Origin of the sequence: Agrobacterium sp. 10MFCol1.1 (genome assembly GCF_000381165.1) — a bacterium.
In the GTDB taxonomy this organism is placed as follows: domain Bacteria; phylum Pseudomonadota; class Alphaproteobacteria; order Rhizobiales; family Rhizobiaceae; genus Agrobacterium; species Agrobacterium tumefaciens.
In genome coordinates, this window is sequence record NZ_KB906083.1 from 1 (window position 1) to 113,703 (window position 113,703).

The window sequence follows — 113,703 nt, forward strand, 5'->3', positions numbered from 1 at the left end:
ACCGGCGATTACGCCCGGCAAAAGGGTGCGACCACCGCCGGCGTGCGGCCCGAGCACCTGACGCTGTCGAAAGAAACCGGCCTGTGGCAGGGCAAGGTCACGGTTGCCGAGCATCTCGGCTCCGACACCTTCCTCCACCTCGACGTCCCCGGCATCGGCCCCATCACCGCCAGAACCGACGGTGAATTCGAATGCAAACACGGCGATACTGTCTTCATCACACCAGATGATGCCAAAATCCACAGGTTCGATGACAAGGGCATCGCGATATGACGCGAAGACCGGAAGGCAAATCCGCGCTGCGTGCCGGGTACCTGTCATCCGGTCCTGGCACAAACAACGTTTCCCCTTCGAGGATCGTGACATGACATGCAAACTCTCCCTCGCCACGCTTGATGAAGCCAAAAAAACCGCGGCGATTCCGTCCTATTCCCGGGCCGATCTTTCCGCCGGAATCGTGCATTTCGGCGTCGGCAATTTCCACCGCGCCCATCAGGCGGTCTATCTGGACGACCTGTTCAACACCGGCGCGGACCACGACTTCGCCATCATTGGTGCGGGTGTACTGCCATCGGACGCGGTAATGCGCGAAAAACTTGCCGCCCAGGATTTCCTGACCACTGTCGTGGAGCAGGACAATAATCGCACCGGTGCGCGCGTCACCGGGCCAATGATCGACATTCTGAAGGTTGGCGATACCCAAGGCATTATCGACACGCTCGCAGATCCGAAAATCCGAATTGTTTCGATGACGATTACCGAAGGCGGTTATTTCATCGATGCTTCCGGCTCCTTCAATCCGCAGCATCCCGCGATTGCCGAGGATGGCAGGAACCCGTCTTCCCCGAAAACCGTGTTCGGCCTTATCGTTGCCGGGCTGAAGGCGCGGCGCGACAAGGGGCTTTCACCCTTCACCGTCATGTCCTGCGACAACATTCCCCATAATGGCAAGGTCACCAAAAATGCGGTGGTCGGTCTCGCCGCCTTGTTCGATCCGGCCTTCGCCAACTGGATCGGCGACAACGTCGCTTTCCCCAATTCGATGGTCGACCGCATCACCCCCGCCACGGGAGAGCGCGAACGCAATATCGCCCGTGACGATTTCGGCATCGAGGACAATTGGCCGGTCTTCTGCGAAGAGTTCAAGCAATGGGTGATGGAGGATAATTTCCCGGCGGGCCGACCGGCGCTCGAAAAGGCGGGCGTTCAGTTCGTCAACGATGTTGCGCCTTACGAGCACATGAAGATCCGCATCCTCAATGGCGGCCATGCGGCGATCGCCTATCCGGCAGCGCTGCTCGACATCCATTTCGTGCATGAGGCGATGGAGCATCCGCTGATCCGGGCGTTTCTGGCAAAGCTCGAAAAGGAAGAGATCATCCCGGTCATTCCGCCCGTGCCCGATACCGATCTTGGCGAATATTTCGGCCTGATCGAACGGCGTTTCCTCAACCCGAAAATCGGCGATACCATTCCGCGCCTCGCGCAGGATGGCTCCAACCGCCAGCCGAAATTCATCCTGCCCTCCACCGCCGACCGTCTGGCGCGCGGTGAAGATATCGTCGGTCTGTCACTGGTTTCAGCACTGTGGTGCCGTTATTTCTACGGCACCTCCGACAGCGGCAGGCAAATCACCTTCAACGACGCCAGCGCCGAGCGGCTACAGGCGGCGGCCACAAAGGCCAAGGACGACCCGATGGCCTTCCTTTCACTTGACGATATCTTCGGGGAGGTTGCCGAATCGGAGCTTTTCCGTAAACGCTTCTCTCATGCATTGACGACACTGTGGCACGAAGGCACGGCGAAGACCTTGCAGCTTTATCTGGATGACAAGCTGGCTGAAAAGTGACGTGAGATGCGAGACGGAACCGGACCTCTTCTGATTTTCGACTGCGACGGCGTTCTGGTCGACAGCGAGCCGGTCTCCATCTCGGTTCTTCTCGACATGCTATCCCATCTTGGCGTGGAGATGGGGGAGGAAGAGGCCTACAACCGCTTTCTCGGTCGCAGCGTTGCCAGCATGACGACGACTTTGTTTGAGGAATACGGTATCGAGACCGACATCGATTTTCTCGAGCATATGCGCGCGACGCTGTTTGAGCGTTTCCGCACCGAGTTGCGTCCCATCGACGGCATTGCCGAAACGCTGGACAGGCTGGTGGCCTTCAAACGCTGCGTTGCCTCCTCAAGTCAACCGGAACGCATCCGTTACTCGCTGGGGCTGACCGGTCTCATCGATAAATTTGAGCCGCATGTTTTCAGTGCCACCATGGTGAAGAACGGCAAGCCGGCACCCGACCTTTTCCTGCATGCGGCGAGGCAGATGGGCACTGATCCGCGTCAGTGCATCGTGATCGAGGACAGCCCGGCGGGCATTGCGGCGGCGAAGGCAGCAGGCATGGCGGTTTTTGCATTCACTGGCGGCTCGCATGCGCGGTTTCCGGCATTTCGCGAAAAGATCGCGGAGCTCGGGGCCAGTGCCACGTTTGACGCCATGGAAGATTTGGTTCAACTTATCGGCGATTATATGGGGAAGGGCGGTTTTGACAGCCAGGTGGAACGTGACGCAGGCTGAAGGAAACCATGCCTGCCACCGCCCGGAGGTCGTTACGCAAGGGATGGAACTGAAGTCTTGAAGCGTCAAAATCTCGTCGCTGTCGATGTCGGAACGGCGAGCGCCCGCGCCGGGATTTTCGACCCGACCGGCAGGCTTCTCGCCCGCTCAACCCATCCCATCCTGATGCAAAGGCCGCAGGAAAACCACGCCGAACACGATTCCACCGATATATGGAACGCCGTCTGCCTTGCGGTGAGAGCAGCGCTTGCCGATGCGGGTGTGTCACCCGACAGCATAGCCGCTATTGGTTTTGATGCTACCTGCTCGCTCGTTATCCGTGATGAGCGTGGGGAACCGGTTTCTGTCTCCGTCACGGGCAAAGACCGGTTCGACACCATCGTCTGGCTGGACCATCGGGCAATCGGCGAGGCCGACCGGCTGACGGCATCCGGCCACCGCGTGCTGGATTTCGCCGGCAAAAGCGTGTCACCGGAAATGCAGATGCCGAAGCTGATGTGGCTGAAGGCGAATTTGCCGGCAAGCTGGGCGCGCATGTCTTTCGCCTTCGATCTGGCGGATTTTCTGACATGGAAGGCAACCGGTTCCACCAAGCGTTCAAATTGCACGCAGACGGCGAAGTGGAATTTTCTGGCGCAGGAAAATCCCGGCTGGCAGGCGGATTATCTCAATCTTGCCGGGCTTGGCGATCTGAAACAGCGGGCAGGCCTGCCCGAAACGACCGTGATGCCGGGCACAGCCATCGGCCCGCTTTCGCCCGAGGCTGCCGCCGAACTCGGCCTTGACACCGGCTGTCAGGTGGCGGCGGGCATGATCGATGCTTACGCCGGCACGCTGGGTGCGCTTGGCGGATGCCTTTCTGATGATGTGGGTAAACATGTGGCGCTGATCGCCGGCACCTCCAGCTGCCTTGTCGCCATGTCCGAGCGGCAGATGCCAGGCCACAGCCTGTGGGGTCCCTATTGGCAGGCGGTGCTGCCCGGCCACTGGCTGGTGGAGGGCGGGCAATCTGCCACCGGCGCGCTGCTTGATCATATCGTGCGCATGCACGCGGCGGGCGGAGAGCCGGATACGGCGCTGCACGCCCGCATCGTTGCGCGGGTTACCGAATTGCGCGCGCTTGAGGGCGCGGCCTTTGCCGAACGGCTGCATGTACTGCCGGATTTCCACGGCAACCGCTCACCGCTTGCCGATCCGCATGCGGTGGGCGTCATCAGCGGGCTGACGCTCGATACATCCTTCGACAGTCTCTGCCGGCTCTACTGGCGCACTGCCGTGGCGATTGCGCTTGGTGCGCGCCATGTGCTGGATGCGATGGAGCGTTTCGGTTATGCCGTCGAAAGCCTGCACGTTACCGGCGGCCATGTGAAGAACCCGCTGTTGATGGAGCTTTACGCTGATGTGACCGGCAAGCGCATCGTCGTGCCCGCCACAGCCGACGCCGTTCTTCTCGGCACGGCAATGACGGCGGCAGCCGCCGGCGGTGTGCATGCGGGCCTTGCAGCGGCGGGTGCCGCCATGTATCCGGGCAATACGGAAATCCCAGGCAATCCGGCGCTCACACCGCTTTACGAGCGGGATTATCGCCGTTTTCTCGCCATGCACCGCCATCGCCAGGAGCTGGAAAGCCTCTGATCTTTGCCTACAACGGCAGGTAAGGTCGTGGCGGACGGGCGCGATCCGTTTCCTCCCGCCGAGGGTCAGATGCCAAGCGAGCGTTTCAGGCCGGTTAGGTTTTTCATGCGTGCCGTGCGCTGCTCGTCGGCTCCGGCAATCAGGCTGCAGAGTGTGAATTCCATCAGCGCAACGAGCTGCAGCAGGCCTTGCCCGCCGGTCTGGGTGTGCGGCATGGCCAGACAGATATCGGCGCTTTCCGGTCCCCATTCATAGAACCGGGTGGTGATCAACAGGGTTCTGTAGCCGCTCTTTCGCGCCGTCGCAGAAAGGCTCTGCAAGGGCGTGATGCTGCCGCCGCAATCCATGAGGATGAGAAGCGCTTCTGCGGGATCGAAGTCCCAAAGGGCGATATAGGCGGCGCTGTCGCTGCCGAGGAAGTGCACGCGTCTGCGATACTCCAGCAACCGCCCGTGAAAGTGCCTTCCGGTGCCAAGGCCTTCCGGTGACGTTGCCAGAAAAACATCTGCCGCCGAAGCGATCTCGCTCATGGCGACGCGCCATATCGGCTGGTCCGTCATTTCGAAAGCAGCCTGAATGGCCTGGATCTGTTGGGAAAGGAGTTGCGAAAACGGATTGGACTTCTGATCGCCGCTTTCAACAATAGCGGGCTGGTCCACGCCCGCGGTCTCTTCGGCGTGGCGCAGATCGATGCGAATATCGCTGAATTGCCTGTATCCGAGAGAGCGCAGAAAACGGCCAACCGTCATCGGACTGAGACTGAGCTTGGCAGCCAGCGTCTGCGCCGTCTCAAACGGCAATTCGTCCAGATGCTCGATCAGATATTTGGCGATCTTGCGCTCTGAAGGCGTACCGGCCTTCATGGCACGGGTCAGATTCAACAGTAGCTGTTCCACCAACGCCTCATTCTTTTATATTTATGAATGATGATGCATCCGCGCGCCCGGGCGAGCGTGCGAACCGCGACTTGTCGGTGGGGGCGAGCTTTTCCGGCCTTGTCCTCCACCGGACCGGAATGCGAATTCTAATAGATAGATTATTATATTTTAGAGACGTCTTTTATTCAAGGGAAATTCCATCAGCGGTTTAATTCCCAACAGCGACGTCTTCATTCCTGTCTTGCGGAGCGGATGGGCGGCGCCTATCTCTCCTGAACGCCAGTTTAAAACGCGAGAGGCGTCACAGGAGTTCCGAATGATTTTTAATGCGGCGAGGCTTGCCTTCAGCAATCTTTTTGCCACCGAGACCCGGTCGGTGTTCTGGAAGGTTCTGGGGCTGACGCTTCTGGTGCTGGCAGCGCTGTGGTTCGCCATCCGCTCTGTCTTCATCTATTTCGCCTTGCCGTGGGTGGATACGCTGATCCCCAGCGTGCCGGACTGGGCGGGATGGCTGACTTTCGTTTTCGCCATTTTCGCCGGAATCGGGCTGGCTTTGGCGTTGGCCTTGCTGATCTCGCCGGTCACTGCCGTTATTGCCGGATTGTTTCTCGACGATGTCGCCGAAGTCGTAGAGAAAAAGACCTATCCCGATGATCCACCGGGCAAGGCGATGCCCATCGGTGAGGCCGTGGTGTCATCGATCAAGTTCTTTGGCGTCGTCATTGCCGGCAACCTGATTGCGCTTTTGTTGCTGCTGGTGCCGGGCGTCAACCTCATCGCCTTTTTTCTGGTGAACGGTTATCTGCTGGGCCGGGAGTTCTTCGAATTTGCAGCCATGCGTTTCCGCTCGCCCGCTGACGCGCGGCTTTTCCGGCTGAAACACCGCACAACCGTGTTCATGGCCGGGCTGGTGATTGCAGCGTTCCTTGCAATCCCCTTCCTCAACCTTCTGACGCCGCTTTTTGCGGCTTCGATGATGGTGCATCTGCACAAGGCCGTCAGCCGGCGCGATCCGTCATTCGCCGCTGGCCGCACCGAACAATTGCGCGGGTAGTTCCACCAGCGGAGCTGGAATATCGAAGGTCTTTTCCGGTGATTTGCAGATATCGGCAATCACGCAGCGCTCGCATTCCGGTTTGCGCGCCTTGCAGCAATAACGCCCGTGCAGGATCAGCCAGTGATGGGCATGGAACAGATATTCTTCGGGAATGATGCGGACGAGCCGGTCTTCCACTTCATCCGGGGTTTTCCCCGGCGCAAGACAGAGCCGGTTGGCAATACGAAAAACATGGGTGTCCACGGCGAGTGTGGGCACACCGAAGGCCATCGACATCACCACATTGGCCGTCTTGCGGCCCACGCCGGGCAGGGTCACCAGCTCCTCGCGCGTCCTCGGCACCTCACCGCCGAAATTGTCGATCAGCATCTGTGACAAAGCGATAACGTTCTTGGCCTTGTTGCGGTAAAGCCCAATGGTCTTGATATGGCCGATCAGCTCCTCCTCGCCAAGTGCCAGCATTTTTTCCGGCGTATCGGCCACCTTGAACAGCGCCCGCGTCGCCCGGTTTACGCCCACATCGGTCGCCTGCGCCGAAAGCGCCACCGCCACCAGCAGGGTAAAGGGGTTGGTATGTTCCAGCTCGCCTTTCGGCTCCGGCCGCTGAATGGAGAAACGGCGGAAGATCTCGTTCAACTCGTCCTTCGAATAGATCGTCTTCACACGCGCCGGTCTGCGGGCGGATGTCGCATTTGACTTTTTCAATGTTTGGGTGCTGGATCGTTCTTTGGCGACTGTCATGACCTATCTATAGCCAGCCCGCCCTGAGGAAATCAACGTGGATACGCTCAACGATCAGCCGATTTTTGCGGCGGAACTCGTTCCGCACCGTTCGCTCGGAAGAAGAGGTTTCCGGCTCCTTCTCGCCTTGTCCGGGCTTGCCTGCCTCCTCCATGGCGGCTTTTTCCTCACCACTGGCGCATGGCCCGTCGGCCTGTTCCTCGGGCTGGATTTTCTGCTGCTTTATGTCGCCTTTCGCGCCAATTACCGGGCAGCGAAGGCGCGGGAAGAGGTGAGCGTCTCGCGCACCAGCCTGTCTATCCGCAAATTCTCCCCGACTGGCCGCGTCGTCGAGCATCGTTTCAACCCCTTCTGGGCCCGCTTCAGGGTTCAGCGGCACGAGGAAATCGGCATTGTCTCCATGCATGTAACGGGTGAAGGCAAGGCAACGGATATCGGCTCGTTTCTCAATCCGGATGACCGGGAAAGCTTCGCCAAGGCTTTCGGCGGTGCGTTGGCGACGGTGCGGCGGATGTGAGCGGATAATTCCGCTTAAAACCCGTCAATCGGCTCGAGGCCGGTATCTCGGCAGAAACTGAGTACGGCGCAAGAAACGGGTGGAGACCGACGCGCTTTGATGGTTTTCTGTGAGGCGTTAGGAGACATGCGATGAACGCCAATATCATGCTGAATGAAGACATCACCCCCATCGGTTCGGATTACGATACTGTGCGCGGGGTTATCGAGCTTTTGACGCTGGATTATCGCGACCAGCCCTCCCTTGAAGCCATCGCCGCAAGGCTCGGCCAGTCGCCGACGCAATTGCAGAAGACCTTCACCCGCTGGGCCGGTCTTTCCCCCAAGGCGTTTTTGCAGGCCGTAACGCTCGATCATGCCAAAAGGTTGTTGCGCGAAGAGGATCTGCCGCTGCTGGAAACCTCGATCGAGGTCGGCATGTCTGGGCCCGGCCGCCTGCACGATCTGTTCGTCACCCACGAGGCCATGTCTCCAGGCGAATGGAAGGCTAAGGGCGGTGGATTGACGATCCGGTACGGTTTCCATGTTTCACCCTTCGGTCTTGCATTGGTCATGGTGACCGATCGCGGCCTTGCCGGCTGCGCTTTCGCCGATCCCGGCGAGGAAAGAGCCTGTTTCGAGGACATGGCCGGTCGCTGGCCGAATGCGGATTATGTCGAGGATCGTGAAGCCACCGCGCCCTATGCCGCACGTATTTTCGAACCGACGCTGTGGTCGGCGGACCGGCCATTGCGGGTCGTGCTGCTCGGCACGGATTTTCAGGTGCGGGTATGGGAAAGCCTTCTGAAAATTCCCATGGGCCGCGCCGTTACCTATTCGCACATCGCCTGCGATATCGGCCAGCCAACTGCCTCCCGTGCGGTCGGTGCAGCTGTTGGCGCGAACCCGGTCTCCTTCGTCGTTCCTTGCCATCGCGCTGTGGGAAAAAGCGGGGCGCTCACGGGTTATCACTGGGGCCTTACCCGCAAACGGGCGATGTTGGGATGGGAAACAGGGAAGGTGTGAGGCAGCTCTCCCTCATCCCTGTGACAAGCGCAGAAATGAGGAACAGCCTGGGTCGCCTGTCGAGGCCTAAACCAGTTCCATCAATGCTCTTGCCGCCGCCTCGTCTGTAATCAGCGTATTGCATCCGATGCGCTTGATGGTGGCGCGGATGGCGATGGCGCGGTGGGCGCCGCCGGAGGCGAGCACGATGTGTTTGGCCTTGCGCAGCGTGTCTAGATCGATCGCCATGGCGCGCTCGTTGATCGGGTGATCGACGGAGCGGCCTTCCGCGTCGATGAAGTTGAACATGGTGTCGCAGACGCAGCCGGCATCGATGAGTTCCTGAAGCGTTTCCTTCGAAATGAAACCTTCCGACAGCGAAGTGGAATGCGGGCCGATATCGCCGCAGGATACGATGGCGAGGTCGAGCGTTTCGGCCAGATCATAAAGCGTGGCAAGTCCGCATTTCTCAATCAGCGCCCGTTTGGTCTCGACGGAGTCTACCAGCAGCGGTGCAAGGAACATGTAACATTCCGCCCCAAGCGCGCTTGCCAGCCGCCAGGTGTAATCAAGCGGGTTTGTCTGGTGCACGGCGACGATACCGCCGAGCAGCGAGACGACCTTGCAGTTTTCCCGGCGCGGCGGGCGAAAGCTGGATAGCGAGGCGGTCATGGTGCGGCCCCAACCGACGCCGATGGTGGCGTCGTTCGGCACCGCTTCGGAAAGGAATTGCCCGAGCGCCAGGCCAACGGCCTTGGCCGTGCCTTCGGCATTCGCCTTGCCGGGGGATGGGCCGGGGGAGGGAATGATCACCGCCTCATCCAGCCCATAAGCTGCCTCCAGCCTGCCGGCCAGTTCGACGAAATCCTCGATGCCCTCGTTGATCCAGATCTGTACTTCGGAGCGCTTCATCGCCTCGTCCAGAAGGCGTATGACGGTGGAGCGGCTGATGCCGAGCTTCTCGGCGACATCTTTCTGCGTCAAACCCTGATTATAGTAGAGCCATGCGGCACGCAGCCTCAGCGAAGCCGCTTCCGAATAGGCCGTATGGGTTTCTCTTCTCAGTTTCGCCACGGTTTTTGTCACTCTCTATTATGGGGCGGAGTATCGCAGGCATGAAACTTATGTCAATTGCGATGCGCAAATGTCTTGACTTTCGACCTTGCCGCTTGCGATAGTCGGAGCCGGACAAAACCGTGATTTCGGCCTTGGGCGCACCATGGTGCGGGAACGAAAAGACGGCTGTGCAAGTTTACAAGAGATCATGAAGGATCATTCGCCATGACGTCCAAACTCGAACAACTTCGCGCTATCACCACGGTCGTTGCCGATACCGGCGACATCGAGGCGGTTGCGCGCCTGAAGCCGGTGGATTGCACCACCAACCCCACCATCGTTCTGAAGGCGCTCGGCACCCCCGCTTTTGCGGATGCGGTGAAGGAAGCCGTTGCCTGGGCCAAGAAACAAGGCGGCCAGTCTGACGCTGTCGTTGCGGCCGTTGCCGACCGTCTTGCCATTTCCGTCGGTGCAGCCCTTGCAGGTCTGGTTCCCGGCCGCGTATCGACGGAAGTCGATGCCGACCTGTCCTTCGACACACAGGCCTCCATCACCAAGGCACGCCACATCATCGCCTCCTACAAGGAGCGCGGTATCGAGCGTGAACGCATCCTCATCAAGCTGGCTTCCACATGGGAAGGCATCAAGGCCGCGGAAGTCCTGCAGTCCGAGGGCATCGATTGCAACCTGACTCTGCTGTTCTCGCAGGCACAGGCCATCGCCTGCGCGGAAGCCAAAGCTTTCCTCATCTCGCCCTTCGTCGGCCGTATCCTCGACTGGTACAAGAAGTCGACCGGCGAGACCTACACTGCCGAGACCGATCCGGGCGTCGTTTCGGTGCGCAGCATCTACAATTATTACAAGGCTAATGGCATCGGCACCGTCGTCATGGGCGCATCGTTCCGTAATGTCGGCGAGATCGAAGCGCTTGCCGGTTGCGACCGCCTGACGATCAGCCCGGCGCTGCTGGAAGAGCTGGACAAGGACACCGGCACGCTTGAGCGCAAGCTTTCGCCCGACAATGTGAAGGCCGAGCCGCTGCAGTCGCTTGATGAAAAGGCTTTCCGTTGGGCAATGAACGAAGACGCGATGGCAACCGAGAAGCTCTCGGAAGGCATCCGCCTGTTCGCCAAGGATCTGGTAACGTTGCGCGAAATGGTCCGCAAGGAACTGACGCTGGCTGCCGCCTGATAACAGAAAGGGGAACCATCCCGGTCCCCTTTGCGTTTAAGATACAGAAATCTCCAGTCACTTTAAACGCGATCGGTCCCTGCCGGTCGCGTTTTTTTTGTGCGTCTCAGATGGTTCCCTGACCCGTCGCCACTTCGGAAATGCGCCTTGCCGCATCGCGGATCAGTACCTCGCAGGCCTCGGGCGTCGGGGCCTTGCCGCCAAGCGGGGTGATATAGGGGCAGGTGATGACGGCAAGTGCGGTACCATCAAGTGTCAGTACGGGGGCGGAGATATTGCGCACGCCTGCGGTTTGCATGCTGTCCATGGATTCGAAGCCATTCCTGCGAACTTCCGCCAGCCGCTCCTCAAGGTCTGAAGGCTCGGTTTCCCCGCCACCGCGCACCTGCTCGGTGATCATGATCTTGCGCTGTACCTCGTTCTGGAAGGCCAGCAGCACATGGCCGGAACCGGTCTGGAAGAGGCTCATCTGCGCGCCCACCCGCATGGACATCGCCCAATAGGTGGAGGACTCCTGTTGGGCGATGACGACAACACTGCCGCGGTCGTAAACGGCCAGATGACAGGCCTGCTCGGCGCTTGCGGAAAAATCGCGCATCACCGGGGCTGCGAAAGAGACCAGCCGGCGCACCGGCGCGTGAAAATGTGCGAGCCCGAACATTTTCAGCGTCAGCGAAAACCGGTCACCCTCCAGCCGCTGTACGTAACCACGGCGCACTAGGCGGTCCAGCATGCGGTAAAGCTCGTTCGGGGTTTTGCCTATGGCCTTGGCAATCTCGATCTGCGTCAGCCCGCCATCCGTGCGGGCGAGAAGCTCGAGAATGTCCAGACCCTTGTCGAGGGCGGGGGCGCGATATCTTTCGCTGTCGTCTTCGGTCATCTTGCCTCGGTGGCGTTTTGCAGGATTGCCTGGCGGGAAATGCACTTTTTAAATACCGTTGCCGCACGCTGCCGTTTTGCGCAAGCCTGCTTGACGTTACATGAATACCGCGTTTACATATGAATTGTCGATCCATATTTGAGATCAATGAAATTCACTGGCGAAATTCAGCGGCTCGGCCCCAGCGGGCGGGTGCGCCGTAGCGGGAGGCTATTCATGGTGCAGGATTTTAACGGGCGGACAGTGGTGATCACTGCAGCCGGCCAGGGTATCGGCCGTGCGACGGCGGAGCGATTCATATCGCTCGGTGCGCGCGTCATCGCCACTGATATCAACGAGCAGGCGCTCTCGACCCTGAAAGGTGCGGAAACGCGGGTTCTGAACGTGCTGGATGGCGACGGTGTGAAGGCTTTTGCTGCCGATATCGGCCATGCGGATGTTCTGTTCAACTGCGCCGGTTTCGTTCATTCCGGCACCATTCTCGATTGCGAGGAAAAGGACTGGGATTTCTCCTTCGATCTCAATGCCAAGGCCATGTACCGCACCTGCCGCGCCTTTCTGCCAGGCATGCTGGAAAAGGGTAAGGGCGCAATCGTCAACATGTCCTCCGTCGCATCCAGCGTGAAGGGCGTGCCGAACCGTTTCGCCTACACCGCCTCCAAGGCGGCGGTTGTCGGTCTGACCAAGGCAATTGCTGCTGATTTCGTCACCAAGGGTATTCGCTGCAACGCCATTTGCCCAGGCACAGTGGATAGCCCGTCCTTGCACGACCGCCTGCGCGCCACCGGCAATTACGAACAGGCCCTGGCCGACTTCATTGCCCGCCAGCCTATGGGCCGCATTGCCACGCCGGAAGAAATCGCCGCACTCGTCACCTATCTCGCTTCGGATGAGGCAGGTTTCACCACTGGCCAGATCCATGTGATCGACGGTGGCTGGACAGGCTGATAATTCCATACGGGAGAGAGGAGAAGGCGACCGGCCCAAAAGCCGGTCGCCTTTTTTATTACGCCACCACGCTTCCAGCGATCAGTGCAAGCACGAGGAAGACCAGGAAGATCACGACGGCGATGAAGAACAGGATACGGGCAATGCCCGACGCCGCTGCCGAAATGCCGGTAAAGCCGAATACGCCCGCGATCAACGAAATAACAAAGAAAATAAGAGCCCATTTCAGCATGGAGCTTCCCCTTTCGCTTAATTTTCATGAGTTTGCCGCTTGAGGGCAAGCTCATGAAAATGACGCGCAAAAGGCGAAAATGTTCCACGCGCCCGCAAAAATCGTTCTTTTACACTACCGTTTCATTGGCGGCGTCGATCCGGCGGGCCTTGAGGCTGGTGCGAATGAATGTCGCGACGAATGCCAGGCTCATGAACAGTACAATGGTCGGGGCCGGCGCGCTGTCGATCAGGAAGCTTAGCCATATTCCTGCAAGCGAAGAGAGAACCGCAACCGAGATGGCGACCAGGAGCATGGCGGAAAAGCGCCGCGCCAGCAGGAAGGCGATGGCGCCGGGGGTGACCAGCATTGCGACGGAGAGGATGATACCCACAGCCTTCAGCGCGCCGACCACGGCAAGCGACAAAACCATGAGCAGACCGTAATGCAGGATGCGAACGGGCAGGCCGATTGCCTTGGCATGCTGCGGATCGAAGGCATTGACCAGCAGGTCTTTGCGCAGCACCCCGAGAAACAGGGTGGCAAAAAGCGCGATCAGCCCGGTCTCCAGCATGTCTGAAGGCGCAATGCCCAGCATGTCGCCGAAGAGGATGTGATCCAGATGCATGTCGCTCTGCACCTTCACGTAAAGCACCAGACCCAGCCCGAACATGCCGGAAAAGACGATGCCGAGCACCGTGTCTTCCTTGATGCGGCTATTTTCCTTGATGAAACCGGTGCCGAGAGCGCAGATCATACCGGCGGTGAAGGCGCCGATGGAAAGGGGAATTCCGGCAATGTAGGCAATCACCACGCCGGGCAGCACGGCGTGCGAAACTGCGTCCCCCATCAGCGACCAGCCCTTCAGCACCAGAAAACACGAGAGCATGGCCATCGGCACGGCAATCATCAGGGTGATGATGAAGGCATATTGCATGAAGGGCAGCTGAAACGGCAGGATGGCGAGTTCGAGATATTCGCTCATTGCGTTTCTCCCAGTGCCTTGCGGGCTTTGGCGCGCGAAGCGAGCAGCCCGTGTTTGGGTGCAAACACGAAAGCGGAAAGGAAGATCGCTGTTTGCAACACGACGATAACGCCGCCGGTGGCGCCATCCAGGAAGTAGCTGAGATAAGCGCCGACGAAGCTGGTGGTCGCGCCGATCACAAGGCTCATCAGGATCAGCCGCTCGAAACGGTCGGTCAGAAGATAGGCGGTCGCGCCTGGTGTCACCACCATGGCAACGACAAGGAAGGCGCCGACGGTTTGAAGGGCTGCAACCGTGGAGGCGGCAAGCAGGGTGAAGAAGATCACTTTCAGCACTTCCGGTTTCAGCCCCACTGTGCGGGCATGGTTCTCATCGAAGAACACAACCATGAAGTCGCGCCATTTCAGCGCCAGTACGATGAGGCTGATGCCGCCGATCAGGGCAAGCTGGATCGTGTCTTCGGTGGTAATTGCCAGAATATTGCCAAGCACGATGGTCTGGATATTGATCGAGGTGGGCGACAGCGACACCATGAACAGCCCCAGCCCGAAGAACGAGGTGAAGATCAGGCCGATGATTGCGTCTTCCTTGAGCCGGGTTTTCTGATTGAGGAACAGCATCGAGCCAGCCGCAAGCCCGCCGGAAAGAAAGGCGCCGAGCGAAAAGGGCAGCCCCAGCATATAAGCGCCCGCAACGCCGGGAACGATGGCGTGCGAGAGCGCGTCGCCGATCAGCGACCAGCCCTTTAGCATAAGATAAGCGGAAAGAAAGCCGCACACGCCGCCCACAAGTGCGCTGACCCAGATGGCATTCAGCATGTAGCCATAGGTGAAAGGCTCAAGAAGGCTGTTTATCATCGGCTTTTTCCTTCGGAGCCTGCGGATCATGTCCGTTCTGGCCGTTCTTTCCGTAGATCACGAAAGGCCGCTCATCGTCGGTAATCACCTTCACCCGGCGCGGATCGGCATCATCATGCAGTTCGGCCCCGCCGAGAACGAAGTGGCGCAAGCTGCCGCCAAAGGCTTTTTGCAGGTTCTCTTCGTTAAAGGTGTCCGCTGTTTTGCCCGACGCGAGAACAGTACCCTTGACGAAGACGGCGCGATCGCAGAATTCCGGTACGCTACCGAGATTATGGGTGGAAACCAGCATGACGCGGCCCTCGTCACGCAGTGCCTTCAACAGCGCGACGATCTGTTCTTCCGTCGTCACGTCGACGCCGGTGAAGGGTTCATCCAGCAGGATAACCTGACCTTCCTGCGCCAGCGCGCGGGCCAGAAACACCCGCTTCTTCTGTCCGCCGGAAAGCTCGCCGATCTGCCGCTTGCGATAATCAAGCATATTGACGCGCGTCAGCGCTCTCTCGACCATCTCGTGATCGTGTTTCGACGGAATACGGAAGAAGTTCATGTGGCCGTAACGGCCCATCATCACCACATCCTCAACCAGTACGGGAAAACTCCAGTCCACCTCTTCAGCTTGCGGCACATAGGCGACGAGGTTTTTTCTGAGTGCATCCTTCACGGGTAGGTCGAAAATAGAGACAGAACCGGTGGCCAACGGCACAAAACCCATGATTGCCTTGAAAATCGTGGACTTGCCGGCGCCGTTGACGCCGACAAGTGCAGTGATCGTACCGCGTGGAATGGAAAAGCTGGCATTTCTTAATGCGGTGTGGCCGTTGCGATAGGTCACTGTCGCATTTTGAACCGTCAGGCCGCCGCCGCTTTTTTTGCTGCCCATTCTCATGAAGACAGTCCTTTGGCGATGGTGCTGCTCGTCACGCGCAGCAGGTCGAGATAGGTCGGAACAGGGCCGTCGGCCTCGCTCAGCGAATCCACGTAGAGTATGCCGCCATAGGCCGCTCCGGTTTCCTTGGCCACCTGCCGGGCGGGATCGGCGGAAACCGTGCTTTCGCTAAAGATGACCTGAATATTATGTTCGCGCATGGCGTCGATCACGCCGCGCACCTGTTGCGGCGTACCCTGGCTGTCGGCATTGACCGGCCACAGGAACAGTTCCTTCAGCCCGAAATCCCGGGCGAGATAGGAGAACGCCCCTTCGCTCGTTACCAACCACCGCTTGTTCTCAGGAAGCGCGGAAAGCTCATCGCGGATGGGCTGCACGGTGGCACGGATCTTGTCGGAATAGGCCTTGGCATTGGCGGCGTAAATTTCGGCGTGGGCGGGATCTATTCCAGCGAGTCCCTTGCGGATATTTTCCACATAGATCAAGGCGTTATCGGGTGACATCCAGGCATGCGGGTTCGGTTTCCCCTGATACGCCCCGCCATTTATCGCCATCGGTTCGATGCCGTCGCTGACAGTCACATCAGGCACGCCTGAAAGATTGGCCAGAAACTTCTCGAACCACAATTCCAGATTGAGGCCGTTGCGCAGCACCAGATCGGCCTTGCGGGCCTTGAGAATGTCGCGAGGCGTCGGCTGGTAGTTGTGAATTTCAGCGCCTGGCTTGGTGATGCTCTCCACCTCTGCCGCATCGCCCGCCACATTGCGCGCCATATCGGCAATGATCGTGAAGGTGGTCACCACCTTCGGTTTTTCCTGCGCGACAGCCGCAGCAGGCAGGAAAAGCGAAAAAGCAAAAAGGGCATGGCGGATTTTATGGAGATTCACGTCTGTCACCGATTTTTGTTGCGATCAACTCGCAACACCATCTGTCATGGAATCACACTTGTCAACGCTATTGCAAATCATTCGCAATTTAGCGGATTTCAAAAATGTCTGAAAATGGTGCGCTTTTGCCCGCACGGCGCCGGGGGGATTAAACTTTTTTCAATGAGAAAGCGGCACTATCGCAAGGCTCGGACAACGAGGTCCCGAGCTTATCCCGCGTGTGTTCCTCATCCTTCGAGCCACGTTCCGGGGTGAGGGCGATAGGCGGGGTACTGAATGTCAGGATTTTGCGCGTGAAGGCTGTATTCGGACGAATGCGGTTTTCGCGCAAACTCGTTATGATCGGAGGCGGGATCCTGCTTTTGGCGGGTGCGACCGGTTCTGCTGCCGTGTTTATCGGCAGCGAGCGGCTGCTCGGGTCCACCTATGCCTCCGCGAACGGGCTTTCCTGCGACGCAGTCCAGACAGTCAACATCCGCAAGAACGGTTCCCTGTGGGTCCGCAAATTCATTCGTACTGACGGCGGCAACGGCACGGACCGGTTGAAAACGGCGCTGCGTGTCGCCAGGGCGGTTTACGACAAACAGAAGCCTGATCTGGTCCAGGTTTCCGTGCTGGATAAAAACGGCCCGCAATTGCGCTCGGAAATGCGTGGCCGCGCCATCGCGGCCCAAGTGGTCTTCATTGCCGACCCGGCGAAAATTCCCGAAGGCGCCGATGCCCAGCGTTATTCCGCCTTTTATTACGATGGTGCATCAAACGGCAGCGGCCAGTTTTACGGGCTGCGCATCGATCTGCCGCTGGAAGATGCCGAAGCAATGGCCGCAAGCCTGAGCGATGCCACCGACTGCGCAACCCCCGCTTCGGACGCCGCACCCGAAGGGCATGGCGGAAAAGCCGCAAAAGGCGCGGGCGGACACGGCGAAACCAAGGGCGAAGGCGGCGGCGGCCACGACGCTGCGCCGGCGCAAACGCATGAGGGCGGACCCGGTGCGGAAGCCCACGGCGAACCCGTAGCCGACGAAGAACTTCTGACCTCGACCCCGGAAGCCGATGGCGGCAGCATCTTCAGCATCAGCTATCTGAAATCACTGATCTTCGGAAAAGGCACAACGACCGCGCAGGCGGCGGAAGAGAAGCTGGCCGAGAGCGCGCCTGCGGAAGAGCCGGCTGCGGGGAAGACGAAGACGGGGCATTAGTTGCCAAGTCCCTGCCCTAGATCGTTTTAAGAGCGGTGGTCGAAGATCATGGACCCTATCGAACAAAACCTCGTTAACTGGAAAGAATCGCTTTTCGCAAGCATTCCTGTTGGTGGATTGCTGTCTCGCAACTCGGTTGTCTACAAATGGAAAGCAGCTTTCCGAATATGGATGCTCAGAGAAGCCATCTTTTGGCGATTGAGCGACCTAATGACACAGTCCTATGCGTTGCATAAGCAGGGACATGGTTTGGGAGCGCGTATCTTGTTGCGGAGCGGGTTTGAGACCCTTGCGACGTTAATTTACCTAAACCAACTCATGCAAGATGTGCTCGAGGCGAAGTTAAACTTTCACACGTTCGGAGAAAAAACGGCCGTTTTGTTGCTTGGGTCGCGGAATAACGCTGATATGCCATATTCGCTAAACATCGTTACAGTTCTGAATAAATGCGACAAGCGTTACCCCGGAATAATGGCGCTGTATGCCGATCTTTCCGAAAGCTCCCACCCAAGCTACGAAGGGCTGTGTATGGGGTACTCCAAGATTGACCATGAGGAGTACGAAACACATTTCTCTAATCGGTGGATGGAGATATTTGGGAGCCGCCACCTAGGGTCGATGGAACTGTGCATGGAAACGTTCCACCACGAATATAACGACGTATGGCCTTGTCTTATCGAAAAACTTGAGGGCTGGATTGAGGCGAACGACGCGGAGCTAGAGGCGACGAAAAATTCTAAGGATGTTCCTTAAGGGCGGCCGACCGGCCGCCCAGGTTTGGATTATACCCTATACGATCAGTCCGCCTTGTTGCGGCGGGCCGGGAAGAGGATGACGTCGCGGATCGAGGGGGCGTTGGTCAGGAGCATGATCAGACGATCGACACCGATGCCGAGGCCGCCGGCGGGTGGCATGCCCTGATCGATGGCGTCGAGGAATTCGTCGTCCAGCTGCTTGTCCTTTTCACCGCGGGCATGGGCCTGCTCAAGCTGCTCCACCATGCGGCGGCGCTGCTCTTCGGGATCGTTGAGTTCGGAGAAGGCATTGCCCACTTCCCAGGCGTTGCAATAGCTCTCAAAACGCTCAACGAGGCGCGGTTCGCCCGGCACTTCCTTGGCGAAGGGCGAGATATCCTTCGGGAAATGCGTGACGTGGCTCGGCTGGATAAGCGTACCTTCGACCTTCTCTTCGAAGATGAAGGCAAGGCATTCGCCCCAGGTCCAGTCCTTCTCGACGGCAAAACCGGCAGCCTTGGCGGCGGCGCGGGCTTCCTCGTCAGTCTTGATCGCAAGGAAGTCGATGCCGGTCGCTTCCTTCACCGCATCAGGCATGGGCACGCGCTTGAACGGACCCTTGAAGGAAATTGTCTGGCCCTGGAATTCCACCTCGGTCGTGCCGTGCAGGGCAATCGCCAGCGTCTCGAACAGACGCTCTACGAGACCCATGATGTCTTCGTAGTCGGCATAGGCCCAATAGCACTCCATCATGGTGAATTCAGGATTGTGCCTTGTGGAAACGCCTTCGTTGCGGAAGTTGCGGTTGATTTCGAACACCTTGTCGGAAAGGCCTGATACCAGCGTGCGCTTCAGGAACAGTTCCGGCGCGATGCGCAGATACATGTCCATCTTCAGCGTGTTGTGGAAGGTCTTGAACGGATCGGCCGTCGCACCGCCATAAACTGTCTGCAGCATCGGCGTTTCCACTTCGAGGAAGCCTTCGGCCTCCATGAAGCGACGGATGCCGGACAGGATCTTGGAGCGCTGCAGGAAGCGCAGCTTGGAGTCCTCGTTCGCCAGAATATCGAGATGGCGCTTGCGGTAACGCAGCTCGATATCGGAGACACCGTGCCATTTTTCCGGCATCGGCAGCAGCGACTTGGTGAGCATGGTGATTTCTTCGGCGTTGATCGTCAGCTCGCCGCGCTTGGTGCGGCGCACCTTGCCGGTTACGCCGATGATGTCGCCAATGTCGATCATCGGCAGAAGATTGCGCGCCGTTTCCGGCGTCGTATCTTTGTGAGAGAAGATCTGCACCTTGCCCGAGGCGTCATGGATATCCATGAACATGCCGGAATTGCGCGACGAATAAACGCGGCCCGCCACCGTTACCGTGTCGCCGGTTTCCGTGTCCGGTTCGATATCGGCATATTTTTCCGCCAGCTCCGCATTGGTCAGCGTGCGATGGAAATGCGCCGGATAGACATCGCCGATCTGCTCGCGCAGCAGCGCAAGTTTCTGGCGGCGCACTTCGGTGGCGTCGGAGGAAAGGGCGGTGGTTTCGGTTGTCTTGTCGTTCATTGTTCAATCCTGTTGCGGCGTTGCCGCGGCGACAATTGCCTCCCGTATCCCTCATTCCTGTGCTTGTCACAGGAATCCAGTGCGCCCAAGTCCTTGGCGCGGGAGACCTCAATTCATTCTTTCACGGCGCCGACGCGCCGTGGCTGGATTCCTGTGACAAGCGCAGGAATGAGGGGTGGATTTAAAACCCGCCCCGGCAGGCATCAAGCACCGCTGCCAACCATCGTGGCCACAACGGCAATAGCGACCTTCAGGCGCTGGCGCACCACGGAGCGGCCGAGCAGCGCCATCGAGTCAAACAGCGGCAGCGAGCGCGAGGAACCGGAGACGGCGACGAAGAGCGGCGGCGTGACGACGCGCAGTTTCTTGCCCGTGCGTTCGGCAATGTCGCGCAGCTCGGCCTCGATGGCTTCAACGTTCCAATCAGGCATTTTTTCCAGATCGGTGGCAACCGTGGTGAGGATTTCGTGGATTTCCTCGGGTTTGCTTTTGAGACCGGCAAAGGAGGCGGGCGTCAGGCCAACGTCGCTCGAAAGCAGGAAGCCGGCAAGGTTTGGCAATTCGCCGAGCTTGGAAATGCGGCTCTGGGCAAGCTTCAGGCCTTCGGTCAGGCGGGAATTTTCCATCGCCCATTCCAGCGTGCGGGCAATGAAGTCCTCAGGCGTGAGCTTTTCGCGCAGCCAGCGGCCGTTCAGCCAGTCCAGCTTCTGGATATCGAAGATGGCGCCGGCCTTGGAAAGTGCTTCCGGATCGAACTTCGCGGCCAGCTCTTCCATGGTCAGCAGCTCTTCGCCTTCGGCGATCTGGATGAAGAACAGGCCGAGGAAGTTCATCAGCGCTTCCGGCAGGTAGCCGAGCGCGGAATAATAGGAGATCGACGTCGGGTTCTTGCGCTTGGAAAGCTTCGATTTGTCGGCGTTGCGCATCAGCGAAAGATGCATGAACGTCGGCTGGTCCCAGCCGAAATAACGGTAAAGCAGGATGTGCTTGGGCACTGAAGCCAGCCACTCTTCGCCGCGCGCCACATGGGTGATCTTCATCAGATGGTCGTCGATGACGTTTGCCATGTGATAGGTCGGCATGCCGTCGGCCTTGATCAGCACCTGCATGTCAACCGAATCCCAGGGGATCGAGACATCGCCGTAAACGCCGTCATGGAAATCGCACGAACCTTCGGTCGGGATTTTCATGCGCACGACGTTGGCTTCGCCGGCGGCGACGCGGGTGGTCACTTCTTCAGCCTTCAGGTGGAGGCAGAGACCGTCATATTTTGGCGGCTTGCCAGCGGCGCGCTGCGCTTCGCGCATCTGCTCAAGCCGCTCGGGCGTGCAGAAACAACGGAAGGCATGGCCTTTTTCCAGCAATTCTTCGGCATAGGGCCAGTACATCGGCTTGCGCTCGGACTGGCGGTAGGGACCGTAGGGGCCACCGACGTCAGGGCCTTCCGACCAGGTGAGGCCGGTCCAGCGCAGCGCCTCCAGAACCTTCTGCTCATATTCCAGCGTCGAGCGGGTGGCGTCGGTATCCTCGATGCGCAGGATGAACTCGCCGCCGTGTTTCTTGGCGAAGAGATAGTTGAACAGCGCGATGTAAGCGGTGCCGACATGCGGCTCGCCGGTGGGGGAAGGTGCGATGCGGACGCGAACGCCGGAAGTGGTCATGAAATTCACTCGTCGTGACGGGGTGGTGACATCGGGGCGGCTTCACCCTTCTATCACGAAGTTTTCGTTTGAATGCGGCGGGAAAGGGTGCGGAAAGGCGTGTTGAACGCACTTTTGCATATTTCCGTTCGGCATCGGCTTAGGCCATATTATGCCGCAGGCGTCAAGGAAATATGGCGCTTGCGCTGTCTTCGCCCGGACGTAAACCGCCCCTAATTCACCGGCCAGACATAAAGCAGCATCGGAATGCTGGCAATGACGATCATGATCGACAGCGGCAGTCCAAGGCGCGGATAATCGCTGAAGCGATAACCGCCCGGACCCATGACCAGCGTGTTGCACTGGTGGCCGATAGGCGTGAGGAAATCGCAGCCGGCGCCGATCGCCACCGCCATCAGAAAGGCCTCCGGCCGAAAGCCGAGCGTGGTGGCGAAACCGGCGGCGATGGGTGCCATGACCAGCACGGTTGCAGCATTGTTGAGGAAGGGCGTTACCGCCATGGCAGTCAACAGGATCATGCCGAGTGCTGCGAAGGGCGGCAGTCCTTGTGCGGCGTGGCCGAGCCAGGCGGCGATCAGCTCGCTGGCGCCGCTGGTGCGCAGACTGTCGCTGACGGGAATGAGGGCGGCGAGCATGACGAGGATCGGCCCGTCGATCGATTTATAGACTTCGGTGAGCGGTATCGCGCCGACGACGATCATCAGGAAGGCAGCGGCGAAAAAGGCGACGGATACCGGCACCAGCCCGCTGCCGGCGGCAATCATGGCCGCGGCAAGCACGATGACGGGCAACAGCGCGCGGCGCTGCACTCCAAGCAGGATTTCCCGCTGCGCCAGGGGCAGCAGCGAAAATTCCTGCAATACCTGTGGCAGGTTCTTGCGGCTGCCCTGCAGGAGAATGACGTCGCCTGCCTGCAAGGTCAGGTCGGAGAGCCGCTGGCTGACGCGCTGGCCGCGACGGCTGACTGCAATCAGATTGACGCCGCGGGTGTAGGATAGCGCCAGTTCGCGCGCGGAAATCCCGTTGAGAACGGATTCGTTGCTGATAACCGCTTCCATGGAAATAAGGTCGGCGGTCTTCTGGCCGTTCTCGGTGAGCGGCTTGCCTGACAGCAGCAGCTTGGCCTGCGAGACGATGCGGTCGAGGCCCTCCGGGTTGCCTTCGAGAAGAATGGTGTCGCCCGGCTTCAGATTGACATCGGGGAAGGGGGAGATACGCCGGGGTCCGCGCAGGATCGTGCTGGCGATTACGTCGCCATCCGCCTGTTTCAACAGCTCCCGCAGCGGCTTGTCGGCGTATGTGCTGTCGGCGGGAAGCGTCGCCTCGGCGGTGTAGGCTGACTGGTCCAGAATATCTTCCATCGATGCCTGCTGGCGGTTGCGCACCGGCAGCAGGCGGTAACCGAAGGTCAGGAAGATGATGCCGATCACGGTCAGCCCGGCACCGACCGGGGTGAAATCGAACATCGAGAAGCTCTGCCCGGTCATTTCCTCACGCAGCCTGGAAACGACGATGTTGGGCGAGGTGCCGATCTGCGTCATGAGCCCGCCCAGAAGGGCGGCGAAGGCCATGGGCATCAGATAATAGGAAACAGGGCTGCCGGATTTGCGGGCGAACTGGAAAGCAACCGGCATCATGATGGCAAGCGCGCCGATGTTCTTGATGAAGGCCGACATGATGGCGACGACGATCATCAGAAAGGCCAGTTGCAGGGTTTTGGAGTGCATCTCCGGGAAATATTTCTTGATCGTCATATCGACGACCCCTGAACGCGCCACGGCCGAACTGACGATCAGCGCGCTGCCGACGATGATGACGATATCGTCCGAGAAACCGGAGAACGCCTTGTCGAAAGGCACGACCCCAACCGCCACCGCCACCAGCAACGCGCTGCACGCGACCACATCATAGCGGAACCTGTCCCATATGAACGCGACCATCATGCCGGCGATCACGGTAAAGGCGAGGATCTGGTCGGTCGTCATGCTTGCTTATGCTTTCGAAGGAGAGACGGCGGGACGGACTCTTCCGGTAGGGATGTCGAAGAACGCGAGGCGGGGTGAAGCGGTTCCGGAGTGGCCGGCGCGTTCCACACGTTCGCGTCATACCGGCCATGAGCCGGAATCCAGCCGCCGCGCGTCGGCGCGGCGGAAAGTGTTCAGCCCAAGGGCTTGGGCTGAAGGGATGCCGGATCAGGTCCGGCATGACGGTCAGGGCAATCAGTGCGGTTTGGCCGCCTGTGCTTTCTTGCGCTGTCTGGCGTTACGCGCCAGCATGTTGAGCAGTTCCACCAGCGCCGAAAACGCCATGGCGGCATAGACGTAGCCCTTGGGAACATGGAAGCCCATGCCTTCGGCGATCAGGGTCGTGCCGATCATCATCAGGAAGGCGAGTGCCAGCATGACGATGGTGGGGTTGCGCTCGATAAAGTTGGCGAGCGGCGTTGCGGCGAGCAGCATCACGGCAACGGCAAAGATCACGGCCACGATCATGATCGGCAGATGCGGTGTCATGCCAACGGCGGTGATGATGCTGTCCACAGAGAACACGAGGTCGAGCAGCAGGATCTGGCCGATGGCGGCGCCGAAATTCATCGCAACCGGGCCGCCCACCATGTCTTCCTTGTGATCTTCAGGATCGACATTGTGGTGGATTTCCTTGGTGGCCTTCCACATCAGGAAGAGACCGCCGGCGATGAGGATCATGTCCTTCCACGAGAAGGCGTGGCCGAAGATTTCGAAGACCGGCGTGGTGAGCTGCACGATCCAGGCCACAGTGCCGAGAAGGCCGAGACGCATGATCAAGGCAAGCCCGATGCCGATCTTGCGGGCTTTTTCGCGCTGTTCAGGCGGAAGCTTGTTGGTGAGGATCGAGATGAAGATCAGGTTGTCGATGCCAAGCACGACCTCCATGACGATCAGGGTGACCAGCGCCACCCAGGCAGCGGGGTCGGACAGAAGAGGGAGAACGGACTCCATCAGGGAATTTTTCCTTTCAGCAACAAGGCCACCCGAAACATTCGGTTCGTGGAATTTATAGCGCAATACGCGAGAAACAAGGAGACCGCGCCTGTGATAGGCAAGATTTCATCGAAATTTCGCGCAAACCGCGTATCAGGCCCCGTGCCGTTGCCGGTCCGGTCGCCCGTTGCTGAATGTTTTCAGGCCTTGTCGGTTCCGTAAGCCGCCATGAACACCATGATGGCGCTGTCGATCACCCGGTCCAGCTCCTCTTCGGGAACCGGACCTTCGAGTTCTCCGAACAGGCGCAGCTTGAAGAAAGTGCCCGTGGAAAGCTCGATATATTGCCGGGCGGCAAGTTCGACGTCATCGACCTTGAGATGGCCGAGCGAGACCTGATGCTCGATGAAATCCTGAAGAACGGTGCGCACGTTGTTGGGTGCTGCGATGAAGAAACGCTGCGCCAGCTTCGGCATGCGGTCGATGACGCCGATCACCGAGCGCATGGCCGGTATCATTTCGGAGCAGATCATCTTGTTGGCGAAGGCCTTGCCGAACTGTTTCAGGCCGTCGCGCACCTCTTCGGTGCCGGCCAGAATGTTGCGCATGGAGGTCGCGAATTCCTGCCGGTGATGATCGACAAGGGCGGCGAACAGGTCTTCCTTGTTGGAGAAATAGACATAGATCGTTCCCTTGGAAACGCCGGCTTCCCGCGTGATGTCGTTCATGCTGGCGGCATCGAAGCCCTTGCGCTTGAACACGCGCCAGGCGCCGGCAACAATCTGCTCACGCTTGGCCGGGTCTTCGCCCGCAGCAAAACGCCCGGCGGGGTTTCCCGGACAGCCCGTTTCGGTTTCCGTCTCCATATCCATGTCTTCACCTGCCATCGTTACCGGTTCCTAGCACTGCAATGGCGTAAAAAAAATTAACCGAACGTCGAACCAATCAGTTCGATTACACTTGATATGTGTCAGGAAAGGGATTATGTCAATCGAACCGAACGGTTCAGTTCGAAAAACTTTCTTCAATTTATCACGGTACAATCTCATGTCGGCCCAGAAGAATAGCGCGGTTCGCGCCGTCAACGATGCGGAAGAGGCGGACGTTTCCGCCAAGGCTGAGACCTCTCCGGCAAAGCCGGTGGAGGCCCCGCCGCAACAGCCGCCACAGACAATTGCCGCACCGAAGAAGAAGAAGCGTTCGCCGCTTCTGCCGATCTTTGCGATCGCCCTTCTCGCCGGCGCCGGCTGGTACGGTTATAACTGGTGGATCGACGGTCGCTTCATGGTTTCGACGGATGACGCCTATATACAGGGTGATATCGCGGTCATCGCGCCCAAGGTTTCGGGTTACATCGCCAAGGTGAACGTTGTCGAAAACCAGGAAGTCAAGGCGGGTGATCCGCTGGTTACTCTGGATGACGGCGACTATCGCATCGCGCTTGAACAGGCCGACGCGCAGATTCGCACCGAGGAACTGTCGCTGAAGCGCATCGACGCGCAGATCATCGGTGGCGAGGCAGCGCAGGAACAGGCCGTTGCCCAGAAGGGCGCTCTGGATGCGGCGCTTCGCGGTGCGGAAATCACCCAGAAGCGCGCCACCGAATTGCAGGCGAAGGATGTCGGCACCGTTGCCGCTTCCGATAGCGCGCAGGTCGCGCTCGATCAGGCCAGGGCGAATGTCGTAGCCGGCGAGGCGGCGATCTCGTCCGCGAAAGCCAATGTCGAGCTTCTTCGCGCCCAGCGCGAGGAAGCCGAAAGCACCATCCGTTCGCTGCAACTTTCCAAGGACAAGGCGGCCCGCGATCTGGCCTTCACCGTGCTGAAAGCGCCTTATGACGGCGTTATCGGCAATCTGGCGGTGCAGACGGGCGATCTCGTTTCGGTCGGCAAGCGCCTTGCTTCGCTGGTGCCGTTGAACGAGCTTTATATCGACGCCAATTTCAAGGAAACGCAGCTGGCCCGCGTGGTGCCCGGTTCGAAGGTCCGCGTCCATGTGGATGCTTTCGACGACGAGACCATTGAAGGCACGGTCCAGTCGATCTCGCCCGGTTCCGGTTCGGTCTTCTCGATGCTGCCGCCGGAAAACGCCACGGGTAACTTCACCAAGGTCATCCAGCGCGTGCCGGTGCGTATCGTCTTCTCGAAGGAAGATCTCGCCAAGCACAATCTGCGTGCGGGCCTGAGCGTCGTCGTCGATGTGGATACCCGCACGGCGCCGGAAAACACGAAAACGGCGCACGTTAACCCATAGGCCAACCAGGGCGTCGTTGAGGGCAAGATCATGGCGGCTACGGTTGTCGGCACAGGCGGGGTATCTGTCCCCGTCGATCCACCCATGGACAAGCGCAGGCTCATCGCGTTCTTCGCGATGGTCTTCGGCATGTTCATGTCCATTCTCGATATTCAGATCGTCTCCGCCTCGCTTGCGGAAATCCAGGCAGGTCTCGGGGCGGGCTCCGACGAGATCGCCTGGGTGCAGACATCCTATCTGATCGCAGAAGTCATCATGATCCCTCTGTCGGGCACGCTGGCGCGCATCCTGTCCACGCGCGTGCTGTTTGCCACCTGCGCCGCCGGCTTCACCCTGTCGAGCGCGCTCTGCGCCACTGCGACCAATATCGACCAGATGATCGTCTACCGGGCGATCCAGGGCTTTATTGGCGGCGGCATGATCCCGTCGGTCTTTGCGGCCGCCTTCACCATTTTCCCGCCCTCCAAGCGTTCGGTCGTCTCGCCGATCATCGGTCTCGTCGCCACGCTTGCGCCCACCATCGGTCCCACGGTCGGCGGTTATCTTTCCAATGCCTTCTCCTGGCACTGGCTGTTCCTCGTCAACATCATTCCCGGCATCATTGTCACCATCCTGACATGGAGCCTGATCGATTTCGACAAGCCTGAAACCTCGCTCTGGAAGAAGTTCGACTGGTGGGGGCTGATCTCCATGGCCGTCTTCCTCGGCTCTCTGGAATACGTGCTGGAAGAGGGCAACAACAAGGACTGGTTCAACGACGAGCATATCGTCATCGGTTCGGTGGCCATGGTCATCGGTGCGGTGGTGTTCTTCTGGCGTGCCTTCAAGGTGGACTTCCCCGTTGTGGACATCCGCGCCTTTGCGGACCGAAATTTCTCCATCGGCTCGCTGTTTTCCTTCGTGATGGGCATAGGGCTTTACGGGCTGACCTATCTCTACCCGCTCTATCTCGGTCGCGTGCGCGGTTACGATGCGCTGATGATCGGCGAGACCATGTTCGTTTCCGGTCTTGCCATGTTCTTCACCGCGCCGATTGCCGGCAAGGTGTCCACCAAGCTCGATCCGCGCATCATGATGGCCATCGGCTTCATCAGCTTCGGTTGCGGCACGTGGATCATGACGCATGTGACCACCGACTGGGATTTCTATGAGCTGCTGATTCCGCAGGTCCTGCGCGGTTTCGGACTGATGATGTGCATGGTGCCGATCAACAACATCGCGCTCGGCACGCTTCCGCCCGCGCGCATCCGCAATGCCTCGGGCCTGTTCAACCTCACCCGCAACCTCGGCGGCGCGGTTGGCCTTGCCGTCATCAATACGCTGCTGTCGCAACGCACCGACGATCATTATGTGCGGCTGGCGGAACATGTCAGCTATTCCAATCCACAGGCGCTGGAGTGGCTGAACAATGTCGGCGCGAACTATGATTCCTACGGGCTGGACGGTGCTTCCGTCGCGATCAAGAAGCTGGTCGGCATGGTCTCGCAGCAGGCGTGGATACTCGCCTTTGCGGATGTGTTCTTCGCGCTGACGCTGCTGTTTGGCAGCCTGATCTTCATGACCGTGCTGATCCAGAAACCCAAGGCAGCGCCGCCACCAGACGCGGCGCACTGAACAAAATCCCCTCCCATCCACCGCAGAGCTGGGGCCGTCGGAAATGACGGCCCCTTTTTTGTCTGTTTCGCGATACTTTTCCGTCATGCCGTCCTTGAGCCGGTATCCAGTAAGCCCAAGTCCTTGATCCAGGGCTGAAATGACGGAAGTTGTTGGTCAGCCCCGATATTCTGCAGCCTGTTGATTTTATTGATGTGTCTAAATCCTTGGGAAAAGCCGAGGGATGACGCCGGGCAAAGGCGCGTACCGGCAGTTCAGAGATGGAAATAAAGCGAAATCATCATCTTGCTGAAAATGTGAGGTACGTACATCATTTTTCGGTTTACGACGGCGGCAAAGCTGGATATTCAAATGGCACGGGAGGAAACATGAAGCCGACAGTTCACGATATCGCCGAGCGGGCGGGTGTCAGCCTTGCCACCATCGACCGGGTGCTGAACATGCGCCCCGGCGTTCACGCCGCTACTCGAGCGCGGGTAGAGGCGGCGATTGCCGAGCTCGGTTATGTGCGCGATATCGCCGCCGCCAATTTGGCCAAGGGTCGCAATTATTCACTGGTCTTCATCCTTCCCGGCAACGACAATTCCTTCATGGCGACGCTGCGAGCCGAAGTTCGTGCCGCAGCCGCCCGCGCCCATCTGGAGCGCACGGCGATCCGCGTTATCGAGGTGCCGCCCTTCAATGCCGCGGCACTGACGGAGGCGCTGGAAGTCGCGCGGCGGGAAAAGCCGTCGGGCGTCGCCTTCGTCGCCACCGATTCTGAGGATGTTGCTGAAGCCGCAGACCGGCTGGCCGAAGATGGCATCGCCACCGTCACGCTGGTTTCCGATCTCTCCGGTTCGCGCCGCGACCATTATGCCGGTGTCGACAACGTTGCGGCCGGGCGCACGGCGGCTAGCCTCATGGGGCGCTTCCTGTCCGGGCGCGGCGGCGATATTGCGGTCGTTGCCGGCTCCATGCTGGTGCGCGACCATCGCGAACGCCTAGACGGCTTTCGATCCGTCATCGAAAGCGAATTTCCGGACCTGCGACTATTGCCGGTCCTCGAAGGCCGGGACGATCCCGTCACCGTCGAGGCGCTGGTCACCAAGGCGCTTGCGAGCGACGCGCTGTCCGGCATCTACAGTCTCGGCGCCGGTAATCGTGGCCTCATCCGGGCGCTCAGAGCGTCATCGGGCGAAAGGTCGCCATCCGTCATCGCCCATGAGCTCACCGAAAACACGGCCAATGCGCTGCGGGAAGGCGTGCTCGATGCCGTGCTCAACCAGGATGCAGGGCATGAGGTGCGCAGCGCCATTCGCGTGTTGAAAGCGCGCGCGGATGGTCTCGCTGTCATTGCCGCGCAGGAGCGTATCCGTATCGACATATTCCTCAGGGACAATCTGCCCTGAGGAGAGCATTTCCAGGAAAAGTGGCCGCCGGTTTTCCGTCCGGAAATGCGGTGACCCTTAAAACCGCTGAAGTGGCGCAAGGAGCGCCGGAATGGAGAATTACATGTATCTCGGTCTCGATCTTGGAACATCCGGTGTCAAAGCCCTGCTGATGGACGGCGATCAGAAGATCGTCGGCTCGGCCAACGGCTCGCTGGAGGTCTCGCGCCCGCATCACGGCTGGTCGGAACAGGACCCGGCGGACTGGATCGCCGCCACGAAAACCGCAGTCGAAGGTCTGAAGCAGAAGTTTGCGAAGGAACTCGCTGCCGTGAAAGGTATCGGCCTTTCCGGCCAGATGCATGGCGCGACGCTGATAGACGCGAGCGGCAATGTGCTGCGGCCGTGCATTCTGTGGAACGACACGCGCTCCTATGCCGAGGCTGCCGAACTCGATGCCGATCCGCGCTTCCGCAAGATCACCGGCAACATCGTATTCCCAGGCTTTACCGCACCGAAACTGGCTTGGGTCGCGAAGAACGAACCTGAAATCTTCGCAAAGGTGGCCAAGGTACTGCTGCCGAAGGATTACCTGCGACTGTGGCTGACGGGTGAATATATCTCGGAAATGTCGGATTCCGCCGGCACATCGTGGCTGGATACCGGTGCGCGCAAATGGTCTGCCGATCTTCTGGCGGCGACCGGCCTTGAAGAAAAACACATGCCGTCGCTGGTTGAAGGCACCGAGGAGGCAGGTGTGCTGCGTGCCGAGCTCGCCTCGCAATGGGGCATTGTGGGCAAGGCCGTGGTGGCCGGCGGTGCGGGTGACAATGCCGCTTCCGCCTGCGGCATGGGCACGGTGAAAGAGGGCCACGCGTTCGTTTCGCTCGGCACTTCCGGCGTGTTGTTTGCCGCCAACGCCTCCTATCTGCCGAAGCCGGAAAGCGCCGTACACGCGTTCTGCCACGCGCTTCCCAACACATGGCACCAGATGGGCGTCATCCTGTCCGCTACCGATGCACTCAACTGGTATTCGCGCCTCACCGGCAAGTCCGCAGCCGAACTGACGGGTGAACTGGGCGACGAGCTTCTGGCGCCGAGCGGCGTCACTTTCGCACCCTATCTTTCCGGCGAGCGCACGCCGCATAACGATGCCGCCATTCGCGGCTCTTTCATTGGCCTTTCGCATGAAAGTGACCGCAGGGCGCTGACGCAGGCCGTGCTGGAAGGCGTGACTTTCGCCATCCGTGACAATCTCGAGGCGCTGAAGTCGGCCGGCACCTCCATCTCCCGCGTCACCGCCATCGGCGGCGGTTCGCGCTCGGCCTATTGGCTGGCCTCGATCGCGACTTCGCTCGGTGTGCCCGTGGATATTCCGGCCGAGGGCGATTTCGGCGCCGCTTTCGGCGCCGCCCGCCTCGGTCTCATCGCTGCAACAGGTGCAGATCCGGTTGCAGTCTGCACGCAGCCGGAAACGGCGCGGACGATCGAGCCGGTGGTGGCGCTTGGCGATGCTTATGAGGAGGCTTACCAGCGGTATCACGCGCTTTATCCCGCTATTCGGCCGCTTTCGCATTGAGGTTTTGCGTGCGCCGTTCACCCCTCTCTGCCCTGCCGTGCATTTCCCCCACAGTGGGGAGATCGACAAGCGGCTAGGTCACGTCCTCCTGTGAGGTCGCGATCGAAGCGATTGAGCGCAACTTGCTGATCTCCCTCCTTGTGGGGGAGATGTCCGGTACGACAGAGGGGGGTAAGCGGCCCGCGCAGACCCCGAATTTTGAACACCATCTAAACCCACCCCAGAGGAGGAACCATCTAATGAGCACAGGCTTCTTCGGCGATATCGCCAAGATTAAATATGAAGGCCCCGACAGCACCAACCCGCTCGCCTTCCGCCATTACAACCCCGACGAGATCGTTGCCGGAAAGCGTATGGAAGATCACCTGCGCTTTGCCGTGGCTTACTGGCACACCTTCACCTGGCCGGGCGGCGACCCATTCGGTGGGCAGACGTTCCAGCGTCCGTGGTTTGAAGACACCATGCAGGCCGCCAAGCTGAAGGCCGATGTCGCCTTTGAATTCTTCTCGCTGCTCGGTTCGCCGTTCTATTGCTTCCACGACGCCGATGTGCGCCCGGAAGGCAGGAACTTTGCCGAAAACACCAGGAACCTCAACGAGATCGTCGACTACTTCGCGCAGAAGCAGGCTGATACCGGCGTAAAGCTTCTGTGGGGCACGGCGAACCTGTTCTCCAACCGCCGCTTCATGTCGGGTGCCGCGACCAATCCGGACCCGGATGTCTTCGCATTCTCGGCTGCAACGGTGAAGACCTGCATGGATGCCACCAAGAAGCTCGGCGGCGCCAATTACGTACTATGGGGCGGTCGTGAAGGTTACGAAACGCTGCTCAATACCGATCTTTCGCGCGAGCTGGACCAGCTCGGCCGCTTCCTCAATCTGGTTGTGGAATACAAATACAAGATCGGTTTCGAAGGCACGATCCTGATCGAGCCAAAGCCGCAAGAGCCGACCAAGCACCAGTACGACTACGACGTCGCAACCGTTTATGCGTTCCTGCAGAAGAACGGTCTCGAAAAGGAAGTGAAGGTCAATATCGAGCAGGGTCACGCCATCCTCGCCGGCCATTCCTTCGAACACGAACTGGCCATGGCCAATGCCTTCGGCATTTTCGGCTCCATCGACATGAACCGCAACGATTACCAGTCTGGCTGGGATACCGACCAGTTCCCCAACAACGTACCTGAAATGGCGCTGGCCTATTACCACGTACTGGCCGGCGGCGGCTTCACCAATGGCGGCACCAACTTCGATTCCAAGCTGCGTCGCCAGTCGCTCGATCCGCAGGACCTGCTGATCGGCCATATCGGCGGCATGGATTGCTGCGCCCGCGGTCTGAAGGCGGCGGCGAAGATGATCGAGGACGGCGCGCTGTCGAAGCCGCTTTCGGAGCGTTACGCGAAGTGGGACGCACCTGAAGCCCAGAAGATGTTGCGCGGCGAGCTGAAGCTCGAAGAAATCGCAGCGCTGGTCGAGCGCCAGGATATCAACCCCGAGCCGAAGTCCGGTCGTCAGGAATATCTGGAGAACGTCGTCAATCGTTACGTTTGACGGGCTGGTACGTTCATAAACAAAGGACGGGGGAGCATCCCCCGTCTAGAGGCTGGTTAAAGCCGCAAAACCTCTCCTCCGTCATCCTCGCGACACGCCCGAGGATGACGTCGTATCTGCGGTGTACGGCCCCCGTGCGGTCTCCGGGCCCGATGCTGCAGATAACATTCCATAAAATGAGACTAAGAAGGTTGCGATAGCCGGATTAGAGGGCATGCTCGCCGTCTGCTGCCAAAGGCGAGAACATTTCCGCGCCACCCCTCCTTTCTTTCCAGTCACTTACCGCAAAACCTTTCCCCGCATGTCCCCACCCGTCCATTTTGCTGCATCATTCCCCTGCAACCGGAACGGAAGGGCGATACGCGCGGCGCCTTTCGCGGACCGGCTGCCGGCATCGACAAGCGTGGTTCTGGCAAACCGCGTTCCGGAAAGGCGTCCCGCAATTGCCAGCAGCGGGAAGGGCCGATCCGGTAGGTGTCGTGAAAAGTCTGTCACCGATGGACCGGCATTCCGGTCGAACAAGGCGTGGCCCGGCAGATGCAAGACTTTCCACCACACTCAACTCCCATCCGCATTTGCCGGGCTGTCGTTTCTCCCGCCGCCGGGAAACCGTTGCGGCGACTTTCGTGTACCTAAAGCGCTTTGGATATCTTAACCGCGCTGCTGAAACGTTGCAGATTTTGCGTGCCTGCGGCTGTACCTCATTGCTGACTTGGTCTAAACCGCTCTCCATCTTTTGACGCTCGATGGATGACGAAAGGGCCTATCCGATGACCGATCACAAAGCGCTTGCAGCCCGTTTCCCCGGCGATTTCCTGTTCGGCGTGGCGACCGCCTCGTTCCAGATCGAGGGTGCCACCAAGGTTGACGGCCGCAAGCCATCCATCTGGGATGCCTTCTGCAACATGCCGGGCCATGTCTTCGGGCGCCACAATGGCGACGTTGCCTGCGATCACTATAATCGCTGGGAGGATGATCTCGATCTCATCAAGGAAATGGGTGTCGAGGCCTATCGTTTCTCCATTGCCTGGCCGCGCATCATTCCCGATGGATTCGGTCCGATCAACGAGAAGGGGCTGGATTTCTACGACCGCCTCGTCGATGGCTGCAAGGCGCGCGGCATCAAGACCTATGCGACGCTTTACCATTGGGACCTGCCGCTGACACTGATGGGCGACGGCGGCTGGGCCTCGCGTTCCACCGCCCATGCCTTCCAGCGTTACGCCAAGACCGTCATGGCACGGCTGGGCGACCGGCTGGATGCGGTGGCGACCTTCAATGAACCCTGGTGTGCGGTCTGGCTCAGCCATCTCTATGGCATTCATGCGCCGGGCGAGCGCAACATGGATGCAGCCCTTGCGGCCATGCACCACATCAACCTTGCCCATGGTTTCGGCGTCGAGGCGTCCCGCCATGTTGCGCCCAAGGTGCCGGTCGGACTGGTGCTGAACGCCCATTCCGTCATCCCGGCCTCCGATAGCGACGCCGACATGAAGGCAGCTGAACGGGCATTCCAGTTCCACAACGGCGCGTTTTTCGATCCGGTCTTCAAGGGCGAATATCCGGCCGAAATGATGGAGGCCCTGGGCAGCCGCTTGCCGGTGGTGGAGGCGGAAGACCTGTCCATCATCAGCCAGAAGCTCGACTGGTGGGGCCTGAATTATTATACACCGATGCGCGTTGCCGACGACGCCACCGAAGGTGCGGAATTCCCTGCCACCAAACCAGCCCCGGCCGTCAGCGATGTCAAGACCGATATCGGCTGGGAAGTCTATGCGCCGGCGCTGCACTCGCTGGTGGAGACGCTCTACGAGCGCTACGAGCTGCCCGATTGCTACATCACCGAAAATGGCGCTTGCTACAATATGGGTGTCGAAAACGGCGAGGTGGATGATCAACCCCGTCTTGACTATTACGCCGAACATCTTGGTATCGTTGCTGATCTGGTGAAGGACGGTTACCCCATGCGGGGTTACTTCGCCTGGAGCCTGATGGACAATTTCGAATGGGCGGAAGGGTACCGCATGCGCTTTGGCCTCGTTCACGTGGATTACGAAACGCAGGTTCGTACGCTGAAGAACAGCGGCAAATGGTACAGCGCGCTGGCATCGGGTTTTCCGAAGGGGAACCACGGTGTGATGAAGGAGTGAGGCTTTCTCCCTCATCCCTATGCTTGTCACAGGGATCCAGCCGCCCCAAGTCCTCGGGCTGGGATGAGTATTTGCGCCACGCAGACGCTTGTCGGCTTGATTCCTGTGACAAGTACAGGAATGAGGGTGGAGAGGCTGGCTCGTGTGTGAACTTTACCTGCCGTATTCCTCACCAGGAAAGTACACGATCGCTCTCCCCAATAAAGTTCTTCCACCTTACTATCAGTTTTCCAAACTTTTTTGCCAGTTACCCGGCGGTGCCTGCTTGCGCCTGCCATCCTGTCTCCTATGTCAGGCAGGCTACGCAGACGTAGCGCCTGCTGCTGCCTCATCCGGAGCGGTGCGGGCTGGTCCTCCCAGGGAAAACGAACATGCTTATCGAAAAACTCAACTGGCGTTATGCCACCAAGAAAATGGATCCTTCCAAGACTGTTGCGGAAGACAAGGTCGAGCGCATCGTCGAAGCCGCCCGGCTGGCGCCGACTTCCAGCGGGTTGCAGCCGTTCGAAGTCATTGTCGTTACCGATCCGGAAGTGCGCGCAAAGATCCGCGAGATCGCCTGGAACCAGGCGCAGGTGACTGAAGGCTCGCATCTTCTGGTGTTTGCGGCGTGGGATAACTACACGCAAGAGCGGATCAACCATATGTTCGATCTGGTCAACGAAGAGCGTGGCGTCAAGAACGAGGGCTGGGAAGCGTATCGTCAGAAGCTTCTCTCCTCCTATCCGCAGCGTGATGAGCAGGTGAATTTCGAACACGCAGCCCGTCAGGCCTATATTGGTTTCGGCATGGCGGTGGCGCAGGCTGCTTTCGAGGGTGTGGATTCCACACCGATGGAAGGTTTCGATCCGGCCAAGCTGGATGAAATCCTCGGCCTGCGTGAAAAGGGCCTGCGCTCCGTCACTATCCTGCCGCTCGGATACCGCGAGCCGGAAGGCGACTGGCTGGTGAACCTGAAGAAGGTCCGCCGCCCGCTTGAGGAATTCGTCAGCCGCGTCTGATTTTCACGCACTCGCGAAGTCTTGACTGCCGCAGGGCCGCACAGACGGCTTTGCGGTAGATTTTTTCTCTGATTTCAGATAATTGAAAAATCATCCCTGTTAAAAGATGGCGCCTGCGGGCAAGTATGCGCCATCGAATTGCCGATCCCCGGCATTTCTGAGTGAAAGCCTGACGAAATGACCCGGAAAATCAGCTGTCATCGAATGTGCCGGAAGGCTGCATGAAGAGAGCGGTTCAGCACCGCAACAGGATTTTTTGAGACCCGATCCGTCAAGAGTTTTCGCAGAGTTCCCAATGAGTTTTTCATCCAACGCGACATCGCTCGCGCGCGCACCGCAGACTGCCAAGGACGCGATGGTCACGTTTGAAGGCGTGACCAAGACCTTTGGCGGCAGCGATGGCAAGCCGGGCTTCGCAGCCCTCGCCGGCATTGATTATGTCGTGCCGAAGGGTTCCATCACCGGCATCATCGGCCGCTCTGGTGCCGGCAAATCCACCCTCATCCGCCTCGCCAACGGCCTTGAAAAACCGTCGTCCGGCCGGGTGGTCGTCGACGGCGTCGATGTTGCCGCCCTTGATGAGAAGAGTCTGAGGACCCTTCGCCGTTCCGTCGGCATGATCTTCCAGCACTTCAATCTCCTGTCGTCGCGCACCGCTTTCGACAACGTGGCGCTGCCGCTAGAAATTGCCGGTCTCGGTAAAAAAGAGATCGAAACGCGGGTAACGCCGCTGCTCGAACTCGTTGGCCTTTCCGACAAGGCGAAGCGTTATCCGGCGGAACTGTCGGGTGGGCAGAAGCAGCGTGTCGGCATCGCCCGCGCGCTTGCGACGCAACCCAAGCTGCTGTTGTCGGACGAGGCGACGTCCGCGCTCGATCCGGAGACGACCCAGTCCATCCTTGAACTCCTGAAGCGGATCAATGCCGAACTTGGGCTGACAGTGCTGCTCATCACCCACGAGATGGAGGTGGTGAAGACCATCGCCTCGCAGGTCGCCGTCATCGACAGGGGCCTGATCGTGGAGGAGGGGCGCACCTTCGATATTTTCACCGCGCCGAAACACGAGACGACCCGCAGCCTGCTGTCGTCCTCGGTCGGGGTTAAGCTGCCGCACTGGGTTACATCAGGGTTGAAGCCGGAAGCCGCGGAGGGTGACCGCGTTCTCGTGCGGCTGGTGTTCTTCGGCGAAACGGCATTCCAGCCGCTGACCGCGCGTCTTGTTGCGGAAATCGGTCCTGACGTGAACATCCTTGCCGGCACCATCGAGGAAATTTCCGGCGAACCATTCGGCTCGCTGGTTGTGTCCTATCCGGCCACGGCGGAAACCACCGCCCGCGCCGGCCGCTTTTATACTGAGACCGGTCTTCACACGGAGGTGCTCGGTTATGTCGCCTGATATGCTTTTCAACCTTCTGTCGAAGGGTCTTCTGCAGACGCTGCACATGGTCGCGGTCGCCGGCATCGTCGGCTCCATCATCGGCGTGCCGATGGGCGTTTTCCTTGCCACCAGCGGCAAAGGCGAACTCTTCCCCGCGCCGATGACGAACCGCATCCTCGGCCTTGTCGTCAATGCGGCGCGCTCCACGCCCTTCATCATTCTGGTGGTGGCGATCATTCCCTTTACGCGGCTGGTCGCCGGCACTTCCATCGGCACCAGTGCGGCCATCGTGCCGCTGACGGTTGCCACCGTGCCTTTCATCGCGCGGTTGGTGGAAGCGGCGATCCGCGAGGTCGACAAGGGCCTGATCGAAGCGGCCCGCGCCATGGGCGCAACACCGTTGCAGATCGTCACCAAGGTCCTGCTTGCGGAAGCAAAGCCGGGCATCACGCTGGCGCTTACCCTCACGCTCGTCAGCCTCATCGGTTATTCGGCCATGGTCGGTGCTGTCGGCGGCGGCGGGCTGGGTGATCTCGGCATTCGCTACGGCTACCAGCGCTTCATGCCTGACGTGATGCTGGTCGTGGTGCTGGTGCTGATCGTGCTCGTACAGCTCGTGCAGAGCGCCGGCGACCGGCTTGCCCGCAGCTTCGACAAGCGCACCCGCAAGAACTGATAAAACCGTTCAAGAACAACAAACCCAAGAACAACAAACCAAGGAGACATCCATGAAGAAAATCATCCTCGCGGCTTCGCTCGCCGCTCTCTTTACCGCCGGTCAGGCGCTGGCCGAAACCATCAAGATTGGTGTTACACCTGCCGAGCACGCGCAGATCATGGAACAGGTCAAGAAGATCGCCGCCGCCAAGGGACTGGACATCGATATCGTCGAGTTCTCCGACTACGTCGTGCCGAACCAGGCACTGGCAGACGGTGAGCTTCAGGCCAACTCCTTCCAGCACCAGCCTTACCTCGACAACCAGATCGCTGACCGCAAGTTCGATCTCGTCAGCGTCGGCACCACCATCACCACCCCGATGGGCGTTTATTCGAAGAAGGTGAAGAGCCTTGACGAGCTGAAGGACGGCGCGACGGTCGGTATTCCGAACGACCCGACCAATGGCGGCCGTGCGCTTCTCGTTCTCGTTTCCAAGGGTGTGCTCAAGGTCAAGGAAGAAGCCGGTCTGAAGGTAACGCCTGCCGACATCACCGAAAACCCGAAGAACATCCAGATCGTCGAACTTGACGCTGCGCAGTTGCCGCGCTCGCTGGATGACACCGATGCGTCGGTGATCAACACCAATTATGCCACGGCAGCAGGCCTGAACCCCAAGAAGGACGCCATCGCCATCGAAAGCGAAAAGTCCCCTTACGCAAACGTCATCGCCGTTCGTGCGCAGGACAAGGACAAGCCGTGGGTGAAGACGCTGGTGGAATCCTACCACAGCCCGGAAGTGAAGGCCTTCATTCTGGAGAAGTTCAACGGCACGGTCATTCCGTCCTGGTAATCAGGCCTGACACAATTGAAGTTGCAGCCTCTCCCGTTCGCGGGGGAGGTTTTTTGTTTGCGGGGCGAACGCATCCGCGGTTTTTATGAAAATCCCCCACCATTGTGGGGAGAATTTTTCTCTTTTTCACCCCTACTGTCGTTTTATACCCGTTGTTTTTTGTGGCGTCGCCACAATCCAACTTAACGGCTTTTGAATGTTTCCTTCGCAAGATGATGCTTTCGAAGGGGATTTTATGCGGATTGCGCCGCGAAACATTGGGGAATATTTGCCGGTCGGGCGTAGAACCGCCGTCGGCGTCGTATTGTCCACATTTGCGCTGGTGCTTCTCATTGTCACCGCGCTGGTCTTGTCCGCTCTGAGCCAGGTCAGGGAAAGGGCGAACTCGCTCGACAATGCCCGCTCGCGCGAGACAACGGCGGGCGCCCTTGTCACCTTCCGCGACCAGCTTGGCGCGACGCTGAACGACTACGCCGCCTGGGACGATGCCGCCGACTATGTCTACGCCCCCGACAGGTTCGACTGGGTGGCGAGCAATTATGGCGAGATGACGGTCAACAGCGATCTTTTCGATACCGCCGTCGTCCTCGACGAAGACGGCAAGGTCCGCATGGCCTACCAGAACGGCAAGCCGGTTGCCTGGAAGCCCCATGACTATTTCGCAGAAGGCCTCAAGGAGATGATCGAACGGGTGCGCTCCATGCGTCCCGGCATCGCGTCGCAGGTCACCGGTTTCGTGAAAACCCGCGACGGCGTCGCGGCTACGGGTGTCGCGCTGGTGCGGCTCAAATCCGGGGTCTTGCCGCCGGTTGGATCCGAGCGGCGATATCTGATTTTCGCGCGTCATCTCAAACAGGCGACGGTAGACAAGCTGGCCCGCAACTACGTCATCGACGGTCTGCAACTGCAATATGGCGATGGACCGGCGACCAACCATGTGGATGTCGTCAATCCGCTTGGCGATGTGCTGGCGCGGCTCGTCTGGCGCTCCCAGCTGCCGGGGGACGTGAGCTTCCATGAGGCCCGGCCGGTCGTCTTCACGGCACTCGGCATTGCCGGAACGTTCTTTCTCGTACTTCTCATCATCGGTTCGGCGACGCTCGACCGGCTGAAGGCTGACGAGGCGGCGGCGAGGGAAGAGGCGCTGCGCGATCGTCTGAGCGGGCTCAGCAACCGCGCCGGGCTGTTTTCCAAGCTGAACCGCATGGTGGGCAAGGCCCGCCACGACAAGACCGATATCAAGCTGCTTTACCTCGATCTTGATGGTTTCAAGGAGATCAACGATTCCTACGGTCACGCTGCCGGCGATCGGCTGATCAAGGGCGTTGCGGCGGCGCTCAGGGTGCTTGTGCCGGAAGATGCCGTGCTCGCGCGGCTCGGCGGCGATGAATTCGCCATCGCCATTCAGGGCAACGACGTGTGGTCGGAAGGCCGCAAGCTCTGCCAGGCGCTGCTCGAACTGTTCACCGAGCCGTTCAGCATCGGCGAGCGGGTGGCGAGCATCGGTTGCAGCATCGGCACTTCCGTCTCCAGAGCCGGTGATATCAACGGTGAGGAACTGCTGCGCCGCGCCGACATGGCCATGTATCAGGCCAAGGAAAACGGGCGTGGGCGTTATGTCGCCTACGAGCTGAAAATGGACGCGCTGCGCGAGGAGAAGCTGCAGCTTGAGGCCGATCTGCGTTATGCCATCCTGAATGACGAGATATCGGTGGTCTACCAGCCGGTCGTCAATGCCGCCACGCGCAGTATAACCGGGGTGGAGGCGCTTGCCCGCTGGCAAAGGCCGGGATACGGCTTCGTGCCGCCGGATATCTTCATCGCCGCTGCCGAAACCAGTGGCCTTATCGAGCGGCTCGGCCTGCTGGTGCTGCGCAAGGCCTGCGAGACGGCGGGTCAATGGCCCTCCATCAAGCTCTCGGTGAATATTTCACCCGTTCAGTTCCGCAATCCGGCCTTTTCCGGCAACGTGGCGGATATTCTCGCCGCCACGCAGACGCCGACCGCAAGGCTGCGGCTGGAAATGACCGAGGGCTATTTCATCCAGAATCCGGAGCGGGCAAGTGCGGCAATCGACAAGCTGAAACAGCTTGGCCTGCATATAGCGCTCGACGATTTCGGAGCCGGTTTCGCCAGCGTCGGATATCTGCGCCGCTTCGGTTTCGACCGCATGAAGATCGACCGGTCGCTGATCATGGCGCTGGAGCAGGGTGGGCGGTCGCTGGAAATGTTGCAGGCAACCGTGGCGCTTGCGAAATCTCTCGATATTCCGGTTACGGCGGAGGGCGTCGAGACCGAAGAACAGGCGGCTATCCTGCATCTGTGTGGCTGTGACGAATTGCAGGGTTACCTGTTCTCAAAACCCGTCGCCGCTGAAGAGATTACCGCCATGCTGGAGGAGCAGACGGCGCCGCTGTTTGCGCTTCGGGCAGGGGCAAAAGGGTGATCCACACTCCGTCACCCCGGACCTCATCCGGGGCCCAGAGCGATCAAGTCGCTACTCGCGTAAGAGCCTTCTCACCGTGAAGACGTGCCGTGGCTGGCCGCCGATCCACTTTAGCGCCCCAGATGGCGCTCGCCGCGCTTCTTTGCCAGTTCGATCTGCTGCTGCCGGTCGCGGAACCTCTGGCGGTCCTCTTCTGTCCGGTCGTCGTAACAGCTCGGGCAGGACACACCTTCCTCGAACAACGGGGATTGGCGCACCTGCGATGTGATCGGGTTGCGGCAGGCGTGGCAGAGCTTGTGATCGCCTTCGGCAAGACCGTGGACGACGGAGACGCGCTCGTCAAACACGAAGCAGGCGCCTTCCCACAGGCTCTCTTCTTCCGGCACCTCTTCCAGATATTTCAGGATGCCGCCCTTGAGGTGATAGACCTCATCGAACCCCTGTTCCTTCATGAAGGCGGTCGCCTTTTCGCAGCGGATGCCGCCGGTACAATACATGGCGATCTTCGGCTTGTTGTGCAGGCCGGGATTGTTCTTTACCCAGTCGGGAAACTCGCGGAAGGTCTTGGTCTTCGGGTCCACCGCGCCCTTGAAGAGACCGATCGCGGTCTCGTAGTCGTTGCGGGTGTCGATGACGATGGTGTCCGGGTCGGAGATCAGCGAGTTCCAGTCGCGCGGATCGACATAGGTGCCGACGATGCGGTTGGGATCGATATCCGGCACGCCCATGGTGACGATCTCTTTCTTGAGCTTCACCTTCATGCGCACGAATGGCATGTTCGATGCCCGGCTTTCCTTATGTTCCAGCGCCGTAAATTCCGGCTGCGCACGCAGGAAGGCAAGTATGGCTCGCACACCCGCATCCGGCCCGGCAATGGTGCCATTGATGCCTTCCGCCGCCAGAAGCAGCGTGCCCTTGACGCCGTTTTCCCGGCACAGCTGAAACAACTCGTCGCGCAGGCTTTCAAACCGCGGCAGGCGGGCGAAATGATAAAGCGCAGCCACGAGAAAATCGCCAGTGGGGTGAGGGGCGGCTTCCGGGCGGGGGAGAATGGTGGTGTCGGTCATGGGCGCTGAAATACAGCGGCGGCGGCCGCAAATCAATATTTATCCGCCGCTGCCTTTATTTTGAAAATCGTCAAATTCTCAGTCTCTTCGGGCTTTCCGGTCTACTTCGCCGCCCGCCGCCATAAAAGGCCGACGATGCGGCTTTCGGTTCTGGCGGATTCGGAGAAGACTTCGTTTGCCAGCTCAAGGCCATCTCCGCGCAGCGCCTGCTGCCTCTGAATGATTGCATCGAGAAGCAGAGCCAGTCGCTCGCCATTGCCGAAACGCTCCGGTTCGCGGTCGGCAAAGGCGGCAAGGACCGAAAGATCGTGCTCGTGGCCGAGGATGTCGACCAGCCGCTTGGTGTCGGCCCGCTTGGCGCGCATGGCCGATGGCCAGAGGCGGCGCAGAAGGCCGAGATGCATCCAGTAGGCCTGGCCCGCCTTACGCAATTCGTGGAAATGTTCGACGTCGGCCTGCTCATGGCAGTCGGCAAGTGCTTTACGCGCCCTCTTCCTCTGCTTCGCCCACCCGTTCTTCACCAGCCTTGTCACATCCTTAAGCTCGTCCGGCAGCGACACTGCCTTCAGCTTCTTGCGTGCTTCCTCGCAGCCGGCGATGGCGGCCGCAATGGCCTCGTCGAGACCTGCCTCATGTTCGATGGCGTGGTCACGGCGCTTGCGCAGGACTGTCGCGATCGATCGCAGCGCCTTTCCTTGCGTCGTGGAGGCCGCGAAGGTCTCGAGATACTCCACCGTCTCCACGAGCGCCGTCGCTTCCCGCGCAAAAGCGAGCGAGCGGGCGATGTCGCGAAAGCGGGCGTTTTCCTCTTTGCTGAAATCGGGTGCTGCCCTGGCGACGAGGCGGTAGAGGGCGCGTAGCCGCTTGAACCGCTTGCGGGCATCGTGCACCGCCTCATGGCGCCCGGAAGGCTGGTCGCGAAGGCTGGTTATCGCCTCTTCGATCAGCTCCAGTCCCGCGCGGCGGATTTCATCGTCGAACGGTTTGTTCGGGTCAATCCTGAAGGGCATCCGCCAAGTCTCCGTGGGGACAGTCCATGGCGAGCGACTGGTTGGAGAAGCGACGGTCGCCCGTTACCTCCTTGCCAAGCCAGGAGGGCAGATCGGGGTTGGCGTTCTCGTCGTCCATCTCTACCTCCGCCACGATCAGCCCCTTGTATTTACCCTCGAAAACATCGACTTCCCAAGTGAATCCACCGTGATCAACCGTGTGGCGCATCTTCTCGATCACCACGCCGGGGGCGCTGGCCATCAATTCTTCCGCGTCATTCAGTGGTATGGAATATTCATATTCATCACGGACGAGCGAACTCGCGCCGATCTTGATGGTCAGTGTCGCGTCAAGCCCGTTGACGATCCTGACCCGGACCGAACGATTTTCCAGCGAGGCGACATATGCCTGCCGGAAAGCCATGCTACGCGTCACTTCATTACGCCATTCATCGCCTGCAACCAGAAACTTCCGCTCGATTTCCTTGGCCATGCTGTCTCCGTAAACCGGTGCGCCAGATTATCGCATGAAGACGTCATAAAGAAGCGAATAGATTGAAGTATCTGGATAAAAATGGTCTTGCCATGCCTCGACATCAAGGCCGGGGCAGGCTAATCGATAAACCGGATTTCAATCGTTTCAATCGCGCAAGGGAGGCTTATCTTGGCCCAGGACTCCGAAAAACTGCTCTCCATCCTCAAGCTGCAGCCGGTCGTGCCGGTGCTGATCGTGGATGATGCCGCTTCCGCCGTGCCGCTCGCGCGCGCTCTGGTCGCAGGTGGCCTGAAGGCAATCGAGATCACCATGCGCACGCCGGCGGCACTCGATGCCATCCGTGCGGTTGCGGCGGAAGTGGAGGGCGCCCATGTCGGCGCCGGCACCATCCTCAACGCCAAAGATTTCGAGGCGGCCGCCGAAGCCGGTTCAACCTTCATCGTCAGCCCCGGCATCAACAAAAGCGTGCTGGAAGCTGCGCGCGCCTCCAACGTGCCGCTGCTTCCAGGGGCCGCCACGGCAAGCGAAGTCATGGCGCTGCGCGACGAAGGCTACAAGGTGCTGAAGTTCTTCCCGGCGGAACAGGCCGGTGGCGCGCCATACCTCAAGGCACTGTCCTCGCCGCTCGCCGGCACGGTGTTCTGCCCGACCGGCAGCGTCTCGCTGAAGAATGCCAATGACTATCTTTCCCTGCCGAACGTCGTCTGTGTCGGCGGTTCCTGGGTTGCTCCGCGCGAACTGGTGGCAACGGCTGACTGGGCCGGCATCACCAGGCTCGCCGCCGAAGCCGCAGCACTGCGCGGCTGATCTACCACTTCTTCAAGCCCGTTCACGAAGGCGTGAGCGGGTTTGTCATTTGTATTCGTGCCATGGCTCCCTATCTTCCCGTGTAGACTTTACCCTCACAGGAGATTTTGATGTTCGACGCCAAGAAGCTTCTTGAACAATTCCTCGGCTCACAGGTGCCGGGCCTTTCGGGAAGCGTCCGTGACAGAGCCGGGCAGGCCGCCGATATCGCCAAGAACAATCCGATGAAGGCCGGTGCGCTCGCCGCCGCCATTTTGGGCACCAAGACCGGCCGCAAGCTCGCCGGCAATGTCGCCACCATCGGCGGCGTAGCGGCCATCGCCGGTCTCGGTTATCTCGCCTACAAGAATTACAAATCCGGGCAGGCGCCTGAAGTAGCTCCAAAACCAGAGCCGGAGCTTCTCGCCCCGCCCGTCGATTCCGCCTTCCATCCGCAGTCCCCCGCCCTTTCCAACGATTTTGCGCTGAAACTCATCCAGGCGATGATTGCCGCTGCCAAGGCAGACGGCCATATCGACGAAAAAGAGCGCGCCAACATCATGGATAAGGTGCAGGTGTCCGACCTCGATACTGAAGCCGAGCGGTTCCTAGAAAAGGAACTGGCAGATCCGCTGGATATCGACGCACTGGTGGCTGCTGCCCGCACAGAGGAGCAGAAGGTGGAAATCTACACCGCCTCGCGTCTTGCCATAGAGGCCGATACGCGGGCTGAGCGCGGTTATCTCGATCTGCTTGCCGGGCGGTTGGGATTGCCCGATGCGCTGGTCGATCATATCGAGTCGACTGCGGTGGCGGCGAAGGTTTGAGGTTAGAAGAGGGGGGTGAACCACGCCCCCCTGCCGTATATGCACTGTTGTCATCCAGCCCCGCTTGGCCTAATCCTTCTCCCAGACAATGGGGAAGAGAATGCGCGATCTGAGTGATTTTAAGGGATGTCCGGCGCCGCAGCCGGTGACGCTGAAGGGCCGTTATGTGACGGCGGAAACGTTTGATCGCGACAGGCATCTTGCAAGGCTCTGGACTGCGCTTGGTGGTGAGGGGGTCAATGCGCTTCTAAAATATTTCCCGCAAAGCGGCTTTGCCGATGCTGCAGCCTTTGGTGACTGGCTTGTCAACGCGGGTGATAAACTCAACTGGGTGACATTGGTTTTCGTTGAAAATGCCACCGGTGACGTCGTCGGAATGGCAAGCTACATGCGGCCCGATCCCGCCAATGGCGTAGTCGAGGTCGGTTCGGTTGCCCATGGCGCCAGGATGAAGCGCTCTCCGCTTTCGACCGAAGCGCATTATCTGATGGCGAAACACGTTTTCGAGGATCTGGGTTACCGCCGCTACGAGTGGAAATGCCACAATCAAAACGAACCCTCCAAGATCACGGCCAAGCGTTACGGCTTCACCTTCGAGGGTGTGTTCCGCCAGCACATGATCTCCAAGGGTGCCAACCGCGATACGGCGTGGTTTTCCATGATCGACGGCGAATGGCCGTTGATTGGCAAGGCGTTTGAAATCTGGCTTTCGCCGGAGAATTTTACGGCCGATGGCGCGCAGAAGCGCAAGCTTGAGGATATCCGCGCGGAGCTCGCCCATGACCACGCCTGAAAAGAAGGCTGGCTCTGGCCGTAAAGACTGGTCGCCGGGCCTTGCAGCCGCTGGCATCATCCTTGGTTTTGGGCTGGTGTTTTACGTGATGCCGAAAATTATGCTGTGGCTGGGGGATTACTCGCCCTTTCTTGCCGCGGCTTTTGGCTCGGTGGTGGTGCTGTGCTTTTTCCTGCTGTTCTGGCTGCGCGCCCGCTACCAGCGCCGCCGCGACAGTCAGAACTGAAGCGACGCGCCAAGCAGCATAAGGCCCATCAAAAGCACGAACAGCGCACCGGCAATCTCGATCGCGTGGCTGATGCCCGCTGCCCTGCGGCTTCCGGGGCCGGCGAAGCGCACGGCAAGCCCCTTGGCCGAGACGGCCATGATGGCAAGCAGCGATACGGTGATGGCGGTACCCAGCGACATGGCAAGCACGGAAAGCACGCCGCCGAGAAAAATCCCGTTCAATAGCGCAAAGCTCATGACGATGATGGCACCGGAGCATGGCCGCAGGCCAACTGCGATGATGGCCGACCACGCTTCGTGCAGGCTGAAATTCTTGCCTTTGAGAAGCAGCGGATCGGGCGCGTGCGATTTTCCGCAGGAGACGCAAAGATCACCTGTGCCACTATGGGCGTGGTCCGCGAAAACCGGCTTGCCCTGAAACCTGAGGCCCGTGCCCATGCCCGTGGTTCTGACTGCTGTTGCTTCCCCCGCAACGGCGAAGGCTGCAACAGGTACCCGCCGGATGCGCAGCGACCAGAGCTTGCGTAGCAGAAGCCAGGCGCCGAACAGCGCCACCATGGCAAAGCTGGCGATCTCCATTGCCTGCGTGGCTTTCGTCATGGTGATGGAGGTGCCGCGCAGCACGAGCCAGGCTGCGACAACGAGGCCGATGGCCATTGCGCCCTGAATGAGTGCTGAAATGAAGGAAATGAGAATGCCGCGTTTCAGCTGCGTTTCATTGGCGATCATATAGGAAGAGATGACAGCCTTGCCGTGGCCAGGACCGGCGGCATGAAAAACCCCGTATGCAAAGGAGAGGCCAACCAGCGATGCCATCGCCCAATTGTCTTCGCGCATGGCTTTCAGGGCACCGGTCAGCGCCCGGTAGAACATCTGCTGGTGCACGTTGATCCATTGCATCAGCGGCGCGAACGGCCCGCCAGGGGCAAAGGACGGCTCGGCCGAGCCTATGCCGAGCGGCGATTGCGCATGGGCAGCACCTGCCACGGCCAGCACGCAGAGTGCGGCGATGGTCAGGTGTCCGCAAAGTCGCCCGCTTCGGCTCAGCATGTCACCTCCAGCCGGGTGGCGAAGAGTTTGGTCATGTCGGTGCCGGTCGGGTCGTTGAAGAAAGCGTCGGTGAGCGAACTCTGGTTTTGTGAGATCACCTCGTCCGGGTCGGGGCGCACGACATGGTGCTTGCAGGCGGCGAGATCCTTGCCGACGGTCGCCAGATCGCCGTCTTTCGCAAAATCGATCGCCGTATACATGGTCGGGTCCCACGCGCCGAAGCTGAGCTTGCCCTTGATGGAAAGCGGCGTGTTTGGCTTGACGGAAAAGAACATCAGGATCTGCTTGTCCTTGTAGTCCACATGAATGGTGTCGGGCTTTGCGAAATCCACCTGTTTTCCGTTGGCGGTAATGAAGGTGTAGTAGGAATATTCGCCGAGCGATTCACGCACGGTGTTGCCGATTTCGGCCAGCTCATTCTTGTCCAGCTTCAGGTCGCCGTTCTTGTCGTAATCCATCACCACGCTTGCCGAGAACATCTCGTCGAAACGCCAGATGTTGCGCACCTCCTGGATGGTACCGTTCGGCCCCTCGACGATTTCCATGCGCGCTTCGGCGAAAATATGCGGATGTGCCGCGGCGGCAACGGGAATGGAGGTCAGGCCAGCCGCAAGGAGCAAAAGTCGTCTGTTCATTATCCGGTCTGTCCTGCCTTCGAATCTCGGAGCTGGATTCTAGCAGAAATTGGGACCGAATTTCGACCTGATATGTGCTTTGGTGATGTGGCTGCCCTATGTTTCAGAAGGTGCCGGTGAAACGCGAGGTGACGCTCGATCCGCTATAGGACAGGTCGGTGTCGCGCTCGCCATGCAGAAGGCGGTTGAATTCCACCTCCAGCTTGCTGTTCTTGCCAGTATCGAAAGACAGTGTGGCCACCAGCCTGCGTTCGCTGGTGTCGTAATTGTAATAGATCCAGTCCTTGTGGACACGCTGCAGCGCCAGGTCCAGCCCCACCTTGTCGGTGAGCTTGCTTTTAACCACGAACTGCCAACGGCGGTGGAACTCGGCAATGGGATCATCAGGGTCGAAAAGCGCGTAATCCTGGGAGAAGCCAGCACCGAAGGCGATGCGGTCGGTAGCCTTCACCTCGGCTTCGGCCCTGAGATAGGGCCGGGTGCGCTTCACCTTGCCGCTGATATCGTCGCCGGAAATGGTCGTCAGGCCCCCTTCGGCTAGAACGGCGAAGCGTTCGGAGAACTTGTAACCGTAGGCAAGTGATCCCCGCAACGTGCTGGCCGGAAAACGCTCGTATTTCTCCTGCTGGCTTTCCGGCACGACAATGCGGTCATAAGCAATTGTCAGTCCGGCCTCGCCGCCGGCCAGCGGGCGCACATGTTCGGCCTTGAGCGACAAGAGCGCTTCATTGGCCTCCAGGCGGGTGGGCTCGAAATAGGCCGGACGAAAACGCGCCTTGCCTTTCATCAGGCTGGCAAAACCCGCCGTCAGCGTGTTCTTTCCGCCAAGAGCAAGGATGCCGAGCTGTGTCGATGCCTCCAGCTTGTGGTCCAGTCGCCGGTAACCGATGTCTTCTTCCGGCAGATGCAGGAAGATATCGCCGGCGTCGCTGCGTGTGCCACGCAGTTCCACGGCCCATTCCAGCCGCTCCGACAGACGCCTGGTCAGCCCCAGGCTGGCAATGGTGTTGTGTTCATTGGCAAAACGGTAACGGGGGAGGCGAACCTCCTCATGCTCGAGCGAATAACGCAGTTCCGTGCCATCAAGCACGAACTTTCCGTTAAGCCCGAAGCCGGCGCGCAGCGAAATCGCCTTCAGCCGGTTGGTATCGCCGAAGTAATTGGTGTCGTAGCCGATGCCGGTTTTATAGGTGATATTGTGTTCATCGGCGTTTTTCCCCGCCTGCGCACCGCAGGTGCAGGCAAGCCCAAGAACAAGCGCGATGTATCCTCCCAGCCGCATTTGCATCTCCGGTCTCTAATTAAGCAATATCTTATATTTGGATGGTTAATAAAGTTTCAGGGGCGATATATTGTCGAGGCCGGAAGTCATGGTGTATTCCACGGAAATTCCAGGAGAATAGACCGGTGCCAATCGCGTAAAACTTGATTAAAATCACCAGTATTAAAGTTAATTATTTATTGTAATATTAGGCTTTGCTTGAATTAGAATCCTCTAAATATACAGTTCGACTACGCCATGGGGCGTGATCAAACATAAGAGGAGAGAGAAATGATTGCCAAATTTGCTTGCATAGCCGCTGTTCTTACTGTCGCTTCCGTTGGTCAAGCCAATGCCGGTGGTCTGCTGGGCGGTATCCTGTCCGGAAACAGCAACAAGGGCGGCGCACTCGTCGTCGTGTCGCCAAGCATCGATCTGGGTGTCAGCGGTATCCTGTCCAATAACGGGATTCTGAACGGCAACAAGACCGGTATCCTGAATGGCCTTCTCAACGGCAACAAGACTTCCGTCGATGTCATCGACAACAAGAACGATGGCGGCAAAAAGCGTCGCCACTAATGGTGCAGATCGAAAATCGACAGGGATTTTCGGCGTGAACGATGCGCGCAGGATATAAGCCGGAAGCAGTCCTCCAGCTACGTGTGTATGACACACGGTGCTTCCGGAAATAACAAACGGCGCATCGCATGACTGCAAGGGGGCCTTCGGGCTCCCTTCTTTTTGTTTTATGTGGCCGCCAATGACTGCACACACAAAACTGCGGGATGGCCACTACTCATGAGGGTTTTGTGACGCGATCGCTGTCGTCATATGTCGGGACGCACGGTTCGGGATCATCCGCGTGAGTTCTAATCTATATTTGATAAATATTGGCAATATTAACGGGAATACGTTCTGCAAGGGCCTTTTTGTCCGTGCCGTTTACGCGATTTTAACCACGATGTTCTTCAATCTAGGGGTGCGTCAACCCCGTTATTACGCTGCGTTTCTGGTCGCGAAAACTCGCATCACGCAGGTGCCGGGATGGTATTTTCAAGGAGCTATCGCATGTTGAAACAATCTCTTCTCGCCCTCGGCCTGCTCGGCATTCTTTCTGACGCATCCGTTGCCGCCGACGCCGTCGGCGATATTCCAGCGGCACCGGTCGTCAACGATGTTGCGCCTGCCTTTTCCTGGGACGGTGTTTATGTCGGTGCCTCCGCCGGTTATGGCTGGAACCGCGTGAAGTCGACCACTTTCGGTGTCACCACGAAGCATGAATTTGACGGCGGCCGTATTTCCGGTTTCGCTGGTTATAACGCTGAAGTGGCCCCCTCCGTCATTCTGGGTGTCGAGGGCGATCTCGGTTATGCCTGGGGCGACAAGACCATCGTCACCAGCGAGGTTTCCGCAGGCCTGAACGGCTCCGCGCGTCTGCGCGCCGGTTATGCGATCGACCGGGCGCTGATCTACACCGCTGCCGGCTACACCGCGACGGACAGCGAAGTAAAGGCGCCCTTCGGTGAGGACAGCAAGGTGCTGCACGGCTGGACGGTCGGCGCGGGTGTAGACTATGCCTTTACCAACAACCTGTTTGGACGCGTCGAATATCGTTACAACGACTTCGGCAAGGCAACCTACCATACCGGTCCGATCACTTCGACCGGCGATGTCAGCGAACATGTCGTCAAAGTTGGCCTTGGCGTGAAGTTCTGACGGTTTTTCCGTCTTCGACAAGGGGCGGCGCAAGCGTTGCGACGCCCCGGTGCTTGGAGAAACAGGGGTGGCGTGCTTCGTGAGGAACGAAAACACACATCGCCTTCCGCTCGGGCTTGAACAGCATATCCTTTTGGTGTGATGTTGGCATCAATCCACTTCCCGCTGCCGATCTCCAGTCGATTCCCCCATGCTACAGAAAAACACCGCGCCGGGCGTTTTTGATCGTCAGGCCTATATGATCGCCGTGCTGGTCTTCATCGCCGGCGGCACCAATGCGGCTGTTGTGCCATTTATCGGTTTTTACATCATCCAGGTCCTTGGTCACCCGCCGGCCACGCTTGGTCTCTACAGCGTGACGGCAATGGTTGCTTCGATCATCGCCAGCCGCACTTATGGCGAACGTGTCGATGCCGGTGTGCGCGTGCGGCCATTGCTGCTGCTCTCTGTGTTTGGTGCTTTTATCGCAGCGGCGGCGGCGACCTCCGGGCATCTGGCATTGCTCGTGGCGGTGACGGCAACGGGAATGGGGCTTTCCAACGCCGCCAGTACCCTGATTTTCAGTTATGGTCGCTACTATGGCCGGGTAAAAGCACTGGATGCACCTGCCTATAACGCCTTTCTGCGGACAATGGTGTCGCTGGCATGGATGCTGCTTCCGGCCGCGGCCTATCTGATCCTCGATCTTGCCGGTGCGCAGGCCGTGTTCATGAATGCCATGCTGATGGCGGCCATCTGGGGCGGGCTTGCCCTTGCCTTCGTGCCGCGCGGCCAGACATGCCCGATGGAACGACGGAAAGAGGGCGACAACGATGCGCGGCGCAACCTGCCATTGTTGATGGCGGCGGCGGCCAGCTTCTGCATGTCTTTCGCCCACGCCCTGTGCGCCTCGGCCCTGCCGGTATTTCTGGTGCGCGAGGTGGGTCTGCCGGATTATGTGCCGGGCCTGTCGCTCAGCGTCAAATGCGCGATGGAGGTTCTGCTGATCCTGCTTGCGCCAAGGATCATGCGCCGGGTCAGCGCCCGCATCCTTCTTTGCATCTCTGCGGTGATGGCAATCGTCGCCTTCAACGTCATAGCCTCGGTCCAGACCCTTCCGGCCATGTTGTTCGGAGCAGCACTTGAAGGGGCCTATTACGGGCTTTGCGCCGGAACGTGCCTCACCTTCGTGCAGGGCTTTGCGCGCGGACGCACCGCGCGGGCGACCGCGCTCTACATGAATTCCATCTTCCTTGCCGGGTTGTTTGCAGTGCCGCTTATGGGGTTTGTGTCGCAATATGCGAGCTTCGGTACGTCGATCAGACTTGCTTCGGTTGGTGCAGGGGCAGCCCTGCTGCTGCTGTTCCTGACGCGGCGTCAGGTCAGCGAATAGCGAGACAATGCCGAGGTTTTCTGGCGCTGACACCTTCCAGCCCTCATGCCTGTGCTTGTCACAGGAATCCAGTCGATGCGCGTCTGCGTGGCGAAAACAGTCCCTTGCAGCCCAAGGACTTGGGCTGTCTAGATTCCCGTGACGAGCACAGGAATGAGGGCGGAGATTGAGCCGTATCGAGCCATCCGTCGAAACCGGACGCGCGCCTGTTGCTGTCCTTACGCCGAAATATCGACAATGCCGCAGTCGCCTGCCTCGGAGGCAAATGCGAGCAGTTTGCCGGTGGCGCTCCAGTCCATGCCGGTAATGGCGCCCTTGCCGGGGCGGCGAAGCAGGGCTTCCTTGCCATCCGCAAGCCGCACGCCGAGGATCATGCCGTCAATGAAGCCAATGGCCAGCACATCTTCCAGCGGGTGAAAGGCGACATTGGTAGCCATGATGTTGGCGCGGCTGCCGAGTTCTTCGGGTGCCTTGCCCATCGGGCCGTCCTTGCCGGAAAACGGCCAGACGATCGCGGCCGGGGCACCTGATGAGGCGAGCCACTTGCCCTTTGCCGACCACGAAACGGATTTCACCTTGGCGGGATAACCCGTCATGCGCATATGGCGGGCTTCCATGCCGCCCTTGGTGGCCTCCATCTTCCAGCCATGCAGGGCGTTTTCCTGCATGGTGGTGACGAGGAACTTACCGTCAGGCGAGAAGGTGACGCCGGTATGGGCACCTTTCCATTCCAGATCGACCGGATCGCCTGCACTCGCCACCCAATGCAGCGTCACGCCGTTATAGCGTGCAACGGCAATGCGCAGGCCCTTGGGCGCGAAGGCTATTGCCTCCACCGTGCGTTCTTCCTTGAATTCCTTGACCGTGCCGTCCGAGAGGCGCACGAAGCTGGACTTGCCGACACCATAAGCGACCGCCTTCTGCGGACCGCCCGCAACGACGCCCACCCATTTGCGCGGCACATTGGCGATCTCGCTGAGGCTGCCATCATGGCCAATGCGCAGCACGCGCCCGTCCTCGCCGCCGGAAAGCAGCGTGGCGCTATAGGGATCGCGGATGCAGGTCAGCAGACCCTCATGCGCCTCAGTGACCTTCTCGCCGCCATCCAGCCGGTGAATGGTGCCGGCGGCGGTGGCAAACAGCGGAATGTCGCCGAGAAAATGGGTCGAGACCACGTGGCCTTCGATATCAAGCGGGGCAACAGTCGGCATGGGGCATCGGTCTTTCGTCTATGTGTTTGTCATTGATGGATTTCGGTCGCAGACCAGGTCGGGAAGACCCGTTGGTGCGGTTTCAACCCGTGGCGTCAAGGTCGGTCCTCGGGTCATACCCGGGGATCACTCGACCATCCATATGCTGGCCGCAATGGCTCCTCGGGTCAAGCCCGAGGATGACGTCGAAAGTGAGGAAGGGCACCGAAAACGCCAAGGGTGGCACGGTGCCCCGTCAAGGATGTCAAGCCGTGGCAAGGCAGGCGTTGAAGCTCTTTTCCAGCTTTTCGCGGTCGAGTTCGCGGCCGATGAAGACAAGGCGGCTTTCGCGCTTTTCGCCTTCCTTCCACGGGCGCTGGTGATCGCCCTCGATGATCATGTGCACGCCCTGCACCACGTAACGTTCCGCATCGCCCTTGAATGCGATGATACCCTTGAGGCGCAGGATGTTCGGGCCGTCCGTCTGGGTGACCTTCTGGATCCACGGGAAGAAGCGCTCCGGGTTCATTTCGCCGCCGCGCAGCGACACCGACTGCACCGTTACGTCATGGATCGGGGAGGCGGCGCCATGGTGGTGGTGATCGTGGCCGTGGTCATGATCGTGGTGCGCGTGATCATGGTCGTGATGATGGTGGTCATGGCCGTGATCGTGCCCATGATCATGGTGGTGGTGTTCGCAATCAGGACCGCACGCGTGATCCTCGTGGCCGTGCTCGAGGAAGTGCGGATCGTTTTCGAGCGCACGTTCCAGATTGAAGGCGCCCTGGTCGAGAACGCGGGCAAGATCGACGCCGGAACGGGTGGTCTTGTAGATGCGCGCAGAGGGATTGATGGCGCGCACGATATCCTCGATGCGGGCGACTTCTTCCGGCGAAACGAGATCGGTCTTGTTGACGATGACGACATCGGCAAAAGCGATCTGGTCTTCGGCTTCGCGGCTGTCCTTCAGGCGCAGCGGCAGGTGCTTGGCATCGACAAGTGCGACCACCGCGTCAAGCTCGGTCTTGGCGCGCACGTCGTCATCCATGAAGAAGGTCTGGGCGACCGGAACGGGATCGGCAAGGCCAGTGGTCTCGACAATGATGCCGTCGAATCGGCCGGGCCGGCGCATCAGGCCTTCGACCACGCGGATGAGGTCGCCGCGCACCGTGCAGCAGACGCAGCCATTGTTCATTTCGTAGATTTCTTCGTCGGATTCGACGATCAGATCGTTGTCGATGCCGATCTCGCCGAATTCGTTGACGATGACAGCGTATTTCTTGCCGTGGTTCTCGGACAGGATACGGTTGAGAAGCGTCGTCTTGCCGGCGCCTAGATATCCCGTCAGGACGGTGACTGGAATGGGCTTGGCTGGTGCTGTTTCGGTCATGGAAACCTCGCGTGGAGAAAGGCCGGTTGAGGCCTCAAGGAATAAGTGTCGACGTCCATATAGGCGCGACGATCGGGCAGTTCAAAGGGATTCTGGCCGGTTTCGGCGCAGTTTTTCAAATTTTGTTATGAAATAACGTTATGTCAAAAGCGAGGACGTCTTCAAGCAGTTCGACAAGGCCCGAAACGGCATGGGAAATGATCCTTTCGCCCTTCTCGGCTGAGGCGGCAGCGGCGTTTCCGGCAACGCCATCAGGGTTCAGGTCGCCCATAAGCCAACCGAAAGCGTGTGGACCATAGGCACGCAGATGCCTGAAACGGCTGGCGAAATCGCTCTGGCGGGAGGGGAAGTTGGCGGCTTTTTCCATCGCCACCCGCTCCGGGCAAAGCGCCAGCATGACCGACGTCTCGATATCGCCACCATGGATATCGATCGCCTTGTCTTCAGGCTTCACGATATCCGCCGGCACGCCGAAACGAGTCCAGCTGGTGGCGACCGCCAGCATACCGAAGCGGGCGCGCGCCTCGGTGGCGACGATGGTCATCAATGGCGAATTGCCGCCATGGGCGTTCAACATCACGAATTTGCGCACGCCTTTTTCATATTCGGCCTTAGCAATGCCGAGCCAGCGCTCAACGGCCTCATCGTAACGCAACGACTTCGTGCCGGGCACATTCATGTGCTCGATGGAATATCCAACGGGCTCCACCGGCAGGAAGGAGACCGGCAGACCGGCGGGCAAAACAGCAGCCAAACGGGAGACAATGCCCGCCGCAATCAGCGTGTCTGTCTCGAAGGGCAGGTGCGGCCCGTGCTGTTCGTGCGCACCGAGCGGCAGCACTGAAATTGCACCTGTTGCGCGAAGATGAGGGTCTGTTACGTTTTCGTCGTGATAATGCGTGTATGAGTTTGGCATCTGGCAGTCCGCGCGTGCATTCGGTAAGGATTTCCAGCAACATATATCGGTTCCGCCACAGGGTAAAAGGCACTCGCATATGAGCAAGGACAAAACTGGGCATAAGGACAAGGGCGCCAAAAAGGACAAGGGCACCAAGAAAGTAAAGGACGCCAAAAAGAGGGATGAGAATTTCAACCCTGAGGAACTGGCGCAATCCATCACCCAGGCCGCCCGTTCCATGCGCACGGCGCTGAGCCACAGCCTTGCCGAAAGCGGCCTTTATGCCGGGCAGGACGGCGTTATTCTGGCGTTGGCGCAGGAAGGCAGCCTCACGCCTGGGCAGATCGCCCAGAAACTTGGTGTCAAGGCGCCGACCATGACGCGAACCATCGGCCGCATGGAAGCCCAGGGCTTCGTGGAGCGCAGCGGCGATGACGAAGATGGCCGCGTAACACTGGTGAAACTGACGGAGACAGGCCTGAAAAGCGTCGAGCATATCAACGTATCCATCGCAAATTGCGGTGCGCGGGCGATTGAGGGGCTTTCGGCCAAGGACATCAGGACGGTGGTTAAACTTCTCAAGGTGATCGATACCAACCTTCAATAATTTGTTGAGTTTTTAAAAACCACTGTCTTTTTGTTGATATTCCTTAAACCGGTTGCGGATTTTGTTTAAATTGTTTAATTGCGATTTAAACAGAAACGTCTGTCAATGACATGGGTTTGGGGAGAAATGCCGTGGCACAAAAGATCAAACTGTCGACAATCGCCGAAAGCCTCGGTCTATCGACTGCCACGATCTCCCTTGCATTGCGCGACAGTCCGCTGGTCGCCTCCGACACCCGCGACAAGATCAAGGAACAGGCCCGGGCGCTCGGTTACATCTACAACCGCCGGGCCGCCAGCCTGCGCACCTCGCGCTCCGGCATTATCGGCGTGGTGTTCCACGATGTGATGAACCCGTTTTATGGTGAAATTCTCAAGGCCATCGAAACCGAGCTGGATCGCAGCCGCCAGACCTTCATTCTGTCCAACCATTATGATTCGGTTGAAAAACAGCGCACCTTCATCGAAACGCTGCTGCAACTAGGTTCTGATGGTATCATCATGTCGCCCGCCATCGGCACGCCGATCGAGGACATGACGCTGGCTGAGGAAAACGGCATGCCCGCCATTCTGGTGGCCCGCTCGCTCGAGGGCGTCGACATGCCGACCTATCGCGGCGACGACAGCTATGGCATTTCGCTTGCGACCAATCATCTGATCAGTCTTGGCCATCGCACCATCGCCATGGTTGGTGGTACCGACCAGACCTCGACCGGCCGCGATCGTTATCAGGGTTATGTCAACGCGCTGCGCAAGGCGGGAATCGAGGTCGATCCGAACCTGCGTATTCCCGGCCCACGCTCCAAGCAGGGCGGTTTCGAGGCCGCAGTGCATTTCCTGTCGCTGCCGCAGAAGCCCACCGCTGCCGTCTGCTGGAACGATCTGGTCGCCATCGGCCTGATGAACGGCATTTCGCGCGCCGGACTGGTGGCGGGCGTGGATATTTCCGTGACGGGTTACGACGATCTGGAGGAGGCGGCCATCGCCACGCCGGCGCTGACCACGGTGTCCAACGGACAGGCCGAGGTGGGGCGCCTTGCGGCGCGCGCGCTTCTGGACAGGCTGGCGGGCAGCCACGAGCCGGATGGCGTGCACCTCATCAAGCCGGAAATGCGCATCCGCCAGTCGACAGGGCCGGTGCGTCCGAGGGTTTGAGCAGCGTTTCTCTCTCTTTCGTCATTCCGGCCTTCAGCCTAAAGCCAGCCAGCTCAAGCCCTTGAGCTGGAAAGACTCTTTGCGCCCCGCCGACGCGCGCCTGAAGTCCGGCATGACGGAGGCGGGCGCGTAAAAAAACGGCATGAAACTTCCGTCTGCCCCCATAGCTTCCCCTTATTGCCCTTTTCACGGCCGCCGTTGTTTGAAAAGATCGCGGCCCAGAAGAGCGGGATGGCGAGTGGTTCGCCGATGAATCCGCTCTGACGATATCGGAATGCAATCAGGAGGAATATCCACCCATGTCTGACAGACAAGCCGTCGTTCTCGTTCCCGGCAAGATCAACCCGCGCGTGCTCGAACGCCTCGAAGGCAAGGTCGAGATCGTGACAGTGCCCGCCGGTGCTGAGCCGGTTCTGCCTGATGGCGCGGCTGAGCGCATTAATGCCATCGCCGTTTCAGGCGTCGTCAACGCCAAATGGATCGATGCGCTGCCGAAACTCGAGATCATTGCCAATTTCGGTGTCGGTTACGATGGCGTTGATGCCAAACATGCCGCCACGCGCGGTATCGTGGTGACCAATACGCCCGACGTGCTGAACGACGAAGTTGCGGACACGACGATTGCGCTGCTGGTCAACACGGTTCGCCGTCTCTATCAGGCCGAAACCTGGCTGCGTGAGGGAAAATGGGTTGGCGAAGGCCCCTTCGCGCTTTCGCCGTTTTCCCTGCGCGGCCGCAAGGTCGGCCTGTTCGGCATGGGCCGCATTGGCCAGGAAATCGCCAAGCGGCTGGAGCCATTCAAGGTGGAGATCGGCTATCATACCCGCAGCAAGCGCGATGGCCTGCCCTATACCTATTACGGTTCGCTAAAGGAGATGGCGCAGGCTGTCGACACGCTGATCTGCATCGTGCCCGGCACCCCGGAAACGCACAAGGCGATCAACGCGGAAGTCCTCTCGGCACTTGGTCCGCAGGGCGTGTTCATCAATGTCGGACGCGGCTCCAGCGTCGATGAGGATGCGCTTTTGCAGGCCCTCAAGAGCGGTGCGGTGGGTGCTGCCGGTCTCGATGTGTTCTACGCAGAACCGAAGGTGCCGGGAGCGTTCCTGTCACTGCCGAACGTTTCCCTGCTGCCGCACGTCGCCTCTGCGTCCATCCCGACGCGCAACGCGATGGCCGATCTGGTGGCCGACAATATTCTCGGCTGGTTTAGGGATGGCAAGGTGCTGACGCCGGTGCCGGAAACGCCGGTTCAGGGATAACACCTCTCCGCCGTCATCCTCGGGCTTGTCCCTAGGATCCAACCAGGTAGCGTTAAATCAATCGGTTGCAGATGCTCGGGACAGGCCCGAGCATGACGAAAGAGGCAAAGTTCCGCGCTAACCCCGCCTCTGCCTATTCCGCAATCTCACTCGTCGCGACCCATCGTCCCTCGACGAAGGACCGGGCCATGGCATGAATGCTGCGCTCGATCTTCAGGCCTTCCTCGAAGTCGATGATATGCGCCGTCTTGCCCTCGATGGCCGCGATCAGTTCCCGGCACTCGATGACCTTCAGATCGTTGAAGCCGAGCCCGTGGCCGGGGGCGGGGATGAAGCGGTCATACGGTTTGTGGTGAGGGGCGGCGAGAATGGTTCTGAAACCCTGCTCCTCCGGGCGCCCGTCCGTGGTGTAGAACTGGAATTCGTTCATCCGCTCCTGGTCGAAAAGGATCGAGCCGGTGGAGCCGTAAATCTGGATGGCGATACGGCCCTTGCGACCCCAGGCCGAGCGGTTGGCGATCAGCACCGCCGAAATGCCGCCTTCGAGCTTCAGAAGCACGCTGGCAAGATCATGCGTTTCCACAGCGCGCTCGCCGCCGCCACTTAGCGGCCGCGTCTCGTAAGGCTTCACCATATCGGTGATCGCGCTTTCGGCATGGCCGAAAAGGGAAAACAGAAGTGACAGCGGATGAACAGCGAAATCATCCAGCGCGCCATAGCCGGAGGAGGCTTCGCTCTTCCAGTAGAAGGGCTGGGTGGCATCCGCCATGAAGTCCTCATCCATTTCCGCACGGACATGGTAGACATTGCCGATCGCGCCTTCGTCGATAAGGCGGCGCATATGGCGGATGACAGGGTTCTGGATGTAGTTGTAGCCCATGGCCGCCGCCTTGCCCGAACGGCGGGCCGCATCGCGCATCTTCACGGCATCCGTGAAGGCAGGCGCCATCGGCTTTTCGCACCAGACGTGTTTGCCGGCATCAAGGGCGGCAATCGCCATTTCGGGGTGAAAGGCATTGGGTGTGGTGACCGAGATCACATCGATTTCAGGATCGGCAAGCAGATCGCGCCAGTCGCCTGTCGAGCGGGCGAAACCGAACTCGGCGGCTTTCTTCGCCGCAAGCTCGGGATTGACCTCTGCCAGTGTGACCAGTCGTGGACGCTCCACATTGCCGAATACGCTGGTGACGTTGTTCCACGCCAAAGCGTGGCACTTGCCCATGTAACCCGTGCCAATAAGGCCAACGCCAAGAGCGGCCATGGTCTCTTCTCCCCTAAATCATTACGATGAAATCAATACGTTCGATTGCTTTTTTCTCTACGGCAATCGCGACGCGGACCTTCCTCGCCCCTCATTCCTGTGACAGGCAGAGGGATGAGGAGGGTGCCGTGGACGCTGGCATGCCTCAGGGATTGTCGCGCTTGAAAATCCAGTCGTGATCGGGGTGGTTCTTGAAGCGCCATTTGCGCATCGGCCCGGCCATCACGTTCAGATAATACATCTCGTAGCCATAAGGCGCGCCGCATGGGTGGTGTCCCTTGGGAACCAGCACGACATCGCCATCCGCCACAGCCATGGTCTCGTCCAGCGACCCATCCTCGGTGAAAACGCGCTGGAAACCGAAACCCTGCGCCGGGTTGAGCCGGTGATAATAGGTCTCTTCCAGATAGGTCATATCGGGGTAATTGTCTTCGTCATGCCGGTGCGGCGGATAGGACGACCAGTTGCCCGACGGGGTGAACACTTCCGTCACCAGGAGACTATCGGCGACATCGCGCTCTTCCATGGCGATGGGGAAAATGTAACGCGTATTGGCGCCTTTGCCGCGCTCGGTCAGTTGCACGCCATCGGGACCGATCTGTTGCGCTTCGCGGCTACCTTTTTCACCCGGTGCGGTGCAGACACCGACGGTGCAATCCGTCGTGGCCGTCAGCGACCATTCGGAGCCGGCGGGGACATAAACGCAGTGCGGCGGCTTGCGCTCGAACACGTTCATGCGGTCGCCGAGTTCACCGAACTCCTTGCCCCCGGCGGAAATCTTCGCCTTGCCTTCGACAAGCACCAGAATGACTTCCGTATCGCCAGTCTTCTCGGCTGCGGTTTCACCGGGCTTCAGACGATAAAGGCCGAAACCGACATAACCCCAATCCGCGCTTTGGGGCGTGATGTCGTGCACCTTGCCGCTTGTCGCGACCGGCTTGCGCAGAAGTGAGGTCATGGTGGTGTTCCTTTTTGGTCAGTCGTTCAATTTATCGGGCGGCTATTCCCGCGTTTCCCTCATCCCTGTGCTTGTCACAGGGATGAGGGAGTAAAGGGCCTCAAGCCGCCTGAGCCTTGTCCAGTCCGGCCTCACGGGCAAACGCCTTCAGCGATTTCAGGCCGAGGCTCTGATATTCGAAGGGGTTGCGCACATCCGGGTCCTGTTCGGCCTCGATGACCAGCCAGCCGCTGTAATTGTGCTCGGCGGCAATTTTCAGAACCGGCGGGAAGTTTACGCCGCCCTCGCTGTCACCCGGCACGGTGAACACACCGCGGCGAACGCCTTCGAGGAAGGAAAGCCGCTCGTTCCGAACCTGATCGGCAATCACCGGCCGCACGTTCTTGGCGTGGATATGGCCGACGCGGTGCATGTATTTCTGCGCGACGCGCACGGGATCTCCGCCGCCGAACAGGCAATGGCCGGTATCGAGCAGCAGATGGGTCTTCGGCCCGGTATGCTTCATCAGAAGGTCGATCTCGTCTTCGCTCTCGACCACGGTTCCCATGTGGTGATGGTAGACGAGGGTGATGCCCTGTTCGGCAGCATAGGCCGCCAGCGCCTCCACACCCGCGCCGAACTTCGCCCAATCTTCAGCCGCAAGGCGCGGACGGTCGACCAGCGCCGTGTCGTCGGCACCGTGAATGGCGTTCGAGGTCTCGCAGACGATGATGACTTTCGAGCCCATGGCTTTCAGCAGATCGAGCGCCGGCTGCATGGCCTTCTTTTCGGATTCGATGCTGTCGGTCAGAAGGTTCAGCGAATGCCAGCCGGAGACGAAGGAAAGGCCGCGCGGCGCAAGCACACCCTTCAGGCCTTCCGGGTCAGTCGGGAACTTGTGGCCCTTCTCGATGCCGTCGAAGCCGATCTTGGCGGTTTCGTCGAGGCATTGTTCAAGGCTGATATTGGCGCCCAGTGTGCGGTCGTCGTCGTTGGACCAGGCAATCGGGTTGGTTCCGTAACGGATCATCTTACTGTCTTTCCTTGATATGGTTTTCGTAGCGCGCGCGCGCCGGTCCGATTTCGGCCCGGTCGGAAACTTCGGGTACCGCCACATCCCACCAGTGGCCACCGGCCTGCGGGGTCGGATAGGGGTCGGTATCGATGACGATGACAGTCGTGCGGCTGGATTCGCGAGCGGACGCAAGCGCCGCTTCCAGCTCGGCGATGGTGGAAACCTTGCGCGCATCCGCGCCCATAGAGCCGGCATGGGCGACGAAGTCGATGGCGATGGGGTTGACGTTGGTGTGGGCGTAGAGGTTGTTGAACTCCGCGCCGCCGGTTTCCATTTGCAGCCGGTTGATGCAGCCGTAACCCCTGTTATCGGTGATGACGAGCGTGATCTTGACGCCCATGGCAACCGATGTCGCAAGCTCGGAATTCATCATCATATAGGAGCCGTCGCCGACCATGACGATCACGTCCCGGTCCGGTTCCGCCATCTTGATGCCGAGGCCGCCGGCAACCTCATAGCCCATGCAGGAGAAGCCGTATTCCATGTGATAGGAAAGCGGCAGCTTGGATTTCCACAACTGATGCAGCTCACCCGGCATGGTGCCCGCTGCACACATGACGACGGTATTGTCGCGCGACTGGCGCTGCACGGCGCCGATCACCTGCATGTCGGTGGGCAGGCTGTTGGCGTTTTCCTCACCCGGTGCCGCCGTATCGGCATCGGCCTTCTCGAACCATGCCGCCTTGAGCTTGGCATCCGGTGCCGTGAAGCGGTGGCTGCCAAGCGCGGCCGACAGTTTTTCGAGACCGATCTTCGCATCCGCCGTCAGGCTGATCGCATCATGCTTGGCGCTGTCATAGGGCTGCACGTTGAGGGCGAGGATCTTGCGGTCCGGGTTCTTGAACAGCGCCCAGGAACCGGTGGTAAAGTCCTGAAAGCGGGTGCCGACGCCGAACACCAGATCGGCTTTCTCGCTTATGATATTGGCGCTTTCGGCACCCGTGACGCCGACCGGGCCGAAGTTGAGATCGTGATCCCAAGCCAGTGCCGATTTGCCGGCCTGCGTTTCGACGACCGGGATGGAATGGCTTTCCGCAAAACGCTTCAGCGTTTCGATGGCGCCGGAAAAATGCACACCGCCGCCGGCAACGATGACGGGGTTCTTCGCAGCCTTCAGCGCGGCGACGGCCTCTTCGAATTCCACCACATCCGGTTCCGGGCGGCGTTGCCGCCAGACGCGCTTTTCAAAGAAGCTGACGGGATAATCATAAGCTTCCGCCTGCACGTCCTGGCAGAAGGCCAGCGTTACCGGGCCGCAATCGGCCGGGTCCGTCATGGTGCGCATGGCGCGGGGAAGGGCGGTCAGCAATTGTTCCGGGCGCATGATACGGTCGAAATAACGGCTAACCGGGCGGAAGCAGTCATTCACCGTCATCGTGCCGTCGCCGAAATCCTCCAGCTGCTGGAGCACGGGGTCGGGACCGCGATTGGCGAAGACATCGCCGGGGATGAGAAGAACCGGCAGGCGGTTGACATGGGCGAGCGCTGCCGCCGTTACCATGTTGGCAGCACCGGGCCCGATAGAGGAGGTGACCGCCATTGCCCGCCGGCGACGCAGCTGCTTGGAATAGGCAATCGCCGCATGCGCCATGGATTGCTCGTTCTGGCCGCGATAGGTCGGCAGTTCCTCGCGAATGCCATAAAGCGCCTCGCCGATGCCGGCGACATTGCCATGGCCGAAGATGGCCCAGACACCGGCAATATAGGTCTCGCCATGCTCATTCATCTGCGCGGCGAGGTAACGAACCATAGCCTGCGCAGCCGTCAATCTGATTGTCTTCACGCTGCCTCTCCCTTTTTGGCGCGCGCCTCATCCCATATGCGGCACAGGCTGGTATAGCGCTGCGCCATGTCCTTCACCGCTTCCTCATCGGTGATCTTGCCACCGAGCCAACCCCGCGCGGCGTCGGCGAAAATCGTGCGGCCAACCGCGAAACCTTTGACCAGATCGAAACCGGCGGCAAGGCGGAAGCTCTCCTCCAGCTCGCTTTGCGGTGCGTCGAGACCAAGAACGACGATGCCGCGCACGTAAGGATCGTTGCGATGCACGGCGTCGCAGGCATTTTTCCAGGCGGCTCTGGTTTTCATCGGCTCCAGTTTCCACCAGTCGGGATAAACGCCGATCTCGTAGAAGCGTTCGATGATGCGCGCGGCGGTCAGATCGTCGGTCGGGCCGACCTTGGAGGGAATGACCTCGAGCAGCATTTCCAACCGATTGCGGCGTGTCGCCTGGAACAGACGCATCACCGTCTCCTCCTGCGCGGCGCGCATTTCATCGGTATCATCCGGGTGATAGAAGCACAGAACCTTGACGACATTTTCCAGCGGCCATTCGGAAAGCCCGCCGAAATCCTTGCCGAGTTCCGGTTCCAGCGTCAGCGGGCGCGAACCCGGCCATTCCACCGGCCGGCCGATCCACAGACCGGAGCCGCTGGCTGCAAAGAGTGCATCACGTCCGAGGCGTCCGTCACAGAGGATACCGTAACCCGCCTTGCCACCGGCGACCGTTTGCGCCGCCTCGAGGCAGAGCTTCTTGAATGCGCCGATGCGCTCATGTTTAATGCCGAGTTCGTCGGCGATCGCTTCCAGTTGCATGCGATGGTCGAAGGCGAAGACGCGCATGGTGTCCCATTCGCCCTTGCGATTGGTTGACCAATGCACCTGTTCCAGCGCCTCGTCCTTGCGCAGCGCCTTGTTGCGGATGCCGGCCTTGAAGAAATATTGCAGCTCTTCCCAACTCGGATAGGCGGGAGTGCAGCCGTGGCGGGAAACGGCAAAGGCGCCACAGGCATTGGCGTATTTCAGTGTCGTCGGCCAGTCCTCGCCGCGCAGCCAGCCACGGAAAAGCCCGGCCATGAAACCATCGCCCGCGCCGAGAACATTGAAGACCTCAATCGGGAAACCTTCGCCCGTCTCGCCATCGTCCAGGCTTGCCGGAATTTCGCCGGCGAAAACCGAAGCACCCATCGGGCCACGCTTGCACACCAGCGTCGCGTTCGACACCTTGCGTACGGCGTTCAGCGCGGCCAGCGTATCGGTCGAGCCGCCGGCAATGTGGAATTCTTCTTCCGTGCCTACAATCAGATCGAAGAGATGCAGGGTGGATTGCAGCTTGGCGGTGACCTTCTGCGATTCCACGAAGCGGCTTTCGCCATCGCCATGGCCGGCAACACCCCAGAGATTGGGTCGATAGTCGATGTCGAGCGCTGTTTTCGCACCGTTTTCGCGGGCAAGTTTCAGCGCCTTCAGCACGGCCGCTTCCGTCTTCGGATGCGACAGATGCGTGCCGGTGGCGCAGACACAGCCTGCTTCGGCAATAAAGGCGGGATCGATGTCGTCTTCGCTGAGCGCCATGTCGGCACAGTTCTCGCGATAGAAAATCAGCGGAAACTGGTTCTGGTCGCGAATGCCGAGAAGCACCAGCGCCGTCAACCGCTCCGGGTCGGTTTTCACGCCGCGTACGTCCACGCCTTCGCGCACCAGCTGTTCACGGATGAAGCGGCCCATATGCTCGTCACCAACGCGGGTGATGACGGCGCTGGCAAGGCCGAGCCGCGCAGCGCCGGCCGCAATATTGGTGGGGGAGCCGCCAATATATTTGGCAAAGGAGGCCATGTCCTCCAGCCGGCCGCCGACCTGCGAACCATAAAGGTCGACCGACGAGCGCCCGATCGTGATAAGGTCAAGTTTTTTCAAAAGCTTCCTCCTTCGGACCCCGCATTGAGGGAGCCTGATGCCAGTGGGCCTCCTCCGCCCACTTTCTGTCTCACCACCTTCGGGTGCATTCACGAGACGGACAATTATGGAATGCCCGTTTCATGAATTTGGATCATAAATTCTATTTTTTATGTTTTCAATAAAAATATTCAGGCTGTTTTGCGTGTTCCCACAGCGACAGCGAGTGTGATGGCGAGACAGAGCGTGGCGGAAAGCGAGCGAAATGCACCAAAATCGATTTCCGTCACCGTGAGCAGCGTCGCGCCGGACTTGCGCAGCGGATTGACGGCCGAATCGGACATGGCGACAACGGGAATGCCGTTGGCGCGGGCCATCTCGGCCAATTCCAGCGTTTCCGCCGAATAGGGCGAGAAGGTGATCGCAATCAGCGCATCGTCGCGGGAGATGGCGCTCAGATTGCCAAGGCCACCGACGGCGCTGTGCAAAACCGCAGGTACCTTCATTTTCTCGAAGGCGTAAGCGAGGTAACTGGCAATGGGGAAGGAGCGCCGCAAACCGATGATATGCACGGTGCGCGCCTGTGCCAGCGCCGAGACCGCCTCGTCAAGCTGCCGTGTATCGACCGATTTCAGCAGCATTTCCAATGAAGAACGGCCAGCCTCCACGAACTCCGCCAACAGGCCCGACGCGCTCTCGTCGCCCTTTTCGCGCAGGTGGTCCAGCCGGGTCGCATAATCCGGCCAGCCGCCGACATAGGAATCGCGAAACAGGCGCTGCATCTCCGAAAAGCCGGAAAAACCCATGATCTGGCAAAAGCGCATGAATGCAGACGGCTGCACGCCGGCACCTTCTGCCATTTCGGCGACGGTGGAAACGGCAATGCGATCCTGATTGGACGCGACATAATCTGCACATTGACGTAATCGTTTCGGCAGGCCTTCCGCGACCTGAAGCAACCGCTCCTCAAAAGCCTTCACGGAGTCTGGCGCATCGATTGCCGTCATTGTCGTTCCTTTGTGCAGATTGAAATCGTGTGCACTTTAACTGCAATGGAATTTTTATTCCATTGTGTTTTTTGAGATATGATTGATGGGCGAGAGTAGGGACAGGAGTAGCCAGCATATTCTCCTCATCCCTGTGCCTGTCACAGGGATCCAGTCGACGCGCGTCCGCGCGGCGATAGAGTTCTTTAAGCCCAAGGACTTGGGCTGGCTGGATTTCTGTGACGAGCAAAGAGATGAGGGGAGTATAATGTTCTCTCTTGCCGTATACCCGGATAAAATGCATATTTTATACATGAATGGCTACGTTTATATTTTGGCATCAAAACGAAACGGTACGCTCTATACTGGCGTGACGAAGAATTTGTCGAACAGGCTTTTCGAACATCAGAATGAACTAACACCCGGCTTCACCTCGCAATATGGCGTGAAAACGTTGGTCTGGTTCGAGGAATACGACCTGTTGACCAGCGCGATAACGCGGGAAAAAACGATTAAGAAATGGCCGCGACAGTGGAAGCTCAATCTGATCGAGCGTACTAATCCGGAGTGGAATGACATCTCTAGCTATTTGCACGATTTATGACCGGGACTTGTGATCGAACCACTGACGGTTCCCGCACACTCTCCTCATCCCTGTGCTTGTCACAGGGATCCAGCCGATGCGCGTCTGCGCGTCGAATGGAGTCGTTTCAGCCCAAGGACTTGGGCTGGCTGGATTCCTGTGACAAGCACAGGAATGAGGGGAGATGTAGGCGCTGCCTGCGGTCCCTTACTCTAAAAGCCGTTCCAACCGAAAACTCTTCTGGTTTTCAGCTAGATGGACTCAGTGCAATCCACCCACACCAAGATGCGTATCAACAATATCCGGGTTCGCCGCAAGATCGTCGGACGGTCCTGACCAGACGATGCGGCCGCGTTCCATGATGATGGCGTGGTCGGCGAAGTCGATGGCCATCTGGATGCGCTGTTCGATGAGAAGAATGGTCATTTCGCCCGATTGCGCGAGTTTCGAGAAGGCCGCCATCAGTTCCTCGCAGATAACAGGGGCGAGACCTTCGAGGGGTTCATCGAGGAGCAGCACCTGCGGCTGGCCGAGGATGGTGCGGGCAGTGGAAAGCATCTGCTGCTCGCCACCGGAGAGTTGCGAGCCGAGATTGCGGCGTCTTTCCTTCAGGCGCGGAAACAGCGTGTAGGCTTCCTCGATGGCCGATTTCGGCCGGCCCTTGAGGCCGACGAAGAGGTTTTCTTCGACTGTGAGTGTCGGAAAGACATCGCGGGTTTGCGGCACGTAACCGAGACCGGCGAGGGCGCGGGCAGCACTTGGCAGGGCGGTGATGTCCTGCCCGCCGAGATGGATATCACCGGCAAATCGTTTCGTCTGCCCGGCAAGCGTGGCAAACAGGCTTGTCTTGCCAACGCCGTTACGTCCGAGCACCGCGAAACGCGAACCGGCGGGAACGGAGAGCGACAGACCCTCGATGACACGGGTGGGGCCGTAACCGGCGGTCAGGTTGGCGATTTCAAGCGGCGCTGCGGGCATTGGCGTAACTTCCGAGATAGGCTTGGCGGACTTCTGCGTTGCTGGTGACTTCGCCAGGCGAACCGTCGAATATGACGGCGCCTGCGGCGAGCACGACCACACGTTTGGCGAAACGGAAGACCAGATCCATGTCGTGTTCGATCATCAATATGGCGAGGTCGGCGGGCAGGCGATCGAGCGCCTGTTCGATACGCGCCGTTTCCGTCGAGGGAACGCCGGCGGCAGGTTCATCAAGCAGCAGGATTTTGGGCCTGAGCGCCATGGCAAGCGCGATCTCGATCAGCCGCTGCTGGCCATAGGCGATTTCACGGACGCGGGTTTCGGCGATGGCAAGCAGGCCAAGCGTTCCGAGAATGTCGCGCGCCTCGCTCATCACCGTTGGCATGGCGCGGTAACGGCCGAAAATCCGGCCCGTCCTACCTTCCCTTTGCAGAATGGCGAGTGCGACATGTTCCTCCGGCGTCATGTCCTGGAACAGCCGCGTCACCTGAAACGAGCGGACAAGTCCGCGCTTAACGCGCTGACTGGCGCTGAGCCCCGTCACGTCTTCTCCGGCAATCCGCACGGTTCCGGCGGATGGCTTGATGTTTCCGGTAACGAGGTTGACGAAGGTGGTCTTGCCGGCGCCGTTGGGGCCGATCAGCACGGTGCGATCGCCGGGCGAAAGCGACAGCGAGACATTGTTGGTAACGACGAGACCGCCGAAATTTTTCTGCAGGCCGGAAACTTCGAAAATGGCGCTCATTTGCGATCTCCCCGCAGGCGCGCGATGATCTGTTCGCCCGCGCCATAAAGGCCGCGCGGCGCAAACAGCACGACGGCGATCAGAAGCAGGCCGACGATTGTGAGCCAGTGGAACGGATTAGCGGCAGAAACGACGTCCTCGAACCACATGAAGGTGACGGTGCCGATCAGCGCGCCATAAAGAGAGCCCGCGCCACCGAGAACCAGCATGACCAGCGCTTCGGCAGACAGCGTGAAGCTGAGGCTGTCGAGGCCGACCACCTGCGTGGAGATGGCGTTCAGCGCGCCGCCGATTCCCGCGACGATGCCTGATATCACGAACATCTTCAAAATCGTGCCATTGACCGAACCGCCCATGGCCTGAATGCGGATGCTGTCCTGCTTGACGCCGCGACACAGCATGCCGAAGGGCGAATTGACGACGACGCGAAGTGCCAGAAAAACCAGAAGCAGCAGGCAGACGCCGTAGATATAGGCGGTGCGGCCGTAAAGATCGAATTCGAAGGTGCCGAACAGCGCATCGGGCGAGACGCCGGCAAGCCCGTCGCTGCCGCCCGTCCAGTCCGACGCCTTGTTGGCCGCCTCGTGAAAAAGATGGACGACGGCGATGGACAGCACCAGCTGCGGCAGGCCGTGCGCGCGCAACAGAATGGTGCCGGACAGCAATCCCGCGATGCCGCCCACTGCTGCGCCGATGAGGGTCATGAGAAGCGGGTCGGTGATACCGTAGTGGGCAGCGGCAATGCCGGCGGCATAGGCGCCGGCACCGAACAGGGCCGCATGGCCAAGTGTCGCCACGCCGCAATAGCCGGTAACGAGATCGATGGAGAGCACGAGAAGCGCTATCGCGATGATGCGCGTCAACAGCGCCAGATTATCCGGAAACAGGAAGTAACCGGCGATGGTGGCGATGATGATGAGCAGCGGACCGCCAATCGCGCGCAGGGGCGAGCGGGCCTTCGCCGTTTTTGCCGTTTCAGTGAGGTCGTTCATGAGCACCGCCATCTCATTTCGCCCTTCCAAGAAGGCCGCGCGGAAACAGCGTGATGATCACGATGACCGCCAGATAGAAGAAGAATTCGCCATATTCGGGGGCAAGATACCGCCCGGTCGTATCGATGGCGCCGAGCAGCAGACAGGCGATCAGCGCGCCGGGGATCGAGCCTGCGCCGCCGACGGATACGACCACCAGGAAGGTGACCATGTAGCGCAGCGCATAATAGGGTTCGACCGGCAGCAATTCTGCACCGATGATGCCGCCCATGGCGGCAAGGCCGACGGCGATGGCGAAGCTTACGGCATAGATGATTTCGGTGCGCACGCCGAGGGCTGCTGCCATGGCCGCATTGTCCACCGCTGCCCGCAACTTGATGCCGAAGGCGGTCTTTTCGAACGTGAACCAAAGTGCCGCCGCCACCACGAGGCCAGCGACGATGGCGAAGATGCGGTGGGTGGCGATGGTGCGAAACCCGAGATCGGTGGGACCGGCCAGTTCCTGCGGCAGCGGAATGGTTTTGAGCGTTGGCCCGAACACGAAATTGGCGATGCCGATGATGCAGAAGGTGATGCCGATGGTCATCAGCACCTGCGTCAGTTCCGGTGCGCCGTAGATGCGCCGGTAGAGAAACCGTTCAAGCGGTATGGCGATCACGATGGTGCCGACAATCGCAACGAGGATTGCCGCCGCGTAACCAAGGCCGAGGCCATGGGCGGCATAGGAGGCGAGATACCCGCCGATCATGGCGAAGGCGCCGTGGGCGAGATTGACCACACGCATCAGCCCCATTGTCACGGATAGGCCGATGGAGATGATGAAAAGCACCATGCCATAGGCAAGCGCATCGACAAGGATGCTGAAGACCGTCTGCATGTTCGAAAGCTCCTCCCGATGCGATTGCGCGCTTGCCGGAGCCGCCCGCAAAAGGCGGCGCCGGTCATTTCCGTCTCAATACTTACTTGGCGGCGGCAAGGCCCGGATCGCCCTGTTTTTCGAAAGTCTGGACTTCCTTGTTGTAATAATTGCCGTCATCGCCCTTGGAGACTTCGCGCAGATAGATGTTCTGGGTGATGTGGCGGCTCTGCGGATCGATGCTGACAGGGCCGCGCGGGCTTGTCCAGGAAAGGCCCTTTACCGCCTCGACAGCCTTTTCCGCATCCTGTTTGCCGCCGGTCGCCTCGATCATCTTGGTGATGACATACATGCCGTCAAACGCGCCGACTGCGGGGAAGGACAGTTCCTTCTGATTGCCAATGGCCTTGGTTGCGGCCTCCACGAAGGTCTTGTTTTCGGGTGAATCGTGGGAGACGGCATAGTGGAAGGTAGTCTGCATGCCGAGCGCTGCTTCGCCGAGGGCCGGCAGATCCGATTCCTGTGTAAGATCGCCCGGCGCGAAAAGCTTGATGCCTGATGATTTCAGGCCGTTGTCGTTGAAGGCCTTCACGAAGCCGAGAGTCGTCGGGCCGGAGGGCAGGAAGGCGAAGACGCCTTGTGCGCCGGAATCCTTCACGCGCTGCATGATGGGGCTGAAATCATTGGTGGAAAGCGGCATGCGAATGCTTTCCACAACTTCGCCGCCAGCGGCGGTGAAGGCTGCCTTAAAGGCGTTCTCCGCGTCAACGCCCGGGCCGTAATCGCTGACCAGCGAAATGACCTTCTTGACGCCGCCATCGAAAGCCACCTTGGCGATGGGCGTGGATGTCTGCCATGTCGTGAACGAGGTGCGCACCACATAGGGGCTTTTGGTAACGATGGCCGAGGTGGCCGCATTCATGATGACCATGGGCACATTGCCCTGTTTCAGAAGTGGCGTAACCGCCATGGCGTCGGGCGTAAAATAGAAGCCCGCGAGATATTGCACGCCTTCCTTTACAACCAGCTCCTGCGCCAGCGCCTTGGATTGCGCCGGATCGGCCTGCGGCACATCGCGGTAGACGACTTCGACAGTGTCATTGCCGACCTTGTTGCCGTGAAGCGAAAACCAGGCGTCTATGCCGGCCTTGAAGTTCTTGCCCTGCAGCGCGAAGGGGCCGGAGAACGGGCCGACCACGCCGACCTTGATCGTCTCGGCATAGGCAACGGAACTGAAGCAGATGGCCGCGATTGCGGCGGTGATCCGTAATTTCATGATTTCCTCCCAATTGATCCGTGGCTCCCTCCACCGATCCAGCCAGTCAAACTGGTAAGTGCGATGGCCAAAGTAAAATGAAAAAAAGGGGGCAATAAATAACCTGATGGTTATGGATCGCCGCCTTATCCGGTTCTGCCCGATATTGGATCATACAATAGGGATAGTCTGGCGATTCTCAATTGCCGCAGCCGCTGCAGCCATCACGAATGGTCCCGTTTCAGCATTCTGCTTCCAAATGCCGCCGTTATGAAGAACGCCCTGCGCCACGCGGCCGGAAAATGACGATAATATGCGCGTAATCCCGGTGCCTTAACCAGTTCTAAGGGGATTGTCCGTAGTCTCCCGAAGCATATTTTGAATTTCATTTGGTGTCTTGATGGGCGAATACCAGAATAAAGCCGTTGATCTTATGCGGAATCGCGTTGGCGACAGTATACTCAACAACAAGATCGAGCGCCGCGAAGCTTTTCTCCGCAAGGCGCTGGCGCTGTATCACGTCATGGGCGGCGAGGCGGATGGCATGCGCGCCGCGGTGGAAGATGTTGTGCACCTGCCGAAGCCAAGCGTCGATGTCGCTGTTGGCGACGTGATGCATGAACTGGCAGCAATCGGTCACGTCGCCGATCTCGATATTATTCAGGCCGGATATAACAAACTTGATGCCGCCAATCTGCATATTTTGAGCAAGGGCAAGCGGCTTTTGCAGAAGCAGCAGGAAAAGAAGCTTGCCGCCACGGCTGAGAAGTAAGCCGTACAAGGGCAACTGAGGGTGATGACAAAGCTCCCTCACACCCGGCGTCATCGCTGGATTGCCCCAAGGATCCAATCACGTCCAACTAGACCAAGACGTTGCAACTGCTCCGGACAAGTCCAAGCATGACGGACGAGGGATTCGGGACTTCGCCATCATTCTGAGGCCCCCAATCGGGGGCGCTTCGAAATCAGGCAACGTCCGCGACGAAAATATCCTGCCAGGCGTCGTAAGCGGAAAGAACCGTTTCCATCTGCGCCGTGTGGCCGGTGATAAAGTCATCGCCGTAGATCGTCTCATCAGGATATTCGGTAATCAGCGTCATCGGCACTGTGTGGCGGTCGTCGATGGACGACAGGCACGGGAAACCGTTGATGATGCGGAAACCGGTTTCACCGGCGTGAATCTCATAAAGCGCGATCTGGCGGTTGTTGTAATCCAGCAGGCCCGGAATGGCGCCGAGATGGCGGGTAACCCGGTCGAGCAGGGCTTCCGCCTGCTTTTCCCAATCCGCATGGTGGCGGATGATCAGGAAGAAACCCTTCGGCAGGGTCCACATGGCGAAATTGCGCGGCACATAACCGGAAAGCGGACGGGTCCATTCGTGCGAGGGATAACCGTGCAGGTTCACATGCAGGCTCGCGCCGCTCATCTCCTGCGCGCTGAAACGGATTGCCTTCTCGTTGAGATGGACGCCCGAATTTTCCCGCGTGCGATATTCGAGATCGTCGCCGAGCGCCGTGTACCGCGCCGCATGGTGCATATGGCGTGGATTGTCGGCGCGCAGGCGCTGGTGCAGGGCATAACCATCAGGGTTTTCCAGAGGCGAAATGGTGAAATGCGCGCCCTGTCTTTCCGCAAGTTTGCGGGCGGCGCGGACGGCGCCAACGATGCCGGTGGTTTCATTGGGATGCTGGCCGCCGCTGATCATCACAGCGGCATCGCTGCCCGCGACATAACGGGCGGCAAGAACGCGGCCCGACCGCGAGCGGGCCTCGAACGCCTCGCCGCCGATCTCGGCAAGCATCCGCGCGATCTGACCCGCCGCCACCGGTTCGCGGGCCTCGTCGATCCGCTGTTCGCCGCCATCCAGGAAAGTGGTGGTGAGTGCACGGGTCTCGATGCGGACCGAAACGTCGCCGTTGCTTTTGACGACTTCCGGAACGATCTGGCCGGGTTTCAGGCCCCGGTCGCCCAGCGGCCGGCCGGACTTCTTCTGGAAGAATTCCAGGAGGGAGAAATAGAAATCCTCGTGCAGCGCTTCACGCAGGCTGATCACCTCGTCCCCGACCGGCAGCGCCATGTCTTCGGACGGGTGCGTGACGTGAATGTTCAATTCCTCGAAATAGGGTTCCTCATCGCCCCAGCCGTGGTTGGCGACGGCATTGATTGCCGCTTCGAAAAGCTGCTCGTAATCCGTCTCCAGCCGCTCGCCCGTAGCGTCACCGGCCGGACGAAACCAGCCGGTTGGCGAGACATTGGTTTCGCCGACGATATCGGTATGAACCCGGTTGGGAGCGAGAACCTTCAGGGTTTCCTTCTTGCCGTTGCGGCTCAGCGTAACGTCATAATGAAGGGCGTCGTCGTCGCCGGCGATAAAATCGATCTTCGCGTCGCCGGCTAGTGCCGCCAGCGGATAGGCCTCCAGCCGGAAACGATTGGCGGGTGCATTGGCGTGCACCGGGTAATGCACCTCGATGGCATCGACGCCACCAAGATTGATCTCTTCCAGAAAGGTGAAGAGAAGCGGCTTGTAGGCGCTGCGGATGCGGGCACTGACGCCTTTTTTCTTCAGCCTTTCTTCGGCCTCGCGGCGGCTTTTGGCGTCATCGAACGTCCATGCCTCGAAGGACTGGCCGGGCGCGGCATTGGCGAGAAGCACATCCAGAGTACGCTTGAAGGTCTGGTCGAAAATCTGGCTCATCACGATCACCTTGAGGTTCTGCCGGTGGGGTCGAGGCTGTCGCGCAGCCAGTCACCGAGAAGGTTGAGGCCAAGCACGGTCAGAAGGATGGCAAGACCGGGGAAGACGCTGACCCACCATGCCGTTTGCAGATAGGTGCGGCCATCCGCCAGCATGCCGCCCCAGCTCGGAATGGTCGGATCGACACCGAGGCCGAGGAAGGTGAGGCTGCTTTCCAGCAGGATGTTGTTGGCGACGTTGAGCGTCATCAGCACGATGACCGGGCCGATCAGGTTCGGCAGAAGGTGCTGGAGGATGATGCGCCAGTCCTTCACGCCAATGGCGCGGGCGGACAGGATGAATTCCCGTTCGCGCAGCGTCAGCACCGAGCCGCGCACCAGACGGGCATATTGTACCCATTGCGAGACGATCAGGAGGATGATGGTGTTGGTGAGGCTGCCGCCAACAATTGCGATGAAGGTGATGGCCAAGAGAATGAAAGGCATGGCGAGCTGGATATCGGCAAAGCGCATGACCAGCATGTCCCAGAAGCCGCGATAATAACCGGCGACCAGGCCGACGATCACGCCGAAGACCACGGCCCCGATGACCGAGGTGAAACCGACGAGCAGCGAAATCTTGCCGCCGGCCACGACACGGGCCAGTACGTCACGGCCGAGCGGATCGGTGCCGAGCGGATGGGCGGCGCTAGTGAAGGGCTTGGCAAGGCGCGCCATCAGGTCGATCTTTTCGGCACCGCCCGGAAACAGCACGTCGGAAAGAAGAACGGCAAGGCAGATGACGACGGTAAGCAGGGCGCCGAGGATGAATTCGAGATTGTTGAAGCGCGACAGGCGCGAGGTTTTGGCAGCCATCGTCAATTACTCCGTGCGGATGCGCGGATCGACCAGCCCGTAGGCGATATCGACCAGAAGGTTGATGCCGACGATCATCAGCGACAGCACGGTGATGACGGCCTGAAGCACGGGATAGTCGCGCGCGCCCACCGCATCGAAGGCGAGCGTGCCGAGACCCGGCCAGTTGAAGACGCGCTCGATGACGACGATGCCGCCGAGAAGTCCGCCGAATTGCAGGCCGAAATAGGTAATCAGCGGAATGGCGCAGTTACGTAGCGCATGCTTGTAAAGCACCTTGTTTTCGCTGAGGCCCTTGGCGCGCGCCACCATGACATATTGCGAGCGCAGCGTATCGAGCATCGCCGTGCGCACCAGACGCACATTGGTAGCCGTCAGGATAACGCCCATGGTGACCGATGGCATGATGTAGCTTGCAAAGCCGCCCATGCCGCTTGGCGGCAGCCAGCCGAGCGTGATGGAGAAAAGCAGCACCAGCATGGTGGCCAGCCAGAAATTGGGGAAGGACAGGCCGACGAGCGAGAAGATACGGATCACCTGATCGGCCGTCTTGCCGCGCGAGGTCGCGGCCTTGATGCCGAGCGGAATGGAAAGCGCAATCGACACCGCCATGGAGATGAAGGCGAGAAGCAGCGTGGCGGGCAGGGCATCGGCGATGAGCCGTGATACCGGCGTGCTGCCGGTGAAGCTGCGGCCGAAATCGAGCGTAACCAGGCCTTTCAGGAAGCTGAAATATTGCACGAAGAACGGCCGGTCGGTTCCAAGCGCCGCACGAATGCGCGCCAGATCGTCTTCCGTCATGCTGCCGCCGCCCTGGAACATGGTGACAGCTGGATCGCCCGTCAGGCGGATGGCGAAGGAAACGAGAAGGGTGATGGCGATGACGACGAAAATCGCCTGCAGCAATCGCTTGATGAGGAAACCGGCCACGTTTTTTACCTTGAAGAGAGACCCGACCTTGCCCGCGGGATGGCGGGCAAGGCGCTTTTAGGGAGGATAGGCCTGATTATTCGACGGTGACGTCGGTCAGCTTCAGGCGGTTATCCGGCGGTGCCACGAAACCCTTGACCCGCTTGTTGATGCCGTAAATGGCATTGGTGTTGTAAAGCGGAATTTCCAGCGCGCGCTCAGCGGCATAGGCGCCGACTTGCTTGAGGATTTTTTCGCGCTCGGCTCGGTCAGTCAGCGGGCGCTGCGATTCCAGCAGCTTGTCCAGCTTCTCGTCCTTGTCGTAAGGATTCCACTTTTCACCCGAGTGGTACATGGAATAGGCCGTGTTGTCGTAATCGAAGGTCCAGCCGCCCCACTTCTGCTGGAACATCGCGCCGGTCTTGCCCTGCGGGATGATGTCGTTCAGGAGAACGTTGGTCTCATAGGGCTTGATGGTGGCGGTGATGCCGACCATGGACAGATAGCTGGAGATGACCTGCGCGACTTCGTTCATCGTCGCATCGTTGCCTCTGATATCGATCTGCAGCGCCGCACCTGGCTTGACGCCGGCTTCCGCGAGCAGCTTCTTTGCGCCTTCCGGATCATAAGGCAGCGGCTTCAGATCGGCGTCGTAACCGAAGGACAGCGCGCTCTGGAAGCTGGCGATTTCCGAGGCCTGACCGGCAAGGACCGACTTGACGATCGTGCCGCGATCAACGGCCATGATGATGGCCTTGCGCACCTTGGGATCAGCAGTGATGCCGTCACGAGTGTTGAAACGCAGCGCATCCACCGTCGGGCCTGGAACGCTGACGATCTCCAGCTTGGAATCGCCTTCGATGACCGGGATCATGCCAATCGGGATGGTGGGAGGAATGACGAGATCGACGCGGCCGGCCTGCAATTCGGCAACTGCGGTCGCCGGCTCGGCGATGAAGCGGAATTCCAGTTCGGAGAGCTTTGGTGCGCCGCCCCAGTAATCCGGGTTGGCTTCCAGCTTGATGTTGGTCTTCGGCGCATAGGAGACGAATTTGAACGCGCCGGTGCCGACCGGGTTGAGGTTGAAGTTGTCCTCACCCTTTTCCTGAATATATTTCGGCGGCACGATCATGCCGCCATAACCGGCAAGCTTGGTCAGAAGCACCGGATCGGGCGCCTTGAGCTTCATGTCGACGGTGTAGTCGTCGATGACGTCGACGCTTTCGATGGCGACATAGTTGGAGCGCTGCGGGCCCTTGGCACCCTGTTCGCCGAGAAGGCGCTCGAAGGTGAACTTGACGGCGGCGGCGTTGAAGGGCTCGCCATTATGGAACTTGACGTTCTGGCGCAGCTTGAAGCGGATGCGCTTGCCTTCATCCAGCTCTTCCCAGGATTCGGCAAGGCCGGGCACAAGTTTCAGGTCCGGACCGCGATAGGTCAGGCCATCGAAGATGTTGGTGGCGACAGCTGCCCATTGCACCAGGAAGGTGTCGATCGGATCCCAGCTGCCGGGGTCCTGCGGGCTGGAAATGGTCATCTTGCCAGCGGCGAAAGCCGGCGCTGCGGTGAAGGCCGTGCCGGCCAGCGCAAGCGCGACGAACGTTGCCGTCATCCCCTTTTTGATTTTTGTCATCTACCTGTTCCTCTTCAGATGGTTACGGTTTTGGTTATTGTTCAGGCACTCTTCGCGATGAAGTGGCCTGGATTGATTTCCTCATGGGCGAGAATGGCGGGCTCATCGCCGACGCGGCGCACGGGATTGGGAATTTCGCCCTCGATCATGGCGATGCGGCGCTCGATCAGGGGATCGGCAACCGGCACTGCGGAAAGCAGCCGGCGCGTATAATCATGCGTGGGCGTTTCGAAGACCTGCTGGCGGCTGCCCATTTCCATGATCTGGCCGAGATAAAGCACCGCGACGCGGTGGCTCATCTTTTCCACCACCGCCATGTCATGGCTGATGAACAGGTAAGCAAGACCACGTTCCGCCTGCAAATCCATGAACAGATTGATGATCTGCGCCTGGATGGAGACATCAAGCGCCGACAGCGCTTCATCGGCGATGATGAGCTTGGGATCGGAGGCGAGCGCGCGGGCAATGCAGACACGCTGCCGCTGGCCGCCCGAAAACTCGTGCGGATACCGCGATGCATGTTCCGAACTCAGACCCACCCGTTCCAGCAGCTCATCCACCCGGCGGCGCACCGCCTTGGCATCGTTGATCAGGCCGTGGGTATTGATCGGTTCGGCGATCGAGAAGCCTACCGTCTTGCGCGGATCGAGCGAGGCGAAGGGATCCTGGAAGATATATTGCACTTCCTGCCGCATGCGGAAACGTTCCGCTGCCGACATCTCAGAATAGCTGCGGCCGTTGAAGGATATTTCGCCTGATACCGCCGATTGCAGCTGCTGGATTGTGCGGCCGATGGTGGATTTGCCCGAACCGGATTCACCGACCAGCGCCAGTGTCTCTCCGGCATGGATGTCGAAGCTGACCTTCTGCACGGCACTGCAACGGTGCGTCGCCTTGCCGAACAGGTTCTTGCGAATATCGAAGCGAACGAACAGGTCGCGAACCGAAAGCAGCGGCTTCTCGTCGTATTTTGCGGTGTTCTGCACCCGTTCCTCGCCCACCACGACCGGCTGGCCATCCTGCAGGACGGTGAGCGGAAGGCGCTTGGGAAACTCTTCTCCGGTCATGCTGCCGAGGCGCGGAACGGCGGAAAGCAGCGCCCGCGTATAGGGATGCTGCGGATTGGCGAAGATGTCCTTGACCGGGCCTTCCTCAACCTTCCTGCCCTTCCACATGACGACGACGTCATCGGCCATTTCCGCCACCACGCCCATGTCATGGGTGATGAAGACCATGCCCATGCCGAGTTTCTTTTGCAGGTCGCGCATGATGTTGAGGATCTGCGCCTGAATGGTGACATCAAGTGCCGTCGTCGGTTCGTCGGCGATCAGCAGCTTCGGCCGACAGGCAAGCGCCATAGCAATCATCACGCGCTGGCGCATGCCGCCGGAAAGCTGATGCGGATAACGGTGCAGAAGCTCGGCCGCATCCGGCAACCGCACCATGTCGAGCAACTTTTTTGCCTCGGCCATGGCCGCCGCCTTGCCCATTTTCTCGTGCAGGACAAGCACTTCGCAGATCTGGTCACCGATGGTGAAGACCGGGTTCAGCGACGTCATCGGCTCCTGGAAGATCATGGCGATCTCCTTGCCGCGGATCGACCGCATTTCCTTCTGCGATGCCTTCAGCAGATCCTTGCCTTCGAACATGATGTGACCGGCGGGGTAAGTCGCGCCCATCATATCCGCAAGACGCATGGTCGAGAGCGACGTGACCGATTTGCCCGATCCGGATTCGCCGACGATCGCCACCGTCCTGCCGGCTTCCACGGCAAAGGAAATATCGTCCACGACGCGGCTGTCGCCGAACTCAACGCTCAGGTTTTCAACCGAGAGGAGGGCGTTGCGGTTTGCGGCGGTCATATCAGCGTCTCCGGCTTGGCATGCGCGGCAATGCCGGCGCGGCCATCTGAAATAGTGAGGTGGCAAGGGCGTGGGGCAGGCGCGCGGGATGAAACGCTGTGCCGGAAGATGGGAGTGTCAAAAGAAAGCGCATGGCGTTTCAGGCGCGATGTAGATTGGCTGCTGCCGGTCGATACGGGAATTTCGACCTGGTCGAAGTGCTATGGGCGACCTCACCGGTGCCGGTAAAATGCCTGGTGCCAGTCTCAGAATCGATGATGCGCATGAACTTGTATTCCCCACCCCTTGTTTTACAAAAAAGCTAACAAAACAGGACAATCATGTCCAGAGTGTTGAACAATTTTTGTATACTGCTCTACAAATACGCAAGTGCATTTATTTTGGGCGCGGGTGTGCCGAAGGGCCGGACCCCGATTAAGGGATGGTTTTAGTCTGTATTGAGGATGTATCGATTTCAGTGGTTGCGGGTGCCGCTGCCCGTGATACAGGCCGGACGAAGACCATTGAAAAAGGATACCGGGTATGACGAATAGAACGGGTGCGGTCAGGTTATCCGGCTTCCTGCGTTGCGCATCGGTGCAGGATGTTCAACTTGTGGAAAGCCATCTGCCCGATCACATTCACCTGACCAGAGCGGAGCCGGGCTGTATTTCCTTTGAGGTATCGCAGACCGAAGACCCCCTGATCTGGAGGGTGGAAGAGCTTTTTGTGGACCGCGCTGCTTTCGATTTTCATCAGCAGCGCACGCGCGCATCTAAGTGGTTTGTGGCCACCTCCGCCATTCCACGGGACTATGAGATAGTGATGCTGGCGTAAATAAAGACAGGCCGCAGCGGCGTTCCTGCTGGCTGCGGCCTGTTTGCATTTTTGAAGCACCAGTGGACTGGTGTCTGCGCCTATTCCTTCGGCATGCCGATCGGTGGCGCAAGGCGCCGCTGCGCAGCGATGCGGAAGGGGGCGTTCATCGCGCCATATCCGCCGTAGGCACCGCGCCTTTCGACGATTTCGAAGAAGAACCCTTCGCCGAAGGTGCGGCTGTATATCTGGAAATATTCGCCGTTGTCGTCCCGGTCGTAGAGGATGCTTGCTTCCCGGAGTGCGTCGGAGAATTCCGGTTCCAGCCCGAAGCGGGCCTCCAGATCGTCATAATAATTGCGCGAGATCGGCAGGGCGTGAAAGCCGCGCGCATGCAGAGCCTTGGCGGTGGCGAAGATATCGTCCGTGGCGAACGCGATGTGCTGGATGCTGGTGCCGAAACCTTCCGCCAGAAATTTGCCGGCGAAGGTCTTTCGGTTGTCGGCGCCGTTCATGGTCAGGCGGAAACGCGGGGAGGGCACGCTTTCTATGGCCTGGCTGCGCACCAGACCGCCGGGATCGACCACATCCACCATCGGCGTGCGGCGCGTTGAAAACAGCGATGTGTAAAACAGAAGCCAGGTCAGCATTTCATCGTAATGCGTTGTTTGCGCAAGATGGTCGATGCGGGTCAGTCCGGTATTGCCTGCCGGTGCCGTCGCATCGACCGGTGCGAATTCATTGTCCCAGATGGAGGCGAGCGCCGTGGACCCGTCGAGGAAATAGATGACGCCATTGCCCACGCCCTGAATGGCTGGAACCGCGACTTCGCCGGATTTGCGCGGTTCGGCGAATGTCGGCGCGCCCAGCGCTGCCGCACGCGCAAGCGCTGCCTGCGCATCATCGACCTTCAGGCCGAATGCATAGGCATTGGTGCCGTGGATGGAGTAGGATGCACCGGCGAAACTCTCACCGGTACCGCCGGTATTGATGACGATGCGAATGTCGCCCTGCGTATAGAGATCGACATCGCGATTGCGGTGCCTCGCGGTTTTATCAAAACCGAGTGTGGCGAGCAGCGCTTCCAGATTGGCCTTTTCCTCCGGCGCCGTTGTGAACTCGACAAACTCCACGCCTTCCGTCTGCACCCGCTCAGGCATGGCGGGCGCCTCGATGCGGATGTCGGGCTCCAGACGGCGCACCTGATCCATGAGGTTGATGAGCGAACGATGGCCGTCCTCAGCCAGCAGGCGCGCCGAGCCACCGCGGAACTGGTCGTTGAAGATTTCGAGCGACAGCGGGCCGCTATAACCGGTTGCCGCGACAGCGCGCATGAAATCCACCACCGGCAGATCGCCTTCGCCGGGCATGTTGCGGAAATGGCGGCTCCAGTACAACAGGTCCATGTCTATCAGCGGTGCGTCGGCCAATTGCACGATGAAGATCTTGTCGCCGGGAATGGAGCGGATGGAGTTGGGATCGATCTTGCGCGACAGCGTGTGGAAGCTGTCGAGGATGATACCGACATTGGGGTGATCGGCGCGGCGCACCACTTCCCACGCATCGCGATGATCGCTGATGTGCCGGCCCCAGGCCAGGGCCTCGTAACCCACGCGAACACCATGCCTGGCCGCAAGTTCGCCAAGCTCATGGAAATCGGCGGCGGCGCGGTCTATGCCACCCAGCGACACCGGCGAGACATTCGAGCAGATCAGCATCAGATCGGTCCCGAGTTCGCCCATGATGTCGAATTTACGCCCTGCGCGCTCGAAGGCGCGGGCGCGGTGCGGTTCCGGCATGCCTTCGAAATCGCGGAACGGCTGGAAAAGCGTGATATCCAGCCCATGATCTGCCGCAAGGGCCTTCACCTCGCGCGGCGAGGCGTCGTAGGTCAGGAAATCGTTCTCGAAAATCTCCACACCAGTGAAACCGGCTTTCGCAATGGCCGCCAGTTTCTCTGGGAATTCGCCGCTGATGGAGACGGTGGCGATGGAAGTACGCATTGGCACGCCCTGTTTGCCTGTGTCATAGCTCGCCATATTGCGTTCCTTTTCAGCGTTATGTACTAATTGGTTAATAATAGGGGTGCGGCGGCAAGCCGTATACCCTGCTGATGGATGGATCATGACAAAAAGCGCAACTTCGAACGGCACCAGCGAAACCCGGCAGGCGAAGCGCGATCCGGAAGGCGTGCGCCGAGACATTCTTTCCGTTGCGATGGAGGAGTTTTCGCAAAACGGCCTGTCGGGGGCGCGCATCGACGAGATCGCCGCCCGCACGCGCACGTCCAAGCGGATGATCTATTATTATTTTACCGACAAGGAAGGGCTTTACCAGCGCGTTCTTGAAGAAGCCTATGCCAAGGTGCGTGGCGGCGAGAGCGATCTGGAGCTGGACGGTCTGGAGCCGGTTGCGGCGCTCGAAAAGCTCTGTCGGTTCACCTTCGATCACCATCGCCGCAACCCGGCTTTCATCCGCATGGTGATGATCGAGAACATTCATCACGGCCGGCACATGCAATCGTCCGGAACGATCCGCCAGCTCAACCGGCCGGCCATCGATGCCCTGGAAAGCGTGCTGCTGCGCGGCCAGAAGAGCGGCATTTTCCGCAACGGCATCAATGCGCTGGAACTGCACTGGCAGATCAGCGCGCTGTCCTTTTTCAACGTCTCGAACGTCGCAACCTTCTCTTTCATCTTCGGCGACGGGCTGTTTACCGAGAAGGGTCAGCAAACATTGTCGCATCACGTCAGCGACATGGTGTTGCGATATGTGCTGAGCCCTGACCATATCACGAAGATCGGGAAAGACGGCCGATGAGGTGGCTGAGCGCCACCCCGTAACCTTCGATGCCGAGACCGGCGATCACGCCTTCGGCGCGCGTCGAGATATAGGAATGGTGGCGGAAGATCTCCCGTTTGTGGATGTTGGAAATGTGAACCTCGATCACCGGTGCCTCGAAGGTATTGAGTGCATCGAGGATCGCCACCGAGGTATGGGTAAAGGCACCGGGATTGATGACGATCCCTGCCGATGTGCCGCGCGCCGCATGGATCCAGTCTATCAACTCGTATTCCCGGTTGCTCTGGGCAAAGAATATCTCGTGGCCCGCCGCCTCGGCAATCGCGCGGCAATTGGCCTCCACATCGGCCATCGTCTCGTAGCCGTAGATTTCCGGCTGGCGTTGGCCGAGCAGGTTGAGGTTCGGTCCGTTAAGTATGGTGAAAAGGCTCACGCCACACCCTCTTTCGTGCAAATTTCGGTAAAATGTGCCGTCATGCGCTCGGCATCAGGTTCACGGCCGCAGAACAGCCGAAACGCGCCAACAGCCTGAAACACCGTCATGCCGCCGCCGGGCAGGGTGCGACAGCCTTTTTGGGCCGCCGTCGCAAGAAGCTCGGTCACCAGCGGCATATAAACGATATCGGCCACCCAGTGCCGTTGTTCAAGGAGGTCGGCCTTGACCGGCATGCCGGGATGGGCGGGCATGCCCATCGGTGTGGCGTGGATCAACCCATCCGCGAAGGGCAGGGAATCTGCCGGGTCTTTCACGGCAAAGGCGTGGCCTTCGCCAAAACGGGCGTTGAGTTCGGCAGCCAGATGATCTGCGCGGCTGAAATCGCGGTCGCAGATATCGAGATGGGTAATGCCGAGTTTCAGCGCCGCATGGGCCACCGCAACGCCTGCACCACCAGCACCGACCAGCAGCGCCCGGTCGCGTTTCGCATCCGGCAGGCCGCGCATGAAGCTTTCGTAAAATCCGTACCAGTCCGTATTGTGCCCAATTCGACGTCCGTCCTTGAAGACGACGGTGTTGACCGCGCCGAGCATGCGGGCATCATCAGACAATTCATGCAGGTGCGGAAGGACCGCCTGCTTGAATGGATGGGTAATGTTGGTGCCAGCAAAGCCGCGCGATTCCAGCTCATTGAGCAAATCGGGAAGTGCGCTTTCCGGCAGCTTGCGCGCTACGACATCGACAAGCTCATAGGAATAATCGAGGCCGTGGGCAGCCCCTTCGCGCATGTGCAGCGCGGGAGATTTGGAAAGCTGGATGTCGGCGCCAATCAGGCCGACCTTGAAGGATTTGGTGTCTGTCATGTTCAGGTCATCGCTCATCGAACGTGGTGGGAGAGGCGGGGGTCATCCCCGCCTGCCTGTCGGCTCCGGGTGAGCCTTAGTGATGGGCGAGAATTTCGCCGAGGAATGTGCGGGTACGCTGGTGCTTGGGATCGCGGAAGAACTCGTCCGGCGGGCCTTCCTCGATGATTTCGCCTTCCGACATGAAGACCACACGGTCGGCAACCTGCCGGGCAAAGCCCATTTCATGGGTCACGCAGATCATCGTCATGCCGTCGCGGGCAAGACCGATCATCGTGTCGAGCACTTCCTTGACCATTTCCGGATCAAGCGCCGACGTCGGCTCATCGAACAGCATGGCTTTCGGCTCCATGCAGAGCGCACGGGCAATCGCTGCGCGTTGCTGCTGGCCGCCGGAAAGCTGCGCCGGATATTTATCGGCCTGATTGAGAATGCGCACGCGCTCCAGATATTTGCGCGCGGTCGCTTCTGCATCGGCTTTCGACAGGCCCTTCACCCGCATGGGCGCCAGGGTGCAGTTTTCCATGATGGTCTTGTGCGGGAAGAGATTGAAGCTCTGGAACACCATGCCCACTTCACGGCGAACCGCATCGATGGCGCGGGTCGAATCCGAAAGCGTGGTTCCCTCGACCGTGATCTTGCCCTCCTGGATTTCTTCCAGATGGTTGATGCAGCGGATAAGGGTGGATTTTCCTGAACCCGACGGGCCGCAAAGAACGATTTTTTCGCCTTTGCGAACCGTCATGTTGACGCCTTTCAGCGCATGGAAGGCTCCATACCACTTTCCAACCCCTTCAAGGGCGATCAGCGGAGCCTGTGCGGCGGAGGATTGCAACATGGAACTTTCCTTCATGCTGGGAAGCAGCGTTAGTTAACGGTGTAGGGAATGTCAGGAAGCGAGGCCGGGAAGTCCGGAACCGGGCGCTTCATCCATTTGGCATAGACTTTTGCGAGCTCGCCATTGGCCTTGGCTTTGTCGAGCCAAGCGTTGAGTGCCTCGTTCCAGTCCTTTTCACCGGGGCGCGTGGCGGCGCTGTTGTAGAGGGTCACGAGGTCGAACTTCACCTCGTAATCCTTGCCGCCAGCCGCTGCGAGACGGTCACCATAAAACTGGTTGCCGCCGATTGCCTCGATCTGGCCCGACAGGATCGCCTGAATGGTGGCGGCGTCATCGTCGAAACGCAGAATTTTTGCCTTGGTACCGGCACCTGCGGTCAAAGCCGTGTCCATCGGACTGGATTTCGGCGCGCCGACGGTCATTCCCGTGAGATCGTCGAAGTTGGCGATCTTCTTGTCCTTGGTGGCATAGACCGACATCACGTTATGCGCGTAAGGCTGCGCATATTGTACGTTTTTCGCGCGTTCCGGCGTCATCCCCATCGACGCGAACAGGGCATCGACCTTTCCGGTGCGAAGCGACGGGATGCGGTTGGCGACTGCAAGCGGTACGAACTCCACTTTCAGTCCAAGATAGTCCGCAAACCCGCGGGCTAAATCCGCATCATAACCTTCCTGAACACCAGAGGAGTTTATGAAGCCCCAGGGCGCGTTGTCGCCCTGAATGCCGATGATGATCTTGCCGCTGGACTTTGCTTCTTCAAGTGTTCTGGCTTCTGCGCCTGCGGGTGTCAGGATTGGCAGCAAAGCTGCTGCCAATCCGATGGCGATGGCTGTTCGCCAACGCGTCTGTCTGTTAAAGATTCCCATTGGTTACTCCTCCCAATCCAACCTCTTCCGGTCTTCACTTCACGGTGAAAGGAATATCCGGCAGGCTTTCCGGGAAAGCGGGAACTTCGCGCTTCATCCACTTGTCGTAGATCTTGGCAAGCTGACCATCCGACTTGATCTTGTCGAGGAAGGCGTTGACGGTCTCGTTCCAGTCCTTTTCACCCGGACGGGTGCCGGCGCCGTTGTAAAGCGTCGTCAGGTCGAACTTCGGCTCGTATTTGCCGTTGGCAGCCTGATTGAGGCGGTCGCCATAAAACTGGTTGCCACCGACAACCTCGACCTGGCCCGAAATCAGCGCCTGAATGTTGGCGGCATCATCGTCAAAGCGCAGGATCTTGGCCTTGGAGCCTGCACCTGCCGTGATCGCCGTGTCCATGGCGCTGGACTTCGGAACGCCGACGGAGACGCCGGTCAGATCGTCATAGTTGCCGATCTTCTTGTCCTTGGGGCCGTATACGGAAAGCACGTTACCGGCATAGGGCTTGGAATACTGGATGGTCTTGGCGCGCTCGGCGGTCATGCCCATGGTTGCGAACAGCAGGTCGACCTTGCCCGTCAGAAGGGCCGGAATGCGGTTTGCCACGGCAAGCGGTACGAATTCCACCTTGACGCCGAGATATTCGGCAAACGCCTTGCCGATATCGGCATCGAGGCCATCCTGAACGCCGCTCGAATTGACGAAGCCCCAGGGCGAATTGTCGCCCTGAATGCCGATTACGACCTTGCCCTTGGCCTTGGCCTCATCCACCGTGCCGGCGAAGGCGTCGACCGGTGCGATAAAGGGCAGGGCGACCGTTGCTGCGGCGAGCGCGAGCAGGGTGCGACGTGAGAATTTACCGTTGGATTTCATCTTTTGCTCCTCCTTACAAAGCTTGATGACATGTTGATGGGTATTAGCGGGAAGCGGCTTGCATCCGCTTTTCTACACTGGCGCCCCACAGGGAAAGCGGCCAGCAGATCAGGAAATACATGATGCCGACGATGGCAAAGACCGTCAGCGGACGGAACGTCTGGTTGGAGACGATCTGGCCGGCGCGGGACAGTTCGACGAAGCCGACAATGGCGGCAAGCGACGTGCCCTTGATGAGCTGCACCAGAAAACCGATGGTGGCGGGCAGCGAAATCTTGAAGGCCTGCGGCAGAACCACGTCCTTCATACGCGACACGTAGTGCAGGCCAAGCGCGTTGGCGGCTTCGGTCTGACCCTTCGGCACAGCCTGGATGCCACCGCGCCAGATTTCACCCAGAAAGGCGCTCGCATGCAGGGTGAATGCGATGGCGACCGCAATCCAGGCATCGACATTCAGGCCCGCAAGCGCCACGCCGTAATAAACGACGAAAAGCTGCATCAGGAGCGGGGTGCCCTGGAAAATCGCGATGAAGCCGGTGCTGGCGCGCTGGATCGCCGGGGTTTCGGCAACGCGGCCAAGCGCGACGCAAAGGCCGAAAATGCCGCCGCCGATGAAGCCGATCAGTGTCAGCGCAAGGGTCCATTTCAGGCCCTGCAGCAAGAAGAACAATTCGTTGGAACCGATGGATGCCATTGTCTTTTCCTCACTTGACCGGATAGCTGAACGATGTGCGGGAGATGAGGGAAAATACCCCCATCATCAGCGAGGAAATGACCAGATAAAGCAGCGTGATCGAGAAATAGACCTCAAAGGAGCGGAAGGTGTCCGCTTCGATCTGCTGGGCCACCGAGGTCAGCTCGTAAGCCGCAATCGAGGTACAGACCGAAGTGGTCAGCGTCAGCATGATGAACTGGCTGGTGAGTGACGGATAGACTGCGCGAAGCGCCGGTTTCAGAATGATGTGCCGGAAGATCTGCGCCCGGTGCAGGCCAAGCGCCAATCCCGCCTCGACCTGGCCCTTGGGAATGGAATCGACGCCGCCGCGAATGATTTCAATGGCATAGGCGCCGCCGTTCAACGCAAGCGCAATGATGGCCGTGACCGTGGGGTTAAGCTTGATGCCGATTTGCGGCAGGGCGAAGAAGATGAAGAATATCTGCACCAGAAACGGCGTGTTGCGAATGGCTTCCACGAACCCGATGACCAGACCGCGCAGCAGCTTGAAGCGCGAGCGGCGGGCCACGACGCCGAGAACCCCGATGACGGTGGCAAGCGACATGCCGGCGATTGCAAGGCCGATCGTTGCAAGACAGGCCAGAAGCAGCTCGGGCAGACGGTCTATGACCGCCGAAAAATCGAGACTGTAAGACATATTTCCTCCCAACCCGTTCGGGTCCGAACAGACGTTTCGCCTTGTTCGCATCGCTTTGGAAAGCCTGTGGCTCCAAAGCCCTCCGTTTGTTTTTACCGTGCCGGGGAAGCTCCACACTTCTGTGCCAGCATAGCGTTAACCTGAATGTTTGTACCAGTTAGTTCAATTTTGTGTCAAGCGCCAACTCCGGTTAGAAACAGCTTAAAGATCACTTTTTCTTCATTCATCTTGTTCAAGAAAGTCGTTTTTTATCAACGACTAATGTGACTAATGGCAAGCGTTTTCATCGCACGCCCGCGCCATTCCCATCTCGCTGGCAAAAGCGCCCGAAGGCCGCTCAGTCCTCGCGAAAATCTGTCATTCCTTCTTTATTCTTCGCTTGCTCCCAGCCGGTCGATCTGCCCCGCGAGGCGCTCGGCGATCAGGAGTGAGGACCCCGTTGCCGTCACCATTTGCGGCAGTGACAGCCATTCGAGCATCCAGCCCGCGCCCGAACGTTCCTGTTCGTGAACGAGAGACTGGTGCAACGCCGAAATCTGCACGGCGTTGAAGCGTGCCAGCGTCACCAGCGTTTCCGCATTGACCGGGTTCTGCTTGTGCGGCATCGCCGAGGAACCACCCCCGCCGCTCATGCGAATTTCGGCGCCTACTTCGGCCAGAAGCGCGATATCCTGCCCGAACTTGCCAAGCGTGCCGGTGACGAGCGACAGCAGATTGGCAAGCTCGGCGATACCGTCGCGCTGGCTGTGCCACTGCGGCCTGTCAGAAAGGCCGAGGCGCTTTGCGAGATCGGCGCGGACAGTGCCGGCATTGTCGCCGAGCTTTTCCAGCGTGCCGGCCGCGCCGCCGAACTGGACGGCAAAACCGTGCTGCAAAAACGTGTCGATCCGAACCAGATGCCGTTCCAGCGGATCGATCCAGCTTGCCACCCTGTCGCCGACCGTGATGGCGATGGCGGCCTGCATGCGGGTATATCCCGTCAGCGGGTTGCTGCCATCGCGGGCCGCAATATCACCCAGCGTATCGATGAGGCGGCCGAGCCGTGCCGCGATGATTTCCGCTGCCGCCTTCAGCCGGAGCATCAGGCTGGTATCGATGACATCCTGGCTGGTGGCGCCGAAATGCAGCTTTTCCGCCGCAGTACCGGCAACCGCCGCCCGCATCTGCCGGACAAGTTCCGGCACCACAACGCCGTCCTTGGCGACGCCATGCCGAAGCGCGGTGGTATCGGCGGCAAAATCGGAAAGGCGGGAGACGATCGCATCCGCCGCATCCGCTTCAATGACGCCCGCCCCGGCTTGCGCCTGCGCCAGCGCCGTCTCGAAACGGATCATGGCATCGATATCCGCTCTGGCCGAAAACAGCTCAACGATTTCGCTGTCGCCAAAAAGGCCGGAGAGAAACGGATGTTCGAAGGGGGAAAGGCTCATCTCAGGTTACGGCTCCGCTCAGATATCAAAAAACACGGTTTCGCCCTCGCCCTGAAGGCGGATATCGAAACGATAGATGTTTCCTTCCTCCTTTTTGGCGACAAGGGTGGCGATGCGGCTTTTCTGCTCGACGCGGGCAAGGACCGGATCGGCGGCATTGGCCTCCTGCTCCTCGGGAAAATACATGCGGGTTTGCAGGCCGATATTGATACCGCGCGCCACGATCCAGAAAGTGATGTGCGGCGCCATCCACCGGCCGTCGCGGAAGGGCACCTTGCCGGGCTTGATGGTGTCGAATATGAATTCGCCGGTATCCATGTCGCCGGGCGAGCGGCCCCAGCCGGTGAAATTCGGATCCGCCTTGCCGCGTGTTTCGCTGGGGCTGTTGTAATAACCGTCCGTATCCGCCTGCCAGATTTCGATCAGGGCGTCTTTCAGCGGCATGCCAGCGCCGTCGTAGACCGTGCCACGCACGCTTATGCGTTCGCCGCGAGCCTTGTCGTTATAGAGCGCGCCGGAGCCCAGGTCCTTTTCGAACATGCCCTCGATGCCAACGAAATTGGGGGTGCAGCCGATATGGACATATGGACCTGCCGTCTGCGACGCTGATTCCTTGAGATAACCGAGCGGCTGGACCATGATCAGTTGCCTTCCTTGCGATTTTCGAAAAACGTGGAGCGGCGGCCGCGAAGCACGATGTCGAACTTGTATGCCAGCATGTCCATGGGAATGTTTGAATTCATATCCAGCGGCGCGATCAGCCGCTTGATCGCATCCTCGTCCGGGATGGTTTTGACGATCGGACATTTCCAGATCAGCGGATCGCCTTCGAAATACATCTGGGTTATCAGCCGCTGGGCAAAACCGTGGCCGAAGACCGAGAAGTGGATATGGGCAGGCCGCCAGTCGTTGACGCCGTTCGGCCAGGGGTAAGCGCCAGGCTGGATGGTCTTGAACCAGTAATAACCGTTCTCATCCGTGATCGTGCGGCCGACGCCGCCAAAATTCGGATCGATGGCGGCGAGATAGGTTTCCTTCTTGTGGCGATACCGCCCGCCGGCATTGGCCTGCCAGAATTCCACGAGCGCACCGTCCACGCCGCGGCCGCGCTCGTCCAGCACCCGGCCGTGGACCAGAATACGCGGGCCAATCGGCATTTCGCCAGGGCGGGCATAATTGAGGATCAGGTCGTTATCCAGCTCGTTCAGCAGGCTGTGGCCGAAAACCGGCCCGGTGATCTCGCTTTTGGTGCCTTCCAGCGAAATCAGGGCGCGCTGCGGAGAACGCAGGATAGAGGTCTTGTACCAGGGAGCATAGGCCAGCGGATGAATGTCGCGGTCGCGTGCGAAGAACGGCCCGGTTTCGGGCTTTGTATTACTCATTTCGTCTCCTCCTCGTCGCGGGAACTATCGGCTTTCATGCCGGCCAGAGCAAGCTTGGCGGTCTTGAAAGCGTGGTTGGCGGCGGGAACGCCGGCATAGATTGCGACATGCAGCAGCGCTTCGCGAATATCCGCTTCGGTGGCGCCGGTATTGGCGGTGGCGCGCACATGCATGGCAAGTTCCTCGTCCTGCCCGAGTGCGGCAAGCAAGGCGATGGTGACAATCGAGCGCTCGCGCTTCGTCCAGTGGTTACCGGACCACACCGTGCCCCAGGCCGCTTCGGTGATGAGCTGCTGAAACGGCTGGTCGAACCCCGTCGTCACCGTCTGCGCGCGGTCGACATGCGCGTCACCGAGCACGGCGCGGCGCGTTTTCATGCCCTGCTCAAATCTCTCGTTCTTGTCGATATTGTCCGCCATCTGTCAGTGCTCCGGCAAGGTCTTCAGAAAATCACCGACCGCCTGCGCATAGGCGAGCGGTTGTTCAAGGCATGGAATGTGGCCGCAGCGTGCAATGGTGGCGAGACGGCTTGCGGGAATGAGGTCCGCCAGCGATTGCACCAGTGCTGGCGGTGTCGACCCGTCTTCATCGCCCGCCACGCAGAGCGTCGGAACAGCGATGCGGCCCGCTTCGCGCGTGAAATCGGCATCGCGTATGGCGGCGCAGGTGCCGCTGTAACCGGCCTCCGGCTGTTGGGAAAGCATGTTGCGCGCGCCCGCATAAACCACGTTGTCCGGCTGGCGAAAGGCTGGTGTGAACCAGCGCTCCATCACCGGATCGATCAGCGAGGCAAGGCCGTCAGCGGCGATCTTGTCGATGCGCGCGTTCCACATCTCGGCGGTGCCGATCCTGTGGGCGGTATTGCTGAGCACAAGGGCACGCACGAGATCGGGACGCCGGGCATAAAGTCCCTGTGCAACCAGTCCACCGACCGACAGACCCCAGATAACCGCATTGTTGACGGAAAGATGATCGAGGATGGCAATCAGGTCGTCCGCGTGATCGTCTATCGAATAGGCAGGGCGGCCGATATCGGACAGGCCATGGCCACGTTTGTCGTGCAGGACGAAAGCATATTTGTCGCCAAGTTCCGCAATCACCGCATCCCAGATACGGAAATCGGTGCCAAGCGAATTGATAAAGGCGATGACCGGCTTGTCGCTTTCCAGTTCGTGCGCACGATAATGGATCGCGTTTTCGCCACAGCGCAGAAAATGCATGATGTAAGTCCTCCTGTTGACGATATTGCAAGCACGTTCCGGTTAAGTAAAATGACATTATCGGTGAAAAATATAACCAATGGATTATATGTTCGATGGTCGAGCAGCGTATAAAGTTCCGGCATCTTCAGACCTTCGTGGAGGTGGCGCGCCAGAAAAGCGTCATTCGTGCTGCAGAAATCCTGCATGTCAGCCAGCCGGCGGTAACGAAAACCATCCGCGAACTCGAGGAGATTCTCGGTGTCTCGCTGTTCGACCGCGAGGGGCGCGGCATCCGCATCAGCCGCTATGGCGAGGTGTTCCTGCGCCATGCCGGGGCGACGATGACGGCACTTCGCCATGCGGTCGATTCCGTCTCGCAGGAGGCGGCGCGTGCCGGCCCGCCGGTTCGCGTCGGTGCCTTGCCGACCGTATCGGTGAGGATCATGCCGAAAGCCATGGCGGGATTTCTTTCGGAAAAAACCGGCAGCCCGGTCAAGATCGTCACCGGTGACAATGCCGTTCTTCTGGAGCAGTTGCGCGTCGGCGATCTGGATCTCGTCGTAGGGCGCCTGGCTGCGCCGGAAAAGATGGCGGGATTTTCCTTCGAGCATCTCTATTCCGAAAAGGTGCGGTTCGTCGTGCGCGCCGGCCATCCGCTGCTGTCACCGGGCATTTCGGTTTTCGATCACCTGCACGAATTCCCGGTATTGATCCCCACCCGCCAGTCGGTGATCGGTCCCATCGTCGAGCAGTTCCTGATCGCCAATGGGGTGCCGGCCTTGCCAATCCGCATCGAAACGGTATCGGATGCGTTTGGCCGCGCGTTCCTGCGCACCAGTGATGCCGTCTGGATCATTTCGGAAGGCGTGGTCGCAGGCGATGTGGCGGATGGAACTCTGGCGATCCTGCCGGTCGATACCGGCGATACCAGCGGTCCGGTCGGCTTGACGGTGCGGGCCGATACGCAGCCCTCACTGCCGCTGTCGCTGCTGATACAGGCCATTCGCGAAGCTGCGCGCGAACTGCTCGACCCGAAGCCTGAAACTGTTTCCTAATAGGGAAGCCCGACATAGTTTTCCGCAAGCGCCGTGGAGGCCGCGCGGGAATGCACGAGGTAATCCAGTTCCGCTTCCTGGATACGCTGGCCAAATTCGCCGGTATCGGGAAAGCGGTGCATCATTGTCGTCATCCACCAGGAAAAGCGCACGGCCTTCCAGACGCGGGATAGCGCTTTCTGCGAATAGGAATCGATGCCCGCTTCCGACCCTTCACGATAAAATTCGATGAGCGCCTCGCTGAGATAATGCACGTCGCTGGCAGCAAGGTTGAGGCCCTTGGCGCCGGTCGGCGGCACGATGTGGGCGGCGTCGCCCGCCAGAAACAACCGCCCGAAGCGCATCGGTTCGCACACGAAGGACCGAAGCGGTGCAATGGATTTTTCAAATGACGGCCCGGTCACCAGGGCATCGGCATGGTTTTCCGGCAGGCGGCGGCGGATTTCATCCCAGAACCGCTCATCGCTCCAGTCCTCCGGCCGGTCTTCCAGCGAACATTGCAGGTAATAGCGGCTGCGCGTGTGCGAGCGCATGGAACAGAGCGCAAAACCACTGGGATGGTTGGCATAGATGAGTTCGTGGCTGACGGGTGGCACTTCGGCCAGAATACCGAGCCAGCCGAAAGGATATATCTTTTCGAATTCATTGATCGAGCGCTCAGGCACGGATTTGCGGCTGACGCCGTGAAACCCATCGCATCCGGCAATAAAATCACAATCGATCCGGTGGCTTACGCCGTCTTTCTCATAGGTGACATAGGGGCTGGTACCATCGAAATCATGCGGCTCCACATTCGAGGCTTCATAGATTGTGGTGAGCCCCGCTTTTTCGCGGGCATCCATCAGGTCGTGCGTCACCTCCGTCTGACCGTAGACCATTACCCGTTTGCCGCCGGTAAGATCGAAGAGGTCGATACGGTGATCGCGCCCGTCAAAGGCCAGCGAGAAACCGTCATGCGGCAGACCTTCCTTGTGCAGGCGTTTGTCGGCGCCAACCTTTTCCAGAAGGTGCACTGTGCCTTCTTCCAGCACCCCGGCGCGGACCCGACCGAGGATGTAGTCCTTGCCGGCCCGGTCGAGAATGACGGTATCAATGCCTTCATTGGCAAGCAGCTGACCAAGCAGCAGACCCGAAGGGCCGGAGCCGATGATGACGACCTTGGTGCGCATTAGTTTCCTCCCGGAATTGTCTCCTGTCAGGAAATTGACCAAAGCGCGCGACAAGCTCAATGGACTTTCTGATCCGTAAATTGCACAATTCGACCATGATGCGGGGAGCCGGGGGTGACATGCGGGTTGCGGCGAATGAAGGCCTATATGGCGAGGAGACAGCGCAAGGAACCGCTTTCCGCTTTCATTGCGAGACGCTTTTTTCCAGAAGCAGCCTGCATCGCTTTGAAATCGGCCTGCACCGGCATGCCGCGTTCCTGCAAATCTTGTACATTTGGGGCGGCGAGGGCGATGCATTGCTGGATGGCCGCACCGAGGCTATCCGCCCACCGGTCGCCATTGTCGTGCCGCCGGGTTTCGAGCACGGCTTTCGTTTTTCGCGCGATATTGGCGGGGTGATCGTCACCGTGCTGCCCGGCGCGCTTGCCGCATCCGTGCAGGCGCTGCTGCTGCGGAATTTCCAGCAGCCCGTGTTGTTGCCGTTGCAGGATTTCTCCGAGGGCGAGCGATTGCGCAGGGATTTCGAACATATCTCCGCGGAGTATGAAAGCCACGAGATAGGCCGGGAGGCCATGATCGAAGGTCAGCTTGCTACCGTGGCTGCGCTTCTTGCGCGAGCGGCGCGGCCTCTACTGGAGAGAACCGGGGAAGGCCCTGCGGAACAGCGCTTCGAACTCCTGCTGTCACTGATCGCCCGACATATTCGCGAGCCGCGCAAGGCGGCGTTTTATGCGCAGAAGCTCGGCCTTTCCGAGACCCATCTTAACCGTCTCGTCCGTTCCGTTTCCGGCCTCAGCCTGCAACGGCTTGTCGCCAGGCGCCAGATCGAGATCGCCCAGCAGGAACTGATCTTCACCGTATCGACCGTGCAGATGATTGCGGAAGATCTCGGTTTTGCCGACCCGGCCTATTTCAACCGCTTCTTCAAGCGGGAAACAGGCATGACACCGCGGGCATGGCGATTGGCTGAACGGCGGAAAATGGGAGATGACGGCGCGGCTTCGGCCTCATCTCAGGCAAGCATTCTTCCCAGCTCTCGCTGGACGGAAAGCAGTGCCGGCAAATAACGCTCCACCAGATCGTCCATCGACGCTACCGAGGCGGCAAGCCCGACATTGAGCGCTGCGACCGTCTGCCCACGCACGGTTTTCACCGGCACGGCAATGGAGCGAAGGCCGATCTCCACCTCCTGATCGATCAGGGCATAACCGCGATTGCGGGTCGCCTCGAGTTCGTCGAGCAGGGCGTCGATACCGGTCATCGTCTTTTCCGTCCGTGCCACCAGCCTCGAGTGTTCCAGGACCTCGCGCTGCCGTTCCGGTGTAAGGGCTGAGAGGAGAACGCGGCCCATGGACGTGCAATAGGCGGGCAGGCGCGAGCCGGGCATGAGGGCGATGGACATGACCCGCTGCTGGGCGGCGCGCGCCACATACACGATTTCGGTATCGTCCAGAATGGAGACTGATGTGCTGTGGCCGATCTCTTCCGAAAGACGGTCGAGAAGGGGCTGGACGATGCGCGGCAGCGGCATGGTGGCAAGACAGCCGGTGCCAAGCCGCAGCACCTTGGGCGTCACAGTGAAGAACTTGCCGTCATAGGCGGCGTAACCCATTTCCGACAGTGTCAGCAGACAGCGCCGCGTGGTGGCGCGGTCAAGGCCTGCGATGTCAGCGGCATCTGATATGGACAGGCGCGGGCGCTCGGCGCTGAACGCCTCGATCACCTTCAGCCCCTTGGCGAGACCGCCCATCATGTCTCTTTCATTGACGGCCATGTCACGCTCCATTTGTGCGATATACGAACAAAAATCATATAACGCACAAAATTGTTGCCGTCGAGGCGGATTCGGATTTAGCTCTGAGCCAAGCGGCCTTGCGAGTTCCCATTGCTGGGCTGGATGGAGGATTGATATGGACAAGACAATCAAGAGCGCGACTGATGCCATTTCCGGTATCGGCGACGGCGCGACGGTTATGATCGGCGGTTTTGGCGGCTCCGGCGCGCCCATCGAGCTGATCCACGCCCTGATCGACAAGGGACCGAAAAACCTGACGGTCATCAACAACAACGCCGGCAATGGCCGTATCGGCATTGCCGCAATGATCGATGCGGGCATGGTCAAGAAGATGATCTGCTCGTTTCCGCGCTCTTCCGATCCGCGCGCTTTCACCGACAGATATCTGGCCGGCGAAATCGAGCTGGAACTTGTGCCGCAGGGCACGCTTGCCGAGCGCATCCGTGCCGGTGGCGCGGGCATCCCGGCATTCTATACTCCGACTGCCTTCGGCACGGAGCTTGCCAATGGCAAGCCGATCGCCGAATTCGACGGTCGGTCGTATGTTCAGGAACGCTGGCTGAAGGCGGATTTCGCCATCGTCAAGGCTGAGCTTGGCGATACCTACGGCAATCTCACCTATAACAAGGCGGGGCGCAATTTTAACCCGCTGATGTGCATGGCGGCAGCCACCACCATCGCCCAGGTCTCCAAGATCGTCGCTGCCGGCGAGATCGACCCCGAGCATGTCGTCACGCCCGGCATTTTCGTCAATGGCGTCGTGGAAATCGCCAATCCGCAACAGGAAGAAGTCCTCATTCGCGCGGGAGTAGCCTACGCATGACCCAGCCAATCAACACTCGCGACGATATCAAGCTTTCCAACGCCCAGATCGCCTGGCGCGCGGCGCAGGACATCGAGGATGGCGCTTACGTCAATCTCGGTATCGGTTTTCCCGAAATGGTCGCCCGTTACCAGCCGCCCGGCCGTCAGGCTATCTTCCACACCGAAAACGGCATCCTGAATTTCGGCGAAGCGCCGCCGGAAGGTGAAGAGGACTGGAACCTCATCAATGCCGGCAAGAAGGCCGTGACGCTGAAGCCGGGTGCCTCCTTCTTCCACCATGCCGACAGCTTCGCCATGGTGCGCGGCGGGCATCTGGATGTTGCGATCCTCGGCGCCTATCAGGTGGCGCAGAATGGTGATCTCGCCAATTGGCGCGTTGGCTCCAAGGGCGTGCCCGCCGTTGGCGGCGCCATGGATCTGGTGCATGGCGCCAAGCAGGTTTTCGTCATCACCGAACATGTGACGAAGAACGGCGAGCCGAAGCTTGTCGAAAAATGCGCCTTTCCGCTGACCGGCGTCGGCTGCATCACCCGCATCTACACCAGCCATGCGGTGATTGACGTCGTGGATGGCCGTTTCGTTTTGCGCGAAAAGCTGGCGGCGATGAGCTTCGATGAATTGCAGGCCATGACCGGCGCGCCTCTCCATGTCGATGGCGAAGTCGCCGATCTTGTCGCCCCGGAACTTTGAGGAACAACCGATGACCGATGCATTCATCTGCGACTATATCCGCACGCCGATCGGCCGTTTCGGCGGTGCATTGTCTTCAGTGCGGGCTGACGATCTCGGTGCTGTGCCCTTGCGGGCGCTTGTCGAGCGTAATCCGTCCGTGGATTGGGAAGCCGTCGAGGACGTGATCTTCGGCTGCGCCAACCAGGCGGGCGAAGATAACCGCAATGTTGCCCGCATGTCGCTGCTGCTGGCCGGCCTGCCAGTTTCGGTGACCGGAACCACGATCAACCGGTTGTGCGGTTCGGGCATGGACGCTGTCATCGCCGCTGCCCGCGCCGTCAAATCCGGCGAGGCGGAATTGATGATTGCAGGCGGCGTGGAAAGCATGAGCCGCGCGCCCTTCGTGCTGCCCAAGGCCGAAAGTGCCTTTTCCCGCAATGCCGAAATCTACGACACGACCATAGGCTGGCGTTTCGTCAACCCGCTGATGAAGGCGCAATATGGCGTCGATTCCATGCCGGAGACCGGTGATAACGTCGCCGTCGATTATCAGGTCTCCCGCGAAGATCAGGACGCCTTTGCCGTTCGCAGCCAGCAAAAGGCAGCCGACGCGCAGGCCAATGGCCGCCTCGACAAGGAAATCGTCTCGGTCACGATCCCGCAGCGCAAGGGCGATCCGCTGGTAGTGTCTAAAGACGAACATCCGCGTGCTACGAGCCTTGAGGCCCTTGCAAAGCTGAAGCCGGTCAACAAGCGCGACGGTGCGACAGTGACGGCGGGCAATGCATCCGGCGTCAATGACGGTGCGGCGGCCCTCATCATCGCTTCGGCTGAAGCCGCAAAGAAATACGGCCTGACGCCGATTGCCCGCATTCTCGGCGGAGCAACTGCCGGCGTTCCGCCGCGCGTCATGGGCATCGGCCCTGCGCCTGCCTCAGCCAAGCTTCTGGCGCGTCTAGGCCTGAAACAGGAAGAGCTTGACGTGATCGAGCTGAACGAAGCCTTCGCCAGCCAGGGTCTCGCAACGCTTCGCCAGCTCGGCATTGCCGATGACGATGCGCGGGTGAATGCAAATGGCGGGGCGATTGCGCTTGGGCATCCGCTTGGCATGTCCGGTGCGCGCATTGCCGGCACCGCAGCACTCGAGCTTTCTCTGACCGGCAAGCGTTATGCGCTCTCGACCATGTGCATCGGCGTCGGGCAGGGAATTGCCGTGGCGCTCGAGCGGGTCTGACGGGATCGCGGCATTCGGTTCTGTTGAACGGTCCGGATGCCGCTGCCGCCGTGTCTTCAGCTATGTCGGCAGGTGCTCAGGAACTCCACGCATGATTTTCTCGCATTGGTGCATTCCAACTCCCCTCATTCCTGTGCTTGTCGCAGGAATCCAGCCGACGCGGGTCTGCGCGGCGGAGGGAGTCTTTTCGGCCCAAGGACTTGGGCTGGCTGGATCTCTGTGACAAGCACAGAGATGAGGGAAGTGGAAAAGCAGGCCTCGCACCGGACACCCCAGCCATCAATATTTATGCCGCGTGCTCTGGCACCCCTCGCCGAAATCTCGGTTTGCGTTGGATTCTATCATGATCCGTGACATGTTTTGCGGGGTATGACAGGATTCTTTCCGTGTAAGGGGTGTCTTCATGAAGCGTCCGACAATCACAGATGTTGCAAACGCCGCCGGCGTCAGCGTTGCGACTGTCGACAGGGTATTGAATGGTCGCCTGCCGGTGCGGGAGGAAACCTCGCGGCGGGTGTTCGAGGCGGCGGAAAAGATCGGTTTTCATGCCACAAACATCATCCGCCAGCGCATGCTGGCCGATCTGCCGTCCTATAATCTCGGAATCATTCTGCGGAAAGAACGGCACTCCTTTTACCAGACATTTGCCGATGAGCTGGAGCTTGCGGCACGCAACGTGAGGGATCGCCATCTGAACCTGCGCATCGAATTTGCGCAGTCGGGCGAGCCGAGCGAGCTTGCGGGCCTTCTGTCCGGCATGAAAGGTCGGGTGCAGGCCGTTGCAGCGACCGGGCCTGACCATCATGACGTTACGGCGGCCGTTGAGGCGCTGAAGGCGAAGGGTATTCCCACCTTTTCGCTGCTTTCCGATTTCGCGCAGGGTGTGCGGGAGGCCTATCTTGGCGCGAATAACATGAAGGTTGGGCGCACGGCGGCCTGGATGATCTCGCGGCTGGCGCGCAGCAAGGGCAAGGTGCTGCTACTGCTCGGTGGCCACCGTTTTCACGGTCATTCGCTGCGGGAAACCGGCTTTCGGAGCTATATCAGGGAATATGCGCCGGAATTCGAGGTGATGGACGCGCTGATCACGTTGGAAACGCGGCGGCTGACCTACGAGCTTGTCATGGACACCATCGCCAAACACCAAGATCTCGTCGGCATCTATTGCATCGGCGGCGGCATGGAAGGTGTGATCGAGGCCTTGCAGCAGGAGAACCGCCAGGAAACCATCGTCTGCCTCGTCAACGAGTTGACGCCGGAATCCCGTCAGGCGCTGCTTGAGCGGCGTATTACCGGCGTGTTCCAGACACCGCTTCGCGAACTATGCACGGACCTCGTTGCCACTATGGTTCACACCATCGAACACGGCATGGCGGAAACGCCGGGACAGAGATTTGTGCCCGCTCATCTATGGGTTCCTGAGAGCCTTTGATGGTTTGATAGATTCTATCATAAATGCCGCGTCTATTTCTATCAGCCATGATGGTTTTGCCCGCCGAAGACGCGTTGACGCCGGCCCCGGACTAGGATCATGTTGCCGGCATGTGGAGCGGGCAGGAGGCTGATCCACGACAATAACGATGTTTCAAGGTTGCCAAACGCCGCAGATGTCCATCTTCGGCGACAGGTATCCTTTTGCCGGCGATCGGCTGTGGCGCGATGCACTTGCGGCTGTGCGACCGGTTTCTTTTCAAGAGTTTCGGAGGAGGATGACATGAAAAGACATTTTGCGATTGCGGCTCTGGCCACCATGCTGGCGACCACGGCTTCGGCTCAGACCATCGGCGTTTCGATGGCCCTGTTCGACGACAATTTCCTGACCGTGCTGCGTAACGGCATGATCGACTATTCGAAGGGCATGAACGGTGTCTCGCTGCAGATCGAGGACGCCCAGAACGATGTCGGCAAACAATTGAGCCAGGTGCAGAACTTTGTCGCCGCCGGCGTCGACGCCATCATCGTCAATCCCGTCGATACGGATGCGACGGTGGCGCTTTCGCAGGCGGCTGCCGCAGCCGGCATTCCGCTTGTCTACGTCAACCGCCAGCCGGTCAATCTCGACAATCTGCCGGACAAGCAGGCCTTCGTCGCTTCCGATGAAAAACAGTCGGGAACGTTGCAGACGCAGGAAGTCTGCCGGCTTCTGAAGGCTGCCGGCAAGACGGAAGCCAAGGCCGTGGTGATGATGGGCGAGCTCTCCAACCAGGCGGCGCGCATGCGGACTGAGGACATCAAGGAGGTCGTCGCCACTCCGGATTGCAGCTTCATCAAGCTCGTTGAGGAGCAATCCGCCAACTGGTCGCGCACGCAGGGGTCGGACCTCATGACCAACTGGCTCTCGGCTGGCGTTGAGTTCGATGCGGTGATTTCCAACAATGACGAGATGGCGATAGGCGCGATCCAGTCGCTGAAGGCGACCGGCCGGCCGATGGACGGCGTCATCATCGCGGGTATCGACGCGACCCAGGATGCACTTGCCGCGATGGCGGCGGGCGAACTGGATGTCAGTGTTTTCCAGAATGCCGCCGGCCAGGGCAAGGGCGCGGTGGATGCCGCGCTGAAACTCGCCAAGGGCGAGACGATCGACAAGAAGGTCTTCGTGCCCTTCGAACTCGTTACACCTGCCAACCTCAAGGATTATCAGGCGAAGAACTGAGGCCGGCATTCACTGGGAATGCCAGGAATAAACCAGGGGCCGCTCATGGAAAAGCAGGCCCAAGGCCGCGGTCTCTTCTCCCGGATCGCGGCCTAACCTGTCCGCAACGACCTCAACAGATACCGACGACAAGGAAGCGTAAATGCGCATCGCCATCGACCCGTTCATGCACCGCCATCTCAGCCTCGAAGCCCTTCCCGCCAAAGTTAGGGAGCTCGGCTACGACTGGATCGAGCTCAGCCCGCGCGCCGATTTCCTCGAATGGTTCAAGGCGCCACGCGTGTTTCCCGAAAGGATCCGCTCGTTCAAGAAGGCGCTGGCGGCCGAAAACGTCAAGATTGCCTCGCTGCTGCCGATGTATCGCTGGGCCTCCAATGACGAGACCGAGCGGCAGGCGGCAGTAAAACACTGGAAACGCGCCATCGAGATCGCCGTCGAACTGGAGGTCGACACGATGAACTCCGAATTTGGCCGTGGACCGCATCCCGACAAGGGTTCCTGCTATTGCTGCCATACCGGCTCGATGATCGAGGCCTGCGAGGATGCCTGGTGGCGTTCAATGGAAGAACTTGTGCCGATCTTCGAGCGCGAAGGCATCAATCTGCATGTCGAGCCGCATCCGGAAGACTGGTGCGAGACGCTTCAGCCGGCGCTCGACATCATCCGCACCGTCAATTCGAAGAATGTGAAGTTTCTCTATTGCGCACCTCACACCTTCTATTTCGGCGACGACACCAAGGCGATGCTGCGCGAAGCGAAGGATGTGCTCGCCCACGTGCATGTCGGTGACACCTTCAATCACAAGGCCAGTTCAGGGCTGCGCTACATTCTCAACCCGCCCGGCACGCAAGCGCGCGTGCACCAGCACTTGAACATCGGCCAGGGTGAGGTGCCGTGGGACGACTTCTTCGGCACGCTTTCCGAAATCGGCTTCGACGGCATCATGACCTCCTGTGTTTTTGCCTGGGAGGACAGGGCCGATGAATCGGGCAGGTTCATGTGCGCCGAGATCAACAACTATATCGAAAAATACCGCAAGTGAGGTTTTTCCCATGACTGTGAGAATTGGTGTCATCGGCACCGGCGCGATTGGCCGTGACCATGCCCGCCGCATCAACAAGGTCCTCGGAGGCGCAAAGGTCGTGGCGCTGAGTGACGTCAACCCTGCATCCGCCGAGGCGGTGAAGAACGACATTGCTCCGGACGCCGTCATTTTCGCCACCGGCGAGGAACTGATTGCATCGCCGGATGTGGACGCCGTTCTGGTGACATCCTGGGGTGCCACGCATGAGCAATATGTGCTGGCCGCCATTGCCGCCGGCAAGCCCTGCTTTTGCGAAAAGCCGCTGGCGACAACGGCGGAAGGGGCAAAGCGCATCGTTGACGCCGAGGTGGCGCAGGGCAAGCGGCTGGTTCAGGTGGGCTTCATGCGCCGTTATGACGCCGGTTATGTGGCGTTGAAACAGGCCGTCGACACCAAGATCGGCGCGCCGATCATGGTGCACGCCGCCCATCGCAATCCGGCGGTTCCGGAGCAATATGTGACTGCTATGGCCATCCACGACACGATGATCCACGAGATCGACGTGCTGCGCTGGCTGCTCGACGATGATTATGTTTCGGCGCGGGTCCTCTTTCCCCGCTCGGCGGCCAGAAGCCATACGCGGCTGAAGGATCCGCAGATCGTCATTCTGGAGACCACCAGGGGCACGCTCATCGACGTCGAAATTTTCGTCAATTGCCATTATGGCTATGATATTCAGTGCCAGGTGGTGGGAGAGGATGGCATCGCCAGCCTGCCGGAGCCGATGTCCGTCCAGACCCGCCTTGGCGCCAAGCTACAGAACGATATCCTGACAGACTGGAAGGATCGCTTTATCGCGAGCTATGATGTCGAGCTGCAGGATTTCATCCATGCGGCGGCGAAGGGCACCGCGGCCGGACCTAATTCCTGGGACGGTTACGTGGCCGCCATCACATCCGATGCCTGCGTCGCCGCGCAAGAAACCGGTGGCGCTGCGGTCGCCATCGACCTTCCCACGCGTCCTGCCCTTTATAAGTGAGGATATCTCATGCGTTTTGCCATCAACCACATCACCGCACCAAAACTCTCCCTCGAGGATTTCTTCGCGACAGCGCGCAATCTTGGCCTTAGCGAAGTCGAAATCCGCAACGACCTGCCTGACACCGTCGGCACGGTGGACCCGGCTGCCGTAAAGGCCGCGGCCGAAAAGGCCGGCGTGACCATCATCTCCATCAACGCGCTTTATCCCTTCAACGTCTGGTCGGGTGATCTGCCAAAAAGGGCAGTCGTGATGGCTGATTACGCCGCCGCAAGTGGCGCGAAGGCGCTTGTCATGTGCCCGCTCAACGAGGGCCGACAGGTACCCTTCGACGATCTAGTGGCCGCGCTGAAGGCCATGAAGCCCATCCTTGAGGAACGTGGGCTGACCGGCCTTGTCGAACCGCTCGGTTTCCCCGTCTCGTCGCTGCGCACCAAGGCTGAGGCTGTCAAGGCCATCGACGCGGCAGGCGGGGGCGATGTCTACAGGCTGGTGCACGACACTTTCCATCATCATCTGGCAGGAGAGACGGTGTTTTTCCCCGAACGCACCGGCCTCGTCCACATATCAGGCGTGACAGACCCCGCCGTCTCCGTCGCCGACATGCTGGACGCCCACCGCGTTCTGGTGGATAGCGACGACCGGCTGGAGAATCTTGCCCAGATAAGGACGCTGGAGGCCGCTGGCTACAAGGGGCCTTACAGCTTCGAGCCTTTCGCGGCTGAGGTGCATGAGTTGAAAGACCCGGCTGCTGCCGTCAGAGACAGTATCGACCATATCTCCAAGGCGCTATGACCGCCTCACCGCCTGCGGTTTGCTGCAGGCGGTGCTTGCGTTCGAATACAGGCTGATTGGTAGAAAACACAGAGAAATCAATTCCGCTTTTACGGATGATGCTGTAATCTTTGCGTGACAAAACAGAGCAGCAATCGGGCTCGGGTATTCTTGAAATCAACTGCTTTGTGCCGGTTTCTTGCCCGCCCCATCCTTAAAAGAGCGGGTGAATTTCCCTTTTATGAAAATAGACAGGAAAACGACGCTTAAGGATGTGGCGCAGCAGGCGAATGTTTCGCTCAGCACCGCTTCGCACGCCCTTAACGGCACGGCCCCCTTGACCACGCTGGTGCGCGAGCGGGTGCTGGAAGCGGCCCGTTCGCTCGGTTATCTCGAAAACCGCCGACAGAAGGCGACGATTGCGACCCTGCGCGTGGTGTTGCTGGCAATGACCAACGATGCGGCTCCGCAAAGTGATCTCAACATGGTCAGCTGGACGATGCTGAACGGCTTCCGGCGCGAATGCGAACGGCGCGGCATTCGCATCGTTCCCTTCGTCAGCGCCACAAGCCGGCTTGACCCTGTCGCGGTGGCGCAGGCGGCGGATGCCGACAATGTGGATGGCATCGTGGTGTTGAACGATGACCGGTCGCAACTGGTTCAGGCGCTTTCGGCGCTCGGCAAACCGGTGGTGCTGATCAATGGCGAGGACCCGGCCATGATCGTAGATACGGTGACGGCCGAGAACCGTTTCGGCGCCCGCCTCGGCATCGAGCACCTGCTTTCCCTTGGGCACCGCAATATTCTGCACATTACCTGGAAGGGGCGCACGACGATCCGCCGCCGTTTCGACGGCTATAGCGACGCATTTCTTGCGGCGGGGTTTCCGGTGCCTGCGGATATGGTCATTGAGGTGGAGAGTTATGAACCCCAATGGGGCGAAACCGCCATTCGTCGCCTGCTGGCCGAGGAGCGCCCGCTCAGAAATGCAACGGCGATTTTCTGCGCTGCCGACAATCTGGCGCTCGGCTGTCTGAAAGCACTGACGGAAGCCGGTGTCCGGGTTCCCGATGATGTTTCGGTATTGGGTTTTGACGATATCATGCCGGCGGCCTTCAGTGCGCCACCGCTCAGCACCGTTCAATTGCCCGCCGACAGGCTGGGTGGTGCGGCACTTTCCCTGCTGGAGCAGCGGCTTGTCGCCGCCGACCCGACCCGGCCTGCGCACCGGCTGGAACTTGGCTGTCGACTTGTGCTGAGGGGCAGCATCGCACCGCCCCCCAAGTGATACCGAGCTTTTACTTCATGCCCGTCCCAGCAATGCCTGTCGTGATATAGCGTTGCAGGAACAGGAACACGACGGTAACCGGCGCCAGGCTGAGGAAAGTCATGGCAAGAATATAGTGCCATTGCACCGAGAACTCGCCCTGGAAGGCGTTCAGGCCCACCTGCAGTGTGAAGTTCTCGCGGCTGCTGAGGACGATCAACGGCCAGAGGAAGTCGTTCCAGCGCCACAGCACCGAGAAGATTGCGAGAACCGCTAGTGCAGGTGCCGTCAGCGGCAGGATGATGCGCCAGAAGATGCGGAATTCGCTGGCCGCATCGACGCGTGCGGCTTCGATCAGTTCGTCCGGGATCGTCAGCATATATTGCCGGAGCAGGAACACGCCGGTTGGCGTCGCGACGGTGGGAATGATGACACCCCAGAGATTGTCGACGAGGCCGACACCGACGATAACAAGATAGGCTGGCACCATGACGACGGTAAGTGGGATCATCAGCGTGGAGATGATCAGCACGAAAATCGCCTTCTCGCCGCGGAAGCGGTATTTCGAGAGAGCAAACGCCGCCATGGCGTTGACGATCAAGGTTAAAACGGTCGCGACAACAGTGACGAAGACCGAGTTTTTCAGGAAAGTCAGAAAGTTGAACTGGGTCAAGGGATCGGTGAAATTCTGCGTCGCGATCGTCAGTTTCTGGACGGGCGACATTTCGCGTGTGTCGACGCTGACCGGCGGGCCGGGATTGGCCGGATCCACCATCTGCGCCTTGATGCCAACGCGCCGGACCATGGCCATCTCCCGCTCCATGCCGTCGATGGTGACGGTCCAGAGGCTGAGCGGCCTGTCATAACCTGGAACTTCCACCTGCACGGCGGCGCGCGGCAGAAGGCTCGGCGGAAACCGTGTGATCTCGGCTTCCGGCTTCAGCGAGGACATGGCGGCCCAGACAACGGGTATGAGCACCGCGAGCGTTCCGCCAATGAGCCACACCCAGGAGAGAATATCGGTGAGACCGATCCTGCCGGGGCGGCGGGTTCGCGTCAGGAAAGTGACTGCGTTTATATTGCCGGACATTATCAGGACTCCATCTTTTTGCCGAGGCGCAGTTGCACGAGCGTCAGCGCGAGAAGAACAAGGCCCATCAGAACCGATGCGGCGGATGCGAGGCCGAAGAGCCTGAGATCGCTGCCAAAGGCCATCTGGTAGATATATTGCACCACGAACGTGTTGGCCGTGCCCGGCCCGCCGCCATTGGTCAAAACCCAGGCTTCATCAAATATTTGCACTGAGCGGATCATCAAAAGGATCAGTACGACGAGAAGGTTGGGAGCCAGCAGCGGCAGGGTGATGCGCAGCAATGTGCGTCGGGGCGAAGCGGCGTCGATTGCGGCTGCTTCATAAAGGTCTTTGGGAATGGCCTGCAGCCCGGCCAGCAGGATGAGCGTGTAAAAGCCCATGTGGAACCAGACGGATACGACCACGACGAAGAAGCGCGACCAGCCGACATCCAGCAGGAAGATTTCCGGCGGCACGCCGAGCATCTGGAAGAAGGCGTTCAGCAGTCCGTTGCGGTCAAGAAACCATTTCCAGATGAGGCCGATGACGACAGGTGACAGCAGCACGGGATAAAAGAACATGGCGCGGAAGAAGCCGCGCGCGGCAATCGCCCTGTTAAGAATAAGGGCCGTGACCAGCGCGACGAACAGCGTGGCGACAACGTTGAAGCCGACGAACCAGAGCGTGTTCCAGATCGCTGTCCAGAACAGCGATTCCCGGCAGCTCCCGGGGTCCATATAGCTCTGGCAATCGAGCAGCTTGCCGAAATTCTCCAGACCGACAAAGGGGCGGTCTGTGATCAGCAGCTCGGTGCCGCCGGTAAAGGCGTAACCGACGGCAATGGCAATCGGCAGGAAGGTGAAGATGCCGAAGAGAACGAGGTTAGGCATCAGGAAAATATAGGGCATGCGTCTTTTGCCGATCAGCCGCTCTATGAGGTTGAGCGGCACTTCGGCGATTGCCATCACGGCGTCGAGCACGCGGTCGGACAGTCTCGCAAGCGTCGGATTGGCCATGCTAGTCTCTCCCGCGGCTGTCGAGGCGCGGCAGCGCCAGTTCGGTTTCGGGGTCGAAGACATGCACCCTTTCGCGCGCCGGCATGATGTTCAGAATTGAGCCTGAAGCGGGTGCGAAGTGGCCAGCCTGGTGCACGATGATCTGCTCTTTCTGGCCCTGAAGATTGCCGTAGAGATAGGTCTCGGTGCCGAGGCTCTCGTGATACTGCACTTCGAAGGGCAGGCCCTTTTCCTGCGTGATGACAAAATGCGAGGGGCGGATGCCCGCCAGAACTGCCTGTCCGGGGGTAGCCACGGCGGGATCGACGAGGCAGGGCAGGGACACGCCGTATCCGGTGTCGATTGCGAAACCGCCGTCGCTGCCGGCGACGAATGTGCCCTTCAGTATGTTCATGCGCGGTGAACCGAGGAAGCCGGCGACGAAGAGGTTGCGCGGATTGTCGAAAAGCTCGAGCGGGCTGCCCACCTGTTCGATGCGGCCTGCACGCAGCACCACGATCTTGTCGGCCATGGTCATGGCTTCCACCTGGTCGTGGGTCACATAGATCATCGTCGTCTTGATATCGCGATGCAGCCTTGTGATTTCGGCGCGGGTCTGCACGCGCAGCGCCGCATCGAGGTTCGACAGCGGCTCGTCAAACAGGAAAATGTCTGGCTCGCGCACGATGGCACGGCCGATGGCAACGCGCTGGCGCTGGCCGCCGGAAAGCTGTTTCGGCTTGCGGTCGAGATAGGGTTCGATGGCCAGCATGCGCGCCGCCTCGTTGATGCGGCTTTCGATTTCCGCCCGCTTGAAACGCAGGTTTTCAAGGCCGAAGGCGAGGTTCTTGCGCACACTCATATGCGGATAGAGCGCATAGGACTGGAAGACCATGGCGATCTTGCGCTCGGCCGGCGAGAGCGCGCTGACATCGCGTCCGCCAATGCCGATGGTGCCTGACGTCACATCCTCAAGGCCGGCGATGATGCGCAGCAGCGTGGATTTTCCGCAGCCGGAAGGACCGACGAAAACGACGAATTCCCCGTTCTCGATCTGAAGATCGATATCATGCAGGACATGAACGGCACCGAATGCCTTGTTGAGGTTTTCCAGCTTTAGACTTCCCATTACCTGCTCCCTTCGGGCAAGGTCGTCTCTGCGACGATCTCTTTTGCATTCCAGCCCTCGGGTAAGGGCATCGTTCTTCCAATGGCAACGTCGCGCGCCGAAAATCCGTGAACGCCGGACAGATAGACCGCAGGCATGCCGCCGGGGTAATCTTCAAGTCCGACGATCCTGCCGTCGGCGCTGCGTGTCCAGGCATTGGCGCGGCCGGCAGCTTCCGGGCTTGGTGCAATGTCCGCATTGGTCGGGCGAAGATCATATTGCAGGCCGGTGCCGAGTTTGCCGGGCTGCTGCGACAGTGAAATGCGCGCGAGCGTGACATTGTGGATGCCGGCGCTCGAGGTGGCGACGAGGTTTATCGCCCCTTCCATCGAGCCGCTCACGTCTTCCACCACAAGGTTTTCAACCTTGCCAGCCTGACGTTCCGGCCGGCGGTCTACCACGGTGACAGTCACGGCTTCGCCCGATCCCCAGAACCCGCCCGGCGTTTCGTGGCACTCCGCCTCGATCCGCGAAAAGCGGATATTGCGCATGGCGCCGCCATCGCGGGAGAAAAGGCCGATGCCGCGATTGGATGCGATGACTTTGCAGTCCTCGAACGCCACGTCGGTGAAATCGCCGAAGGATTCCGTGCCGAGCTTCAAGGCGCAGCTCATGCTTGAGACAGTGCAGCGGCGAACCGTGATATCGGCGCAGGCGCCAACAGCCTTGCCGTCCGGTCCGGCGCTGGTCTTAAGGCAGATACCGTCATCGGCGGTGGAGATGGAGCAATCCTCGATCAGTGCGCGCCGGCAGGCATCCAGCACGATGCCGTCGGTGTTGGGCAGGCGGCGATCGTTTTCGACACGGATGTTTCGGAAACTCAGATCTTCGCAATCGACCATGTGCAGGGTCCACATTGGCGAACCGCTGACGACGAGGTTTTCAAGGCGAACGTCGCGGCAGGATTCCAGAACCATGACACGCGGCCTCTTTTTCGCGGGCACATAGGTTCCCATGGCTTCGTCGTCACCGATGATGAAGTTCTCACCGCCAGCCTCGATACGGCCGGGGCCGGTGACGGCGATGTTGCTCGCGCCCTTTGCGACGATCATGCCGCGATCGGAATCCTCGGCGATGACAGAAACGGACGTATGGGCATAGGCGTCGTAGTCGGAAATCGGCGCAAGCACCGCGTCTTGTGCAAGGTGAAGTTCCACGTCGCTTCTAAGATGAAGGCCGCCGCTGACATGCCGTCCGGCCAAGAGCGACACGACGCCGCCGCCTGCGGCCGATGCTGTATCTATTGCCTGCTGGATATCGGCAGTGGCGTCATGTCCCTCGGCGGCAATGGTGATATTGGTGTGAGCACTCATGATGCCTGCGGCCTCTTCAGAAAGACGTCGATCAGCAGCAGCATCGTCAGCGCCTGCCCATAGGGTGTCGGCAAATTGGGAATGCGGCGGTAGAAATCGAGGTCGTGGCCCATGGGCGTTCCGTCCGACACACCGTGCACGACGCCTTCGTCATCGATATTGCCCAGCACCGCCTTCAGCGCCCGCTCGGCATGGGCGCGGTTTTCTTCGCCGAGAATACCTGCCTCGATGCCGCGCAGAATGCCATAGGCGATGCCAGCGGTTGCCGACGTCTCGACCGGCGAAGTCGGATCGTCGAGGAGCGTGTGGAACATGCCATCCTCGCGCTGATACTGGCGCAGCGAACGCACCTGGCTTGCAAGCACATTGGCGAGGAAACGTTTGTCCTTTTCGGCAAGCGTCGGCACCAGTTCGAAGAGCTCGGGGATTGCAACGGTGATCCAGGAATTGCCGCGTGCCCAGAAGGCATGCGCAAAATTGTGGCGTCCGATGAATGTCCAGCCGTGATACCACAGCCCGGTCACGGGGTCTGACAGGTAACGCGCATGGATCATGAACTGGTAGACTGCCTCATCGATCCAGTCCTGGCGTTTGCAGACCACACCGGCGCGGGCAAGGAACAGACAAGCCATGAACAGCGTGTCGTCCCAGAGTTCACCCTCGTTAAGCCGCTCCTTTACCACGTGCTGGAAGCCGCCATCTTCGGTTTTCGGCAATTTGTGCACAAGCCAGTCGGCCCAGTCTTCTACCAGCGCCCGGAAATCCGGCCGGTCGACATGTTCGGTGAGGATGACGAGCGGCAGCATTGGCGCGGAACTGTTGATCTGGCGTGGCGGCAGGCCACGATCGATCTGCCAGCCGTACCAGGTCACGAGATCGTCCAGAGCTTTCTGGTCGTTCGCGGCAAGCGCCCGGCGCAGGAAGCCGTAAAGCCCAACGCCCACTTCCCAATCCCATTCATCGAACTGGATCTTGCCGTCGGAACTGCCGCTTGCCAGGCCTTCCTGTATGCCCTTGAGGCGGCTGAAGGCGGCGGCGACGCTGTCGATCGTCGTTCTGAGAGTGTCTTTCTCGATGCTTTGCTGGTTCATCTGGTCATTCCGCTTAGGAGTAAAATGGCTGTGCCACGCCGTTGCCTGCGGCGGTTTTGGCACTGTCGAAGGTGATCTGTGGCTGTGGCTGCTCGTGGTCGAAGACCATGGCTTGCCCGCCGATGGTGAAGTTGCCCTCCCAGTTGAGGGAGAGTTCGGGGCCACCGGGCGGCGTGACAGACAGCAGGCGCCTGTCGGCGTCGAACATGACCTGCGTGGCGAGAATTCTTTCGCGGAAGTGCGCGAATGCGTTCGTATCTCCGCAGCCGATAATGCCGATCCAGCCAGCGCGGCGGCCAGGTGATCTGATCTCGCGGTCGGCGGTGGCGCCTGCTGTTACAGGTTCAAGCCCATTGGTCGCATAAAGTGCTGCAAAGCCGCGGCCCGCGCGGGTGATGAGCCAGTTACCCTTCGTCTCCACCTCGTCCAGCCCGTCGCGACCGAGATAGGCATGGGTCCAATCATTGCGGTGATCATCCGTATCGAAGACCATCATGGCGATATCCCGGTGCTGCGCCACGCGCGGCAGGATGCCGCTGCCCGCCCAATAAGAGGGGCGCTGCGTGCCCCAGGGGTCGTCTTCGCCCGGATGGTTGACCCACAGCCGCGCCATCGGATGGCCGGCAAGCTTGATGTCCATGACGTGCTGCTGGTGGCCCTTGCGACCTGTCTTGTGGTCCACCACAGTGGAAAGCTGGGCTGCTTCGTTCTTGAAGAGCACGAGTTTGCCCGGCTCCAGTCCCTGCGCATAACGCGCCTCGACCATGCGGCCGCCTGTCAGTTGCGACAGGGCGGCAAGATGCGGTGGCGGCAGGTAATCTCCACAGCAGAACATCGGCAGCGAGGCGACGCCATTGTTGAGCCAGCCCTGACCGAAGGCGACTTGCGCAAAAGGTGCAAGTTCGGTCAGCGGCCCGGCGCGCAGCTCCTTGTCATAGGCTCTGCCCTGGGAACCGGAGGGAACGCCACCAAGCGTGTGCAGAGCGATCATTTCGAAAATGAGATCGAGCTGGTGGCGGGCGCGGGCGGCAAGTTCCGGTTCGGCCCAATGTTCGATGGCGAGAAGGCCGATGAAATCCACCGGGTAATAGGCGGCCGAATTCCATTCGGCGAGACCATGCGCCTCGACGCTGTCGAACCAGCGCTGCAGCCGCTCAGTGGCGAGTGCCGTCTGTTCTCTGCCCGTGCGCCCGGAGGCGCTGAAGATGGCGTCCGGCAGATAGTCTCCCGCGAGCAGCTGGCTGGTATGGAAGCACAGAACGTGGTTTTCGCTCCAGAACCACATGACGTCGTTGCCGGGTTCGTCCACCCAGTAGCGATAGGAGAGAATAGAAGAGTTGATCCGCTCAAGCATCTGAGGGGGAAGCCGGTCACCATAGGCGCGCACCAGCCAGAGAAGCGGCACCAGCACGAAAT

107 protein-coding genes (1 of these 107 only partly in view) are annotated in these 113,703 nt (G+C 59.7%); 47 read left to right on the forward strand and 60 right to left on the reverse strand.

The annotated features are described in order from the left end of the window. The 4 genes from F617_RS27280 to F617_RS0123465 form a co-directional block, all read left to right on the forward strand. Nucleotides 1-273 (forward strand): TOBE domain-containing protein (locus F617_RS27280; RefSeq protein WP_034501911.1); only part of this gene is annotated, 273 nt, incomplete at its 5' end. A gap of 91 nt (nucleotides 274-364) precedes the next feature. Further along, complete coding sequence (locus tag F617_RS0123455; RefSeq protein ID WP_019566947.1) at nucleotides 365-1,849, forward strand: mannitol dehydrogenase family protein; 1,485 nt, start codon at nucleotides 365-367, stop codon at nucleotides 1,847-1,849. Nucleotides 1,850-1,855: 6 nt separating this feature from the next. Beyond that, complete coding sequence (locus F617_RS0123460) at nucleotides 1,856-2,575, forward strand: HAD family hydrolase (RefSeq protein WP_019566948.1); 720 nt, start codon at nucleotides 1,856-1,858, stop codon at nucleotides 2,573-2,575. 57 nt (nucleotides 2,576-2,632) lie between these two features. Then, nucleotides 2,633-4,210, forward strand: coding sequence for an FGGY-family carbohydrate kinase (locus F617_RS0123465; protein ID WP_019566949.1), 1,578 nt, complete (start codon nucleotides 2,633-2,635; stop codon nucleotides 4,208-4,210). Nucleotides 4,211-4,275: 65 nt separating this feature from the next. Here F617_RS0123465 and F617_RS0123470 read toward each other — a convergent pair whose 3' ends face one another. After that, a complete protein-coding gene (locus F617_RS0123470) occupies nucleotides 4,276-5,109 on the reverse strand; it encodes a MurR/RpiR family transcriptional regulator (RefSeq protein ID WP_025595058.1) in 834 nt (277 codons plus the stop codon). Between the two features lie 295 nt (nucleotides 5,110-5,404). Here F617_RS0123470 and F617_RS0123475 point away from each other — a divergent pair, with 295 nt between their 5' ends. Then, nucleotides 5,405-6,142 carry a sulfate transporter family protein gene (locus tag F617_RS0123475; RefSeq protein ID WP_003516176.1) on the forward strand — a complete coding sequence of 246 codons (738 nt, stop codon included), beginning with the start codon at nucleotides 5,405-5,407 and terminating at the stop codon, nucleotides 6,140-6,142. On the opposite strand, the gene nth is transcribed toward F617_RS0123475, so the two are convergent. After that, complete coding sequence (nth, locus tag F617_RS0123480) at nucleotides 6,104-6,886, reverse strand: endonuclease III (RefSeq protein WP_019566950.1); 783 nt, start codon at nucleotides 6,884-6,886, stop codon at nucleotides 6,104-6,106. The genes F617_RS0123475 and nth overlap by 39 nt on opposite strands. Before the next feature lie 37 nt (nucleotides 6,887-6,923). Here nth and F617_RS0123485 point away from each other — a divergent pair, with 37 nt between their 5' ends. Both F617_RS0123485 and F617_RS0123490 read left to right on the forward strand, forming a co-directional pair. Further along, nucleotides 6,924-7,403, forward strand: a complete 480-nt coding sequence (locus tag F617_RS0123485; protein WP_003516181.1) for a DUF2244 domain-containing protein — start codon at nucleotides 6,924-6,926, stop codon at nucleotides 7,401-7,403. A gap of 131 nt (nucleotides 7,404-7,534) precedes the next feature. After that, entirely contained in the window at nucleotides 7,535-8,407 is an 873-nt protein-coding gene (locus F617_RS0123490; protein ID WP_003516183.1) for a bifunctional helix-turn-helix domain-containing protein/methylated-DNA--[protein]-cysteine S-methyltransferase, read from the forward strand. Nucleotides 8,408-8,473: 66 nt separating this feature from the next. Here the strand turns inward: F617_RS0123490 and F617_RS0123495 are convergent, their stop codons facing one another. After that, nucleotides 8,474-9,460 carry a sugar-binding transcriptional regulator gene (locus tag F617_RS0123495; RefSeq protein WP_003516185.1) on the reverse strand — a complete coding sequence of 329 codons (987 nt, stop codon included), beginning with the start codon at nucleotides 9,458-9,460 and terminating at the stop codon, nucleotides 8,474-8,476. Between the two features lie 207 nt (nucleotides 9,461-9,667). On the opposite strand from F617_RS0123495, the gene tal reads away from it, so the two are divergent. Then, entirely contained in the window at nucleotides 9,668-10,633 is a 966-nt protein-coding gene (tal, locus tag F617_RS0123500) for a transaldolase (protein WP_019566951.1), read from the forward strand. Nucleotides 10,634-10,739: 106 nt separating this feature from the next. Here tal and F617_RS0123505 read toward each other — a convergent pair whose 3' ends face one another. Next, the gene (locus F617_RS0123505; RefSeq protein WP_019566952.1) at nucleotides 10,740-11,513 is read right to left on the reverse strand and encodes an IclR family transcriptional regulator; all 774 of its coding nucleotides are present in this window, start codon (nucleotides 11,511-11,513) and stop codon (nucleotides 10,740-10,742) included. A 216-nt stretch (nucleotides 11,514-11,729) separates the two neighbouring features. Here F617_RS0123505 and F617_RS0123510 point away from each other — a divergent pair, with 216 nt between their 5' ends. Beyond that, a complete protein-coding gene (locus tag F617_RS0123510; RefSeq protein WP_013762314.1) occupies nucleotides 11,730-12,461 on the forward strand; it encodes an SDR family oxidoreductase in 732 nt (243 codons plus the stop codon). A gap of 58 nt (nucleotides 12,462-12,519) precedes the next feature. Here F617_RS0123510 and F617_RS0123515 read toward each other — a convergent pair whose 3' ends face one another. The 5 genes from F617_RS0123515 to F617_RS0123535 all read right to left on the reverse strand — a co-directional run bounded on the left by F617_RS0123515 (nucleotide 12,520) and on the right by F617_RS0123535 (nucleotide 16,290). Continuing rightward, nucleotides 12,520-12,693: a DUF1328 domain-containing protein gene (locus F617_RS0123515; protein WP_003516193.1), complete on the reverse strand. Its 174-nt coding sequence runs from the start codon at nucleotides 12,691-12,693 to the stop codon at nucleotides 12,520-12,522. A 109-nt stretch (nucleotides 12,694-12,802) separates the two neighbouring features. Beyond that, the gene (locus F617_RS0123520; RefSeq protein WP_019566953.1) at nucleotides 12,803-13,657 is read right to left on the reverse strand and encodes a metal ABC transporter permease; all 855 of its coding nucleotides are present in this window, start codon (nucleotides 13,655-13,657) and stop codon (nucleotides 12,803-12,805) included. Next, nucleotides 13,654-14,514, reverse strand: a complete 861-nt coding sequence (locus F617_RS0123525) for a metal ABC transporter permease (RefSeq protein ID WP_019566954.1) — start codon at nucleotides 14,512-14,514, stop codon at nucleotides 13,654-13,656. Before F617_RS0123525 ends, F617_RS0123520 begins: the two co-directional genes overlap by 4 nt. Further along, nucleotides 14,495-15,403 carry a manganese/iron ABC transporter ATP-binding protein gene (locus F617_RS0123530; RefSeq protein WP_026331039.1) on the reverse strand — a complete coding sequence of 303 codons (909 nt, stop codon included), beginning with the start codon at nucleotides 15,401-15,403 and terminating at the stop codon, nucleotides 14,495-14,497. The genes F617_RS0123525 and F617_RS0123530 overlap by 20 nt, the downstream gene beginning before the upstream one ends. Then, nucleotides 15,400-16,290 carry a metal ABC transporter substrate-binding protein gene (locus tag F617_RS0123535; RefSeq protein WP_013762318.1) on the reverse strand — a complete coding sequence of 297 codons (891 nt, stop codon included), beginning with the start codon at nucleotides 16,288-16,290 and terminating at the stop codon, nucleotides 15,400-15,402. The genes F617_RS0123530 and F617_RS0123535 overlap by 4 nt, the downstream gene beginning before the upstream one ends. Nucleotides 16,291-16,604: 314 nt before the next feature. On the opposite strand from F617_RS0123535, the gene F617_RS0123540 reads away from it, so the two are divergent. Further along, nucleotides 16,605-17,489, forward strand: a complete 885-nt coding sequence (locus tag F617_RS0123540; RefSeq protein WP_019566956.1) for a hypothetical protein — start codon at nucleotides 16,605-16,607, stop codon at nucleotides 17,487-17,489. Nucleotides 17,490-17,537: 48 nt separating this feature from the next. After that, the gene (locus F617_RS0123545) at nucleotides 17,538-18,242 is read left to right on the forward strand and encodes a hypothetical protein (protein ID WP_019566957.1); all 705 of its coding nucleotides are present in this window, start codon (nucleotides 17,538-17,540) and stop codon (nucleotides 18,240-18,242) included. Nucleotides 18,243-18,286: 44 nt separating this feature from the next. On the opposite strand, the gene lysS is transcribed toward F617_RS0123545, so the two are convergent. From lysS to F617_RS0123570, 5 genes are all read right to left on the reverse strand, one after another. Next, a complete protein-coding gene (gene lysS, locus F617_RS0123550; protein ID WP_013762320.1) occupies nucleotides 18,287-19,786 on the reverse strand; it encodes a lysine--tRNA ligase in 1,500 nt (499 codons plus the stop codon). A gap of 203 nt (nucleotides 19,787-19,989) precedes the next feature. After that, the gene (gltX, locus tag F617_RS0123555; protein ID WP_013762321.1) at nucleotides 19,990-21,447 is read right to left on the reverse strand and encodes a glutamate--tRNA ligase; all 1,458 of its coding nucleotides are present in this window, start codon (nucleotides 21,445-21,447) and stop codon (nucleotides 19,990-19,992) included. A gap of 212 nt (nucleotides 21,448-21,659) precedes the next feature. Beyond that, the gene (locus tag F617_RS0123560) at nucleotides 21,660-23,432 is read right to left on the reverse strand and encodes an SLC13 family permease (RefSeq protein WP_003516208.1); all 1,773 of its coding nucleotides are present in this window, start codon (nucleotides 23,430-23,432) and stop codon (nucleotides 21,660-21,662) included. Nucleotides 23,433-23,666: 234 nt separating this feature from the next. Next, on the reverse strand, nucleotides 23,667-24,425 hold the full coding sequence (locus F617_RS0123565; protein ID WP_003516210.1) for a TerC family protein: 759 nt from the start codon (nucleotides 24,423-24,425) through the stop codon (nucleotides 23,667-23,669). Nucleotides 24,426-24,607: 182 nt separating this feature from the next. Next, on the reverse strand, nucleotides 24,608-25,294 hold the full coding sequence (locus F617_RS0123570) for a TetR/AcrR family transcriptional regulator (RefSeq protein ID WP_003516212.1): 687 nt from the start codon (nucleotides 25,292-25,294) through the stop codon (nucleotides 24,608-24,610). A 160-nt stretch (nucleotides 25,295-25,454) separates the two neighbouring features. Between F617_RS0123570 and F617_RS0123575 the strand changes: the two genes are divergently transcribed. The 11 genes from F617_RS0123575 to F617_RS0123630 all read left to right on the forward strand — a co-directional run bounded on the left by F617_RS0123575 (nucleotide 25,455) and on the right by F617_RS0123630 (nucleotide 41,256). After that, complete coding sequence (locus F617_RS0123575) at nucleotides 25,455-26,660, forward strand: HlyD family secretion protein (protein ID WP_019566960.1); 1,206 nt, start codon at nucleotides 25,455-25,457, stop codon at nucleotides 26,658-26,660. A gap of 30 nt (nucleotides 26,661-26,690) precedes the next feature. Next, nucleotides 26,691-28,274, forward strand: a complete 1,584-nt coding sequence (locus F617_RS0123580; protein ID WP_013762324.1) for a DHA2 family efflux MFS transporter permease subunit — start codon at nucleotides 26,691-26,693, stop codon at nucleotides 28,272-28,274. A 368-nt stretch (nucleotides 28,275-28,642) separates the two neighbouring features. Further along, a complete protein-coding gene (locus tag F617_RS0123585) occupies nucleotides 28,643-29,665 on the forward strand; it encodes a LacI family DNA-binding transcriptional regulator (RefSeq protein WP_013762325.1) in 1,023 nt (340 codons plus the stop codon). A 103-nt stretch (nucleotides 29,666-29,768) separates the two neighbouring features. Further along, the gene (gene xylB / locus F617_RS0123590; protein WP_019566962.1) at nucleotides 29,769-31,223 is read left to right on the forward strand and encodes a xylulokinase; all 1,455 of its coding nucleotides are present in this window, start codon (nucleotides 29,769-29,771) and stop codon (nucleotides 31,221-31,223) included. A gap of 239 nt (nucleotides 31,224-31,462) precedes the next feature. Further along, nucleotides 31,463-32,773, forward strand: a complete 1,311-nt coding sequence (gene xylA, locus F617_RS0123595; protein WP_003516221.1) for a xylose isomerase — start codon at nucleotides 31,463-31,465, stop codon at nucleotides 32,771-32,773. A gap of 770 nt (nucleotides 32,774-33,543) precedes the next feature. Next, a complete protein-coding gene (locus tag F617_RS0123605) occupies nucleotides 33,544-34,923 on the forward strand; it encodes a GH1 family beta-glucosidase (protein WP_026331041.1) in 1,380 nt (459 codons plus the stop codon). Nucleotides 34,924-35,294: 371 nt separating this feature from the next. Next, the gene (locus F617_RS0123610; RefSeq protein WP_003516226.1) at nucleotides 35,295-35,924 is read left to right on the forward strand and encodes an NAD(P)H-dependent oxidoreductase; all 630 of its coding nucleotides are present in this window, start codon (nucleotides 35,295-35,297) and stop codon (nucleotides 35,922-35,924) included. 295 nt (nucleotides 35,925-36,219) lie between these two features. Further along, nucleotides 36,220-37,320, forward strand: coding sequence for a methionine ABC transporter ATP-binding protein (locus tag F617_RS0123615; RefSeq protein WP_003516228.1), 1,101 nt, complete (start codon nucleotides 36,220-36,222; stop codon nucleotides 37,318-37,320). Further along, nucleotides 37,310-37,978 carry a methionine ABC transporter permease gene (locus F617_RS0123620; protein WP_003516230.1) on the forward strand — a complete coding sequence of 223 codons (669 nt, stop codon included), beginning with the start codon at nucleotides 37,310-37,312 and terminating at the stop codon, nucleotides 37,976-37,978. The genes F617_RS0123615 and F617_RS0123620 overlap by 11 nt, the downstream gene beginning before the upstream one ends. Nucleotides 37,979-38,030: 52 nt before the next feature. Further along, complete coding sequence (locus F617_RS0123625; RefSeq protein ID WP_019566965.1) at nucleotides 38,031-38,810, forward strand: MetQ/NlpA family ABC transporter substrate-binding protein; 780 nt, start codon at nucleotides 38,031-38,033, stop codon at nucleotides 38,808-38,810. Nucleotides 38,811-39,006: 196 nt separating this feature from the next. Then, the gene (locus F617_RS0123630; RefSeq protein ID WP_019566966.1) at nucleotides 39,007-41,256 is read left to right on the forward strand and encodes an EAL domain-containing protein; all 2,250 of its coding nucleotides are present in this window, start codon (nucleotides 39,007-39,009) and stop codon (nucleotides 41,254-41,256) included. A 110-nt stretch (nucleotides 41,257-41,366) separates the two neighbouring features. Here F617_RS0123630 and F617_RS0123635 read toward each other — a convergent pair whose 3' ends face one another. The 3 genes from F617_RS0123635 to F617_RS0123645 all read right to left on the reverse strand — a co-directional run bounded on the left by F617_RS0123635 (nucleotide 41,367) and on the right by F617_RS0123645 (nucleotide 43,805). After that, nucleotides 41,367-42,323: a rhodanese-related sulfurtransferase gene (locus F617_RS0123635; protein ID WP_026331042.1), complete on the reverse strand. Its 957-nt coding sequence runs from the start codon at nucleotides 42,321-42,323 to the stop codon at nucleotides 41,367-41,369. A gap of 101 nt (nucleotides 42,324-42,424) precedes the next feature. Continuing rightward, entirely contained in the window at nucleotides 42,425-43,333 is a 909-nt protein-coding gene (locus tag F617_RS0123640) for a CHAD domain-containing protein (protein ID WP_019566968.1), read from the reverse strand. Further along, nucleotides 43,317-43,805, reverse strand: a complete 489-nt coding sequence (locus F617_RS0123645) for a CYTH domain-containing protein (protein WP_003516240.1) — start codon at nucleotides 43,803-43,805, stop codon at nucleotides 43,317-43,319. The genes F617_RS0123640 and F617_RS0123645 overlap by 17 nt, the downstream gene beginning before the upstream one ends. Nucleotides 43,806-43,976: 171 nt before the next feature. Between F617_RS0123645 and F617_RS0123650 the strand changes: the two genes are divergently transcribed. From F617_RS0123650 to F617_RS0123665, 4 genes are all read left to right on the forward strand, one after another. Beyond that, entirely contained in the window at nucleotides 43,977-44,615 is a 639-nt protein-coding gene (locus tag F617_RS0123650; protein ID WP_003516242.1) for a 2-dehydro-3-deoxy-phosphogluconate aldolase, read from the forward strand. Between the two features lie 110 nt (nucleotides 44,616-44,725). Next, entirely contained in the window at nucleotides 44,726-45,421 is a 696-nt protein-coding gene (locus tag F617_RS0123655) for a tellurite resistance TerB family protein (RefSeq protein WP_019566969.1), read from the forward strand. Between the two features lie 100 nt (nucleotides 45,422-45,521). Then, entirely contained in the window at nucleotides 45,522-46,214 is a 693-nt protein-coding gene (locus F617_RS0123660) for a GNAT family N-acetyltransferase (protein ID WP_019566970.1), read from the forward strand. Further along, a complete protein-coding gene (locus F617_RS0123665; RefSeq protein ID WP_003516247.1) occupies nucleotides 46,201-46,440 on the forward strand; it encodes a hypothetical protein in 240 nt (79 codons plus the stop codon). The genes F617_RS0123660 and F617_RS0123665 overlap by 14 nt, the downstream gene beginning before the upstream one ends. Here the strand turns inward: F617_RS0123665 and F617_RS0123670 are convergent. The 3 genes from F617_RS0123670 to F617_RS0123680 all read right to left on the reverse strand — a co-directional run bounded on the left by F617_RS0123670 (nucleotide 46,431) and on the right by F617_RS0123680 (nucleotide 49,409). Then, complete coding sequence (locus tag F617_RS0123670) at nucleotides 46,431-47,492, reverse strand: nickel/cobalt transporter (protein WP_019566971.1); 1,062 nt, start codon at nucleotides 47,490-47,492, stop codon at nucleotides 46,431-46,433. The two genes, F617_RS0123665 and F617_RS0123670, sit on opposite strands and share 10 nt — an antisense overlap. Then, a complete protein-coding gene (locus F617_RS0123675; RefSeq protein WP_004430943.1) occupies nucleotides 47,486-48,127 on the reverse strand; it encodes a DUF1007 family protein in 642 nt (213 codons plus the stop codon). Before F617_RS0123675 ends, F617_RS0123670 begins: the two co-directional genes overlap by 7 nt. A gap of 103 nt (nucleotides 48,128-48,230) precedes the next feature. Then, nucleotides 48,231-49,409, reverse strand: coding sequence for a hypothetical protein (locus F617_RS0123680; protein WP_019566972.1), 1,179 nt, complete (start codon nucleotides 49,407-49,409; stop codon nucleotides 48,231-48,233). A gap of 270 nt (nucleotides 49,410-49,679) precedes the next feature. Between F617_RS0123680 and F617_RS0123685 the strand changes: the two genes are divergently transcribed. The 3 genes from F617_RS0123685 (at nucleotide 49,680) to F617_RS0123695 (ending at nucleotide 52,476) form a co-directional block, all read left to right on the forward strand. Continuing rightward, nucleotides 49,680-49,967, forward strand: coding sequence for a hypothetical protein (locus tag F617_RS0123685; RefSeq protein ID WP_004430950.1), 288 nt, complete (start codon nucleotides 49,680-49,682; stop codon nucleotides 49,965-49,967). Nucleotides 49,968-50,456: 489 nt separating this feature from the next. After that, entirely contained in the window at nucleotides 50,457-51,104 is a 648-nt protein-coding gene (locus F617_RS0123690) for an outer membrane protein (protein WP_019566973.1), read from the forward strand. 190 nt (nucleotides 51,105-51,294) lie between these two features. Continuing rightward, nucleotides 51,295-52,476 carry an MFS transporter gene (locus F617_RS0123695; protein WP_019566974.1) on the forward strand — a complete coding sequence of 394 codons (1,182 nt, stop codon included), beginning with the start codon at nucleotides 51,295-51,297 and terminating at the stop codon, nucleotides 52,474-52,476. Nucleotides 52,477-52,694: 218 nt separating this feature from the next. Here F617_RS0123695 and F617_RS0123700 read toward each other — a convergent pair whose 3' ends face one another. The 3 genes from F617_RS0123700 to F617_RS0123710 form a co-directional block, all read right to left on the reverse strand. Further along, nucleotides 52,695-53,687, reverse strand: coding sequence for a WD40 repeat domain-containing protein (locus F617_RS0123700; RefSeq protein ID WP_013762340.1), 993 nt, complete (start codon nucleotides 53,685-53,687; stop codon nucleotides 52,695-52,697). Nucleotides 53,688-53,931: 244 nt separating this feature from the next. Continuing rightward, nucleotides 53,932-55,056, reverse strand: coding sequence for a GTP-binding protein (locus F617_RS0123705; protein ID WP_019566975.1), 1,125 nt, complete (start codon nucleotides 55,054-55,056; stop codon nucleotides 53,932-53,934). Nucleotides 55,057-55,171: 115 nt separating this feature from the next. After that, nucleotides 55,172-55,972, reverse strand: a complete 801-nt coding sequence (locus F617_RS0123710) for a creatininase family protein (RefSeq protein ID WP_019566976.1) — start codon at nucleotides 55,970-55,972, stop codon at nucleotides 55,172-55,174. A 79-nt stretch (nucleotides 55,973-56,051) separates the two neighbouring features. Between F617_RS0123710 and F617_RS0123715 the strand changes: the two genes are divergently transcribed. The 3 genes from F617_RS0123715 (at nucleotide 56,052) to F617_RS0123730 (ending at nucleotide 58,977) form a co-directional block, all read left to right on the forward strand. Beyond that, on the forward strand, nucleotides 56,052-56,561 hold the full coding sequence (locus F617_RS0123715; RefSeq protein ID WP_004430960.1) for a MarR family winged helix-turn-helix transcriptional regulator: 510 nt from the start codon (nucleotides 56,052-56,054) through the stop codon (nucleotides 56,559-56,561). Nucleotides 56,562-56,692: 131 nt separating this feature from the next. Further along, entirely contained in the window at nucleotides 56,693-57,715 is a 1,023-nt protein-coding gene (locus F617_RS0123720) for a LacI family DNA-binding transcriptional regulator (RefSeq protein ID WP_004430963.1), read from the forward strand. Nucleotides 57,716-58,014: 299 nt separating this feature from the next. Further along, complete coding sequence (locus F617_RS0123730) at nucleotides 58,015-58,977, forward strand: 2-hydroxyacid dehydrogenase (RefSeq protein WP_019566979.1); 963 nt, start codon at nucleotides 58,015-58,017, stop codon at nucleotides 58,975-58,977. A 133-nt stretch (nucleotides 58,978-59,110) separates the two neighbouring features. Here the strand turns inward: F617_RS0123730 and F617_RS0123735 are convergent, their stop codons facing one another. The 6 genes from F617_RS0123735 to F617_RS0123765 all read right to left on the reverse strand — a co-directional run bounded on the left by F617_RS0123735 (nucleotide 59,111) and on the right by F617_RS0123765 (nucleotide 66,932). Next, on the reverse strand, nucleotides 59,111-60,238 hold the full coding sequence (locus F617_RS0123735) for a Gfo/Idh/MocA family protein (RefSeq protein WP_019566980.1): 1,128 nt from the start codon (nucleotides 60,236-60,238) through the stop codon (nucleotides 59,111-59,113). Nucleotides 60,239-60,383: 145 nt separating this feature from the next. After that, complete coding sequence (gene iolB / locus F617_RS0123740; protein ID WP_013762346.1) at nucleotides 60,384-61,196, reverse strand: 5-deoxy-glucuronate isomerase; 813 nt, start codon at nucleotides 61,194-61,196, stop codon at nucleotides 60,384-60,386. Nucleotides 61,197-61,296: 100 nt separating this feature from the next. Then, nucleotides 61,297-62,205 carry a myo-inosose-2 dehydratase gene (gene iolE / locus F617_RS0123750; protein WP_019566982.1) on the reverse strand — a complete coding sequence of 303 codons (909 nt, stop codon included), beginning with the start codon at nucleotides 62,203-62,205 and terminating at the stop codon, nucleotides 61,297-61,299. A gap of 1 nt (nucleotide 62,206) precedes the next feature. Next, a complete protein-coding gene (iolD, locus tag F617_RS0123755) occupies nucleotides 62,207-64,033 on the reverse strand; it encodes a 3D-(3,5/4)-trihydroxycyclohexane-1,2-dione acylhydrolase (decyclizing) (protein WP_019566983.1) in 1,827 nt (608 codons plus the stop codon). Further along, the gene (iolC, locus tag F617_RS0123760) at nucleotides 64,030-65,946 is read right to left on the reverse strand and encodes a 5-dehydro-2-deoxygluconokinase (protein WP_019566984.1); all 1,917 of its coding nucleotides are present in this window, start codon (nucleotides 65,944-65,946) and stop codon (nucleotides 64,030-64,032) included. The genes iolD and iolC overlap by 4 nt, the downstream gene beginning before the upstream one ends. 170 nt (nucleotides 65,947-66,116) lie before the next feature. Continuing rightward, the gene (locus tag F617_RS0123765; protein WP_004430982.1) at nucleotides 66,117-66,932 is read right to left on the reverse strand and encodes a MurR/RpiR family transcriptional regulator; all 816 of its coding nucleotides are present in this window, start codon (nucleotides 66,930-66,932) and stop codon (nucleotides 66,117-66,119) included. A 292-nt stretch (nucleotides 66,933-67,224) separates the two neighbouring features. On the opposite strand from F617_RS0123765, the gene F617_RS0123770 reads away from it, so the two are divergent. Beyond that, entirely contained in the window at nucleotides 67,225-67,515 is a 291-nt protein-coding gene (locus F617_RS0123770; protein WP_026331043.1) for a GIY-YIG nuclease family protein, read from the forward strand. 240 nt (nucleotides 67,516-67,755) lie between these two features. Here F617_RS0123770 and F617_RS0123775 read toward each other — a convergent pair whose 3' ends face one another. The 5 genes from F617_RS0123775 to F617_RS0123795 all read right to left on the reverse strand — a co-directional run bounded on the left by F617_RS0123775 (nucleotide 67,756) and on the right by F617_RS0123795 (nucleotide 72,341). Beyond that, nucleotides 67,756-68,472, reverse strand: a complete 717-nt coding sequence (locus tag F617_RS0123775) for an ABC transporter ATP-binding protein (RefSeq protein ID WP_004430985.1) — start codon at nucleotides 68,470-68,472, stop codon at nucleotides 67,756-67,758. After that, nucleotides 68,453-69,217 (reverse strand): ABC transporter ATP-binding protein, encoded by a 765-nt coding sequence (locus F617_RS0123780; RefSeq protein ID WP_004430987.1) that lies wholly within the window; start codon nucleotides 69,215-69,217, stop codon nucleotides 68,453-68,455. Before F617_RS0123780 ends, F617_RS0123775 begins: the two co-directional genes overlap by 20 nt. Then, complete coding sequence (locus F617_RS0123785) at nucleotides 69,214-70,221, reverse strand: branched-chain amino acid ABC transporter permease (protein ID WP_019566986.1); 1,008 nt, start codon at nucleotides 70,219-70,221, stop codon at nucleotides 69,214-69,216. The genes F617_RS0123780 and F617_RS0123785 overlap by 4 nt, the downstream gene beginning before the upstream one ends. Before the next feature lies 1 nt (nucleotide 70,222). Then, nucleotides 70,223-71,086 carry a branched-chain amino acid ABC transporter permease gene (locus tag F617_RS0123790; protein ID WP_019566987.1) on the reverse strand — a complete coding sequence of 288 codons (864 nt, stop codon included), beginning with the start codon at nucleotides 71,084-71,086 and terminating at the stop codon, nucleotides 70,223-70,225. A gap of 82 nt (nucleotides 71,087-71,168) precedes the next feature. Beyond that, nucleotides 71,169-72,341, reverse strand: a complete 1,173-nt coding sequence (locus tag F617_RS0123795) for an ABC transporter substrate-binding protein (RefSeq protein ID WP_019566988.1) — start codon at nucleotides 72,339-72,341, stop codon at nucleotides 71,169-71,171. A 379-nt stretch (nucleotides 72,342-72,720) separates the two neighbouring features. Here F617_RS0123795 and F617_RS0123800 point away from each other — a divergent pair, with 379 nt between their 5' ends. Then, nucleotides 72,721-73,092, forward strand: a complete 372-nt coding sequence (locus tag F617_RS0123800; protein WP_019566989.1) for a hypothetical protein — start codon at nucleotides 72,721-72,723, stop codon at nucleotides 73,090-73,092. Between the two features lie 193 nt (nucleotides 73,093-73,285). Here the strand turns inward: F617_RS0123800 and F617_RS0123805 are convergent, their stop codons facing one another. The 5 genes from F617_RS0123805 to F617_RS0123825 form a co-directional block, all read right to left on the reverse strand. Then, nucleotides 73,286-75,019, reverse strand: a complete 1,734-nt coding sequence (locus tag F617_RS0123805; RefSeq protein WP_026331044.1) for a M14 family metallopeptidase — start codon at nucleotides 75,017-75,019, stop codon at nucleotides 73,286-73,288. 5 nt (nucleotides 75,020-75,024) lie between these two features. Continuing rightward, nucleotides 75,025-75,873, reverse strand: a complete 849-nt coding sequence (locus tag F617_RS0123810; RefSeq protein WP_004430999.1) for an ABC transporter permease — start codon at nucleotides 75,871-75,873, stop codon at nucleotides 75,025-75,027. Nucleotides 75,874-75,879: 6 nt separating this feature from the next. After that, on the reverse strand, nucleotides 75,880-76,803 hold the full coding sequence (locus F617_RS0123815) for an ABC transporter permease (protein ID WP_003499197.1): 924 nt from the start codon (nucleotides 76,801-76,803) through the stop codon (nucleotides 75,880-75,882). 76 nt (nucleotides 76,804-76,879) lie between these two features. Continuing rightward, nucleotides 76,880-78,415, reverse strand: a complete 1,536-nt coding sequence (locus tag F617_RS0123820) for an ABC transporter substrate-binding protein (protein WP_019566991.1) — start codon at nucleotides 78,413-78,415, stop codon at nucleotides 76,880-76,882. Nucleotides 78,416-78,456: 41 nt separating this feature from the next. Beyond that, nucleotides 78,457-80,277 (reverse strand): ABC transporter ATP-binding protein, encoded by a 1,821-nt coding sequence (locus F617_RS0123825; RefSeq protein ID WP_019566992.1) that lies wholly within the window; start codon nucleotides 80,275-80,277, stop codon nucleotides 78,457-78,459. Between the two features lie 522 nt (nucleotides 80,278-80,799). On the opposite strand from F617_RS0123825, the gene F617_RS0123830 reads away from it, so the two are divergent. Continuing rightward, complete coding sequence (locus tag F617_RS0123830; RefSeq protein WP_019566993.1) at nucleotides 80,800-81,093, forward strand: putative quinol monooxygenase; 294 nt, start codon at nucleotides 80,800-80,802, stop codon at nucleotides 81,091-81,093. Nucleotides 81,094-81,173: 80 nt separating this feature from the next. Here F617_RS0123830 and F617_RS0123835 read toward each other — a convergent pair whose 3' ends face one another. Beyond that, nucleotides 81,174-83,075: a bifunctional sugar phosphate isomerase/epimerase/4-hydroxyphenylpyruvate dioxygenase family protein gene (locus F617_RS0123835; protein ID WP_026331045.1), complete on the reverse strand. Its 1,902-nt coding sequence runs from the start codon at nucleotides 83,073-83,075 to the stop codon at nucleotides 81,174-81,176. Nucleotides 83,076-83,196: 121 nt separating this feature from the next. Here F617_RS0123835 and F617_RS0123840 point away from each other — a divergent pair, with 121 nt between their 5' ends. Further along, a complete protein-coding gene (locus F617_RS0123840) occupies nucleotides 83,197-83,892 on the forward strand; it encodes a TetR/AcrR family transcriptional regulator (RefSeq protein WP_004431011.1) in 696 nt (231 codons plus the stop codon). Here F617_RS0123840 and aroQ read toward each other — a convergent pair. The 12 genes from aroQ to pcaD form a co-directional block, all read right to left on the reverse strand. Next, entirely contained in the window at nucleotides 83,864-84,307 is a 444-nt protein-coding gene (gene aroQ / locus F617_RS0123845; RefSeq protein WP_004431014.1) for a type II 3-dehydroquinate dehydratase, read from the reverse strand. The two genes, F617_RS0123840 and aroQ, sit on opposite strands and share 29 nt — an antisense overlap. Continuing rightward, complete coding sequence (locus F617_RS0123850) at nucleotides 84,304-85,191, reverse strand: shikimate dehydrogenase (protein WP_019566995.1); 888 nt, start codon at nucleotides 85,189-85,191, stop codon at nucleotides 84,304-84,306. The genes aroQ and F617_RS0123850 overlap by 4 nt, the downstream gene beginning before the upstream one ends. A gap of 58 nt (nucleotides 85,192-85,249) precedes the next feature. Further along, nucleotides 85,250-86,011 carry an amino acid ABC transporter ATP-binding protein gene (locus tag F617_RS0123855; RefSeq protein WP_019566996.1) on the reverse strand — a complete coding sequence of 254 codons (762 nt, stop codon included), beginning with the start codon at nucleotides 86,009-86,011 and terminating at the stop codon, nucleotides 85,250-85,252. A gap of 29 nt (nucleotides 86,012-86,040) precedes the next feature. Then, nucleotides 86,041-86,880, reverse strand: a complete 840-nt coding sequence (locus F617_RS0123860) for a transporter substrate-binding domain-containing protein (RefSeq protein ID WP_019566997.1) — start codon at nucleotides 86,878-86,880, stop codon at nucleotides 86,041-86,043. A gap of 34 nt (nucleotides 86,881-86,914) precedes the next feature. Continuing rightward, nucleotides 86,915-87,751, reverse strand: a complete 837-nt coding sequence (locus F617_RS0123865) for a transporter substrate-binding domain-containing protein (RefSeq protein WP_004431022.1) — start codon at nucleotides 87,749-87,751, stop codon at nucleotides 86,915-86,917. Between the two features lie 43 nt (nucleotides 87,752-87,794). Beyond that, nucleotides 87,795-88,445, reverse strand: coding sequence for an amino acid ABC transporter permease (locus F617_RS0123870; RefSeq protein ID WP_004431025.1), 651 nt, complete (start codon nucleotides 88,443-88,445; stop codon nucleotides 87,795-87,797). A gap of 10 nt (nucleotides 88,446-88,455) precedes the next feature. Next, complete coding sequence (locus F617_RS0123875) at nucleotides 88,456-89,124, reverse strand: amino acid ABC transporter permease (protein WP_004431026.1); 669 nt, start codon at nucleotides 89,122-89,124, stop codon at nucleotides 88,456-88,458. Between the two features lie 368 nt (nucleotides 89,125-89,492). After that, nucleotides 89,493-90,554 (reverse strand): 3-carboxy-cis,cis-muconate cycloisomerase, encoded by a 1,062-nt coding sequence (locus F617_RS0123880; protein ID WP_019566998.1) that lies wholly within the window; start codon nucleotides 90,552-90,554, stop codon nucleotides 89,493-89,495. An 18-nt stretch (nucleotides 90,555-90,572) separates the two neighbouring features. After that, on the reverse strand, nucleotides 90,573-91,193 hold the full coding sequence (pcaG, locus tag F617_RS0123885) for a protocatechuate 3,4-dioxygenase subunit alpha (protein WP_019566999.1): 621 nt from the start codon (nucleotides 91,191-91,193) through the stop codon (nucleotides 90,573-90,575). Between the two features lie 2 nt (nucleotides 91,194-91,195). Then, the gene (gene pcaH / locus F617_RS0123890; RefSeq protein ID WP_004431032.1) at nucleotides 91,196-91,936 is read right to left on the reverse strand and encodes a protocatechuate 3,4-dioxygenase subunit beta; all 741 of its coding nucleotides are present in this window, start codon (nucleotides 91,934-91,936) and stop codon (nucleotides 91,196-91,198) included. Beyond that, nucleotides 91,933-92,355 carry a 4-carboxymuconolactone decarboxylase gene (gene pcaC, locus F617_RS0123895; protein ID WP_019567000.1) on the reverse strand — a complete coding sequence of 141 codons (423 nt, stop codon included), beginning with the start codon at nucleotides 92,353-92,355 and terminating at the stop codon, nucleotides 91,933-91,935. Before pcaC ends, pcaH begins: the two co-directional genes overlap by 4 nt. A 3-nt stretch (nucleotides 92,356-92,358) precedes the next feature. Then, entirely contained in the window at nucleotides 92,359-93,156 is a 798-nt protein-coding gene (gene pcaD / locus F617_RS0123900; protein ID WP_019567001.1) for a 3-oxoadipate enol-lactonase, read from the reverse strand. Between the two features lie 95 nt (nucleotides 93,157-93,251). Between pcaD and pcaQ the strand changes: the two genes are divergently transcribed. Then, a complete protein-coding gene (gene pcaQ / locus F617_RS0123905; protein ID WP_019567002.1) occupies nucleotides 93,252-94,193 on the forward strand; it encodes a pca operon transcription factor PcaQ in 942 nt (313 codons plus the stop codon). Here pcaQ and pobA read toward each other — a convergent pair. Further along, the gene (gene pobA, locus F617_RS0123910; protein ID WP_019567003.1) at nucleotides 94,190-95,362 is read right to left on the reverse strand and encodes a 4-hydroxybenzoate 3-monooxygenase; all 1,173 of its coding nucleotides are present in this window, start codon (nucleotides 95,360-95,362) and stop codon (nucleotides 94,190-94,192) included. The two genes, pcaQ and pobA, sit on opposite strands and share 4 nt — an antisense overlap. Before the next feature lie 119 nt (nucleotides 95,363-95,481). Here pobA and F617_RS0123915 point away from each other — a divergent pair, with 119 nt between their 5' ends. Next, nucleotides 95,482-96,429 carry a helix-turn-helix domain-containing protein gene (locus tag F617_RS0123915; RefSeq protein WP_026331047.1) on the forward strand — a complete coding sequence of 316 codons (948 nt, stop codon included), beginning with the start codon at nucleotides 95,482-95,484 and terminating at the stop codon, nucleotides 96,427-96,429. Here F617_RS0123915 and F617_RS0123920 read toward each other — a convergent pair. Beyond that, nucleotides 96,375-97,136, reverse strand: coding sequence for an IclR family transcriptional regulator (locus F617_RS0123920; RefSeq protein ID WP_004431042.1), 762 nt, complete (start codon nucleotides 97,134-97,136; stop codon nucleotides 96,375-96,377). The genes F617_RS0123915 and F617_RS0123920 overlap by 55 nt on opposite strands. A 136-nt stretch (nucleotides 97,137-97,272) precedes the next feature. Between F617_RS0123920 and F617_RS0123925 the strand changes: the two genes are divergently transcribed. The 9 genes from F617_RS0123925 (at nucleotide 97,273) to F617_RS0123970 (ending at nucleotide 106,669) form a co-directional block, all read left to right on the forward strand. Beyond that, a complete protein-coding gene (locus F617_RS0123925; protein WP_019567005.1) occupies nucleotides 97,273-97,980 on the forward strand; it encodes a 3-oxoacid CoA-transferase subunit A in 708 nt (235 codons plus the stop codon). Then, nucleotides 97,977-98,672, forward strand: coding sequence for a CoA transferase subunit B (locus F617_RS0123930; RefSeq protein ID WP_004431045.1), 696 nt, complete (start codon nucleotides 97,977-97,979; stop codon nucleotides 98,670-98,672). Before F617_RS0123925 ends, F617_RS0123930 begins: the two co-directional genes overlap by 4 nt. Before the next feature lie 10 nt (nucleotides 98,673-98,682). Next, a complete protein-coding gene (gene pcaF / locus F617_RS0123935) occupies nucleotides 98,683-99,888 on the forward strand; it encodes a 3-oxoadipyl-CoA thiolase (RefSeq protein ID WP_019567006.1) in 1,206 nt (401 codons plus the stop codon). Nucleotides 99,889-100,291: 403 nt separating this feature from the next. Continuing rightward, a complete protein-coding gene (locus tag F617_RS0123940; RefSeq protein WP_019567007.1) occupies nucleotides 100,292-101,320 on the forward strand; it encodes a LacI family DNA-binding transcriptional regulator in 1,029 nt (342 codons plus the stop codon). Nucleotides 101,321-101,602: 282 nt separating this feature from the next. Next, the gene (locus F617_RS0123945; protein WP_013762379.1) at nucleotides 101,603-102,544 is read left to right on the forward strand and encodes a sugar ABC transporter substrate-binding protein; all 942 of its coding nucleotides are present in this window, start codon (nucleotides 101,603-101,605) and stop codon (nucleotides 102,542-102,544) included. 142 nt (nucleotides 102,545-102,686) lie between these two features. Continuing rightward, entirely contained in the window at nucleotides 102,687-103,586 is a 900-nt protein-coding gene (locus tag F617_RS0123955; RefSeq protein WP_004431052.1) for a sugar phosphate isomerase/epimerase family protein, read from the forward strand. Nucleotides 103,587-103,596: 10 nt separating this feature from the next. After that, on the forward strand, nucleotides 103,597-104,607 hold the full coding sequence (locus F617_RS0123960; protein ID WP_019567009.1) for a Gfo/Idh/MocA family protein: 1,011 nt from the start codon (nucleotides 103,597-103,599) through the stop codon (nucleotides 104,605-104,607). 9 nt (nucleotides 104,608-104,616) lie between these two features. Then, entirely contained in the window at nucleotides 104,617-105,402 is a 786-nt protein-coding gene (locus F617_RS0123965) for a TIM barrel protein (protein ID WP_019567010.1), read from the forward strand. Nucleotides 105,403-105,622: 220 nt separating this feature from the next. Further along, nucleotides 105,623-106,669 carry a LacI family DNA-binding transcriptional regulator gene (locus F617_RS0123970; protein WP_174012362.1) on the forward strand — a complete coding sequence of 349 codons (1,047 nt, stop codon included), beginning with the start codon at nucleotides 105,623-105,625 and terminating at the stop codon, nucleotides 106,667-106,669. A gap of 10 nt (nucleotides 106,670-106,679) precedes the next feature. Here the strand turns inward: F617_RS0123970 and F617_RS0123975 are convergent, their stop codons facing one another. The 6 genes in view from F617_RS0123975 to F617_RS0124000 are tightly spaced (at most 13 nt apart) and all read right to left on the reverse strand, a layout consistent with a single transcriptional unit that may run on beyond the window. Next, complete coding sequence (locus F617_RS0123975; RefSeq protein WP_013762383.1) at nucleotides 106,680-107,738, reverse strand: carbohydrate ABC transporter permease; 1,059 nt, start codon at nucleotides 107,736-107,738, stop codon at nucleotides 106,680-106,682. Between the two features lie 2 nt (nucleotides 107,739-107,740). Continuing rightward, a complete protein-coding gene (locus F617_RS0123980; protein ID WP_004431062.1) occupies nucleotides 107,741-108,736 on the reverse strand; it encodes a carbohydrate ABC transporter permease in 996 nt (331 codons plus the stop codon). A 1-nt stretch (nucleotide 108,737) separates the two neighbouring features. Then, a complete protein-coding gene (locus F617_RS0123985; protein WP_019567012.1) occupies nucleotides 108,738-109,844 on the reverse strand; it encodes an ABC transporter ATP-binding protein in 1,107 nt (368 codons plus the stop codon). Further along, nucleotides 109,844-111,196: a glycoside hydrolase family 28 protein gene (locus F617_RS0123990; protein ID WP_019567013.1), complete on the reverse strand. Its 1,353-nt coding sequence runs from the start codon at nucleotides 111,194-111,196 to the stop codon at nucleotides 109,844-109,846. The genes F617_RS0123985 and F617_RS0123990 overlap by 1 nt, the downstream gene beginning before the upstream one ends. After that, nucleotides 111,193-112,287, reverse strand: coding sequence for a glycoside hydrolase family 88 protein (locus F617_RS0123995; protein WP_013762386.1), 1,095 nt, complete (start codon nucleotides 112,285-112,287; stop codon nucleotides 111,193-111,195). Before F617_RS0123995 ends, F617_RS0123990 begins: the two co-directional genes overlap by 4 nt. A 13-nt stretch (nucleotides 112,288-112,300) precedes the next feature. Continuing rightward, nucleotides 112,301-113,703 carry the 3' portion of a hypothetical protein gene (locus F617_RS0124000; RefSeq protein WP_019567014.1) on the reverse strand. The gene runs 1,123 nt beyond the window's last position, so 1,403 of the gene's 2,526 nt are visible here — the last part of the coding sequence; its start codon lies beyond the right edge, outside the window; it ends in the stop codon at nucleotides 112,301-112,303.

Bases quoted from the DNA above. Each gene is read 5' to 3' on its own strand.
- F617_RS0123455 (WP_019566947.1), top strand. From the start codon at position 365: ATGACATGCAAACTCTCCCTCGCCACGCTTGATGAAGCCAAAAAAACC.
- F617_RS0123460 (WP_019566948.1), top strand. From the start codon at position 1,856: ATGCGAGACGGAACCGGACCTCTTCTGATTTTCGACTGCGACGGCGTT.
- F617_RS0123475 (WP_003516176.1), top strand. From the start codon at position 5,405: ATGATTTTTAATGCGGCGAGGCTTGCCTTCAGCAATCTTTTTGCCACC.
- nth (WP_019566950.1), bottom strand. From the start codon at position 6,886: ATGACAGTCGCCAAAGAACGATCCAGCACCCAAACATTGAAAAAGTCA.
- F617_RS0123490 (WP_003516183.1), top strand. From the start codon at position 7,535: ATGAACGCCAATATCATGCTGAATGAAGACATCACCCCCATCGGTTCG.
- tal (WP_019566951.1), top strand. From the start codon at position 9,668: ATGACGTCCAAACTCGAACAACTTCGCGCTATCACCACGGTCGTTGCC.
- F617_RS0123505 (WP_019566952.1), bottom strand. From the start codon at position 11,513: ATGACCGAAGACGACAGCGAAAGATATCGCGCCCCCGCCCTCGACAAG.
- F617_RS0123510 (WP_013762314.1), top strand. From the start codon at position 11,730: ATGGTGCAGGATTTTAACGGGCGGACAGTGGTGATCACTGCAGCCGGC.
- F617_RS0123515 (WP_003516193.1), bottom strand. From the start codon at position 12,693: ATGCTGAAATGGGCTCTTATTTTCTTTGTTATTTCGTTGATCGCGGGC.
- F617_RS0123520 (WP_019566953.1), bottom strand. From the start codon at position 13,657: ATGAGCGAATATCTCGAACTCGCCATCCTGCCGTTTCAGCTGCCCTTC.
- F617_RS0123525 (WP_019566954.1), bottom strand. From the start codon at position 14,514: ATGATAAACAGCCTTCTTGAGCCTTTCACCTATGGCTACATGCTGAAT.
- F617_RS0123530 (WP_026331039.1), bottom strand. From the start codon at position 15,403: ATGAGAATGGGCAGCAAAAAAAGCGGCGGCGGCCTGACGGTTCAAAAT.
- F617_RS0123540 (WP_019566956.1), top strand. From the start codon at position 16,605: ATGCGGTTTTCGCGCAAACTCGTTATGATCGGAGGCGGGATCCTGCTT.
- F617_RS0123545 (WP_019566957.1), top strand. From the start codon at position 17,538: ATGGACCCTATCGAACAAAACCTCGTTAACTGGAAAGAATCGCTTTTC.
- lysS (WP_013762320.1), bottom strand. From the start codon at position 19,786: ATGAACGACAAGACAACCGAAACCACCGCCCTTTCCTCCGACGCCACC.
- gltX (WP_013762321.1), bottom strand. From the start codon at position 21,447: ATGACCACTTCCGGCGTTCGCGTCCGCATCGCACCTTCCCCCACCGGC.
- F617_RS0123560 (WP_003516208.1), bottom strand. From the start codon at position 23,432: ATGACGACCGACCAGATCCTCGCCTTTACCGTGATCGCCGGCATGATG.
- F617_RS0123565 (WP_003516210.1), bottom strand. From the start codon at position 24,425: ATGGAGTCCGTTCTCCCTCTTCTGTCCGACCCCGCTGCCTGGGTGGCG.
- F617_RS0123570 (WP_003516212.1), bottom strand. From the start codon at position 25,294: ATGGCAGGTGAAGACATGGATATGGAGACGGAAACCGAAACGGGCTGT.
- F617_RS0123575 (WP_019566960.1), top strand. From the start codon at position 25,455: ATGTCGGCCCAGAAGAATAGCGCGGTTCGCGCCGTCAACGATGCGGAA.
- F617_RS0123580 (WP_013762324.1), top strand. From the start codon at position 26,691: ATGGCGGCTACGGTTGTCGGCACAGGCGGGGTATCTGTCCCCGTCGAT.
- F617_RS0123585 (WP_013762325.1), top strand. From the start codon at position 28,643: ATGAAGCCGACAGTTCACGATATCGCCGAGCGGGCGGGTGTCAGCCTT.
- xylB (WP_019566962.1), top strand. From the start codon at position 29,769: ATGTATCTCGGTCTCGATCTTGGAACATCCGGTGTCAAAGCCCTGCTG.
- xylA (WP_003516221.1), top strand. From the start codon at position 31,463: ATGAGCACAGGCTTCTTCGGCGATATCGCCAAGATTAAATATGAAGGC.
- F617_RS0123605 (WP_026331041.1), top strand. From the start codon at position 33,544: ATGACCGATCACAAAGCGCTTGCAGCCCGTTTCCCCGGCGATTTCCTG.
- F617_RS0123610 (WP_003516226.1), top strand. From the start codon at position 35,295: ATGCTTATCGAAAAACTCAACTGGCGTTATGCCACCAAGAAAATGGAT.
- F617_RS0123615 (WP_003516228.1), top strand. From the start codon at position 36,220: ATGAGTTTTTCATCCAACGCGACATCGCTCGCGCGCGCACCGCAGACT.
- F617_RS0123620 (WP_003516230.1), top strand. From the start codon at position 37,310: ATGTCGCCTGATATGCTTTTCAACCTTCTGTCGAAGGGTCTTCTGCAG.
- F617_RS0123625 (WP_019566965.1), top strand. From the start codon at position 38,031: ATGAAGAAAATCATCCTCGCGGCTTCGCTCGCCGCTCTCTTTACCGCC.
- F617_RS0123630 (WP_019566966.1), top strand. From the start codon at position 39,007: ATGTTTCCTTCGCAAGATGATGCTTTCGAAGGGGATTTTATGCGGATT.
- F617_RS0123635 (WP_026331042.1), bottom strand. From the start codon at position 42,323: ATGACCGACACCACCATTCTCCCCCGCCCGGAAGCCGCCCCTCACCCC.
- F617_RS0123640 (WP_019566968.1), bottom strand. From the start codon at position 43,333: ATGCCCTTCAGGATTGACCCGAACAAACCGTTCGACGATGAAATCCGC.
- F617_RS0123645 (WP_003516240.1), bottom strand. From the start codon at position 43,805: ATGGCCAAGGAAATCGAGCGGAAGTTTCTGGTTGCAGGCGATGAATGG.
- F617_RS0123655 (WP_019566969.1), top strand. From the start codon at position 44,726: ATGTTCGACGCCAAGAAGCTTCTTGAACAATTCCTCGGCTCACAGGTG.
- F617_RS0123660 (WP_019566970.1), top strand. From the start codon at position 45,522: ATGCGCGATCTGAGTGATTTTAAGGGATGTCCGGCGCCGCAGCCGGTG.
- F617_RS0123665 (WP_003516247.1), top strand. From the start codon at position 46,201: ATGACCACGCCTGAAAAGAAGGCTGGCTCTGGCCGTAAAGACTGGTCG.
- F617_RS0123670 (WP_019566971.1), bottom strand. From the start codon at position 47,492: ATGCTGAGCCGAAGCGGGCGACTTTGCGGACACCTGACCATCGCCGCA.
- F617_RS0123675 (WP_004430943.1), bottom strand. From the start codon at position 48,127: ATGAACAGACGACTTTTGCTCCTTGCGGCTGGCCTGACCTCCATTCCC.
- F617_RS0123680 (WP_019566972.1), bottom strand. From the start codon at position 49,409: ATGCGGCTGGGAGGATACATCGCGCTTGTTCTTGGGCTTGCCTGCACC.
- F617_RS0123685 (WP_004430950.1), top strand. From the start codon at position 49,680: ATGATTGCCAAATTTGCTTGCATAGCCGCTGTTCTTACTGTCGCTTCC.
- F617_RS0123690 (WP_019566973.1), top strand. From the start codon at position 50,457: ATGTTGAAACAATCTCTTCTCGCCCTCGGCCTGCTCGGCATTCTTTCT.
- F617_RS0123695 (WP_019566974.1), top strand. From the start codon at position 51,295: ATGCTACAGAAAAACACCGCGCCGGGCGTTTTTGATCGTCAGGCCTAT.
- F617_RS0123700 (WP_013762340.1), bottom strand. From the start codon at position 53,687: ATGCCGACTGTTGCCCCGCTTGATATCGAAGGCCACGTGGTCTCGACC.
- F617_RS0123705 (WP_019566975.1), bottom strand. From the start codon at position 55,056: ATGACCGAAACAGCACCAGCCAAGCCCATTCCAGTCACCGTCCTGACG.
- F617_RS0123710 (WP_019566976.1), bottom strand. From the start codon at position 55,972: ATGCCAAACTCATACACGCATTATCACGACGAAAACGTAACAGACCCT.
- F617_RS0123715 (WP_004430960.1), top strand. From the start codon at position 56,052: ATGAGCAAGGACAAAACTGGGCATAAGGACAAGGGCGCCAAAAAGGAC.
- F617_RS0123730 (WP_019566979.1), top strand. From the start codon at position 58,015: ATGTCTGACAGACAAGCCGTCGTTCTCGTTCCCGGCAAGATCAACCCG.
- F617_RS0123735 (WP_019566980.1), bottom strand. From the start codon at position 60,238: ATGGCCGCTCTTGGCGTTGGCCTTATTGGCACGGGTTACATGGGCAAG.
- iolB (WP_013762346.1), bottom strand. From the start codon at position 61,196: ATGACCTCACTTCTGCGCAAGCCGGTCGCGACAAGCGGCAAGGTGCAC.
- iolE (WP_019566982.1), bottom strand. From the start codon at position 62,205: ATGATCCGTTACGGAACCAACCCGATTGCCTGGTCCAACGACGACGAC.
- F617_RS0123765 (WP_004430982.1), bottom strand. From the start codon at position 66,932: ATGACGGCAATCGATGCGCCAGACTCCGTGAAGGCTTTTGAGGAGCGG.
- F617_RS0123770 (WP_026331043.1), top strand. From the start codon at position 67,225: ATGAATGGCTACGTTTATATTTTGGCATCAAAACGAAACGGTACGCTC.
- F617_RS0123775 (WP_004430985.1), bottom strand. From the start codon at position 68,472: ATGCCCGCAGCGCCGCTTGAAATCGCCAACCTGACCGCCGGTTACGGC.
- F617_RS0123780 (WP_004430987.1), bottom strand. From the start codon at position 69,217: ATGAGCGCCATTTTCGAAGTTTCCGGCCTGCAGAAAAATTTCGGCGGT.
- F617_RS0123785 (WP_019566986.1), bottom strand. From the start codon at position 70,221: ATGGCGGTGCTCATGAACGACCTCACTGAAACGGCAAAAACGGCGAAG.
- F617_RS0123790 (WP_019566987.1), bottom strand. From the start codon at position 71,086: ATGCAGACGGTCTTCAGCATCCTTGTCGATGCGCTTGCCTATGGCATG.
- F617_RS0123795 (WP_019566988.1), bottom strand. From the start codon at position 72,341: ATGAAATTACGGATCACCGCCGCAATCGCGGCCATCTGCTTCAGTTCC.
- F617_RS0123800 (WP_019566989.1), top strand. From the start codon at position 72,721: ATGGGCGAATACCAGAATAAAGCCGTTGATCTTATGCGGAATCGCGTT.
- F617_RS0123805 (WP_026331044.1), bottom strand. From the start codon at position 75,019: ATGAGCCAGATTTTCGACCAGACCTTCAAGCGTACTCTGGATGTGCTT.
- F617_RS0123810 (WP_004430999.1), bottom strand. From the start codon at position 75,873: ATGGCTGCCAAAACCTCGCGCCTGTCGCGCTTCAACAATCTCGAATTC.
- F617_RS0123820 (WP_019566991.1), bottom strand. From the start codon at position 78,415: ATGACAAAAATCAAAAAGGGGATGACGGCAACGTTCGTCGCGCTTGCG.
- F617_RS0123825 (WP_019566992.1), bottom strand. From the start codon at position 80,277: ATGACCGCCGCAAACCGCAACGCCCTCCTCTCGGTTGAAAACCTGAGC.
- F617_RS0123830 (WP_019566993.1), top strand. From the start codon at position 80,800: ATGACGAATAGAACGGGTGCGGTCAGGTTATCCGGCTTCCTGCGTTGC.
- F617_RS0123835 (WP_026331045.1), bottom strand. From the start codon at position 83,075: ATGCGTACTTCCATCGCCACCGTCTCCATCAGCGGCGAATTCCCAGAG.
- F617_RS0123840 (WP_004431011.1), top strand. From the start codon at position 83,197: ATGACAAAAAGCGCAACTTCGAACGGCACCAGCGAAACCCGGCAGGCG.
- F617_RS0123850 (WP_019566995.1), bottom strand. From the start codon at position 85,191: ATGAGCGATGACCTGAACATGACAGACACCAAATCCTTCAAGGTCGGC.
- F617_RS0123855 (WP_019566996.1), bottom strand. From the start codon at position 86,011: ATGTTGCAATCCTCCGCCGCACAGGCTCCGCTGATCGCCCTTGAAGGG.
- F617_RS0123860 (WP_019566997.1), bottom strand. From the start codon at position 86,880: ATGGGAATCTTTAACAGACAGACGCGTTGGCGAACAGCCATCGCCATC.
- F617_RS0123865 (WP_004431022.1), bottom strand. From the start codon at position 87,751: ATGAAATCCAACGGTAAATTCTCACGTCGCACCCTGCTCGCGCTCGCC.
- F617_RS0123870 (WP_004431025.1), bottom strand. From the start codon at position 88,445: ATGGCATCCATCGGTTCCAACGAATTGTTCTTCTTGCTGCAGGGCCTG.
- F617_RS0123875 (WP_004431026.1), bottom strand. From the start codon at position 89,124: ATGTCTTACAGTCTCGATTTTTCGGCGGTCATAGACCGTCTGCCCGAG.
- F617_RS0123880 (WP_019566998.1), bottom strand. From the start codon at position 90,554: ATGAGCCTTTCCCCCTTCGAACATCCGTTTCTCTCCGGCCTTTTTGGC.
- pcaG (WP_019566999.1), bottom strand. From the start codon at position 91,193: ATGGTCCAGCCGCTCGGTTATCTCAAGGAATCAGCGTCGCAGACGGCA.
- pcaH (WP_004431032.1), bottom strand. From the start codon at position 91,936: ATGAGTAATACAAAGCCCGAAACCGGGCCGTTCTTCGCACGCGACCGC.
- pcaC (WP_019567000.1), bottom strand. From the start codon at position 92,355: ATGGCGGACAATATCGACAAGAACGAGAGATTTGAGCAGGGCATGAAA.
- pcaD (WP_019567001.1), bottom strand. From the start codon at position 93,156: ATGCATTTTCTGCGCTGTGGCGAAAACGCGATCCATTATCGTGCGCAC.
- pcaQ (WP_019567002.1), top strand. From the start codon at position 93,252: ATGGTCGAGCAGCGTATAAAGTTCCGGCATCTTCAGACCTTCGTGGAG.
- pobA (WP_019567003.1), bottom strand. From the start codon at position 95,362: ATGCGCACCAAGGTCGTCATCATCGGCTCCGGCCCTTCGGGTCTGCTG.
- F617_RS0123915 (WP_026331047.1), top strand. From the start codon at position 95,482: ATGCGGGTTGCGGCGAATGAAGGCCTATATGGCGAGGAGACAGCGCAA.
- F617_RS0123920 (WP_004431042.1), bottom strand. From the start codon at position 97,136: ATGGCCGTCAATGAAAGAGACATGATGGGCGGTCTCGCCAAGGGGCTG.
- F617_RS0123925 (WP_019567005.1), top strand. From the start codon at position 97,273: ATGGACAAGACAATCAAGAGCGCGACTGATGCCATTTCCGGTATCGGC.
- F617_RS0123930 (WP_004431045.1), top strand. From the start codon at position 97,977: ATGACCCAGCCAATCAACACTCGCGACGATATCAAGCTTTCCAACGCC.
- pcaF (WP_019567006.1), top strand. From the start codon at position 98,683: ATGACCGATGCATTCATCTGCGACTATATCCGCACGCCGATCGGCCGT.
- F617_RS0123940 (WP_019567007.1), top strand. From the start codon at position 100,292: ATGAAGCGTCCGACAATCACAGATGTTGCAAACGCCGCCGGCGTCAGC.
- F617_RS0123945 (WP_013762379.1), top strand. From the start codon at position 101,603: ATGAAAAGACATTTTGCGATTGCGGCTCTGGCCACCATGCTGGCGACC.
- F617_RS0123955 (WP_004431052.1), top strand. From the start codon at position 102,687: ATGCGCATCGCCATCGACCCGTTCATGCACCGCCATCTCAGCCTCGAA.
- F617_RS0123960 (WP_019567009.1), top strand. From the start codon at position 103,597: ATGACTGTGAGAATTGGTGTCATCGGCACCGGCGCGATTGGCCGTGAC.
- F617_RS0123965 (WP_019567010.1), top strand. From the start codon at position 104,617: ATGCGTTTTGCCATCAACCACATCACCGCACCAAAACTCTCCCTCGAG.
- F617_RS0123970 (WP_174012362.1), top strand. From the start codon at position 105,623: ATGAAAATAGACAGGAAAACGACGCTTAAGGATGTGGCGCAGCAGGCG.
- F617_RS0123975 (WP_013762383.1), bottom strand. From the start codon at position 107,738: ATGTCCGGCAATATAAACGCAGTCACTTTCCTGACGCGAACCCGCCGC.
- F617_RS0123980 (WP_004431062.1), bottom strand. From the start codon at position 108,736: ATGGCCAATCCGACGCTTGCGAGACTGTCCGACCGCGTGCTCGACGCC.
- F617_RS0123985 (WP_019567012.1), bottom strand. From the start codon at position 109,844: ATGGGAAGTCTAAAGCTGGAAAACCTCAACAAGGCATTCGGTGCCGTT.
- F617_RS0123990 (WP_019567013.1), bottom strand. From the start codon at position 111,196: ATGAGTGCTCACACCAATATCACCATTGCCGCCGAGGGACATGACGCC.
- F617_RS0123995 (WP_013762386.1), bottom strand. From the start codon at position 112,287: ATGAACCAGCAAAGCATCGAGAAAGACACTCTCAGAACGACGATCGAC.